General features: G+C 32.9%; 66 protein-coding genes and 1 other RNA gene. 54 read left to right on the forward strand and 13 right to left on the reverse strand.

Features of this window, described 5'->3' with window-relative positions:
- Window positions 1-229: 229 nt before the first annotated feature.
- On the reverse strand, window positions 230-2,371 hold the full coding sequence (locus J6Y29_00445) for a hypothetical protein (protein ID MBP5426361.1): 2,142 nt from the start codon (window positions 2,369-2,371) through the stop codon (window positions 230-232).
- A 422-nt stretch (window positions 2,372-2,793) separates the two neighbouring features.
- Between J6Y29_00445 and J6Y29_00450 the strand changes: the two genes are divergently transcribed.
- The 17 genes from J6Y29_00450 (at window position 2,794) to J6Y29_00530 (ending at window position 20,190) form a co-directional block, all read left to right on the forward strand.
- Window positions 2,794-3,480 (forward strand): Bax inhibitor-1/YccA family protein, encoded by a 687-nt coding sequence (locus J6Y29_00450; GenBank protein MBP5426362.1) that lies wholly within the window; start codon window positions 2,794-2,796, stop codon window positions 3,478-3,480.
- A gap of 20 nt (window positions 3,481-3,500) precedes the next feature.
- A complete protein-coding gene (locus J6Y29_00455) occupies window positions 3,501-4,706 on the forward strand; it encodes a beta-hexosaminidase (protein MBP5426363.1) in 1,206 nt (401 codons plus the stop codon).
- Window positions 4,707-4,734: 28 nt separating this feature from the next.
- A complete protein-coding gene (gene prfA, locus J6Y29_00460; protein ID MBP5426364.1) occupies window positions 4,735-5,811 on the forward strand; it encodes a peptide chain release factor 1 in 1,077 nt (358 codons plus the stop codon).
- Between the two features lie 19 nt (window positions 5,812-5,830).
- Entirely contained in the window at window positions 5,831-6,892 is a 1,062-nt protein-coding gene (locus J6Y29_00465; GenBank protein MBP5426365.1) for a threonylcarbamoyl-AMP synthase, read from the forward strand.
- 51 nt (window positions 6,893-6,943) lie between these two features.
- The gene (locus J6Y29_00470; protein ID MBP5426366.1) at window positions 6,944-7,351 is read left to right on the forward strand and encodes a low molecular weight protein arginine phosphatase; all 408 of its coding nucleotides are present in this window, start codon (window positions 6,944-6,946) and stop codon (window positions 7,349-7,351) included.
- Between the two features lie 4 nt (window positions 7,352-7,355).
- On the forward strand, window positions 7,356-7,802 hold the full coding sequence (gene rpiB, locus J6Y29_00475) for a ribose 5-phosphate isomerase B (GenBank protein ID MBP5426367.1): 447 nt from the start codon (window positions 7,356-7,358) through the stop codon (window positions 7,800-7,802).
- 13 nt (window positions 7,803-7,815) lie between these two features.
- Window positions 7,816-8,445, forward strand: a complete 630-nt coding sequence (gene upp, locus J6Y29_00480; protein ID MBP5426368.1) for a uracil phosphoribosyltransferase — start codon at window positions 7,816-7,818, stop codon at window positions 8,443-8,445.
- A gap of 20 nt (window positions 8,446-8,465) precedes the next feature.
- Window positions 8,466-8,906: a cytidine/deoxycytidylate deaminase family protein gene (locus J6Y29_00485; protein MBP5426369.1), complete on the forward strand. Its 441-nt coding sequence runs from the start codon at window positions 8,466-8,468 to the stop codon at window positions 8,904-8,906.
- Between the two features lie 14 nt (window positions 8,907-8,920).
- Entirely contained in the window at window positions 8,921-10,000 is a 1,080-nt protein-coding gene (locus J6Y29_00490) for an undecaprenyl/decaprenyl-phosphate alpha-N-acetylglucosaminyl 1-phosphate transferase (GenBank protein MBP5426370.1), read from the forward strand.
- A 77-nt stretch (window positions 10,001-10,077) separates the two neighbouring features.
- Window positions 10,078-11,226, forward strand: a complete 1,149-nt coding sequence (gene wecB / locus J6Y29_00495) for a UDP-N-acetylglucosamine 2-epimerase (non-hydrolyzing) (GenBank protein ID MBP5426371.1) — start codon at window positions 10,078-10,080, stop codon at window positions 11,224-11,226.
- Window positions 11,227-11,240: 14 nt separating this feature from the next.
- On the forward strand, window positions 11,241-12,083 hold the full coding sequence (locus J6Y29_00500) for a transketolase (GenBank protein MBP5426372.1): 843 nt from the start codon (window positions 11,241-11,243) through the stop codon (window positions 12,081-12,083).
- Between the two features lie 2 nt (window positions 12,084-12,085).
- A complete protein-coding gene (locus tag J6Y29_00505) occupies window positions 12,086-13,027 on the forward strand; it encodes a transketolase family protein (protein ID MBP5426373.1) in 942 nt (313 codons plus the stop codon).
- A 5-nt stretch (window positions 13,028-13,032) separates the two neighbouring features.
- Window positions 13,033-13,590: a GTP cyclohydrolase I FolE gene (folE, locus tag J6Y29_00510; GenBank protein ID MBP5426374.1), complete on the forward strand. Its 558-nt coding sequence runs from the start codon at window positions 13,033-13,035 to the stop codon at window positions 13,588-13,590.
- Window positions 13,591-13,674: 84 nt separating this feature from the next.
- The gene (locus J6Y29_00515) at window positions 13,675-15,258 is read left to right on the forward strand and encodes a DEAD/DEAH box helicase (GenBank protein MBP5426375.1); all 1,584 of its coding nucleotides are present in this window, start codon (window positions 13,675-13,677) and stop codon (window positions 15,256-15,258) included.
- 36 nt (window positions 15,259-15,294) lie between these two features.
- Window positions 15,295-16,677 carry a pyruvate kinase gene (gene pyk, locus J6Y29_00520; protein MBP5426376.1) on the forward strand — a complete coding sequence of 461 codons (1,383 nt, stop codon included), beginning with the start codon at window positions 15,295-15,297 and terminating at the stop codon, window positions 16,675-16,677.
- Window positions 16,678-16,742: 65 nt separating this feature from the next.
- Complete coding sequence (locus J6Y29_00525; protein MBP5426377.1) at window positions 16,743-17,072, forward strand: ankyrin repeat domain-containing protein; 330 nt, start codon at window positions 16,743-16,745, stop codon at window positions 17,070-17,072.
- Between the two features lie 277 nt (window positions 17,073-17,349).
- On the forward strand, window positions 17,350-20,190 hold the full coding sequence (locus J6Y29_00530; GenBank protein ID MBP5426378.1) for an ankyrin repeat domain-containing protein: 2,841 nt from the start codon (window positions 17,350-17,352) through the stop codon (window positions 20,188-20,190).
- Window positions 20,191-20,270: 80 nt separating this feature from the next.
- Here the strand turns inward: J6Y29_00530 and J6Y29_00535 are convergent, their stop codons facing one another.
- On the reverse strand, window positions 20,271-21,068 hold the full coding sequence (locus J6Y29_00535) for a hypothetical protein (protein ID MBP5426379.1): 798 nt from the start codon (window positions 21,066-21,068) through the stop codon (window positions 20,271-20,273).
- A 167-nt stretch (window positions 21,069-21,235) separates the two neighbouring features.
- Between J6Y29_00535 and J6Y29_00540 the strand changes: the two genes are divergently transcribed.
- On the forward strand, window positions 21,236-22,411 hold the full coding sequence (locus J6Y29_00540) for a hypothetical protein (protein ID MBP5426380.1): 1,176 nt from the start codon (window positions 21,236-21,238) through the stop codon (window positions 22,409-22,411).
- Window positions 22,412-22,425: 14 nt separating this feature from the next.
- Entirely contained in the window at window positions 22,426-23,088 is a 663-nt protein-coding gene (locus tag J6Y29_00545) for a CvpA family protein (protein ID MBP5426381.1), read from the forward strand.
- A 70-nt stretch (window positions 23,089-23,158) separates the two neighbouring features.
- Here the strand turns inward: J6Y29_00545 and J6Y29_00550 are convergent, their stop codons facing one another.
- From J6Y29_00550 to J6Y29_00560, 3 genes are all read right to left on the reverse strand, one after another.
- A complete protein-coding gene (locus tag J6Y29_00550) occupies window positions 23,159-23,359 on the reverse strand; it encodes a hypothetical protein (GenBank protein MBP5426382.1) in 201 nt (66 codons plus the stop codon).
- A 330-nt stretch (window positions 23,360-23,689) separates the two neighbouring features.
- Complete coding sequence (locus tag J6Y29_00555) at window positions 23,690-24,397, reverse strand: N-acetylmuramoyl-L-alanine amidase (protein ID MBP5426383.1); 708 nt, start codon at window positions 24,395-24,397, stop codon at window positions 23,690-23,692.
- A 319-nt stretch (window positions 24,398-24,716) separates the two neighbouring features.
- Window positions 24,717-26,861, reverse strand: coding sequence for an ankyrin repeat domain-containing protein (locus J6Y29_00560; GenBank protein ID MBP5426384.1), 2,145 nt, complete (start codon window positions 26,859-26,861; stop codon window positions 24,717-24,719).
- A gap of 619 nt (window positions 26,862-27,480) precedes the next feature.
- Here J6Y29_00560 and J6Y29_00565 point away from each other — a divergent pair.
- Window positions 27,481-30,969, forward strand: a complete 3,489-nt coding sequence (locus tag J6Y29_00565; protein MBP5426385.1) for a DNA polymerase III subunit alpha — start codon at window positions 27,481-27,483, stop codon at window positions 30,967-30,969.
- Window positions 30,970-30,993: 24 nt separating this feature from the next.
- Here the strand turns inward: J6Y29_00565 and J6Y29_00570 are convergent, their stop codons facing one another.
- A complete protein-coding gene (locus J6Y29_00570; GenBank protein MBP5426386.1) occupies window positions 30,994-32,079 on the reverse strand; it encodes a LysM peptidoglycan-binding domain-containing protein in 1,086 nt (361 codons plus the stop codon).
- A 159-nt stretch (window positions 32,080-32,238) separates the two neighbouring features.
- Between J6Y29_00570 and J6Y29_00575 the strand changes: the two genes are divergently transcribed.
- The 6 genes from J6Y29_00575 (at window position 32,239) to lon (ending at window position 39,170) form a co-directional block, all read left to right on the forward strand.
- The gene (locus tag J6Y29_00575) at window positions 32,239-33,939 is read left to right on the forward strand and encodes an ankyrin repeat domain-containing protein (protein MBP5426387.1); all 1,701 of its coding nucleotides are present in this window, start codon (window positions 32,239-32,241) and stop codon (window positions 33,937-33,939) included.
- 5 nt (window positions 33,940-33,944) lie between these two features.
- Window positions 33,945-35,279, forward strand: a complete 1,335-nt coding sequence (mtaB, locus tag J6Y29_00580) for a tRNA (N(6)-L-threonylcarbamoyladenosine(37)-C(2))-methylthiotransferase MtaB (GenBank protein MBP5426388.1) — start codon at window positions 33,945-33,947, stop codon at window positions 35,277-35,279.
- Window positions 35,269-35,526 (forward strand): IreB family regulatory phosphoprotein, encoded by a 258-nt coding sequence (locus J6Y29_00585; GenBank protein MBP5426389.1) that lies wholly within the window; start codon window positions 35,269-35,271, stop codon window positions 35,524-35,526. Before mtaB ends, J6Y29_00585 begins: the two co-directional genes overlap by 11 nt.
- A 12-nt stretch (window positions 35,527-35,538) precedes the next feature.
- Window positions 35,539-35,970 (forward strand): Holliday junction resolvase RuvX, encoded by a 432-nt coding sequence (gene ruvX, locus J6Y29_00590; protein MBP5426390.1) that lies wholly within the window; start codon window positions 35,539-35,541, stop codon window positions 35,968-35,970.
- Window positions 35,971-36,144: 174 nt separating this feature from the next.
- Complete coding sequence (locus tag J6Y29_00595) at window positions 36,145-36,438, forward strand: DUF1292 domain-containing protein (protein ID MBP5426391.1); 294 nt, start codon at window positions 36,145-36,147, stop codon at window positions 36,436-36,438.
- Between the two features lie 317 nt (window positions 36,439-36,755).
- Window positions 36,756-39,170 carry an endopeptidase La gene (gene lon, locus J6Y29_00600; GenBank protein ID MBP5426392.1) on the forward strand — a complete coding sequence of 805 codons (2,415 nt, stop codon included), beginning with the start codon at window positions 36,756-36,758 and terminating at the stop codon, window positions 39,168-39,170.
- Window positions 39,171-39,212: 42 nt separating this feature from the next.
- On the opposite strand, the gene J6Y29_00605 is transcribed toward lon, so the two are convergent.
- The 3 genes from J6Y29_00605 to J6Y29_00615 all read right to left on the reverse strand — a co-directional run bounded on the left by J6Y29_00605 (window position 39,213) and on the right by J6Y29_00615 (window position 41,793).
- On the reverse strand, window positions 39,213-39,842 hold the full coding sequence (locus J6Y29_00605) for a single-stranded DNA-binding protein (protein MBP5426393.1): 630 nt from the start codon (window positions 39,840-39,842) through the stop codon (window positions 39,213-39,215).
- A 108-nt stretch (window positions 39,843-39,950) separates the two neighbouring features.
- Window positions 39,951-40,565: a hypothetical protein gene (locus J6Y29_00610; GenBank protein ID MBP5426394.1), complete on the reverse strand. Its 615-nt coding sequence runs from the start codon at window positions 40,563-40,565 to the stop codon at window positions 39,951-39,953.
- 106 nt (window positions 40,566-40,671) lie between these two features.
- On the reverse strand, window positions 40,672-41,793 hold the full coding sequence (locus J6Y29_00615) for an ankyrin repeat domain-containing protein (GenBank protein MBP5426395.1): 1,122 nt from the start codon (window positions 41,791-41,793) through the stop codon (window positions 40,672-40,674).
- 366 nt (window positions 41,794-42,159) lie between these two features.
- Here J6Y29_00615 and rny point away from each other — a divergent pair, with 366 nt between their 5' ends.
- The 4 genes from rny to thiI all read left to right on the forward strand — a co-directional run bounded on the left by rny (window position 42,160) and on the right by thiI (window position 47,009).
- Complete coding sequence (rny, locus tag J6Y29_00620) at window positions 42,160-43,728, forward strand: ribonuclease Y (protein MBP5426396.1); 1,569 nt, start codon at window positions 42,160-42,162, stop codon at window positions 43,726-43,728.
- Window positions 43,729-43,818: 90 nt separating this feature from the next.
- On the forward strand, window positions 43,819-44,613 hold the full coding sequence (locus J6Y29_00625; GenBank protein ID MBP5426397.1) for a TIGR00282 family metallophosphoesterase: 795 nt from the start codon (window positions 43,819-43,821) through the stop codon (window positions 44,611-44,613).
- Window positions 44,614-44,676: 63 nt separating this feature from the next.
- Window positions 44,677-45,837: a cysteine desulfurase gene (locus tag J6Y29_00630; protein MBP5426398.1), complete on the forward strand. Its 1,161-nt coding sequence runs from the start codon at window positions 44,677-44,679 to the stop codon at window positions 45,835-45,837.
- A complete protein-coding gene (thiI, locus tag J6Y29_00635; GenBank protein ID MBP5426399.1) occupies window positions 45,834-47,009 on the forward strand; it encodes a tRNA 4-thiouridine(8) synthase ThiI in 1,176 nt (391 codons plus the stop codon). The genes J6Y29_00630 and thiI overlap by 4 nt, the downstream gene beginning before the upstream one ends.
- Window positions 47,010-47,140: 131 nt before the next feature.
- Here thiI and sigK read toward each other — a convergent pair whose 3' ends face one another.
- The gene (sigK, locus tag J6Y29_00640) at window positions 47,141-47,842 is read right to left on the reverse strand and encodes an RNA polymerase sporulation sigma factor SigK (GenBank protein ID MBP5426400.1); all 702 of its coding nucleotides are present in this window, start codon (window positions 47,840-47,842) and stop codon (window positions 47,141-47,143) included.
- A 185-nt stretch (window positions 47,843-48,027) separates the two neighbouring features.
- Between sigK and J6Y29_00645 the strand changes: the two genes are divergently transcribed.
- The 20 genes from J6Y29_00645 to J6Y29_00740 all read left to right on the forward strand — a co-directional run bounded on the left by J6Y29_00645 (window position 48,028) and on the right by J6Y29_00740 (window position 82,365).
- On the forward strand, window positions 48,028-50,022 hold the full coding sequence (locus tag J6Y29_00645; protein ID MBP5426401.1) for a peptidoglycan glycosyltransferase: 1,995 nt from the start codon (window positions 48,028-48,030) through the stop codon (window positions 50,020-50,022).
- Between the two features lie 19 nt (window positions 50,023-50,041).
- Window positions 50,042-51,493: a UDP-N-acetylmuramoyl-L-alanyl-D-glutamate--2,6-diaminopimelate ligase gene (locus J6Y29_00650; GenBank protein ID MBP5426402.1), complete on the forward strand. Its 1,452-nt coding sequence runs from the start codon at window positions 50,042-50,044 to the stop codon at window positions 51,491-51,493.
- A gap of 11 nt (window positions 51,494-51,504) precedes the next feature.
- On the forward strand, window positions 51,505-52,881 hold the full coding sequence (locus J6Y29_00655; GenBank protein ID MBP5426403.1) for a UDP-N-acetylmuramoyl-tripeptide--D-alanyl-D-alanine ligase: 1,377 nt from the start codon (window positions 51,505-51,507) through the stop codon (window positions 52,879-52,881).
- 26 nt (window positions 52,882-52,907) lie between these two features.
- Complete coding sequence (locus J6Y29_00660) at window positions 52,908-53,846, forward strand: phospho-N-acetylmuramoyl-pentapeptide-transferase (protein MBP5426404.1); 939 nt, start codon at window positions 52,908-52,910, stop codon at window positions 53,844-53,846.
- A gap of 16 nt (window positions 53,847-53,862) precedes the next feature.
- Entirely contained in the window at window positions 53,863-54,969 is a 1,107-nt protein-coding gene (gene ftsW, locus J6Y29_00665; protein MBP5426405.1) for a putative lipid II flippase FtsW, read from the forward strand.
- A 16-nt stretch (window positions 54,970-54,985) separates the two neighbouring features.
- Window positions 54,986-56,047: an undecaprenyldiphospho-muramoylpentapeptide beta-N-acetylglucosaminyltransferase gene (murG, locus tag J6Y29_00670; GenBank protein MBP5426406.1), complete on the forward strand. Its 1,062-nt coding sequence runs from the start codon at window positions 54,986-54,988 to the stop codon at window positions 56,045-56,047.
- An 875-nt stretch (window positions 56,048-56,922) separates the two neighbouring features.
- Complete coding sequence (locus J6Y29_00675; GenBank protein ID MBP5426407.1) at window positions 56,923-59,118, forward strand: ankyrin repeat domain-containing protein; 2,196 nt, start codon at window positions 56,923-56,925, stop codon at window positions 59,116-59,118.
- A gap of 138 nt (window positions 59,119-59,256) precedes the next feature.
- Window positions 59,257-61,065: an ankyrin repeat domain-containing protein gene (locus J6Y29_00680; GenBank protein ID MBP5426408.1), complete on the forward strand. Its 1,809-nt coding sequence runs from the start codon at window positions 59,257-59,259 to the stop codon at window positions 61,063-61,065.
- A 130-nt stretch (window positions 61,066-61,195) separates the two neighbouring features.
- Entirely contained in the window at window positions 61,196-62,704 is a 1,509-nt protein-coding gene (locus J6Y29_00685; protein ID MBP5426409.1) for a hypothetical protein, read from the forward strand.
- Between the two features lie 83 nt (window positions 62,705-62,787).
- Window positions 62,788-63,474 (forward strand): hypothetical protein, encoded by a 687-nt coding sequence (locus J6Y29_00690; protein ID MBP5426410.1) that lies wholly within the window; start codon window positions 62,788-62,790, stop codon window positions 63,472-63,474.
- Between the two features lie 20 nt (window positions 63,475-63,494).
- Window positions 63,495-64,007 carry a hypothetical protein gene (locus J6Y29_00695; GenBank protein ID MBP5426411.1) on the forward strand — a complete coding sequence of 171 codons (513 nt, stop codon included), beginning with the start codon at window positions 63,495-63,497 and terminating at the stop codon, window positions 64,005-64,007.
- Window position 64,008: 1 nt separating this feature from the next.
- Window positions 64,009-64,947, forward strand: a complete 939-nt coding sequence (locus J6Y29_00700; protein MBP5426412.1) for a hypothetical protein — start codon at window positions 64,009-64,011, stop codon at window positions 64,945-64,947.
- Window positions 64,948-65,049: 102 nt separating this feature from the next.
- Window positions 65,050-66,321, forward strand: a complete 1,272-nt coding sequence (locus J6Y29_00705) for a hypothetical protein (protein MBP5426413.1) — start codon at window positions 65,050-65,052, stop codon at window positions 66,319-66,321.
- A gap of 74 nt (window positions 66,322-66,395) precedes the next feature.
- Window positions 66,396-67,616: a hypothetical protein gene (locus J6Y29_00710; GenBank protein MBP5426414.1), complete on the forward strand. Its 1,221-nt coding sequence runs from the start codon at window positions 66,396-66,398 to the stop codon at window positions 67,614-67,616.
- A 193-nt stretch (window positions 67,617-67,809) separates the two neighbouring features.
- Window positions 67,810-75,270, forward strand: coding sequence for a hypothetical protein (locus J6Y29_00715; GenBank protein ID MBP5426415.1), 7,461 nt, complete (start codon window positions 67,810-67,812; stop codon window positions 75,268-75,270).
- 32 nt (window positions 75,271-75,302) lie between these two features.
- Entirely contained in the window at window positions 75,303-77,843 is a 2,541-nt protein-coding gene (locus J6Y29_00720; GenBank protein MBP5426416.1) for a hypothetical protein, read from the forward strand.
- Between the two features lie 85 nt (window positions 77,844-77,928).
- Complete coding sequence (locus J6Y29_00725; GenBank protein ID MBP5426417.1) at window positions 77,929-78,237, forward strand: hypothetical protein; 309 nt, start codon at window positions 77,929-77,931, stop codon at window positions 78,235-78,237.
- Between the two features lie 13 nt (window positions 78,238-78,250).
- A complete protein-coding gene (locus J6Y29_00730; GenBank protein MBP5426418.1) occupies window positions 78,251-78,970 on the forward strand; it encodes a hypothetical protein in 720 nt (239 codons plus the stop codon).
- The gene (locus J6Y29_00735) at window positions 78,967-81,108 is read left to right on the forward strand and encodes a hypothetical protein (protein MBP5426419.1); all 2,142 of its coding nucleotides are present in this window, start codon (window positions 78,967-78,969) and stop codon (window positions 81,106-81,108) included. The genes J6Y29_00730 and J6Y29_00735 overlap by 4 nt, the downstream gene beginning before the upstream one ends.
- Window positions 81,109-81,342: 234 nt before the next feature.
- Window positions 81,343-82,365, forward strand: a complete 1,023-nt coding sequence (locus J6Y29_00740) for an ankyrin repeat domain-containing protein (GenBank protein ID MBP5426420.1) — start codon at window positions 81,343-81,345, stop codon at window positions 82,363-82,365.
- Between the two features lie 27 nt (window positions 82,366-82,392).
- Here the strand turns inward: J6Y29_00740 and J6Y29_00745 are convergent, their stop codons facing one another.
- A complete protein-coding gene (locus J6Y29_00745; GenBank protein ID MBP5426421.1) occupies window positions 82,393-85,254 on the reverse strand; it encodes an ankyrin repeat domain-containing protein in 2,862 nt (953 codons plus the stop codon).
- Window positions 85,255-85,503: 249 nt separating this feature from the next.
- On the opposite strand from J6Y29_00745, the gene J6Y29_00750 reads away from it, so the two are divergent.
- Window positions 85,504-87,921 (forward strand): ankyrin repeat domain-containing protein, encoded by a 2,418-nt coding sequence (locus J6Y29_00750; GenBank protein MBP5426422.1) that lies wholly within the window; start codon window positions 85,504-85,506, stop codon window positions 87,919-87,921.
- Window positions 87,922-87,954: 33 nt separating this feature from the next.
- Here the strand turns inward: J6Y29_00750 and J6Y29_00755 are convergent, their stop codons facing one another.
- Both J6Y29_00755 and J6Y29_00760 read right to left on the reverse strand, forming a co-directional pair.
- A complete protein-coding gene (locus J6Y29_00755; GenBank protein ID MBP5426423.1) occupies window positions 87,955-88,443 on the reverse strand; it encodes a hypothetical protein in 489 nt (162 codons plus the stop codon).
- Between the two features lie 14 nt (window positions 88,444-88,457).
- Entirely contained in the window at window positions 88,458-90,194 is a 1,737-nt protein-coding gene (locus J6Y29_00760; protein ID MBP5426424.1) for a DUF5050 domain-containing protein, read from the reverse strand.
- 196 nt (window positions 90,195-90,390) lie between these two features.
- Between J6Y29_00760 and J6Y29_00765 the strand changes: the two genes are divergently transcribed.
- The 3 genes from J6Y29_00765 (at window position 90,391) to J6Y29_00775 (ending at window position 97,349) form a co-directional block, all read left to right on the forward strand.
- Entirely contained in the window at window positions 90,391-95,034 is a 4,644-nt protein-coding gene (locus J6Y29_00765) for a diguanylate cyclase (protein MBP5426425.1), read from the forward strand.
- Between the two features lie 122 nt (window positions 95,035-95,156).
- An RNA gene (rnpB, locus tag J6Y29_00770) (RNase P RNA component class A) lies at window positions 95,157-95,504 on the forward strand.
- A gap of 147 nt (window positions 95,505-95,651) precedes the next feature.
- Window positions 95,652-97,349, forward strand: coding sequence for a 5'-nucleotidase C-terminal domain-containing protein (locus J6Y29_00775; protein ID MBP5426426.1), 1,698 nt, complete (start codon window positions 95,652-95,654; stop codon window positions 97,347-97,349).
- Window positions 97,350-97,482: the final 133 nt, after the last annotated feature.

Consider the following 97,482-nt stretch of genomic DNA (forward strand, 5'->3'; position numbering starts at 1 on the left):
AACATAAATTATGCCATATTTTTTCAATTTTCAACATAAATTCACTAAAAACAACATCGTAAGGAAAATAGCATCCCTCACAGTAATAGTTATATCATTGTTCAATGCTATGTGTCAAGTAAGATAAATATTAGCAATATTTTGATATTTCTTTTAGTTATTTTAGTATAAAAAATAGCTCATGATAAGCTTAAAACCTCACCACGAGCTATTATAATTATATTATGTACTAGGTATTACTATAGTCACAATAAGTACGCGAGCCATCGCCACTAGTTATCTTCCATATGCCAGATTCAGTATCGTTTGCGGTTATATTATATATGCCATTTCCTTTATACGTTATATTAAGTACGATAGGTGGTCTACTATCAAGTGTCATATCGTTGATAGTTTTTGTGGTTAGGTTTCCCAAAGCATCATATACATTTATTGATGTTTGGGGTTGATTGGTTAATATGTTTGTGGTTATGTTGGATCCAGACAATAATTTTGTATCTCCAGATGATGTAACAACTTGGCCCAAATTTATATCATCAATTTCAGTAAATTTAAATGTTGTGTTAGCGCTATTTCTATAAATATTATTTACTGCAGGTACAGTTGTATCGGAGATTGAAATTATTAATGGAACATAATTAGCGTAGTTAGTTCTGTACGTACCTCTTTCTATTTCGTTATATACAATAAGTGTGTAGAGACCATCTGGTAATTCATCAGGTATTTTCATTGTAACACTACCATTTCCACCAGAGTCATTTTGTATAAGTCTTGCGTAATATAGAGGCTTTGCCTCACATATACTTGATTCATTAAGTGAAGTATTATTTTTTATGATGGCAGATATATATCCTGCTTGGCCGTTATCTACACTGGTTTTAGCTTTGGCATTTTTGTATGATATTGTTAGATTCCGGTTACCACTTGACTCTATATGACGAGTGTTTTTATCTTCAATATCAAATGTCATAGTATCATCAACTATAGTAAGTTTTGCACCTTTGGCATGATCCGCAAGCCCACTAATTGATACCACTGCATTAGATCCATCATGTGATGAAATTGTTATCCCACTATCAGTTGTAGAATACTGAAATTTTGTTCGAACAAGGTAAGCCGGATTTGTATTACTCAATGAAGTACCAGGCATTGGAGTAAATGTAGCAATAGGACTATTCGTTGAAGGACTTATTCCAGTAGAACTTGCATCTGATACCATTAAAATGGAGGATAACGGTACATTCAAAGCACACCTCACGCAAGAAAAATTAACGTTGCTATCATTGTCAGTGCAAAGTCCTCTTTGATTTATAAAACCCATACTAGAGGTTATATAAGAAAATGCAGATCTAAGCCACCAACGGTTATTATCTTGTCTGGTTTCACAAAATTTCCTGCAAATTCTGTTTGTATCTCTTCTTGTTCGATAACCGCAATCCCAAGTATCATAATAGTCATATATGTTACTAAAACCATAATTAGTATCCAAGGATTCTTTCACTGATAATAAAAATATTTTTTCCCTATTTAAACTACATCCACAATAAATATATGCTAAATTAGAACTAGGATTCTTAACTATATTTGTACTGGTATCTCCTGCAACTCTAAAATTATTATTATCCAAATCTATATAACCTAATGGTCTATCGGCGTCATTTGGGCCATATGCTGCAGGCTTTGCGATAGCACATATATTATTATTATTGTAGGGATAGGAATTAATACTCCAATTGTCTCTTTCGTTATTAATAGTCCAAAGTATAACATTTTGTTCTGCTATACCAAAACACTCATCATAAAAACTTGTGCCACTATTTCCACAAGGATCTATTGCAGTACCATTTATAACATTATTTGTTAATGGTAGGGTACATGATGATCCCTGTAAAAATTTTCTTAATGAACTGTCTGTTGATATGGCATTACCATTTTCATCAAATCTTGTCCATCGTTGACCACCTGGATTGGTTGTATTCAAAAAATATCTCATATCCCATGATATATCCTGAGGTAATCCATATTCCATCAACATAAATAATGCTTTTGTTTTATTTATGTCATTTGCGGTAGTATTTAATACACGCCAATATATTGGTACATTTTGAACGATTGTATTATTTGAAGCTTTATATGGATTAACTACAGAGATGTGATCAGTACTAGAATTATTTCCGTCACAAGTATTATTAACGGCCCGTCCTGTTGGATTATTAGGTATATATCCAAAATATACTCTATTATATATTGATGCATCTGTGCTTGTATCATCACCGTTAGATCTATACTCAGGATTTGCTATTGTACATATCCCCAATGTTCCTTCGGTATATGGTGAAGTTGCGTGTACTTTGCACCTAAAAAAGGGCATAAAAAAAGAGCCAAGCAATAGTATCATTAGTAGAGTTAGGGTCTTATTGTTGCCCTTTAGGCATCGGCATGCCCCCCCCCATGACGCTGCTTTGTTGCGACAAAATTATATTTCATCATGTAAACATCTCTCCTTTCATTTATTGTAAAAGTTACATCGGATGCAATATTTTTTTGCCTTAGTATGGGATATGGTACAAAAAAGAGTATTATAGAGGAGCACATCCTAATTAAAGGAGATATAGTGTGAATTAATCTTAATGGTTTGACAAACCAGATAATAGTTGCTATAATACGGATAAGGAAATTTGGTAAGAGAAGTGTGTATGCTTTGAGGTTTTAGGTTTGCAATACAGATTATTAGCCTAGAAAGCAGAGACAGGGGGAAATTGTTGTAATAATAGTTGTAGAGGAGGTATGGTTATGTTCTATGAAGAAAGAGAGTGCGAAGTAGTTGAAACAGAAGGATTTGGGAAGTTTTTAGTTAGAGTATTTGCTTGGATGTTTTTGGGTGTGTTTATGAGTGCTTCTGCAGCATTTATAGTAACCAATCTATTACCAATAAGAGCAGTGGTAGGTGTGGTTATTGGCAGTGTTGTTGTACAAATTATAGTAGCAATAGTTATTGCGGTAGTAAAGCTCAATAAGATAAGTTATGGTAAATTACTTGGCTTGTTTAGCATATACTCTATTTCAACGGGTGCTGCGTTGACTCTTATACAGTATAAGTATAGTCTAGCGAATATAGCAATATCATTTTTGGCGGCAGCGGTGTTTTTTGGGGTTATGGCGTTTTATGGGGCAACAACTAAAAAAGACTTAACTAGCGTAGGAGCTGTAAGTGTAGTTACTTTAATAGCTATTATTGCAGTGACCGTTATAAATATCTTTTTGAAATTTGGTTGGTTAAACTTGGTATTATCTTATATTAGTGTTGCTGTATTTTTAGCGTTGACAGCATATGATGTAAAGCGGTTAAAGGACATATATATAGATAATAATGGTGTCGTGAGTGATAAAATAGTTTTATGGGGAGCCTTAGATTTATATTTGGAGTTTGTAAATTTGTTTATTAGAATACTGGAAATTTTAGGAAAAAGTGAAAAATAGAATTTATGAGGTGAATAGCGTTGAATAAAGAGGCGAAGAAGACTTTTGGTATAAGTATTATTTTAAGTTTGTTGGTGTTTAGTGTGTATTATTCATCGGGTTATTTTGGTGAGAATACACCTAAAGATAAGGGTAAGTTAGTGAAAATAGAAGAAGTTAAAGACCTAGAAGAAGTGTTTGTGCAAGAGGTGCAGGATAGAGGTGGGATTTTTGCTAAATTTACAGCAAGAGCTAAGGAAATCGTGTCCAAGATGACTCTTAATGATAAGGTGGGTCAGATGTTTTTGGTTAGGTGTCCGGAGGAAAATCAGTTGTCCCTTATAAAAGATTGTCTGCCAGGTGGATTTCTTTTGTCTGAAAAGGATTTCGAAGGTAAGTCTTGGCAAAGAGTTGTGGGGGATGTGAAAAGCTATCAGTACACAACAAAGGTGCCAATGTTTATTGCCGTGGATGAAGAAGGTGGGGATGTAGTAAGAGTAAGTGCATTCAAAGAGTTTAGAGGATTTCCATTTTTATCTCCACAAGAAATATTCTTAAGTGATGGTTTTAAAGGAATAGAATTAGATACAGCAGAGAAAAGCCAGCTACTAAAAAGGCTGGGGATAAATTTAAATTTTGCGCCTGTGTGTGATGTAACGACAGATGAGTATGCGTATATGTATGATAGAAGTTTTGGGATGGATGCAGCAAGTACAGCAACTTATGTTAAGACAGTTGTAAGTTCCATGACAAACAACGGAATGGGGAGTGTATTAAAGTATTTCCCAGGCTATGGGAATAATAGAGAATTAGATACACTAGTGTTTAGAGACAAGAGAGATCTTGCAACAATTGATAAAAATGATTTGGTACCATTTAGAGCTGGTATTAGTGAAGGAGCGGCAGGTATTTTAGTATCGAATTTAATAGTTGAAGGAATAGATAAAGAAAATCCTGCATCTTTATCGGTGGATGTACATAAGTTATTGAGAAATAATTTGGAATATCAAGGTGTGATAATTGCTGATGCAATGGATGCGTCAGATATTGCAATGTTTAGGAATAAGAAAGATTTTGCAGTTAGAGCAGTTAAAGCGGGAAATGATATGATAATAGTTTCAAACGCAAAAGATCAAATACGATCTGTGATTGATGCTGTAAAGGATGGTGAAATTCCAGTATCGGCAATAGATGCAGCAGCGACAAGGATTTTATCTTGGAAGATTATGCAGGGGATGGTTAATTAGAAAAAATAAGTAAGAGGTGTATTTTGTAATGTTTGATAAACTTAAAAATGCAGAGGCTAGGTATGAAGAAATAAGCCTTATGTTGGGGCAGCCTGATGTTATAAACGATCAAGAAAAGTATAAAAAGCTTATGAAGGAATACTCACATATGGAAGATTTAATTCTAGCGTATAGGGAGTATAAAGGGGTTGCAAATAACATAAAGGAAGCAAAGCTTTTATTACAAGATAAATTAGAAAACGATTTTAAAGAGTTAGTTGAAGAAGAGTTAAAAGAGTCGCAAAAGAAATTTGAAGAGTTAGAGAACAAATTACGTGTTTTATTGTTGCCAAAGGATATCAATGATGATAAAAATGTAATTATTGAGATAAGAGCAGGTGCAGGAGGAGAAGAGGCAGCATTATTTGTGGCAGTATTATTTAGAATGTATAGTAAGTATGCAGAGAAGAACGGATGGAAGACAGAAATAATGGATAGTAATGAAACCGAGATAGGTGGTTTTAAAGAGATAGTTTTTTTAATTGAAGGAGAAGGTGCGTATAGTAAGTTAAAATTTGAGAGTGGAGTGCACCGAGTTCAAAGAATACCGACTACTGAAGCAAATGGAAGGATACATACATCTACAGTAACAGTCGCAGTGTTGCCAGAGGTAGAAGACGTAGATGTAACTATCAATCCGAATGATTTAAGGATCGATACATATAGAGCATCGGGAGCTGGTGGTCAGCATATAAACAAGACTGATTCAGCAATACGAATAACACACTTGCCTACAGGTATAGTGGTGTCGTGTCAGGATGAGAGATCGCAGTACAAGAATAAGGATAAGGCAATGAAGGTGTTACGTTCTAAATTGTATGAGATTGCACAGGAAGAGCAAGATTCCATGGTGGCAAAAGAGAGAAAGAATCAGGTAGGTACAGGGGACAGAAGTGAGAGGATAAGGACTTACAATTATCCACAAGGTAGAGTCACAGATCATAGGATTGGTTTGACGCTGTACAAGTTAGATGAGTTTTTCGATGGAGATATTGAAGAAATAGTAAATGCTTTAATAACAACTAGCCAGGCTAAGAAGTTGGAAAACGGAGAAGGAGAATTTTAAGTGGGAAGTGTAATTTGCGGTGGAAACTAAAATATTAAATATAGGTGGAAAAATAATTAACAAGGAATTGATAAAAGAGGCAAGTAACGAGATAATAAAAGGTGGAGTGGTTGCATTTCCTACTGAGACAGTATATGGCTTGGGAGCAGATGCAACCAATGAGGATGCAATAAGAAAAATATTTGAAGCAAAGGGTAGACCATCGGATAATCCGTTGATTGTTCATATAGCAGATAGAAGTGTGATTCACGATATTGTAGAAGAACTGCCAGAAGTAGCAACAAAGCTAATGGATCGTTTTTGGCCAGGTCCATTAACCATAATAATGAAGAAAAAAGAAAGTATACCGTATATAGTAACAGCGGGGCTTGATACTGTAGGGGTTAGATTTCCAAGAAATAGGGTTGCGATAGAGTTTATAAAGGCATGTGGTGTTCCAATAGCAGCACCTAGTGCAAATATTTCTGGCAAGCCCAGTCCTACTGCTGGTAAGCATGTTGTAGATGATTTAAATGGAAAAGTTGATTGTATAATAGTATCAGATGATGCAGATGTGGGTGTAGAGTCAACGATAATAGATGTTACGGTTGTGCCCCCAATTATATTAAGGCCTGGAGGAATAACTAAAGAAGATATAGAGAGTTTGATAGGGAAGGTTTTGCTAGACAAGGCAGTGATAAGTAAATTAGATAAAGATGAGAGACCAAAAGCACCAGGGATGAAGTACAGACATTATGCACCTAGTGGACAAGTTATAATAATAAAGGGAGATCTTTTAGATATAGTCAATGAAATAAACAAAAAGAAAAATTTCTACATTAATAGTGGGAAAAAGGTTGGAATACTTGCTACTTATCAAACAAAAAAGTATTATAATAATGATGATTGTACCAAGGTGATAGTTTTAGGGGATAGAGATAATCCAGAGACAATAGCAGCGCAATTGTTTAATGCACTAAGAGAGTTTGATAAGTGTGGTATAGATATAATATTAGCAGAGGCAATTAAGATTTGTGGTATTGGTATGGCAATAATGAATCGGATGCTTAAAGCGTCAGGATTTACTATAATTGAGGTGTGAGACGTGAAAAATATATTGTTTGTATGTACAGGGAATACGTGTAGAAGTTGCATGGCAGAGGGTATATTAAGATACGTTTTGAGCAAAAACGGTAGATTGAATGAGTTTAGTGTATCGTCTGCTGGAGTGTTTGCTGATGGTATAAGTAAGGCAAGTATTAATGCAGTTTCAGTATTAAAAGATGAGTGGGGGATAGATATAGGTGATCATGTGTCTCGTCAACTTCAAGAGGAAGATTTACGTGTGGCGGATGTGGTTTTAGTTATGACAAAGTTACACAAGAAAATTATTTTGTCATTATATAAAGAATATGAAAATAAGGTATTTACATTAAGTGAAGATAATGATATAGTAGATCCGTATGGTGGTACATATGATGTTTATAAAATATGTGCTAAAAAGATAAAAGACAGTATAGATATTTTTCTAGAGAGACATTATAAGCAAGGAGGGGATTAATAGAATGATAGCTATAGGGTCGGATCATGCAGGTTTGCCATTAAAGGATGAGATTATAAAGCACTTTGAACAGAAAGGTATAGCGTATATAGATTATGGAACAAACAGTAGCGAGTCGGTTGATTACAGTGATTATGGTAAAAAAGTAGCTAAAGCAGTTGCTTCAAAAGAATGTGATAGAGGGATAGTTATTTGTGGGACAGGTATAGGTATATCCATAGCGGCGAATAAAGTGAATGGGATAAGAGCATCTTTGTGTACTAATTCGTACATGGCTAAGATGACAAGAATGCATAATGATTCTAATGTGTTAGCGTTAGGTCAAAGAGTTACGGGGGTAGGTGTGGCACTAGATATAGTGGAAACGTGGCTTAGTACGGAATTTGAAGGTGGTAGGCACAAAAGAAGAATAGACAAAATAAGAGACATAGAGAATGAACAATTGAGGTAAGGAGGAAGATAAAATGGAGAAGGCTTTTATATTTGATCATCCATTGATTCAGCATAAGGTATCTATGCTAAGAGATAAGAACACAGATACAAAAGAGTTTAGAGAGTTGGTATCTGAGATAGCAATGCTTATGGGTTATGAGGTTACAAGAGATATGCCTCTTGAGGAAGTAGAGGTAACTACGCCAATAGGTGTTGCAAGGACAAAAGTTTTGGCAGGAAGAAATGTGGGTATTGTACCTATACTAAGAGCGGGGCTAGGCATGATGGAAGGGATACTTAGAATAATGCCAATGGCTAAGGTGGGCCATATAGGATTATACAGGGATCCAGAAACGTTAAAGCCGGTGGAATATTATTGTAAGTTACCGGTATATGCAGATGAAAGGGATATTATAGTGTTAGATCCAATGCTTGCAACAGGAGGATCTGCATCAGCAGCTATTTCAGTTATAAAAAAGAATGGCGTAAAAAATATAAAGTTGATGTGTATACTAGCGTCAGATCAAGGTATAGATGCAGTAAATAAGGAACATCCAGATGTTGAGATATATTGTGCTGCAGTTGATCATAGTTTAAATGAACATGGCTACATAGTGCCAGGATTGGGAGATGCTGGAGATAGACTGTTTGGGACAAAATAAAATAGAAAAGGATGTAAATTATGAGACCAGGCTGGAATGAATATTTTATGGATATAGTAGAATTAGTAAAAACAAGATCTACATGCCTTAGAAGACAGGTAGGGGCTGTTATAGTAAAGGAAAAACGAATACTTGCAACAGGGTATAATGGAGCTCCTGTTGGTATAGGACATTGTGCAGAAGTAGGATGTCTAAGAGAAGAGTACGGCGTACCGTCGGGAGAGAGGCATGAATTATGTAGAGCGATACACGCAGAACAAAATGCTATAGTACAAGCGGCAATGTCGGGGACAAGCATATGGGGTTCGACAATGTATATAAGTCACCAGCCATGTTCATTGTGTGCCAAGATGATAATCAACTCAGGCATAAAGAAGATTGTCTTTAAGGGAGAGTATCCTGATGAATTAGCAATGCAGATGTTGAAAGAATCAGGTGTTAGGGTAGTAAAATATGAGTAAAGAGGACGATCATTATGAGTAGAGAAAGTTGTATATCATGTGTATTGGCGTTTTTGGTGTCTTTTTTTGTGACACCGTGGGTGAGAAAGATTGCGTTTAGTATAGGTGCGGTAGATATACCAAAGGACGAGAGACGGGTGCATAAAAAGCCTATGGCGAGAATAGGTGGGCTTGCAATAATAATAAGTATAGTAATTACTTTATTAATAAATATAGGATTTGATAAAAGTAGTATATTATGGAGTTTTGATATAGGAAATAAAGCATGGGGCATAGTGTTAGGATGTAGTATTGTAGTTATTATGGGTATACTTGATGACATCAAGCCTAAAGGTGCAAAATTAAAGTTATTTTTTCAAGTGATTGCGGCATTAATGGTTGTGCTTTTGTCAGATGTTAGAGTACGGGCCATATCGAATCCATTTTCAGAAAGTGGAGTTTTAATTTTAAACTATTATGTATCTTGTTTGGTTACAACAGTTTGGATAGTGGGAATTACTAATGCAATAAACTTGATAGATGGCTTAGATGGACTAGCTGCTGGAGTATCTACAATATCATATATATCTATATTTTTTGTGTCTATGATATTGAGGGATGCCAGAACTAGTATGATGGCAATAGTTATGGCAGGAGCTGTTTTAGGATTTTTACCGTATAATTTTAATCCTGCAAAGATATTTATGGGGGACACAGGATCAACGTTTTTAGGATTTACTCTTGCAATTATATCAGTAAGTGGTAGGTTGAAAGCGTATACAGCAATATCAATAGTTATACCCGTATTAATTTTGGGGGTGCCGTTGTTTGATACAACGTTTGCTATATTAAGAAGGCTTTTTAGTGGAAGGCCAATTATGGAAGCAGATAGAGGGCACATCCATCATAAACTTATGGATAGGGGGTTGTCACAAAGGCAGGTAGTATTGTTAATGTATCTAATGAGTGCAGTGCTGGGTGTAAGCGCGATTTGGATAACAGAAATAAGACATATAAGTATATTAATTGCAGTCGTAATTTTTTTAGTGATATTATTGGCAGTGTCAAAGCTAGTAGCGGATGTTTTGAAAATAAGGCATAACGACAAGAAATGACAAAATTAATATGATAAAGGAGGACAGCACGGTTCTTACTAAATAATGGTAGGGACCATTTAGTGCGAATTAATATTATGAAAAAGATAAAAATAATGACTGTTTTTGGAACTAGGCCAGAGGCTATAAAAATGGTACCACTGGTAAAAGAACTTAAAAAGAATAAAAATATAGAGACAGTTACTTGCGTTACAGCCCAGCATAGAGAAATGTTAGATCAGGTATTAGATATATTTGCAATTAAACCGGAATATGATCTTAATATAATGAAAAAGGAACAAACACTAGTAGACATAGTTGTAGGATCACTAAAAGGATTATCTACTGTATATAGAGATGCTAATCCAGATATGGTATTGGTGCATGGAGACACATCCACAACATTTGTTGGTGCACTGGCAGCATTTTATCAGAAGATAAAAGTTGGACACGTTGAAGCGGGACTTAGAACTTTTGATAAATATTTTCCATATCCAGAGGAGATGAATAGAAAATTAACTGGATCGTTGGCTGACTTGCATTTTTGCCCAACACAATATAATGTAAATAATTTACTTGCGGAGGGAATAAATAGAAAAGATATATTTGTGACAGGGAATACAGTTATAGATGCATTAAAAACTACGGTATCTAAGGATTATAAATTTAAGAATAAAAAGCTTTGCGAAGTAGATTTTACAAAAAGAGTGTTATGTGTTACAGCGCATAGAAGAGAGAATTTAGGGAAGCCCCTAAGAGATATATGTGAAGGATTAAAGAATATAGCAAATAATTATAAAAATATAGAAATAGTATATCCCGTGCATTTAAATCCACTAGTGCAAAAGACGTCGAGAGAAGTTTTAGGAGGATGTAGTAATGTGCATTTAGTAGATCCATTAGATGTATGTGATATGCATAATTTAATGAGTAGGTCGTATTTGGTTTTGACGGATTCAGGAGGATTACAAGAAGAGGCACCATCGCTTGGAAAACCTGTGTTAGTCCTACGTAATGAGACAGAAAGGCCAGAGGCAATTACCGCTGGAACAGTAAAACTTGCAGGTAATTCTAAAGAGAATGTTTATAACATGACGAAAGAATTACTAGATGATGATAAAAAGTATCAGGATATGGCCAAGTCAGTTAATCCGTACGGAGATGGTTTTGCATCTTCGAGGATAATAGAGGCTATAGAGTACTACTTTGACAATAGTTCTAAGCGACCAACTGAATTCAATGTTTAAGGAGGACTTTTGAAATGGATAAGAATGAATTAAAAAGGTTAAAGACCATAGCAGCCAATATCAGGAAAAACATAGTTGACACTGTATATTACGCGAATTCTGGTCATCCGGGAGGATCGTTGTCTTGCACAGACATATTGACAGTTTTGTATTTTAAACACATGAGGATAAAAGAGAAAGAGCCTAAATGGGTTGATAGGGATAGATTTGTGCTGTCAAAAGGGCACTGTTCTCCTGGCCTGTATTCAACATTAGCCCAAAGAGGTTTTTTTGATATAGATGATCTAAAGACTTTTAGAAAGACACAAAGTAATTTAGAAGGTCATCCTAATATGAATTATGTTCCAGGAGTGGATATGTCTACAGGATCATTAGGTCAGGGGATATCCGTAGCATGTGGTATGGCTTTAGCAGGGAAAATAGATAAAAAAGATTATAGGGTGTTTGCAATTTTAGGAGATGGAGAAATTGAAGAAGGACAAGTGTGGGAAGCATTAATGTCAGCAGCACATTATAAGTTAGATAATTTAACGATTTTTTTAGATAATAATGGATTGCAAATAGATGGTAGGATAGATGAGGTTATGTCTCCATATCCTATAGTAGATAAACTTAAAGCGTTTGGACAAAATGTGATAGAGATAGATGGTAATGATATAGAAGAGATAGATGATGCAATAAATCAAGCTAAAAAGGTTAAGGGATGTCCTACAGTTATAGTTGCAAAAACTATAAAAGGTAAAGGAGTATCATTTATGGAGGACCAAGTAGGTTGGCATGGTAAAGCACCAAGTTTGGAACAAAGGGACATTGCGATTAAGGAATTAGATAAAATTTTATCTTCATTGGAGGAATAGTTATGGGAAAAGATATAGCAACAAGGGAAGCATACGGTAAGGCATTACTTGAGTTTGGTAAAGATGAAAGAATAGTAGTTTTAGATGCGGACTTATCAAAATCGACTAAGACGGATTTATTCAAAAATGAATATCCAGATAGATTTTTTAATATGGGTATAGCGGAAGCGAATATGATGTCATATGCAGCAGGATTGTCTACGTGTGGTAAAATAGTTTTTGTGAGTACATTTGCGATATTTGCAGCGGGTAGAGCATATGAGCAAATAAGAAATTCCATAGCGTATCCAAATCTTAATGTAAAAATAGGAGCAAGTCATGCAGGAATTTCAGTTGGGGAAGATGGAGCAAGCCATCAGGCAATAGAGGATATAGCATTAATGACAGTGATTCCCAATATGACAGTGATATCGCCATGTGATGAAATTGAAACAAGGTATGCGGTTAAAGCTGCAATAGAGCACAATGGTCCAGTGTATTTGAGATTGGGTAGACTAGGTGTACCTAAAGTAGTGGATGAGAATAAGTATAAGTTTGAGTTAGGAAAGGGAGTTACACTAATAGATGGGGATATGGTAACTATCATAAGTACAGGGCTTATGACAAGTCAAGCGATACTTGCGGCAAGGGAGCTTAAAGAACAAAATATATCAGCTAGAGTGATTAACATACATACTTTAAAACCAATAGATGAAGACATAATAATAAAAGCTGCTCGAGAGACAGGTGCTATAGTTACAGCGGAGGAACATAATGTGTTAGGAGGACTTGGTAGCCTTGTAGCAAAAGTTACATCTAATAATTGCCCAGTACCAATAAAAATGGTTGGAGTAGAAGATAAGTTTGGAAAATCAGGTAAACCACAAGAGCTTCTAGAAAAATACGGGTTAACCAAAGAAAATATTATAGAAAAGGTTAAGCAAATTTTGAAAATGAAAAGGTGATTTAAATGATAGATAAAGATAGAGTTAAAAAAGCAGTTAGAGAAATTTTAATAGCTATAGGAGAAGATCCTGACAGGGAAGGCATTAGAGAGACTCCTGATAGAGTTGCCAGAATGTATGAAGAAATTTTTTCTGGAATAGATAAGAATGCTAAAACTTTGGCAAAAATATTTTATGAAGAGGGGGCAGATGAGCCTGTTGTTGTGAAGGATATACCAATACATTCCATGTGCGAACACCATATATTGCCCTTTGTTGGGCACGCCCATGTAGCATACATACCAAGAGATGGTAAAATTTTAGGGCTTAGTAAGATTGCGCGAATGGTTGAGTGTATATCAAATAAATTACAACTACAAGAAAGATTAACAAAAGAGGTGTTAGATGTAATACAAGATACAATAAATCCGCTTGGGGTATTGGTTTTAATAGAGGCAGAACATATGTGCATGACTATGAGAGGAATAAAAAAAGTTGGATCTAAAACCGTAACGATAAAGACGACAGGGATTTTAAAGGAGGATTTAGCGTTAAGACAGGAGATATTAAAATTAGTTAAATAAACAATGTTGCAATTATTTTAGAATGTGGTATAATTCTTAGGTGATGTTGTTAATATATAAAAATAATTGAAGAGGAAGTATTAAATGGAAGGTTTGGAATTTGAAAATTTTGAGATATCAGAAGAGTTAAAAAAAGCAATAAAGGATATGGGTTTTAAAAAGGCGTCTTTTATACAACAAGAGACAATTCCTTTGATATTGCAAGGGAAAGATGTTATAGGACAGTCGCAGACAGGGACAGGAAAAACAGCAGCTTTTGGTATACCTATTGTAGAAATGATAAAAGAAACTGACAAAGAAGTTCAGTCTATAGTTTTAAGCCCAACTAGGGAGTTGGCTATTCAGATAGCAGAAGAGTTGAGAAAGTTATCTAAGTATAAAAAGGGTGTAAATATATTGGCTGTGTATGGAGGTCAACCAATAGAAAAACAATTGCGAGAGTTAAAAAATGATCCTCAGATTGTAATTGGAACACCAGGTAGACTTAAAGATCATGTAATTCGTGGGACTATAAGTTTAGACAGTATAAAAACTGTGGTGTTGGATGAAGCTGATGAAATGTTAGATATGGGTTTTAGAGATGAGATAGAATTTATACTAAGACGTATACCCAAAATTAGGCAGACAATATTGTTCTCGGCAACTATGCCAAGGTCAATGTTTAATATAACAAAGAGGTATCAGAAGGATCCAGTATATGTTAAGGCAGTAAAAAAGGAGCTTACAGTAAAGAAAATAGACCAATATTATGTAGAGACTAGAGAGGAGCAAAAATGTGAAGTTTTAGCTAGGTTATTAGACATGTACAATCCGCGATTATCGCTTGTGTTTGTGAATACAAAAAGAAAAGTTGAAGAGGTGGTGTTAAGTTTAAGGTTAAGAGGTTATTTGGTTGATGGATTACAAGGAGATATGAGTCAGGTGCAAAGAGATGTGGTTATGCAAAGATTTAGAGATAGTAAAATGGATGTGTTGGTGGCCACAGATGTTGCAGCAAGAGGAATTGATGTAAGTAATGTAGATGTGGTATTTAACTATGACATACCACAAGACTTGGAGTATTATGTGCATAGAATAGGAAGGACAGGTAGAGCTGGTAGAGCTGGTAGATCGTTTACTTTTGCTACATACAAAGATTCACGTAAGATAAAAGAAATAGAATCTTATTCAAATGCGAAAATAATTCAACATAAGATTCCGGCTATGTTTGATATAGAAGATATGAAGTCCAATAAGCTTTTAAATAATATAAAAGAAGTTATAAAGGATGGTAATGATAACAAGTATGAGAGTGTGGTAGATCAGTTAATACAACAAGACTATAAAGCTATTGATATAGCAAAAGCTTTGATTAATATGTATGGAGGTGGGACTAACACGAGCAATTTATTCGATGATTTAGATCTGAGTAATACTGGAGCAAGGGATGGTATGGTTAGGCTTTTCATCAACATAGGAAAAGAAAAAGGTATAGGCCCCAAGGATATTATATCTACGGCTAGCAGGGAAGTTGGTATAGACAATAAAGCTATAGGAAGCATAAGGGTATACGATAATTTTAGTTTTGTAGAGGTTCCTGAAGAATATGCACAAGAGTTTGTGTTTATAATGAGGAATAGAGAGATAAGAGGCAATAAAATAAATGTAGAGCCTGCGAAGAGAAAATAAAAATAAGTATAGACAAAAAACTAGGAGTGAGACAAGATGAGAAAAACAAAAATTATTTGTACATTAGGACCAGCGGTTGAAGGAGAAGGAGTGCTAGAAAAATTAATAGAAAATGGATTAAACGTAGCTAGATTCAATTTTTCACACGGAAGTCATGAAGAACATAAGGGTAGAGTAGATTTAGTAAGAAGGGCAAGTAAGAATGTTGGTAAGGCTGTGGCATTACTTCTTGATACCAAGGGACCAGAGATAAGAACAGGAAAATTTGGACCAAAAGAAGTTACTTTAGTTGAAGGAAGAAAGTTTATGTTAGTCAATGAAGACATTGAGGGAGACGAAACTAAGGTATCAGTAAGCTATAAAAATTTATATAAAGATGTAAAACCTGGGTGTAGTATATTAGTAAATGATGGACTTGTAGAACTTAAAGTATTGAATATAACAGGTAAAGATATAGAATGTGAGGTATTAAACGGGGGAGTATTAAGTAACAATAAAGGTATAAATGTACCTAATGTAGAAATAAATTTACCTGCGTTGACAGATAAAGATAAAGATGATATACTGTTTGCAATAAAGAACGATTTTGATTTTATAGCTGCATCGTTTGTAAGAAAAGCTGATGATGTGAAGACAATAAAGGATATATTAAAGGAGCACAATTCTCCAATAAAGATAATAGCAAAGATAGAAAATAGACAGGGTTTGGATAATGTAGATAAAATATTAGAAGTTGCAGATGGTATAATGGTAGCAAGAGGAGACTTGGGAGTAGAAGTCCCAGTATATGAAGTACCTATTGCACAGAAGATGATTATTAAGAAGTGTAGAGAAGCACAAAAAATAGCTGTTGTTGCAACACAGATGTTGGATTCGATGATAAGAAATCCAAGGCCAACAAGAGCAGAGGTTAGTGATGTAGCTAATGCTGTGTACGACAGTGCAACCGCTATAATGTTATCAGGGGAGTCAGCAGCAGGGAAATATCCAGCACAGACTGTAGCTGTTATGAGTAGTATAGCAGAAAATGTAGAGATGGATATTAATTATTGGAAGAGATTTGATAATATAAAGAAAAATTGTGATGAAGTTATATTAGGTACTAGTGCAATAGCACATGCAGCATGTACTCTTGCAAAGGATGTGGACGCGAAAGTTATTGTGCTTGTTGAAACTAAGTTAGACATGACAGAGGCAGTGAATAGTTTTAGGCCAGGTTGTGATATTGTAGTTACAACGAAAGATGAAAGAGTGTATAGAAAGTTGATATTGATGTGGGGGGTAATTCCTGTATTTGTGGATAGCCATGAAGATGAATATAGTAAAGCAATGGCGGTTGTACGTAATATGGGACCTATTGATAAAGCTCTAGTAACTATAGAAAAAGATGTGATAAAGTTAAAAGTGAAGGTAGATTGATATTGCAATAATATAATAAAGTAATGACAATGTAGTATACTTTGTTTTCTTAGGAGGTATAAAAAATGAGATTGCGTTCTAAGGGTAAATTTAAGAAAGTAAGTATGGATGTCAGGAACTTGTTGATATTATCGTGTAGCAATGGCAATAAGAGGCTACTAGGTTTATTTATGACGTTAGGTGTTGATATGAAAGTTAAAGATGATGAAGGTAGATCTTTGTTCCAGATAGCGTGTTCGAATGGTAGATCTGATATGGTGGAGTTTATGGTAATGCATAATGCTGATGTTAGGGTAAACCTAAATAAGTTTATTGATAAGTGGAATAAGAAGAAGGAACAATCGTTACCGGATTATGCTGATGGTAATGTACATGTGTTGTACGATAGTGTATAGGTCAACTGTATAAGCAGTTGACCTGTTTTGTAGAGTTTGAACTTTAAGTAAACAAATAAATGCTTTTTGCCGATACCAATAGATGACATTGGGATTGGTATTTTTTTCACGAATTTTAGTAGATATAAGTTCTTAACAGTAGTTATTTTAAGTGTTATAGACTTTGTATATTAACACATATAAATCTTACAATTTAGTCTAAGCTGTTTCCCAATCCTAAACTTAAATAAGTTTTGCTATCCCAACAAGATAATATAATAGATTGGAGTGATGTAGTATGAGTAATTTAGAAAAAGAGAGGGCATTATTGGCAGCTACTAAGAGTGGGAATGGGGCTGTGGTTAGAGATTTAATAGCGAGAGGAACAAATGTTAATGTAAAAGACGAATATGGGAATACTCCCTTGATTTATGCTTGTAAGAACGGAATGAAAGAATCTGCAGAATTGTTTATAATAAAAGGAGCGTACATCAACTTAAAAAATAATATGGGAGAAACAGCATTGTTGTGTGCATGCGAGAAAAAAATGAATGAATTGGCCCAAAAATTGATAGATAAAGGAGCATTGGTTAATGCAAAAGACGATTTTGGTAATACGCCATTATTGCGCGCATGCGAGAAAAAAATGAGTGAATTGGCCCAAAAATTAATAGATAAAGGAGCAGAAGTTGGGGCAAAAGACAATTACGATAATACGCCATTGTTATATGCATGTAAAGGAGGAATGAACGAAGTAGCAAAAAAGATAATAGATAAAGGAGTAGCTATTAATACGAAAGATCAACTTGGTAATACGCCGTTGTTATATGCGTGTAAAAATAAAATGAGTTTAGTAGCTAAAGCACTGGTAGAGAAGGGTGGAAACGTAGATATAAAAAATAATAACGGAGAGACACCGCTTATTTACATAAACCGAAATAAAATGAATGAAGTAATAGATATAGTATTATTAGCAGCGATAAAAGAAGGAAATATAGATAAGGTGAATATGTTATTAGAAAAGGGAGCAAGTTTAAATGTAAGAAATAAAGATGGACAGACAGCATTAATGATAGTGTCAGAGACAGGGCATACGGGCATAATGAAGGTATTATTGGGAAAATATAAAAATCTTAATAATATTATTAATGAAAAAGATAGAATTAGTGGACGCACTGCATTAACAATGGCAGCTGGGAATGGGTATAAGAATATAGTAAAGATGTTATTAGAAAAAGGAGCAAAATTAAATGAAAAAGATATAAATGGGGATACTGCGTTGATAGCGGCAGCATCCAAAGGATATATAGAGGTAGTAAATATGTTATTAGAAAAAGATAAAAGTAATATCAATATGCCAGATAAAGATGGATGGACAGCGTTAATGATGGCAGCTGGAAATGGGCATAAAGATGTAGTGGTGAAGTTATTAGAAAAAGGAGCCAATATTAATTTAATAGATAAAGATTATTGTACAGCACTAATGATGGCAGCGAAAAATAATCATGCAGAGGTAAGTGATATATTAATAAAAAAAGGAGCAAAATTGAATGAAAAAGATATAAATGGGAAGACAGCACTAATGATGGCAGTGGATAAAAAATGTACAAATGTAGTGAAGACATTATTAGAAAGTAAAGGTATTAATATAAATATGTCAAATGAAGATGGATGGACAGCATTAACAATGGCAGCAGAACATGGATTTACAGAGATAGCTAAAATGTTAATGGAAAAAGGAGCAAACATTAATGCCAGAGATAATTATGGCTTGACAGCGCTAATGATGGCATCAGGAAGTGGGAATATAGATATAGTTAAAGAACTTATAAAAAGAGGAGTAGATGTTAACGAAAAAGAAGATGAAGGTTCTACGGCATTAATGATGGCAGCAAATTATGGGCGAGCACGTATAGTTGAAGTGTTAGCAGAAAATGGAGCTAGACTTGAAGAAGTAGATGGTTTAGGAGAAACAGCATTAATGATAGCAGCTAGAAATGGGCATACACATGTAGTGAATGACTTAATAAAAAAAGGAGCAAAACTTGAAAAATATGACAGATCGGGAGAAACAGCATTAATGAAAGCGGCCGAAAGGGGTCATATAGAGATAGTAAAGACGTTGATAAAAGAAGGTGTAGGCTTAAATGCAGTAGATACAAAGGGACGGACAGCATTAATTAAGGCTTTAAAGAATAAACAAGATAGTATAGCTGAGCATATAATATTAAGTGGAGCAAAGCTTAACATTAAAGATGGTGATGGCAAAACAACTTTAAGATATATACTAGATAGGAATAACGTTTTATTATTAAAAGCAGTTTTTATGGCTAATGCTATTTCTGAAGGAAAGAACTTAGGTCAAGATAGAGATATATTAGATTTAAGGAAAGATGAGAATATAAAGGAAATAAATGATTTTATAAAAAATACTCCTGAAGTAAAAGAACAAGTAGTTAAGTTCTTAGTAGAAAAGGGTTTAGATATAGATATGATAGAAAAAGATTTTAAAATTGGTTTTATGAAAGGACAAGACGAGAAAAAAGTTTTAGATGCTATAGAGGAAGTATTAAAAATTAATGATGTGAAAATAAAAGTAGCTTCTAGAAAAATTAAAAAGATAGATGTATTTCCAAAAGGGTCTAAATTAAGAGTAATATTGAGAGGAGAAGATGGTAAAGCATATTTAAGATATGATTGTAAAAAGGAACAAAATGGATATCAATTAAAAGAGGTGGAAAAGAAAGATAGGACATGGTTGATGAGAATACTAATGAAAATAAAAAAGATAGTTAAACAGGTATATAGATCTCTTAAGACAGAAAATACAACATACAAAGATTTAAGTGATCAATATGGGGAAGAACATGATCATAGTAAATATGTGAGTATGCATTATAAACAAGATTATTATAAGCTACCTACATATGAAGAAGTATTGCGTGAGGATATGGCAGGGTATGGTTTTACTCCAAGTGCACCAAGCGAGGATATGGTAGGGTATGGTTTTACTCCAAGTGCACCAAGTGAGGATATGGCAGGGCCTAATTTCACTCCAAGTGCACCAAGTGAAATAGAACGTATAAAAAATATAAATAAAAATAAAGGGAAAGATGATAAATCAGGATTTACAAAATAAGTATTCATTTTAAAAATAAAAAAGTTGTGACTTTTTAGGTCACAACTTTTTCTATGGGTTAAAGACTTATAAAAAAATACTTACATACTTGGTGCTAAAGAATTAGAAGAGGAGGCATAATCACCGCTTCTATCAGTTACTTTAGCAATAAGATAGTTGTATTGTCTTATGTCTTTTTTCATTGCTTTATGCTTTTCCTTAATATTTGCTAACTCTGCATCAATTTCTGGATCACAACATCCTTTTGAAAGACATAACAATCTAACAGATGTATTCTCTTTCAATGACTCAAAATTAATTAGTACATGTTCTGTTGTTTCAGTTAAACTACGAACTGTATTGAGATGTTTTTTCAAAGTCTTCAAATCCAAATTATTAGTAAGATTAGATGAACTAAAACCAATTTGGCCTAAGACGAAGTTTTTCTCAGCAAGAGATCTTTCTGATTTTATATCATTATACCAAACATCAATAAAATTAGAAATAGTTTGAGTAGATACTAACTTTGATTTTTCAATAAAACCTACTAATGAGTTCCATTTTCTAGTATCATTATCAAATTGTCTAAAGCTGTCACCAACTCTACCAACAAAATTTTCTACACGAGAAAATAAATTATCATTACGAGGCTCTGGGACTTTTATTTCAAACACTGGACCGAATCCGAAAATATTTGAAATAGTGTTGCAAGAAGTTTTAAAAAATTCAACACAAGTTTTAGTAAATTTACTATTAATGAGATTCTTTACCCAGGACCAATCAGATGGATGTAATTTCTCAAAGAAATTAGATTTACAAACAAACTCATTTATGCAAAAAATAGTATTGTTTACGAAAATCAATAAAGCAAGCAAAATTTTTCTAAAAAAATCTTTCATAAAAAATACCTCCCTTCTATAACTAATAAAAATATAATAAAGCATACATGTATAAAAGTCAACAATTTGTAGTATATTTTTTTTTTAAGACAATATGGATATATTTGACGAAGTATATATATACGTGGTAAAATTCAATTATACTACTAAAAGGTTGGGAGATAAACATGGGTGAAAATATAGATATAAGGGAGCTAAGAAAGAGAAAAAGAAAAGAGAAAAGGAATAAAATAATAAATGCAATGATTTTTACTATATTACTAGTTAGTATAGTTGGCTTATCTGTATTATCTTACATACGAACACGAGATATAGATGTTTTAGAAAAGTGCAAGTTTTTAGAAAAATATGTGATGCATATTTTTGAAAAAGAAGAAAAAATTTATTTTGAGATGGAATTTGATTTACCCAATAAACCCAAGGTGCGTGTATATAATAAAAATATAGCTAATTGCACAAGGAAATCGATAGATATATATGATAGAAACGGTAAGCTTCAAAGTAGTACTAATGTGGATTATGAGATGTTGCGAGTTAGTAGCAATGGTAATTATTTTGTTGTTGCAGAGGCAGGAGGTAATAAAGTTATTTTATTTGAGGGGAGTAAAAAGAAGAGGGAGATTGATGTAGGTGGAAGTATTATAAATATTGACGTAAATAAAAATGGATATGTTACAGTGGTTAGAAAAGGTGAAAATGTATTATCAGAAGTTAGTGTATATAATCCCGAAGGAAAAGAATGTTTTGTAAAAGGTAAAGCCAAAAACTATGTTGTTTTTGCTAAGCTTGCCAAAAACGACAGGGACCTTATAATAAATTGTTTAGATACAACAGGAACAAAGTTAAATTCAGTATTTGAGTTCACAGATATAATGGGTAAGAATGTGGGAACTATGGTGTCACATGAGGATATGATTTTTGCTGATGCCAAGTTTGTAAAAGATGAGAATGTAGTTGCGTTGACAAATGAGGAGATTGTGTATTATAATGCGAGTCATAGTGAGGAATGGAGAAAGAAGTTTGATACAAAGATATATGGTGTGGATATTTGCAATGGCAAGTACATAGTGGTAGGTATTGCAGATGATACCAAAACTAAGGTGAGTGTTTTTAACACAAAGGGCAAGGTAAAAAGTACAATTAATGTCGATGGAGTAGTAAAAAACATATCTTCGTTTGATAATGCCATAGCAATAAATTTGGGAAGAGAGGTTTTGTTGTACAATGCAAAGGGTAAATATCAGCGAAAGATTTCCTCAAAAATTGAGGTTGATAAAATAGATTTTATTGATAAGGACACATTGGTGTTGGTTACGAGGAATGGATTAGTTGTTAAGAATTGATGGAGGGGTTTTGTATGATAAGTGATGTTTTAGTTGTAGGTATTGTTTTAATTTCAATTGTGTCAGGATACAGAAAAGGATTTATTAAAGCTGTTTTTAGAATTTTTTCCAAGATTGCATCTTTAGTATTGGCGATAAAGTTTTACAAGCCACTTGCACATATAATAGCAAACAGAGCGTTTTTTAGTGAATTTACAGCTAGGATAAGTAGTAAGATAACAAGAATGTTAAGTGGAGCGAGTATCGCATCAGATGATGATTTAGCAGGAGAAATTTTAGACAGTATGCATATTCCTAATACAATAAAAGAATCGGTGATAACTGATTTGCCTTATGACGTTAATTCAATGGATAAATCCCAAATAATTGAAGTAATAGCATCTAAATTAGGTACGGCGATGTTATATATATTTTGCGTAGTTGCAATATTTTTGGTGACAAGGTTAGTGTTTTTAATAATGAGAAATATTTTAGATAAAATATTTTATTTACCTTTGTTAAAACAGTTGAACAAAGTTGCAGGGCTACTGTTTGGTTCGGTAGAAGGATTTTTGGCAGCGTATATAGTGATGAGTATAGCTGCACTAATAAATAGTGAGGTAATATTGTCAAATATAGAATGTTCGCTTATAGCAAAACATCTTTATTATAACAATTTATTATTATTGTTTATGTAAAATTTATACCCTTATTCCTACAGATGATAGGATAGGTTGCCGTATTTTACTTTGACTTTTTTATTTGTGTTTAGCACGTTGATTCTATTAAATGATAAGCATTTACTGGGTCTGTGTCTCTTTTGTTTAGGACATATCCTCTGATATATTCTTCGAAAGCTCTTGTTTCTCTTTCTTCTTTTTTTGCACATGCTCTTTCTACATCCTCTTTTACTGTCACCTCTGTTTCCTTCTTTGGCTCTGGGTCTGGTTTCTTTTCTGCGCCCAACATGTCTCTAAAATCATCATCTAATTTTAATGTCCTCCTTTGTTTATATTTATTTATTAATTTTGTTTACTGTAAGTTCCTATTTTTCGACTAATATTAGTTTAGTATATTATCCCTAAATTGTTAATACTATATTTTTTAGTAATTGACTACTTATTTATAGAAGTGAGAGGATCAGTTGAATTTTAGATAAAATAATCTTAAGTGGGAGTTAAGGCTCCGACTTAAGATTATTAATAAATCTGCACAAGATGTGAGAGTGTATTTTGAGGTATTTGCATGAACTTAGTATTTGAGATTGATCTTAAAAATCTTGATTGGCATAAGGGGGAATTATTTTGATAAGTAGGATTTTATGCCCTCACTTATGGCTAAGGCTAGTTTGTCTTGATATTCAGGGGAGGCTAATTTTTTTTCTTCATCTTCATTGGATAAGAAACCACATTCTACTATAACAGTAGGATTTTTAACATTTTTTAATATGATAATAGGTTCCTTTTTTAAAAGTGCTTCACGTGTGTTGTTTTTGTCTACAATTTCGCGAAGTTTATTTTGAATTGACATAGCCAAGTTTTTACTTTCATCAGAGTTTGAGGCAAAGAATGTCTGCGCGCCAAAATATTGAGGTTTTGTAAATTTGTTAAGATGTATGCTAACATTTATACCGTTGTTTTCATCCATCATTTTTTTTCTACGAATTAGGTCTTGGCGTCTTTTGGATACAATATTTGTTGTGTCAGGTGTATAAACTAGTTTGTCTTCCGAGCGAGTTAGCACAACAGATATATCATCTTTTACTAATAGATCTTTTATTTTGTTTACAATGGATAAATTAATATCTTTTTCTCTGATTCCACTGTATTCACTGACAGCGCCAGGGTCTTCACCTCCATGGCCAGCATCTAGTATTACAGTTGTGCGCTTAGGGACAGTAGCTGTCTCGTAAGTTGTATCAAGTAGATTAATCCCGCAAGTTATAAGTGCCACAAGAAAAATCAATGACACCAAGGCAAATTTTTTTCTATTTATTAATATAACCATAAAAAATCCTTATTTATGAAAAATGTCTATCTATAATATATTCACAATCAAGATTAAGTAGAACTTTTTTAATCGGTTAGAAGTTAGAGGGGGTTTCATATCATCAAGAAGATACTATTGTTTGAGTTCATAAATTTAAAAAAGTCACCGTGATTTCTATAGTCACAGTGACTTTTTTGTTCAACTAGAGTTTTTTAAAAGCCCTTATATAAAGTTAAAGGTAATTAAGTATCGTAAATTACATGTAAAATCTTTTATAAATAGTATTTAAAGTCTTAAGATACCCATTGATGTTGTCTTAAAAATTCTGATTGATATTTTAAGTTTTAGAAAGTGCCAGACATTTTTTGTGAGAAAGATTTTTTAATTCAATGTTATCCTTGGTGTTAATGTTGTATTTTCTTTTTGAACGTCGTAAATTTTTTTTCTTTATTCTGAAAAATTTATTTTTAAAATTAATTTTTATCATAACTATTGCACTAATTAATCTTTCCCAAAAGAAGCATTTAGCTCCCTTTGATATTAAATAATGTTTGATGTCAGATTGCTTGTATTTCTTTGCAGCACCGAGTGGAGATTTTTTATCTTTAGTTAAAAAGTTAACTTTTGCACCCTTGTTAATGAGTTCTTCCACAAGATTAAAATTTCCTATTTTTACAGCTTCTATCAAAGGAGTAGTTCGTTCGTTGTCAATAATGTATTCTTTGTTTAGGAATGCATCATTGTCAATTAGACAACGTATAATATCTATATTTTTAGTTTTGAATGCACACATCAAAGGTGATTTTGACTTTGAGTTTTCAGGGTTAACTATTGCACCAGCGCTAATAAGTTCAACTACAAGATCGAAATCCTCAGATTCTATTGCAGCAGTTAGAGGTGATTCGCCAGTAGAGGTTTCTATATTGATTTTAGCTTTGTTATTTATTAAAGTCTTTATAATGTCTGTATTTTTAGTTTTGAATGCACATATTAAAGGTAATTTTAATTTTGGTTTATTAGGATTAATTATTGCACCAGCACGAATAAGCTTAACTACAAGATCCAAGTCCTTGGATTCTATAGCAGTTGTTAGAGGTGTTTCGCCAAAAGAGTTTTCTATATTAACTTTAGCATTATTGCCAATCAAAGTATCTATAATTTTTTTCATGATAGCAGAGTCTTCTTTAGAAGCAGAATCCTTTAATTTGCACGCAAGAAGTAAAGGCGTATTTCCATTTTTGTCTACTTTGTTTATACTAAGTTCTTCTTTTATAAAATACTTTACAAAACAGTTTGTAAGAGCTAAATTTTTCTTTTTTATTGCTATATGTAATAGTGTAGAATTATGATAGATATCAGTATTTATATTACAAGATAATAAATAATTTATGATAGGCATGTCTTGTTGCTCGATAGCTATGGATAATGCACACGTACCGGTATCATTTTTTGCATTGATATTTGAACCCATTTTTATAAAATATTTTACAAGAGCTAAGTCTTTTTTTGTAGTGGCTAACATCAATGGCGTAGTTCCGTTATTGTACGATGTATTAACGTCAGCGCCCATATCAATTAATTCTTTTATAAAGCTAAGATTTTGGCTTTCTATAGCAAATATTAAAGGAGATTTGCTATAATTGTTTTGGCTATTTATGTTTGCTCCAGATGAAACTAGATATTTTACAAGTTCAATATTCCCGGTTTTTATAGCTAAGATAACGGGAGTGTCTCCCATTTTATATGAAGTGTTGACATTAGCACCATTAGAAACGAAATATTTTACTAGCCACAAATCATTTTTTATAATAGCTTCTTCAAGAAGGGAGTACCAATAATCAAGTAGAAAAGATTGATTATTGTCAGATTCAGCAATACATTTTATAAATTTTAAATCTTTATTTTTTATTACGAAGTTTAACAGATCACTGCAATTGTTCGTAATTTTTGCCCCCCTAGATAACAAAGTCTTGCACAAAGAATAGTTGTTGTTTATTAATGCAAATTCCAATGCAGTATATCCAGATATAGTTTCTTTATTTAGATCCAGTGTGTTTCTTTTTAATAGCTGGTGTATAATTTTATTCTTATTATTAATAATTGCTGTTATTAAAGGTGGATGACCTAAGTCATTTAGCTTATTTATGTCTATATGCAATTCATCAATCAGAAAATCAAGTAATAGTACATCTTCATTTTCTATTACTTTCCTACAAAAGGTAGGAGTAAGTACATCATCTGTATTTGCACCAGATTTTATCAAAAATTTAGCTAAATTGAACTTGTGATTTTTTATACAAGCTGTAAGTAGCGGCATATTATGATAAGTGATATCAATAGGTGCATTATAATTTTTGACAAGATATATGGCTTCATCAACGTAATTTTCTTCTATTGCCTTGATGAATAAATTTTCCACATCTTTTGCACTAAAATTAGAATTTTTGTTATTATTTCTCTTAAAAAAATTTAATATACTCATATTACACAAAACCCCTTACATACATAAAAATTGTAGATATAAGATACAATGAATATTCATTCATATAACAAAATATCTTATAAAAAAACCAAATATTACATTCAAAATATATATTAGCATATTTTCCAAATAAAGTCAACATAAATTACCAATAAATAACAATATGTCTGGGAATATTGCCAATAAAGAACAATAAATGTGATAATATTATAAAATATTAAGAGTTATTATGTCGAAATTAAGTGCGACCAATTAAACTTTTTATAAGGTTTTTACTTTATCCACTATATCAATAAAATCAGAATAATTAGCAAATGTAATCTTTGACAATTCTTGTATGCCTTATTAGATTATGTAAACCAACTGAGTATGTTGGCAACAGACGTACTGCATATGGGGAGTATATGTTCTGGCCTATTATGGGTGATGGCATCCCTATACCAAAACTACCAGAAATGGATTGTTCAGTCATCAAGTGATAAGCGAGTGTGAATTTTTTGGTTAGCATGAGGAGAAGTCAACAAAATCATTTAAACCTAGGAAAAAAATATTGTAATAGTTGTCATAATGGGAAAAAAAGTATATACTAGTTGTGAGAAAACAAACGAGGAGATTTTTTATGAATAATAACGATTTTGTGCATTTGCATGTGCATACAGAATATAGTTTATTGGATGGGGCAAATAGGATAAGTGATCTTATAGCCAGAGTAAAAGAGCTTGGGATGGAAAGTGTTGCTATAACAGATCATGGCGTTATGTACGGTGTTATTGATTTTTATAAGCAGGCCATAAAAAATAACATAAAACCCATAATTGGTTGTGAGGCGTATATGGCGCCACAGAGCAGATTTGACAAGCAAAATGGTAAGATGGATAAGAGTATGCATATTGTGCTTTTGGCGAAGAATAATGCGGGTTACAAGAATTTAATGAAGTTAGTATCAATAGGTTTTATGGAGGGTTTTTATTATAAACCCCGTATAGATATGGAGGTTTTAGAAGAGTATAGTGAAGGATTAATTGTTTTAAGTGGATGTCTTGCGGGAGTTATATCTAGGTGCATATTAAACAATAATTTTAAGGAAGCTAGGGAGCGTGCGATAAAGTTAAAGAAAATATTTGGTGAAGATTTCTATTTAGAATTGCAGATGAATAAAATTCCAGATCAGATGCTTGTTAATCAGAAGCTAATTGAATTATCAAATGAGTTAGATATTCCAATTGTTGCAACAAACGACGCCCATTACTTAAAGAGAGAAGATGCAAGGGTACAAGAAATATTAATGTGTATACAAACTGGAAAGACAATGAATGACGAAACGCATATGAAGTTTTCATCAGATGATTTTTATGTTAAGTCTACACAAGAGATGTCAGAGTTATTTGAAAATTTTCCTCAGGCTATTGCTAATACAAAAAAGATTGCGGATAAATGCCATATAGAGATAGAATTTGGCAAGCTACATTTGCCTAAATTTGAGGTGCCAGATGAATATACACCTTTTTCTTATTTAGAGTATTTGTGCAATGAAGGGCTTAGAAAAAAATATCCACAAAATGAAATTCCGGTGGTTCAGCAAAGATTAGACCATGAGCTTAGTATAATATCGCAAATGGGCTATGTAGATTATTTTTTGATAGTATGGGATTTTATAAAATACGCTAAGGACAATGGTATAATGGTTGGACCCGGTCGAGGATCTGCGGCAGGTAGTATAGTGTCATATACTCTAGGCATAACTAATATAGATCCAGTAAAGTATGATTTGCTGTTTGAGAGATTTTTGAATCCAGAGCGTGTATCAATGCCAGATATAGATATTGATTTTTGTTATGAGAGACGTCAAGAGGTTATAAATTATGTTGTGAAAAAGTATGGAAAAGATAAGGTCGCGCAAATAATAACTTTCGGAACAATGGCAGCACGATTGGCTATAAAAGATGTAGGACGTGTGCTAGATGTTCCATATAATGCAGTTGATGAATTATCCAAGATGATACCTAATAGAATTGGTATAAGTATACAAGAAGCATTAAGTATAAGCCCTGATTTTAAACGTAAGTATGATACGGATCCGGCTTCAAGAGAGATAATAGATGTCGCTATGAAGTTAGAGGGAATGCCAAGGCATTCATCTACGCATGCAGCGGGGGTTGTTATATCAAAAGAACCTATAACCAATTACGTTCCGCTACAAAAAAACGATGATAGTGTGACGACACAGTTTGTTGGAGGGTTGCTTGAGGAACAAGGCCTACTAAAGATGGACTTTTTAGGGCTTAGGACGTTAACTGTAATTCGGGATGCAATAGATTTGATATATAAAAATACAGGAGAAAAAATAGATATAGAAAAAATTCCTTTAGATGATGAAAAAGTATATCAGCTAATAAGTGAGGGAAATACTGTGGGGATATTCCAACTAGAGAGCCAAGGTATGACAGCTTTCATGAAGGAACTAAAGCCTACATCATTTGAGGATATTATCGCTGGAATATCTTTATATAGACCAGGACCTATGGATCAGATACCGCGATATATAAGCAATAAGAATAATATGGATGATATACAATATGAGCATCCACTGTTAAAAGATATACTAAACGTCACATATGGTTGCATGATATATCAAGAGCAGGTAATGAAGGTGGTTAGGGAACTTGCTGGTTACTCTATGGGACGAGCTGACTTAGTAAGAAGAGCGATGGCCAAGAAAAAAGTTGATGTTATGCAGCAAGAGAGAAAGAACTTTGTGTATGGGATTTTGGATGAGAACGGGAATAGAGTGGTTAATGGCTGTGTGGCAAATGGGGTGCCAGAGGAAGTAGCAAATAAAATATTTGATGAGATGATGGATTTTGCAAGTTATGCGTTTAATAAATCACATGCAGCTGCGTATGCAGTTATTGCGTATCAGACGGCATATATTAAGAGTTACTATCCATTAGAATTTATGGCAGCGCTATTAAATAGCGTTGTGGGGAATCCAGATAAACTTTCTTTTTATATGGGTAAATGTAGAGAGAGTGGCATAGAGATAGTGCCACCAGATGTAAATCAAAGTGATCATAAGTTTTCAACTAAAGATGGTAAGATTTTATTTGGGTTTATGGCAATAAAAAATTTTGGAGAAGGTCCGTCGAAATTACTTGTTAAAGAGAGGAATGAGAACGGAAAATACAAGGATTTTAACGATTTCGTAGAAAGGATTATAAAAAGAGATGTAAAGAAAAAGTGTGTGGAGTGTTTAATAAAGTGTGGGGCATTCAAGTCGATGGGAGTGCGAATTTCTCAATTGCTTAGTGTATACGAGAAGGTGTATGATTCAGTAGTTAACACCAATAAGTCCACTTTCAAAGGACAAATATCTTTGTTTGATATGTCTGGTGATACAAAGCCTAAAGAAAATACTTTTTCCAATATATTGCCGGATATAGACGAATTATCTGAAAGAGAATTATCGTTAATGGAAAAAGAAATACTTGGGATATATCTAACAAACAACCCTATTCGTGAGTATCAAGATTTATTATCTAAGAGAGTAACGGCGTATACAAAAGATATAAGAGATGCATATGATGAGGGGAAACTCAAAAATGGACAAAAGGTTATTATAGGCGGCATAATAGATAAGAAGCAGGATATATTGACAAAGAAAAAAAATCTTATGGCTCGTATCAGGTTAGAAGATATGTACGGCAGTGTGAATATTCTTGTAATGTCTAAAGTTATAGAAAAGTATAGGGATCTATTGGTAGAAGGTAATGTTGTTTTAATGCGAGGGATAGTCAAAATATCAGATGAGGAAGAAGGAACACTTTTTTGCGAAGAAGTGTACGACATAAACGATACATCATTGATGAAAAAAATGCAGATATTGTATTTAAGAGTAGCAAAAGATGAAGAAGATACGCAAAGGGAAAGTCTTATAGCATTACTTAAATATTTTAGTGGTAATGTACCTGTATATATGTGCAGAGAAGGGGAAGAAAAGGCAATATTGTTGCCAAAAGAAAATTGGATTATACCAAATGATACATTGATTAGTGAGTTAAATGAAAGATTGGGAGAGGAGAATGTAAAACTTGTAACAAAATTAGTGTAGTTTCTCCTCTCTAAAGAGGGTGTACTAATTAATTCCAGCGGCTATGTAGATGCATTTTTGGTGGTTTGCGTCTATTTTCCCGTCGGAGTGTCGAGTGCTGTTTAAAAAATGTATATCCATTACGCCATCGATTGAATTGTCTTTTACCCAATCGAAGTTATAGCCTGTACCATAGTTGCCGCTTCTAGTATCTATTATTATGCCACCAGGGTAGTTATCGTTTCCAGCATGAGAAAAACTTGACATGCTTGCAGCTAAAGTACGATCTTGGTAATTTATCAATATTGGTCTTGTATCCCACGAAAAAGTGCCTCCCCATATATTTTTTATAATATTTGCATCATCAGAAGTTAGTGGTTCACAATCTGCATGAGAGCTACCTGTAGTTCTTTTCATGTAGAATGATCTGCCGCTAAAAAAGTCAGTTACTTTGAATACAGCGTTTACGGGTAAAACATAGTTTGCTTCGGTTTCCCAATCAAGAAGTTCGCCAAATGAATCACCTAAAGTTTTTTTGATGCCTATGTTATGTACGGGGATTTTTAGAGAATCACCAATTTTAAGTGCTGAATTTTGAGTTAAATTATTTGTATCTAATAACTCTTGTAAAGGGATGCCATATTGGATAGCTATGTTCCAAAGTGTGTCGCCTGATATAACAGTGTGATATGTATAGCTAATTGAGTTTGATGGAAGTAATATAATCTTTTCACTGGGTGGAATAGTGCTATCTTTAGGTAGTATGACAATATCTCCAACATCTAATAGTGTTGATTGATTTGCGTTGTTTAGTTCTAAAATATCAAAAAAATTTAAATTGTAGAGTTTGCTGATTTTGAAAAAACTGTCCCCGGAAAGAACAAAGTGCACATTAAATTTTTCAATGTCACATGTGGGTAACAATACAACATCATCAATATCTAGTAGACTGTTTTGTGTAGCATTGTTTAGTGCTAATAAATCAAAAAAATTTATTCCAAAGCTTTTGGCAATGGACCAAAAGGATTCACCAGACACAACTGTGTGTGTGATGAGATTGTCGCTAAATGCAAATGCACTACTATTGCATAAAGCAATTAGCAAAACTGAAAGCCAGAAAAGTTTCTTCATAAAAATACCTCCTAAGCATAGTAGCAATTAGATTACAACAATGATATCGAAACATTAACACACAAATATTTGTATCAATTTTTGCCAACATAGATGAAATTTTTTAAAAAATATGATAATATGATAAGGAAGACATAAAAGGGACATGGGGGATTGTATATGGGCAAGAGAGGAGCTTTTATAAAAGCAAGTAAGACGGGGGATAAAGAAAAGGTTTCTAAATTAATAAATACAAGGATTAGCGTTAACACATGTGATCTTATGGGCACAACGGTACTTATGCATGCGTGTAACAATAATAATATTGAAGTAGTTAAAATTTTACTTGAACAAGGTGCAAATGTAAATATGCAAAACATGAGAGGAATAACGGCGTTGCATATTGCATGTGACAAAGAAAATATAGAAATAGTAAAGGTCTTGTTGTCATACGGAGCAAGTGTTTGTTTGGCAGATGATATTGCGGGGAATACTGCATTACATTGGGCTGTAGCAAGAAACAATATAGCTATAGCAGAAGTATTATTGGGAACAGGTGTTAACATAGATATACCATCTAAAATTGGGGCTACAAGTTTACATCTTGCATGTCTTACTGGAAATAAAAAGATAGTACAATTTTTGATTGATAAGGGTGCTAATGTGGATGCTGTTTGTGGGAAAAAAGGATTAGGGTTAACTCCGTTACATGTGGCATGTACGTATACTGATGCATTCAAAAAAGATAAAGAATCAATAAAAGTTAAAGTAAATGATTTAGACTCAACAGTTTTGTTCCATCCAGTATTTTCTGATGAAGATGATGAGAGAAGGGAAATAGTTGAGATTTTGATAAAGAATGGCGCAAGTATTGGTATTAGAAATATCAACAATAGTAAAGCAATTGATCTTACACATGATGAAGGTATAATAAAGTTAATAAAAGATAAAGAAGAATTTATTAATGAACATTTTATGGGATATTTTATGTACGCATGTAAAGATGGAGATATAAAGGCAGTAGAAGAATGCATAAAAAAGGGAATAGATGTGAATTTGAAAAATAGATTTGGGTGTACAGCGCTAATGTATGCTAGTGGAAAAGGAGAATTGTCTATAGTAAAAATGCTACTTAAAGAAGGAGCTTATATAAATGAGAGGAATAAGTATGGGGAAACAGCTTTGTTTAACGCAAGTATAAAATGCCATAGGGATGTAGCAGAAATACTTTTGGAATGTGGAGCAGAGGTGGATTTAAGAGAAGTCGGAAAGTATTCTGTTTTGACTTATTTGTGTTTTCTAGACTATAAAGATATGGTGGAATTATTTTTGGAGAATGGTGCAGATATAAATTCTACATCGCATAGCATAACAGACTTGATAAGTGCATGTGCACAAAATGACAAAGATGTAGTAAAGGCATTGTTAAAATATGGAGCAGATCCTAATGTGGTAGATGATTGCGGGCAAACGGCATTGCATGTGGCTAGTGCAAAGGGATATAGAAATATTGTAACACAATTGCTTATAGGTGGAGCAGAAGTTAACAAAAAAGATATATTTGATAGAGCTCCAATTGATATTGCGCAAAAAAAAGGAATGTATAATATAGCTAAAGATCTAATTGACAATGGATGTGAGGTTACCATACAGATCGTAAACTGGGTATTGAAAAGTAAGAATTCGGATCTAATAAAAGCACTAGCAAAAAGAAAAGATATGTATAGATATGTTGTAAGAAGATTAATTGCTGATAATAATATAGAATTATTACATGAAGTTAAGCAAGAACGAAGAAAAAATGATAATTTCAAAGTGTGTGAACAAGAAGTTGTAAAAGTTTCAGATATTAATAAATTAGGAATGGGAAGGGTTTTGTGAGGTAAATGAAAAAAAGTGTAGCAACATATACTCTAGGATGTAGAGTTAATCAATATGAAACAGATGCAATTTTGGATTTATTTAAGGAAGGAGGATATATAATAAAAAATTTTGATGAGTATGCAGATGTATATGTGATAAATACGTGTACAGTTACAAGCCTAAGTGATAGGAAATCACGTCAAATTATAAGACGTGCGAAAAAAAATAATAAAAATTCAGTAGTTGTTGCTGTTGGCTGTTATGCACAAGCAAAGCCTGATGAAGTGTCCAAAATTGATGGTGTGGATATAGTGGTTGGCAATAACGAGAAGAGTAGAATTGTGGAGCATGTTGAAAATTATATGAAAGACAAAGAAAAGAAGAGTTTTGTTTGTGATATAATGAGGGTAAAAGAGTATGATAATTTAAAATTAAGTAGCACAGGAGATAGAACAAGAGCATTTGTTAAAATACAAGATGGATGTAATAATTTTTGTAGCTATTGTATTATACCATACGTTAGAGGGCCAGTAAGAAGTAAAGATCCTAAGCTTCTTATAAAGGAGATAGAGGATTTAGCAATGGCGGGGTACAAAGAAGTAGTGCTAACAGGTATCCATGCAGCGTCATATGGAAAAGATTTAGGTAATATAGATTTGGTGGATTTAGTTTATGAGGTATACAAAATAGAAGGGATAGAAAGAATAAGATTTGGATCGCTTGAACCCAAGATAATAGATGAAAGATTTATAAAAATGTTTCATGATTTATCTTCTAAGGTGTGTAATCATTTGCATATTTCTTTACAGAGTGGATGTGATGAAACACTAAAGAGGATGAATAGAAAGTATAAAGCATTGGAGTACAAAACATCAGTAGAATTATTAAGAGATAACGTGCCGGGTATATTAATATCGACTGATGTGATTGTAGGTTTTCCACAAGAGACAGATGAGGAGTTTAGAGAAACTTATGAGTTTTTGAAAGAGATTAATTTTTATAAGATACATGTATTTAAGTACTCTAAAAGAGATGGAACTAGCGCTTCTAAAATGTCAGGTCAGGTATTGGATAGTGTCAAAGAAAAAAGAAGTGAAGACTTGATAAGATTGTCTAATAGTGGTACAATAAAATATAATAGGGAGTGTGTTGGAACAAGAGTAGATGTTTTAGTGGAAAAGATGCGAGCTGATGGGTATTATGAAGGTTTGACAAGTAACTATATACGTATATTAATTGAAAGTGATGTTAAGTTGCTAAGAGGTGAGATATACAATGTTCATTTGAAAAAGTTAGATAATGATGGTATAATTGGCTGTATAACAAAATCGGGGGAGGAAGTTCTGTATGGAAAATAACAATACAATGATGTTTAGTGTTGATAATGAGAAAGAACAGAAGGTGGAGAGTGTTCTCTTGCCGGTGTACAGTGCACTAAAGGAGAAGGGATACAATCCCATAAACCAGATAGTTGGTTACCTAATATCAGGGGATCCAGCTTATGTCACTAATTATAAAAATGCTAGAAATTTGATAAGTAAATTGGAAAGGGAAGAGATATTAGAGGATGTGCTAGGGTTTTACATAAAGAATAATTCTCTTTAGTTAGAAACGAATATGAGGATATTGGGAATAGATTTTGGAGAAGCAAGAATTGGAGTGGCTGTTAGTGATCCGTTTGGATGGACAGCGCAGGGGATAAAGACAATACATTGGAAGAATGACATAAATTGTCCGATAGAAGAGATAATAGAAATAATAAATGAATATAGTATAGAGAAAGTAGTTGTAGGTATGCCTAAAAATTTTAATAATACATTGGGAGAGAGAGCACGTCGTACCTATGAGTTTATTTCTGTTTTAAAGGATAGTATAAATCCTGATATTGATGTAGAAGAGTGGGATGAAAGATGTTCTACGATATGCGCCATGAATACACTAAATGATATGTGTGTGCCAGGGCGAAAGAAGCGAGGGCTAATAGATAAGGTGGCAGCAGTGCATATTTTGCAAAATTATTTAGACTATATTTCGAATAATAAGGTATAATTTTTATTTAATAGTAGACGATTATAGTTAAGCAAGAGTTATTAGTGTGGTGTAAAAAATTCTGTAAAACTGGCCGCGAACTTATGGCTTGTGGGATATTTAGCTATGAATTAGTTAGTGGTTTCAATAGTCAGAATAAAAATAAAAAAACATATATATTAGGAGGTATAGAATATGAGTGAAGAGAGAGATGATATTCTCGTATTGATTGATGAAAAAGGAGAAGAAGTAGAATTTGAGTATCTAGACACAATTGAAATGGACAATAATGAATATGCAGTTTTATTGCCAGTTGATGATGAAGATGAAGACGAAGAAGCAGAGACAGAAGAAGTTGTTATTTTAAAGCTAGATAAAGATGATAACGGGGAAGATTCTTTTGTCAGTGTTGATGATGAGGCTGAACTTCAAAAAGTGTTTGCTGTATTCAAAAAGAAAGTTCAAGAGCAGTACAATTTTGAGGATTAATTTAAGTCTTAAAAATTTTTTCTAAAGATTAAAAGTATCTAAAAATTTAGTTTAAAAGATTTATAATTGCATGGTCCCCCGGTTGGTGTGAAAGCTTATTTGAGACATCGGGGGATATAGTGCACGAGTCTCTTAATATATGTGAAAATATTATTTGGCAACAAAAACCAGTGATATTAGTATCATACAATCAAAAACAATTCCGAAACATTCTAAACAAGGGCATAAATGATTAACATCAGAATAAGGATTTTTAACTGTCAGGTGGCGTTTATATATATTGACTTAATACAACAGTGATTAAGGAGATGATAGATATGTCGGAGATGAAAAAATGTTTTAAGAAACATTTACTACCATTGCTCCCCTTAAGAGGGCTAACAGTTTTTCCTAATATGATTTTACACTTCGATGTTGGCAGAAAAAAATCTGTACAGGCATTAGAAGAGGCAGTTATAAATGATCAATTAATTTTCCTTGTAACACAAAAAGATGCAAAGAATGAAGATCCTGGACCTGAGGATATATATAAAATAGGAACCATATCAAAAGTAAAACAATTATTGAAATTGCCCGGAGATACAATAAGAGTATTAGTTGAAGGAGTGTGTCGTGCACATATATCGAAGATCAAACAATATGAACCGTTTTTTATGGCAGAGTTAGTGGAGAGAAAAGTATATGATGAGATGTCATTTGAAACTGAAGCTTTAAGACGCAAATTAATTAGTGTATTTGAGGAATACGCAAAATTTAACAGTAAAATATCGCAAGATGTTTTGTTGTCAATATTGTTAATAGAAGATAATAGCGAGCTAACAGATGTTATATCAGCGAATTTATTACTTAATATAGATGAAAAACAAAAGATATTAGAGGAATTTGTTATAAAAGATAGAATGGAGCTTTTAATAGAAATTATACTAAAAGAGATTGAAATAATGGATATAGAAAAAGATATATCTATAAAAGTAAAAAAACAGATGGAAAAAACACAGAAAGAATATTATTTGCGCGAGCAGATGAAGGCGATTCAAAAGGAATTAGGAGATAAAGATGGAATTTTAGGAGAAGTGGCAGAGTACCAAGAAAAAATGAAAGAAAGAAATCTTCCTGAAGAGGTTACAAAGAAAGTCAACAAGGAGTTAGATAGATTGACTAAGATGTTACCTGGTTCAGCTGAAGGAACTGTGATAAGAAGTTATCTAGATTGGGTGTTAGATGTTCCGTGGGATGTTGAAACAAAGGAGATTGTTGATATAAAAAGAGCAGAGAATATATTAAATGAAGATCATTATGGATTGGAAAAAGTAAAGGAGAGAGTGCTTGAGTATTTAGCTGTTAGAGAGTTAAAAAAAGATTTAAAAGGTCCTATATTGTGTTTAGTTGGACCACCTGGAGTAGGTAAAACATCAATAGCCAAATCAATAGCTAAGGCACTTAATAAAAAATATGTTCGGATAGCATTAGGCGGGGTTAAGGATGAGGCAGAGATACGAGGACACAGACGTACTTACGTTGGTGCTATGCCAGGAAGAATTGTAACAGCAATAAAACAGGCCGGATCGATGAATCCTCTTGTGTTGTTAGATGAGATAGATAAAATGAGTAGTGATTATAGAGGATCACCTTCTTGGGCAATGCTTGAAGTGCTGGATGGAGAACAAAATAACACATTCAGAGATCACTTTATGGAACTAGACATAGATTTATCTAAAGTTATGTTTGTTACAACAGCTAATTCATTAGAGACAGTGGACAAGCCGTTATTAGATAGAATGGAAGTTGTTGAATTGTCTAGCTATGTTGAGGAAGAGAAAATAGAAATTGCACAAAGATATTTGTTCCCAAAGCAAATATTGGCAAATGGTTTGGAAAAGTATACAATAAAGTATGATAAGGATGTTATAAGAGATATAATAACTTATTATACAAAAGAAGCTGGAGTTAGAAACCTAGAGAGAAGTATTGCAAGAATATGCAGAAAGATTGCTAAAAAGATAATAGAGACAAATCAGAAAACAATAACAATATCAACAACTAATTTGGAAAAATTCTTAGGAAAGAAAATTTATAGAAGCGATAAAATAGATTTGAAAAATCGAGTTGGAGTGGTTAGAGGATTAGCGTGGACACCAGTTGGTGGTGATACATTAGAAGTAGAAGTAAACATAATGCCTGGAAAAGGTAATGTTGAATTAACAGGGAAATTAGGGGATGTGATGAAGGAGTCAGCAAAGGCGGCGATTAGTTGCATAAGATCACGAATAGATGAATTTGATATAGATAAGGATTTCTACAGTAAATATGACATACACATACATGTGCCAGAGGGAGCTATACCAAAAGATGGGCCATCAGCAGGAGTTACAATAGCAACATCAGTTTTGTCGGCTCTTATGAATGTTCCAGTAAAAAGAACAGTTGCAATGACAGGAGAAATAACACTAAGAGGAAGAGTATTGCCGATAGGTGGATTGAAGGAAAAGGTTATAGCAGCGTATAAAGCAGGTATAACAGAAGTTATAATTCCTTTAGATAATAAAAAAGATATAGATGATATACCGGAGAATATAAGGAAAAAGATACGATTTATTATGGCAGATAATATAGATACAGTATTTAAACATGCATTAGTTAGAATAAATTATAGAAATAGTTTAGATATAAAAAATAGTATAATGGGATCAGAAACTATTACAATTAAGCCAGAGGAGACAGTATTAGTTTAGGATTTTAGTCAAAGACTCTTCAAAAAGAGCCTTTGACTAAAATTATTTTTCAACTACTTCCATCTTAGATATAGATACTTCATAAGCAGTTTTAGAGAGAACGTTTCCGTCGGAGTTCTTTTTTTGATAATTTCTAGATTGGATTCGTCCCCATAATTTTATTCGATTTCCAACTTGTAGTTTTTCGCAGTATCTGGCATTCCTACCCCATGCTATGCATGGTATGTAGTCAGATCTGTTGTATTGTCTATTTACTGCAAGTATTAAATCACTAATTTCTCTACCAAAAGGTGTAACCCTATATATTGGAGGTTTGCATAAAAAACCATCTAAAAATATTTGATTTGGATTATAATGTTTTGTCCCTTCATCCAAGATTTCAACTTCTCTTGCGAAAACAGTAAGAATAAGTCTGTTATTCTCGCCATCTTGATTATTATAAGATCTAAATTGACCGATTATTTTTAAATTTGTACCAACTTCCAGGTTATTTATTGGAATTAGTCTTTCAGATATTGTAACAGGGATAGTATCAGAACTATCGCTCAACCGGTTTATGTTTAGCATAAATTTATAAAATTTTTCTCCATAGAATTCATGATTAGGTTCTAGAGGTGAGGCAATTTTTCCTAAAACAGTTACAGTGTTATTAGCGACTGTACTTTCGTTCATATTTAGTTTCTCCTTTCATGAGATATAATGTTATCTATTTTTTTAGTTTTCCTATTTGAATGTTTATTCATGCATTATAGAAAATAGAAGTATAATTTGGCAATAGATCTAGAGTATTGAGTTTAGATCTATGCCACTTACCATTGCAAGCATAGCAACAGCTAACATGTTGTAAGGATTGATAGAATGGTAAGGTAATTTAAAAACATATTCTTGTGGTTCAAATGTGATGCCATTGTAAGAGTGAATGGTTTTGGTTAGCGAGCACATAAAACTTGAATCATATAAAAAATCACCAATACTAGAGGTTGAAAGATTGGCGAGATTATTGAAACCATAAGTGATTATGTGACAATGTTTTAAAGAAAAATAATTGAATACATCGAAGTTATCGGAGTTTATTATAAGGTATGCATTTGGTTTTAAGAGAGATAATATGCTTTTTAATACAGAAAATGAATTTTGTATAAAGCTTTCTGTAGATCCATCTAATATTAAAATATCAAATTTTATGTTTTCAAACATCAAAGCATGTATGTCAGACAACGATGTTTTTATGATGAATATTGTATAAGCGTCGTTGCTTACAGATAGGCTTTGTATCCAATTTTTACACCGTGTATCAATAACGTGTATATTCCATTGTGTAGAATTGAATATAGATTTTATAAAATCGATAGTTGTTATTGAATCTTCTGGTTCAATCATGCAAGCTAAAAGCATTGTGACAACCTCTCTTTAATTTTTATTTACTTTTATGTTGTGTAATTTAAAACTAAAATATACAAAGATCACTATAGACTAATTAATATTAGCCTATAGTAAGTTTTCACGTAGATAAAGATGGATTATTTTGATTTTTTTGCATAGATCGAGCAGGTAAAACAAATGAATCTATAATGGTTGTGTTTGATAGAGCATCGACGTCAAGTTTAAAATTTTTAATGGCTAGTAATATTGTATCAATAGCATCTTTTTCTTTTACAGAAAGATTGTTGTCTGGATCTAAGTACATTTTTTTCATCGTGTTATAAGCATAATTAGTTGATAATTTATGTATAAATGTTTTAGCTTCGTTTATTTTATCCAAAGAAAGATTAAGACTATTTAAACCTTTGTTAACTTCAGTATTGCCAAGGTGGAATGGAACTCTTTGAATAGAAAATCTACTAATGTCATGATAGTATTTCTTAAGACAAGACACAAGTAAAGGTGCATCTTTTAGTTGTAAAGATATTTTTATTATGATTTTTAAATTTTCTGGATTTTTGCTTTTAGATAATACTTTTAAATATTTGCGGGATGCACCAAATATGTCTTTATCATAGATTAAAGCTCCTTTTTTTATAAGATAGTGGGTAAGTTTTAGATTTTTTTCACGTATAGACATATTAAGAGGAGTGAATCCCTTTTTGCTTAGTACATTTATATTAGCACCAAGCCTTGCCAAACAACGAAGCATGTTGCAATTTTTCATATTTAAAGCAAGAATCATAGGACATACACCTCTATCATCCATAATATTTACATCGGCGCCAAGACGGGCTAAAAGCCTAACACCAGATATGTTGTTAAGGTAGGTGGCAAGGTATAACGGGGTTTCACCAAATCTATTTCGTATATCAATTTTTGCACCATGATCAATCAAAAATCTACAAAGATTGGTATCATTATAATACAAAGAATAAAACAAAGGAGTATACCCATGAATATTTACAGCGTTTACATTGGCTCCATTTTCAACTAGACATTTGACTAGTTCAAAGCTTCCGAATGTAGCCATATGAAGTGGTGTTAAGCCGTAGTCATCTTTGACATTAAGATCTTCACCAAGTTCAATTGATTTATGTAATAAATCTAGGTTGTTACTTAGAGCAGCATAAAAAGCTAAATTTAAATTTGGATCATTTACAGATAGTTGATTGTTAAACCCTCTTCTTGTACTATACATAAAAATGACCTCCTAAATTTTGTTTGTGAAGTACTATAATACAATTATATTGTATTTTTTGACATTATGGTATAGATTTTTTTTATCTAAAATTTAGTGATTCATCTCTTACTTCTATAAGTAATGGATAAATCGCTAGAAAAATATAGTGATAAATTCTAAAGACGGGAAGAGTTTTATGGCAAAAATTTGTGATATAGGTAGGGTGGAGAATGCAGCAGAAAAACGATTATAGGGGACTTAAATTTTGGAATCTTTTAGTTTTGCCCCTTGACACATACAAAAAAAAAGATTAGAATTAGTGTTGTGAGACTTGTAAATTGAATAGCTGATACAAAGGAGGTGGGTACTATAAATACCGGGGTTATGATAGTGTTATTTATAGGGTTAATTATTTTAATTACAATATTGAAATATATTTGGAATTTTAGATTTAGTAAAGGTTTTAAAGAGGGAATAGAAGAGAGAAAAAAAAGAGAAGCAGAGGATTTAGCCAATGCTGAGAGTGGGGCAGCAAAGATTATTAGTGAAGCTGAAAGAATGGCAGAGAATAAAAAAAGAGAGCTCCTTATAGAGGCAAAGGAAGAAATTCAAAAGTGCAGAGTAGAAATTGAAAAAGAAGTAAAAGAACGTCGTGGAGAGTTACAGCAGCAGGAGAAGAGACTAATCCAGAAAGAAGAAATGTTAGATAAAAAGATGGAGGCAGTCGAACAAAAGGAAGCAATTGCAGATCAAAAAGCTTTAGAAATTGAGGAAAAACAGATTGAAATATTAAAAATTGAAGAACAAAGAGTGCGTGAGCTTGAACGTATTTCAAAGCTTTCTGTTGATGATGCGCGTGCATATCTTTTAAATAAGGTAGAAAATGAGATGAAATACGAAACAGCCATGCTTATAAAAGATATAGAGACAAAAGCTAAGTTGGAGGCAGATAGAAGAGCTAAAACAATTGTGGCTAATGCGATACAAAAGTGTGCTGTTGATCATGCGTCTCAGGTTACTGTTTCTACAGTTACGTTACCAAATGATGAAATGAAGGGAAGGATAATTGGTAGGGAAGGTAGAAATATAAGAGCGTTAGAGACATTAACAGGGGTAGATATTATAATAGATGATACGCCAGAGGCTGTTGTATTATCGGGGTTTGATCCTGTTAGAAGAGAAGTAGCAAGAATTGCTCTAGAAAAGCTTATACTTGACGGAAGGATTCATCCGGCCAGAATAGAAGAAATGGTGATTAAAGCCAAGGAAGAAGTAGATGAGTTTATTAGACAGGAAGGGGATAGGGCTACATTTGAGACCGGTGTTAACTCTATACATCCTGAGATAGTAAAGTTACTTGGAAGACTTAGGTTTAGAGCAAGTTATGGTCAGAATGTGTTGAATCATTCAATAGAGGTTGCGCATTTGTCCGGTCTTATGGCAGAGGAATTAGGTTTGGATGTTTCGTTAGCGAAGAGAGCTGGTTTGTTGCATGATATAGGTAAGGCAGTTGATCATGAAATAGAGGGATCTCATGTTACAATTGGTGGAGATATTGCTAAGAAATATGGTGAGAACGATCTTATTGTGAATGCTATATTGTCGCACCATGGAGATATTGAGCCAACATCTGTAATTGGAGTAATTGTACAGGCTGCAGATTCAATTTCGGCAGGAAGACCTGGTGCTAGAAAAGAAACATTGGAGACTTACGTTAAGAGGTTAGAAAAGTTAGAAGAGATAGTAACATCATTTGAAGGTGTAGAGAAATGTTATGCGGTACAAGCAGGAAGAGAAATAAGAATAATGGTTAAACCAGATGAAGTGTCAGATATAGAGATGGTTATAATAGCTCGAAATATTGTAAAGAGAATAGAGGATGAGTTAGATTACCCAGGACAAATAAAAGTGAATGTTATAAGAGAAATGCGTGCAATTGAATATGCAAATTAATAATAACATACAATAGATAGCGTGTATGTATACAGAATATATCACGCTTTTGTTGTATTTATAAGAAATGGAAGTAGGAGATAAAGGGTTATGGTAAGGGTACTATTTATAGGAGATATTTATGGGAATTTAGGTAGAAAGACGCTAAAAAAATACATAGCGGATATAAAAAGAGAAAAAAATGCGGATTTTTGTATTGTAAATGGAGAAAATTCGGCAAGTGGAAGAGGGATAACTTACGCTATTGCATCTGAGTTTTATAAGTTGGGTGTTGACTGTATAACTCTAGGAAATCACACGTGGGGAAAAAATGATATATTAAATTTCATAGATGACGATGCAAAGATGGTTCGTCCTGCAAATTATCCAATAGGGTCACCTGGCCAAGGAAGTAGGGTTATAGAAAATGATAAAGGTTTAAAAATAGGGGTTGTTAATGTATTAGGTAGAGTATATATGGATGGAGTCGATTGCCCATTTAAGGCGATAGAAAGAGAAGTGTCTTATCTAAAAAAGTTTGTCAAGGTAGTTATTGTTGATGTACATGCGGAAGCCACCTCGGAAAAGTGTGCGATAGCATGGGATTTCGACGGTAAAGTTAGTGCGATATTGGGTACGCATACGCATGTGCAGACATCAGACGAAAGAATACTTCCTTTTGGTACAGCATTTTTAACAGATGTAGGTATGACAGGTCCGTATGATGGGGTAATAGGTGTTGATAGGAACATAATAATAAAAAGGCTTAAGACAGCAATGCCGCAAAAATTTGAATCAGCGACAGGGTTATCTCAGCTAAACGGAGTGTGTTTAGATATAGATGAAAATACAGGTAAAGCTATGGCTATAGAAAGGATTAGTTATAAGGCTTTAGATGTGAAATAGGTATTTTATATAGCGTGGTTATGGTAAGGTTAAGTAATAGGTTAGAGGGTGAGATTTATTTTTATGCAAGAAATATATTTTGATAATGGAGCTACTACAAAGCCTTGTAGTGAGGTAGTTGATGTTATGGTAGATAAATTTAATAATACATATGGTAATTCATCTGCATTGCACAAAAAAGGTATGGAGGCTGAGTATGTATTAAAGGATGCAAGATCGGCGATTGCTGAAACCTTGCGTGCTAGTGCTAAAGAGATAATATTTACATCTGGTGGAACTGAGTCAAATAATTTTGCAATAAAGGGATTTCTTAAAAGAAATAGAGGAAGGCATATAATAACTACAAAGATAGAACATCCATCTGTGTTGGAAGTGTTTAGGTATATGGAAACTTTGGGTTATAGAGTAGATTATCTGGATGTTTTAAGTAATGGCACAGTGGATTTAAATAAATTTAGAGGTAGCATATGTGAAGATACAAGCCTAATAAGTGTGATGTATGTCAATAATGAAACAGGTGCTATACAACCCATACAAGAGATAATTGATATAAAAAATGAGATTAAGCCCGATATAAAAGTACATGTTGATGCGGTGCAGGCTTATGGTAAACTAGATATCAATTTAAACAAACTAAGAGTTGACATGATGTCGATTAGTTCGCATAAGATACATGGCCCAAAGGGAGTAGGTTGCCTTTTTGTAAGGGAAGGGGTAAAGATTAGTCCATGTATGCTAGGCGGAGGGCAGGAAAATGGCCTACGTTCAGGAACAGAGAATGTTCCATCCATTGCAGGATTTGCAAAAGCCTGTGAAATAATGTATGCTAATATAAATCTTAATTATGAGAAACTTAAGGGACTAAAAGAGACCTTTTTGCATGAGTTATCAAAAACGGATGTTGAGTGTGAGATTATATCGCCAGAAGATGGATTACCATATATATTAAATGTTGCATTTTTGAATACAAAATCAGAGGTAATGTTACATCATTTAGAAGACAGAGGAATTTATGTGTCAACAGGGAGTGCGTGTTCTGAAAAAAGAAAGAAATATAGTCATGTATTGATGGCTATGGGAAAGAGACAGCAGGTAATAGATGGAGCTATAAGATTTAGCTTTTCACACTTTAACACGGAAGAAGAAGTGAAAAAAACAGTGGCTATAATAAGAGAGATTATACCGTATATTTATATAAAACGTGGGGGAAAGAATAGAAGATGAAAAAGATTATATTAGTAAGATGCGGAGAAATTTTGTTAAAAGGTTTAAATAGGTCAGTGTTTGAGGACAAACTTATTAAGAATATAAAGAGATCCTTGTACGGGCTTGGTGTTATAAAGGTAAGAAAATCTCAATCTAGAATATATGTAGAACCAGAGTCAGATGAGTATGATTTTGATTTGGCAGTAGATAGACTAAAAAGAGTATTTGGTATAGTATCGCTTAGCATAGTATTTAAAGTAGATACAAATTTTGATGTTATAAAAGATAGAGTTTTAGATATAGTAAACATAATATTAAAAGAGAACAACTATAAAACATTTAAAGTTGAGACAAAGAGGGGAGATAAGAGCTTTCCTATGACGTCACAAGAGATAAGTTGTGAAATAGGGGGAGTTATACTAGATCATCATAATGATTTGGTTGTTGATGTTAGTGATCCAGATTTTGTAGTGTATCTAGAGGTAAGAGAGGATACATATATATATAGTGAAAAAATAGATGCAAGTGGAGGGATGCCAACTGGGACAAGCGGAAAAGCTATGCTATTGCTGTCAGGTGGAATTGATAGTCCTGTTGCAGGATATAGTATTGCAAAAAGAGGAGTTGAGATAGAGGCTGTTCATTTTTATAGTTATCCCTACACAAGTCAAAGAGCAAAGGACAAGGTAATAGAGCTTGCTAAAATAGTTGCAAAGTACTGTCATGGCATAAAATTACACATAGTCCCATTTACAGATATACAATTGGAGATAAATGATAAGTGTCCACAACAAGAGATGACAATAATAATGCGTCGTATGATGATGCGTATTGCAGAAAAAATTGCAGTTAAGGATGAGGCAACTGCATTAATTACAGGGGAGAGTATAGGGCAGGTTGCAAGTCAAACAATGAGTGGGTTATATGTAACTGATAGAGTAGTACAAATGCCAGTATTTAGGCCGTTAATAGGTATGGATAAAAATGAAGTGATAGATATAGCTAGAAAAATAGGTACATTTGATACATCGATATTGCCGTATGAGGATTGTTGTACGGTTTTTGTCGCGAAGCATCCTAATACTAAACCTAAGCTTAATAAAATAGAAAAATTTGAAGAGGTACTAGATATAGGAAATCTCGTATCAAAGGCAGTAGATGCTATAGAGGTAATAGAGGTAAAAGGGTAAATTTTAAAAAATATTATTAAAGAAGGCTTAAATTGTATGTTTTGTCGCCAAGTATCCATTGGTGGATGCAAGGCGATGTTTTTAGTTTTATAAAAGCATATATATGTATTATAGTGGAAATGGGGAGGAAGTCATTCTTTTTCTAGTTCGCGCAATAATTTATTAAGGGCTTTTTTTTCGATACGAGATACGTACGAGCGAGATATTCCAAGCAGGTTTGCAATTTCAATTTGAGTTTTACTATTGCCATTGTATAACCCATAGCGTAGTTCTATTATGATACGTTCTCTATGTTTTAGTATTTGTCTCATTTTTGAGTAAAGATTTTTTATTTTAAGTTTTAATTCTACTTTAGAGAAAATATCTGGTTCATCGCAGCGAACGATCTCCATAAAGTCTATTATGTTACCGTCTTTGTCAGTGCCAATGGGGTCTTCTAAGTAGACATCGTTACCAAACTTTTTTGAGGCACGTATGTGCATTAGAATTTCATTTTCTATGCATCGGGCAGCGTACGTCGCAAGTTTTGTTCCTTTGTCTATTTCAAATGAAGTTATAGCCTTTATTAGACCTATTGTCCCTATTGATATGTAATCGTCGATTTCGTTCGGATTTGAGCAATATTTTTTTACTATATGTGCTACTAGTCTTAAGTTGTGTTCTATCAAGATATTTTTTGAAGTAATGTCACCATCTTTAAACAGTAGCAAATATTTTTTTTCTTCATCGCTGTTAAGAGGTGCAGGAAAAGAATTGCTAGTTTTAACATATCCTAAAAGTAATACGCCACTGTGTAGTATCCAATTGATGTACGAAACTAGAAAGCCAAACAAAAGAGATCACCTCGCAGTGGGAAAATAATATTAGGTAGTGATATTCTATGAATATAATAAATGTTTAGTGCAAGTCTTATGATGAGGTTTGAAAAAATATTTTAGTTCACGGGTTTAGCTTTTTTGAATATTGTGATATAATGATTGCTGGATTAATAGAATAATTTTAGAATAGAGATGAGAGGATGATAAAGTTGACTAAACCTAATAAGTTAGTAAAAAAAAGAATTGTTATTTTAATGATGGTATTTACTATTGCAATAGTAGGTTTAGTGATAAGAGTCGGTTTTATACAGATAGTTCATGGTGCGTGGTATAGGCAAAAGGCTTATGAACAACATAATAAAGACAGAGAGATAGCACCTAAAAGAGGGGCTATATATGACAGAAATGGTAACGAATTGGCTGTTAGTGCTACGGTAGAAAAGCTGATCATAAGTCCTAAAGATATAAAAAAATCCGGCAAGTCTATTAATGAGATTATAAAAAAGATTGCAACTACATTAGATTTAGACCAGGAGTACGTTGCAAAAAAAGTTCAACGTAACAGCAGGTATGAGATAATTAAAAAACGTATACCAAAGGAAGTTGCAGATGATATACGAAAGTGGAAGAATGACAATAATATAACGGGTGTTTATTTAGATGAAGACGTAAAAAGATATTATCCTAATGGATCACTTGCTGCACATATATTGGGGTTTGTTGGTGATGATAATCAAGGGCTAAACGGGATAGAATTTATTGCGGAAAAATATTTAAAGGGTAGTCCAGGTAAGATATTAAGTGAAGTTGATGCTAGTGGCAGAGCAGTTCCATTCAATGAAGAAAAAAGAATAGAGGCTACTAATGGTCTAAATGTTGTTTTGACTATTGATGAAACAATACAATATTTTGTACAAAGAGCATTAGAACAGGCGATAGAGGAAAATGACGTTTTAGATGGGGCAGGGGCTATAGTGATGGACCCCAATGACGGTGAAATATTAGCAATGGTGTCTAAGCCAGATTTTGATCCAAATGATCCAAGGAAAGCGCCAAAGGGATATGATACAAGCAGATGGAAGGGAAATACTAATGAAGATATAAAAATATTGTCTGAGACTGTGTGGAGAAATAAGACAGTAACTGATACATATGAACCGGGTTCTACATTTAAGGCAATAACATCGGTAGCTGGGTTGGAAGAGGGAGTAGTAACACCAGAAACTTCAGTTAATGATGTTCCTATAAATGTGCAAGGTAGAAGGATAAAATGCTGGAGAGCAAGCCCACATGGCCAGGAGACATTTCGACAAGGTGTGTATAACTCATGTAATCCTGTTTTCGTAAAGGTAGCACAGGAATTGGGTATGGAGAGGTTTTATCAATATGTACGTGCATTCGGATTTATGGATACAACGGGAATAGCGCTTCCAGGAGAGGCGAGGAGTATTTTTCATAAAAAGCCTATAGAGATAGATATGGCAGTTGCGTCGTTTGGCCAGAGGTTCCAGATAACACCGATACAGTTGATAACAGCATATTCGGCAATTGCTAATGGAGGTAATTTGGTAAAGCCTAAGATTATAAAGGAACTAACTAATCAGGATGGACATATTGTAAAGACATTTGAAACTGAAGTAGTTAGGAATGTTATATCGAAGAAGACTGCTGACACGATGAGAGAAATATTAGAGGGTGTTGTTACATACGGAGGAGGAAATAGAGCATACGTTAAGGGATATAGAGTTGGAGGGAAAACTGGTACATCCGAGACGACAACTAAGGATAGATACATAGCTTCTTTTATGGCGATAGCTCCGGCAGATGAGCCTAGAATATGTGTATTGGTTTTGTTGGATCATCCAACAGGAGAAAGTTATTATGGTGGAAGAATTGCTGCGCCGGTTGCTGGTCGAATAGTTGAAGATGTTTTAACATATCTTGATGTTGAGAGGAAATATACTAAAAAAGATATGGAGATGATGGAACAGGAAGTTGAGGTGCCAGATATTTGTGGAAGACTTGCCACAGAGGCTACTGACATATTAACACAGCACGGTTTACTTGCACGAGTTGAAGGAGAGGTAGAAGATTGTATAGTGGAAAAACAATTGCCAAGCGGAGGAGACAAGGTTTCTAAAGGGGCGAATGTTGTTATATATACTAAGAAAAATGAAGGCGAAGTATTAGAATAAGAGTATGGAGGAATAAGAGATGTTGTTAGTAAAGTTGATAGAAGGACTACAGATACAAGAATTCAAGGGAAGTGTTGACATAGATGTAGAGGGTATTGCATGTGATTCAAGAAAGGCTAGGAATAATGGTATATTTGTTTGTATAGATGGATACAAAGTTGATGGACACAATTTTATAGATAATGCTATACAAAATGGGGCAAAAGTTATATTTGTGCAAAAGGATGTAAAAAATTATGACAATGTGACAATAATTAAAGTTACTGATACGAGATATGCATTAGCGTACATATCCAATATATTCTATGGTATGCCGTCAAAAGATCTAAATATGATAGGAATAACGGGTACAAAAGGGAAAACTACAACGACATATATGATAAAATCTATCTTAGAGAAGAACAAAAGAAAAGTTGGGTTGATTGGAACAATAATGAATAAGATAGGGGATTGTGAATTACCAGCAAGTAGAACTACGCCAGAAAGTTTAGATTTACAAGCGTTACTTTGCGATATGAAGGACCAAAGTGTAAGTGATGTAGTAATGGAAGTGTCATCGCATGCATTGGAGTTATCAAGAGTGGAGAAGGTTGCTTTTAATATAGGTGCATTCACGAACTTATCCCAGGATCACTTGGATTTTCATGAGACATTTGATAATTACTTAAACGCAAAGATAAAGTTGTTTAGTTTGTGTGATATGGGAGTTGTAAATATTGATAGTGAATATGGCCCAAAGGTTGTACAAAAATCTAAATGCAAAGTATATACTTATGGTATAAGAAATAATGCAGATTTTGTAGCGTGTAACATAAAAACATATTCAGATAAAGTTGTTTTTGATGTAAAATCTGATATAATAAATGAGAGTATAGAGGTGAATGTACCAGGTATTTTTTCTGTTTACAATGCTCTTTGTGCTATAAGTATTACGGCACTTATGGGAATAGAGCCAAGTGCAATAAAGGCTGGGTTAAGTGATGTTGTTGTTCCTGGGAGAGCAGAGATTGTTGAGGCGAATGATGAATATACAGTAATGATTGATTATGCGCATTCACCAGATAGTCTTAAAAATATACTAGAAACTGTTAAAGGGTATAAGAAAGGACGTTTGGTCAGTGTGTTTGGATGTGGTGGCGATAGAGATAAAGCAAAGAGACCTATGATGGGTGAGATTTCAGGAAGATTAGCTGATTTTACAATAATTACATCAGATAATCCTAGAACAGAAGATCCGGATGTAATAGTAAAAGAGATAGAGGCAGGAATAAAAAATATTACAAAAGAGTATATAACAATAACAGATAGAAAAGATGCGATAAAATATGCAATAGAGAATCATAAGAAAAATGATATTATTGTATTAGCGGGCAAAGGACACGAGACATATCAGATATTTAAAGACAAAACAATTCACTTTGATGAGAGGGAAGTAGTAAGGGATATAATTAAAGGAGAGGGGGCACATTAATTTTGGAATGCATGACAATAGGTGAGATCCTTAGTGCAACTGGTGGACAGCTTCTGCAGGGGTATGAAGAGAGCATAGTGACAAACATATGTACAGATTCAAGAATTGTAAATATGGGTGACTTGTTTATACCTATAGTAGGAGAAAAATTTGATGGGCATCAGTACATAGAAGACAGTATAAGAGCAGGTGCAGCTTCTGTTATAGTAAGCAATAAGCAAAAAATAAAAGACAAGTATGTAAATATTATAGAGGTAGAGAACAGCAAACGTGCGTACCTAGATATTGCAAGTTGGTACAGGAAGAAATTTGTTATACCATTTGTAGGGGTGGTAGGAAGTGTAGGAAAAACGTCGACAAAGGATATGATAGCCTGTGCTTTGGGAAATGTAGAAAGAGTACTAAAGACTAGTGGAAATTTTAATAATGATATAGGGGTTCCAAAGACTATTCTTAGTATAGACAAAAGCCATGATGTGGCTATAATTGAGATGGGAATGAATCATAAAGGTGAGATATCTAGGCTTACCAATGTTGTTAGACCCAATTATGTGGTTATAAGTAATATTGGAGTGTCGCATATAGAAAACTTAGGTTCAAAGGTTAATATTCTAAGGGCAAAATTAGAAGTGCTAGAGGGAATGCAGCCAAATGGAGTAGTATTTATAAATAATGATGATGATATGTTAAATGGTGTGATAGATAAAATAGATTTTGAAGTAGTGACGTATGGCATAAAAAGAGATGCTAAGTATAGGGCAGAAAATATATCTGATAAGGGAGAAGACGGAGTAGAGTTTGACGTAAAAGTAGATGGAGTAACTTATAGAGTATGTGTCGATGCGGTAGGTATGCATAATGTATATAATGCACTTGCGGCGATTGCGGTTAGTAAAAAGATGGGGCTTGACATGAGTGATATAATTAGTGGTATAAAAAATTTTAAGCCAAGTAAGATGCGCCTTAAAGTAGAGGACCGTGGGGGGATAAAGATAATAAACGATTCATATAATGCAAGCCCAGATTCTATGAGAGCTGCAATAGATGTATTGGATAACTTATCAAATAATAGGCGTGGTATAGCTGTGCTTGGTGATATGCTGGAACTGGGCGACTATGCGATTAGTGAGCATGCTAATATTGGTAAATACATAAATGATACAAATGTTAGTTGTGTTGTCGCTGTAGGTGAAAAAAGCAGGTATATAGCAAGTGAGCTAGATGATAGCAAATGTGTGTACTCTTTTGATGATAAAGACAAGGTGATAGACTTTTTAGATAACTATCTGAAACAGGGTGATGTAGTTCTGTTTAAGGGTTCGCGTGGTATGCATTTAGAAGAGATAATAGATGGGATAGATTGTTTTGGATTGGAGGAGTCAAATTGATAGATAGTGGTGTACATTGCTTAATTATGATAATTTTGTCAGCGGTAGTAGTGCTGGCTATTACACCAGTGATGATACCGATATTACATAAATTTAAGTTTGGGCAAACAGTGAGAGATGATGGACCAAAAGAACATCTAAAAAAGATGGGAACTCCTACTATGGGAGGCATAGTATTTATAGTATCTATGGTTATTTTGTCGTGTATTGAGGCGAGATTAGATGCAAGAATTCTTGTATTAGTATTTGTGACATTGGGATTTGGTGCTGTAGGTTTTGTAGATGATTTTATAAAAATAAAAGAAAAAAGAAAAGATGGATTATATCCAAGACAAAAGATGTTTGGGTTGATATTTGTTGCTACAGTATTTGCGGTATGTATAAGAAAAATTGGGATTGACACAGGGGTAGTAGTACCTTTTTTAAAGGGAGTAGTGATAGACTTAAAATATTTATATGTACCATTTGTAGTACTTGTATTAATTTCTACAACAAATGCAGTTAATCTAACAGACGGGTTAGATGGGTTGGCAACTGGAGTAAGCACAATTGTGATGTTATTTTTTATGATAGTTGCAACAAGGGTTTCGGATTACACATACATAAAAATTTTTTGTGCAATAATGTCAGGAGGACTTATGGGATTTTTGGTGTTTAATAAAAATCCAGCAAAAGTGTTTATGGGTGACACTGGGTCATTGGCATTAGGTGGTGCAATAGCGGGAGTTGCTCTTTTGATGAAAAATCCCTTATTATTGATTATAGTATGTGGTGTATGTGTTATTGAGACACTGTCGGTTATTATACAAGTTACTTCGTTTAAACTAAGGGGTAAGAGAGTTTTTAAAATGGCGCCGCTACATCATCATTTTGAATTGAGTGGAATGCGTGAAACAACAGTTGTGAAAATGTTTTGGCTTTTAAGTGTGTTGTTGTGTGTAGTAGGGTATTTTTCCATAACATAAGACTGGGGGAGAAATTGTGAAGAAGAGGCCATTTGATTTTTTGATTTTTTTGACGGTGTTGACTTTATTAGGGTTAGGAACGATAATGGTTTTTAGCGCAGGTTCGCCGCATGCGTATACGTATTTAAATGGTGATACGTATTATTTTTTAAAGAAACAATTGTTATACGCAGCAATCGGACTTGTAGGAATGTTTTTCACAATGAACATAGATTATAGGAAGTTAGGTAAAATATCGCCTATATTGTTTATTGCAAGTGTAGCATTGCTTGCGCTGGTGTGTGTGCCTGGGATAGGTAAGAGCTTAAATGGAGCAAGAAGATGGATTGGTATAGGTGGCTTTACGGTTCAGCCATCCGAGTTTGCTAAGGTAGCAGTTATTCTGTTCTTTTCATACAGTATCTCAAAGAGACAAAATAAGATGACGAGTTTTAAAGAGGGATTGTTACCATATCTTTTATTGGTGGGGGTTATAGCAGGACTTTTATTGGCAGAACCTCACTTAAGTGGTACTATAATAATAGGTGCAGTTGCGTTTATAATACTTTTTGCGGCAGGGGCAAGGATAAAGCATTTTTTGATGCTTGGTGTGCCAGTGTTTGCGGCATTAATAATGTTGATACTAACGTCCGAATATCGGTTAAAAAGATTGATATCTTTCTTAGACCCGTGGAGTGATATACAAGGTGCTGGATGGCAGATAGTGCAGTCTTTGTATGCTATTGGATCAGGAGGAGTGTTTGGTAGAGGACTAGGCAAGAGCTTGCAGAAATTTTTGTATATACCTGAGCCATATAATGATTTTATATTTGCGGTATATGCAGAGGAATTAGGGTTTGTTGGAGTTTTGGCGGTACTTTTGTTGTTTACTATATTTTTATGGAGGGGTATAAAGGTTGCTACGCATGCGAGAGATTTGTTTGGTAGTTTAGTCGCGATAGGGATAACATGTTGGGTAATGGTGCAAATGGTGATAAATATACTTGTTGTGACGTCATCTATGCCAGTAACGGGAATGCCATTGCCGTTTTTCAGCTATGGAGGAACGTCTTTGATATTTTTACTAAGTGGTATAGGAATATTGCTGAATATATCAAGATATACTGATTATGAAAGGATTTGAGGTGAGTTTAAGTCAAGTGAAGATACTAATTGCAGGAGGAGGAACAGCTGGTCATATTAATCCAGGTATTGCTATTGCAAAATCATTGGAGAAGAATATGGATAATCCCGAAATAATTTTTGTAGGGACAAAACAAGGGCTTGAGACAAGATTGGTTCCAATGGAAGGATTTGGATTAGAACTTATAAAAGTGCGAGGATTTAAGAGAAAGATTTCGTTGGATACACTTAAGTCAGTGAAAGATACTTTTTTAGGGATATGTGATGCTGTAAAACTTATAAAAAAAATAAAACCAGATGTGGTAATTGGAACAGGTGGTTATGTGTGTGGGCCTGTACTTATGGTAGCAAAGATTTTTGGAATACCAACACTTATACATGAATCCAACGCAATACCAGGTGTTACAAATAAAATATTGGGCAGATTTGTAGATTGTGTGTGTATTAGTTTTGATGAAGCAAAGAAATATTTTACTAAATCAAAAAAAGTAGTGATTACAGGGAATCCATTGCGCCAAGGAATAGAAAGTAACACAGAGGTAGATGATGGTGGAGTTGTAATATTTGCTGGGAGCAGAGGAAGCCAGACTATAAATACAATAGTGACTAAAATGATTAATAAGTATGGCGAGGATATAGATTTTGATTTGACATTTGCAACGGGGGAAGCACGATATGATGAGGTTGTAGCGAAGATGGGATTAAAGAAAGTTAATATAAATATTGTGCCATATATATTTGATATGCCAAAAGTTATGGGTAGAGCAAAACTTATGGTAACAAGATCAGGGGCTATAACATTAGCGGAGATAACGGCAATGGGGAAGCCATCTTTGTTAATTCCATCGCCTTATGTTACAGCGAATCATCAGGAATATAATGCGCGTGCGTTGGAAAAGAAGGGTGCTAGTTTGGTGCTTTTGGAAAAGGATTTAAATGAAGATGTGTTGTACGAAAATATTGTACGGATTATAAGAGACAATGATAAGCGTGAAAAAATGGCTGCTGCAGCTAAAAGTATGGGTGTAATAGATGCAAATGATAAGATATTTAATGAGGTAAAAATGCTTATAAAATAGGATAGAGATAATAATAAAAAGACGCTTTCGATTGGTATGATCGGAAGTGATTTTTAATGTACCAATGATTTTTGAAAATGTCCTAAAATTTTATCAACATAAGCCCTAAATTTAAGGACATGTTTTTGTATTTATACTAATGTTTTTTAAGCAGCTTTTCTGACATTGTAATTATAATATTTCAACCTTTTATTTCATTTGAAAGAGCATGCATGTGGCTCGCTCTTTATTTCCTCCTTTGTTTTAAAGGATATTTTTAGTATCATCTGGAAGGATAATTTATTTTAGGACATTATCACATTTCAATCAGATACTTTTAAATTTTAAGAGTCTAATTGTTAACATAATAATAATCATAACATATAATTAAAAATAACAATACAGGGATAAAGTTCTTGAAACAGAGTGGAATAAGATGAATAGAAAGAAGTATTTTTTTAATGCAAAATGGTAAAAAAAATGACACATAATAAAAACAATGTTACAATGTTAATGTAAACAAAACATAGAAGGGATGTATTGAAATAGTATAGATGATAGCACAAAAATAAGGTAAATGTTTCACAAATGGAGGAGTGATGGGATAGAAACAAAGAGATGGAGATAGAAATCAATAAGTTTTAAAGAAAGATTTAGCAAAAAACATTGTAAGTGATTTAATGAAAGTATTTAATAAAGTAAAATAGGATGTCGTAAAAGTAAAGATTTAATTGAGCTTGAAAAATTATATATTAATTCATATTGGTAATGGAAGAGAGATAGTAAAGTTGTATAAATAATTATTCTAGAGCTATTTTAAATTATAAAAGTACTAACCAAGCATAGGAAGAATTATGTTTATAAATTTTTTCAAATATGGGAAGGATTTGATTAACATGAAAGAAGAAAAAAAATCAAAACTATTTAAAAATAGAGATATTGAAGAAATAATGAGGTTAGTTGAGGAAAGAAAGATAGATTTAAATGAGAAAGATTTAGATGGGACAACCCTACTTATGCTAGCATGTGAGTATGGGGATGAGAAAATAGTAAAGTTTTTAGTGGAGCATGGATCAGATGTTAATGCAAAAAAAAATGGAGAAAAAACGCCACTTATGTATGCATGTAATAGCGGGAATGAGGAAATAGTAAAATATTTAATTATGAATGGAGCAGATGTTAAAGTAAAAGATGGGTATGGCAAAATTTTAATTATACATGCATGCGAGGGCGGGAATAAAGAAATAGTAAAGTACCTAGTAGAAAACCATGGAGAAGATGTTAATGCAAAGGACGATTATGGTGAGAATTTATTAATGTACTCATGTGAGAGGGGTCACGAAGAAGTAGTTAAATATCTAATAGAAAAAGGAGCGGATGTTAACGTAAAGGATGATTCTGGCATGACTGCGCTTATGTATGCCTGCTTGAAGGGGAGAAATGAAATAGTAAGGTTCCTAGTAGAAGAGCGTGGGGCGGATGTCAATGCGGGTAGTATACGTAATGAGACTCCACTTATGTATGCTTGTTGGAGCGGAAGTGAGGAATTAGTGAGGTATCTAGTAGAAAAAGGAGCGAACGTTAATGTAGAGGATTGGTATGGCAAAATTCTAATTATGCATGCATGCGAGGGCGGAAATGAGGATATAGTAAGGTATTTAGTAGAGGATCATGGAGCAGATGTAAATGCAAGGGATAATTGCGAAAGGACTCTGATTATGCATGCTTGTTGGAGCGGGAACGAGAGAATAGTGAAATATTTAGTAGAGAATCATGGAGCAGATGTTAACGCAATTGATAATTGTGGTGAGACTCCATTGATGAATGCATGTGAGAGAGGTAAAAAAGAAGTAGTGAAGTATTTGCTAGAGCATGGAGCAGAAGTTGATGCAAAGAGTAATTACGACACTACTGCACTAATGTATGCCTGTTGGAGCAAAGATGGGGGAATAGTAAAGTTTCTAGTAGAGAATTATGGAGCGGATATTAATGCAAGTGATAATTGTGGAGAGACTCCATTAATAAATGCATGTAAGGGTGGGAATAGGGAATTAGTAAAATATTTAGTAGAGAATGGAGCAGACGTTACTGCAGAGGGTTATGAAGATAAAACGCCACTAATGTATGCGTGTGGAGGAGGAAAGAGGGAAGTAGTCAAATACTTAGTGGAAGAAAATAAAGTTAATCTTAACGCGAAAAATAAAAGTGGAGAAACCCCACTTATGTATGCATGCTTTCTTGGGAATAGAGAATTAGTAAAGTATTTAGTAGAGTATGGAGCAGATGTTAATGCGAAGGATAATAAAGATAGAACCCTTATTATGTATGCATGTAAAGGAGGGAAAAAGGAGGTAGTTAGGTATCTAGTGGAAGAGCATAGGGTGGATGTTAATGCGAATGATAAAAATGGAGGGACTCCATTAATGTATGCTTGTTGGAGCAGGGACGAGAAAATAGTAAAGTATCTAGTGGGGCATGGAGCGAATGTACATGTAAAAGATAATAGAAAAAGAGACCTTATTATGTATGCATGTGAGAGCAAAAGTGAGGGAATAGTTAGGTATTTATTAGATTGTGGAGTTGATATAAACACAAAGGATAGTGAAGGGAAAACGCCACTTGTATATGCGTATAAGGGTGGTAGTGATGAGATAATGATATATTTAATTGATAGGGGAGCAAATATGGAGGATATAATAGAGGAAGATATAAATGCAGCAATAAAGGTAGCAGGGAAATATCCACCCATGAAATGTGCGCTAGCTATCAAGGATAAAAATGTGAATGGGTTACTGGCTTTAAATGAGTTTTTTGAGAGTTATTGGAGAAATTATAACCAAGTAAATGCGAAGGGGAAGGCGGGTAGGATACTAGAAAGGACAATAAAAGCAGATTGGGCTAATAATTTTGCGAATTCATTAAAAAGATTAATTCCTAAGTTAGATGAGATGAAAAAGGACAATAGGACAAAAGAGGAAGTTGAGAAAATCGACAATGTAAGAAAACAGATTTTTGGATTTGTGAAGGCAGAAAGGGGAGAGTTTGAAAAAGGTATAATCCAAAACATTGGTGAGATTAGGAATAAAAAGTGAAGGGGTAGATATTTTTTAGCAAAAAGACTCCTAATGTTGACAACATAACAATCTTAGTGTACAATTTCAAATAACAATATTGGGATAATTTTCTTGCAATAAAGTGTTTAAAAAGTAGTAGAAAGGATTGTATCAAATATGAAAAAAGAAAAATTGTCACAACTATTTAAAAATGAAAATATAGATGAAGTAGTGCGGTTAGTTGAGGAATGGAAAATAGATTTAAATGAGAAATATTTAAATGGAGAGACTTCACTTATGTTAGCTTGTGAGCTGGGTAAAAAGGAAGTAGTAAAGTTTCTAGTAGAGAATAAAGGAATGGATGTTAATACAAGGGATTATGAAGATAAAACTCCACTTATTTACGCATGTGAAAGTGGAAGTAAGGAAATAGTAAAGTTTCTAGTAGATAAAGGAGCGAATGTAAAAATAAAGGATAAAAGAGAAAGAACTCTTATTGTATGTGCATGTGAGAGCGGGAGCGAGGAATTAGTAAAGTATTTAGTAGAGAATCATGGAGCTAATGTTAATGCAAAAGATTGGTATGACACAACTTCGCTAATGTATGCGTGTAAGAAGGGTAATAAAGAAATGGTAAAGTATTTAATAGAGCAAGGAGCTAGTATCAATGAACGGCGAAATTATTATGGTGCCAACCTATTCATGTATGCATGTAAGAGTGGGAGCGAGGAATTAGTGAAATATCTAGTAGAAGAGCAAGGGGTGGATGTCAGTGAAAAAAATTATGGAAACAAAACTTCATTAATGTATGCATGCGAGAGCGGGAATAAAGAAATAGTAAAGTACTTAGTAGAAGAATATAAGGCGGATGTCAATGCAAAGAGTACGAACCAAAGTACTGCACTTATGTATGCTTGTTGGAGTAAAAATGAGGAATTAGTAAAATATCTAGTGGAGCACGGGGCAGACATTAATGTAGAGGACGGATATGGCAAAACTCTAATTATGCATGCATGTGAGGGAGGAAGTAAAGAAATAGTAAAGTATTTAATAGAGGAACAAGGTGCTAATGTTAATACAAAAGATTGGTATGACACAACGTCTTGGATGTGTGCATGTAAGAGTGGGAATAAAGAATTAGTGGAGTATTTATTAGAACATGGAGTAGATGTTGATGCACGAGATTATGCTGGAGCGAATTTATTTATGCATGCCTGTTGGAGCGGGAGTGAGGAATTAGTGAAGTATTTGTTAAAAAACGGAGAGGATATTAATACAAGAGCTAATAATGGCAAAACTCCATTGATGTATGCGTGTGAAAGTGGAAATAAAGGATTAGTGAAGTATTTAGTAGAAGTGCAAGGAGCGGATATTAATGCAAGGTATAATTGGGGTGGTACTTTGTTGATGCAAGTGTGTTTGAATGGTAAAAAAGAAGTGGTGCAATATTTAGTAGAAGAGCAAAGAGTGGATGTTAATGCGAGGGATAATTATGGTGAAACTCCATTAGTATACGCATATAAGGGTGGCAATATTGGAATAATGATATATTTAATTAGTAAAGGAGCAAATCTAGAAGATATGTTAAAGAGGGAGATATACATAGATTTACCCGAAAGGGTAGCAGGGAAGTATCCACCGTTAGAATGTGCTTTGGCTATCAAGGATAAAAATATAAATGGATTGGTGTCTTTAAATAAATTTTTTGAGAGTTATTGGAGAAATTATAATAAAGTAAAAGCGAGAGGGAAGTCAGGTAGGATGATAGAACGTACAATGAAGGCAGATTGGACTAATAATTTTGCGAATTCATTAAAAACATTAGTTCCAAGGTTAGATGAGATGAAAAAGGACAATAGGACAAAAAAGGAAGTTGAGAAAATCGACATTGTAAGAAAAGAGATTTTTGGATTTACAAAGGTAGTAAAAGAAGAATTTGAAAAATCTATAATTCAGAATATTGGCGAGATTAGAAGTAGTACATAAAGTATGTAAGTTTTAGGAATACATTATTTGTATCAAAAAAATCCTTCAAATCAAGAAGGATTTTTTTTTGCTGCCGTCGTATAAGAAAGCGAGGAGTGTGTAGAAATATGTAAAAAAGGAGCGATGCTATATGGGCGCTAAGAGTAATGACAATCTCAAAGGCTGGGAATGGCAAATGCAAGTGATAAAAGGAATTAAGGATGAATTAAAGCCTTGGGAGGTAGAAGCTTTTAATATGAAAGAAGCAGATAGATTGATAGAGAGTGCAAAAATGTGGGAAGAAGAATTAAACGATATAAATAAACGTGCAAGTAAGATTGCAGTAGCATCCGATAAAGAGCTTTTTTTAGAAGAAAATAAAGAGAGAATAAATACACTAAAAGAAAATATAGATAAGATATATCGTTTGGGAAGATCTTTTGTGGAAGATCAACAATATTATGCTATGAATAAGGATGAATTAAATAAAAAGACACCAGAACAATTTATTAAACAGATGAACATAGATTTTAAACTTGTAAAATTTGTAAATAAGCTTTCTGGTATATTTAGTGAATTAGACAATTTACCTAATGTGGAAGATGGTTATAAAAAATATTCAGAGCTTGAAAATAAGCTAGAACAATGTAGAGATGAAATTACTGATATTGCAGAAAATATAGCGATTGAAGATGATGATACATGGGAAAAAACATCTAGGTATATGAGTTTAAGATTAGAAAAACTTACTATATCAGAGAAAGATAAAAAGAATGTAGAGGTTTTATTAGAGCGTTTAACAACACCAGATTATGAAATGCCAAAAGATTACGAGATTCCTGTTACTATATCAGAAAAAAATATGCAAGAAATATTAGATAATGCTGAAAAGTTGAAGGATGATATATTAGGCCTAGAAAGTTTACGGGCATGGGAGATGCTGGGAGGAGAAAATAAAGATGTTGATTATGATAGAAAGATATTTGAGAAGAAACAAGATATACAGGAATTAAGTCGTTGGGAAGATAAAACAACAAGAAGAGCTAAATATGAAAAAGAATGGTCTGGTGTATTGCAGGATATGGAAAAGAAGTTGATAAAAAGAGATGGATCAATAAAGTCAATTGGGTCGGAGAGTACTATTGCAGTAGATGAATTAAGCCAGAGCAGTTGGTCGTTATCTAGCTCTAAGACACTTAGTTCTAATGATGAATTATCTGTGGATAATGAAGAAGAGATTTATTTTGATGCATTAGATGGAGAGGAAGAAGAAGTATTTTTTGATGCGTTGGATGGAAGTGAGAATGAAAACATAAAGAAGGCTGAAAATTCAAAAGAGGAAAAGACAGAAGATACTAAGACTTTAGCTAATGAGACAGAGAATAAGAAATTAAATAGAATGAAAGAAATATTGAAAAATATTTTGACGGAGGTAACAAATTTGTCAAAGGGGTTTCAAGGGGTGTGGAAGCAAAAAAAGAAAATTTTATATTTGGATAAAAATAAAATAAAAAAAGATTTGTTAAGGTCGAAAGAGTTAATAAATAATATCCAAAAAAGTAAAAAAGACATATTAGATAAGATGAAAATTTGGGAAAATAAAAATGTAAAAAAGGATAAAGCCATAGAACAAGATAAGTCAAAGGAGATTGTGAGGTAAAGAGAATAAAGGATTTTTGAGGGTGTATGTTGTATATTCAATAAAGGAAGGTATGGGGAAAAATAGAAAAGGAGTGGTGAGGTATGAGTTTAAATTTGGATGATTTAAAGGCCAATATAGAAAGAGGAAGAGAAAAAGGGAATAATGGAGAGGTGCTTTTTGATATAAAAATGTATGCAAAAGATGAAAGTAAGTTAGATATTTTGAATAAGTTAGATAATATTTTTAAGACTCAATTGGTGCAAAAAGATTTAGTTTTAACTAGAGTACCAGTTCAAATAGGAAAAGTAACAGTAGTAGAGAAAGAAAATTTATATTTTGTAAAATTAAGAATTAAAGATAGCGATGAAACTACAAATATAAGCAAGAAATATTTTTGTATTGATAAAAACGGGAGAAATGAGGAAATATCAAGAGAACAATATAATAAAATAATGAAGAATAGGTTTAAAAAAACTGAAATAAAGGATATAGGTTATTCTATCGGGGATAGAGAGTTATATGAAGATATTCATGCAGATATGACACATGCAAAAGAAAATCTTGCAAAGAAACTAGAAAATCGTAAAACTTATTTAAGTAAGATATTTGCAAAGTTTAGGGAAATTATTGATAAGTTAGAAGTAAAGAAGTTAACAAATAAAGTGTATCAGTTTGTAAAGAGTTTTCAAAAAGAGTTTACGTATAAGGAATTTACTAAAAAAATAGAGCCCTTAAAAGATTGGCATATGAATAAAGACAAAAAAAAGGGGAAGGGGATTTCACTATAAAAACTAGGAGGTTGATATCTATGGCTGATATAAATAATGAAAAAAACATGTTGATGAATAGGGTTAAAAATTTGCAAGACAACATGAAGCCAGATGAATATAGAGCATGGGGGCTAACATTGGATGAGTTAAAGCAAGATATAATGATGGCAAAGGACCAAAAGGATATAAAAAAACTAGCCAAAAGAATGGAAACGTATGAGGAAGTTTTTGGAGAAGAAAAAGCTATTGATATAGATGATTTGATGTCTATGGGGCAAGAACTTAGTAGAACAAATTCTATGAGTTCGGTCTTGTCTAATGAATCAGACAAAACGTTAGTAAACGAAGAAAATAAAGGGCAAAAGAAAAACTCTTTAAAGAAGATGTTAAGTGGAATTAAGAGGAGCATGGAAAAGACAAAAAGTATAACAAAATTAAACAAAGAGTCAATTAATGTTAAAGAGAGTAAGTTAATGGAAGTAGATAAATTCAAACTTTTTGGGAAAAAGGATAGCAAAAAGGTAGACAAGTCAGGAGAAAGGGTGATGTAGGGTGGACAAGACGAAAAAAGGTATGCCAATATCAAATATTCCAGTCCATATTGAAGTAGAAGTGACTGCAGAGCGTGGTAAGAATCAACGTGTTATGAATTTAGTAAATAAATTACTAAAAGAAAAAGTCTTGCCTGAAAACCAGAATACTCACTCAATTGAATCTATGGATAAATTTTTTTTAAAGAATGTACCAGGGATTCCTAATTTTTTGCGGATTAGAGCGGTGCACGATAAAAGAAAAAATAGATGCTTGATAGAATTGAAAAATAACAATCCCATTAAAGGAAAAGGCGAATCGGAAGATATGTATTATTCTGTAGCTAGTAATAGAATAGTGGCATTGGATGAGGACGAATATAATAGAAAAGTTGAGAAAATTAATAAATTTAACATAAAAAAACACAGTTTAGAAGAAATATCATTACATAAAATTAACTATAGTATAGGAATGAAAAAGAAAACCGGATTAAAAGAAACGCCTACTGAAAAAAGAAATCCCAAAAAAATAAAAGAATGGATTAGAGAAATCGGTAAAAAAGGAATGATTTTAAGTAAGAAGTTGGTAGACTTTTTGAAAAAGTATATTAATAAATTACGTGTAAAAATTATGCCTAATAAGGTATACAAAGTTGAAAAGCTTCCTAATATATTATCAAAAGAAACAGAGGATCTGGTAGTAAAGCAAGAAAAGAGTACAGTAAAAATTAAAGACAAACTGCAAAAGGATATAATTGGACTTAAGTTATCAAAAGAAGAAGAGGCACTTATGTTAAAACGGGGAAATAGTGCAGTAAAAACGAGAAGCCAATTACAGAAGGATTTAATTGGACTTAAATTATCCAAAGAAGAAAAAGCATTAATGTTAAAGCAAGGTAACGATGTGATAGAAAAAAGACGGAGTATTAGAAGAAAAGGTGGAAGAGAAAAGGTTATGTAGTATAAAGAAGTTTTTCAAATTAATAATATAGTCCGCAAAGTTCAATAATTTTAAAAAAATTATCTTGAAGATATAAATGAAAATACGGAGAGGAGTGGGATTATGGCAGATATAAAGAAACCTGCAAAAAATATAATTGAGAAAATTGAGGAAAGTCTAGAAAAATTAAAAAAAGAGGGCGCAAAAGAGGTAGATATACAAGAGGTTAGTAAATATTTGGAAGAAGCAATAAAGAATAAGAAGAGTTATGATACTGTAGTAAAAAATATAAATAAGCTTAAAAAGATGGTTTCAAAGGATGCTTCTGATAAATTAGTTGATAGAGCAAATGCGTTAGTGGAAGTTTTGAATGACCTAGAGTTAAAAACGTCAATAATTATGAAGCCAGAGCGTGTTAATACAGCAGAATTTGAAAAACTTAGTATAGATGAGGAATTTGATGCAAGAGAGCCAAAGGATTTTGTTAATCAGATGGAAAATCAAGTAAAGTTAGTTGAACTTAATGAAAAAATAAGAAATGGAGTAGGTTCAAAGGAAGATAAAGTGGAGATGACTAGAATAGCGGGAGAGTTATTTGGTGAAGATGTTTTCCCAGCGCCAGGGAAGGTATTAAAAAATGTAGCACCATTAATTAATAATGCTACATTAAAAACAATGCTAGAGGATATGATAGCGCATCCAGAGGAAGCATTGCAAAATCCAGATGAGTTGGCTAAAAAGGCTTCTGAGTTGAAAGTAGATTCTAAGGAGTTGACTAAAAGATTAAATGAGTTAAAACAAAAACAAGAGCTAGTGCAAGAAAAGGCAGAGAAGTTATTATCTGGTGGAATATCAAAAGTTTCGAAAGAGGATATGTATTCTATGTTGCAACGTGCACAGAGTACATATAATAGTATGGCAAAAGATGAAGAGGTATATAAACAATATTCTAGAGCCACACAAGACCCAGTTATACTTAGTGAATTAAAGAGTGCATATGAAAAAAAATATAATCAAAAGAAACGTGATTTACAAGACTTAAGTCATTGGAATAAAGATACACGTGTGGATAAAGCTAAAGCTATTGAAGCACAAGCACTAAAATTTTCAAATGAAAGAAAAGAGTTAAAGGATCAGCAATTTATAAAAAAACTTGATGCAAGAGCTCAAAAAAAGAAAAAAGGATTCTTCAAATTGTTTAGTCGTAAAAATGCAAACAAAAATCTAGAAACCTCAGAAAAAGTAATAAATAAAAACAGAAAATCTGTGGATTCAATAGATTCGGATATTACTCTTGTAGTAGATAAACATAAAGGGAAAAGCTTATCTAGAGAAAGTTCAAGGACACTAGGATCTAGAGAAAGTTTAAACAAAGATGAGGGAAGAGATATTTAATTTTAGTGAAGATATAGATAAAAAAGATTGACTTATGTTAAGAAGTAGGATTTGTAAAGAAGGAGGGAAAAACAATGAGTAAGTTAACAGATGCAATCAATGATAGAAATGTAGAGCTGGTAAGAGAATTGATAGATGGAGGGGCTAGCCCGATGGAGTTTACAGAAGAGCTTGCTTTAGATTTAAATGGGACAAGCATAATGGTTACACATTTGGATAAAGTTGTAGCTATGGCACTTAGCCCAGGACCTGGGAACAGAGAGGCTAAAGAGATTTTTGATGTAATGATGGAAAAAGGAGAAATATATCCAGATTGGTTGAATAATTCGCTCTATAAAACATGTTGTGAATTTATGCAAAGACCAAAACTTGACAAAACACCTGGTTTTGAAGAAGCGTTACCTAGAGAAGATATAGGTAATATGCTAAGAAGTTTTTTTAGACATGGAGCAAAACTAGATACAAATGTTTTTAAAAAAGTATTTGAAAAGGATAATTTATTTTTAAAAGAGAAACGCGAATTGGCGATTATTATATCTGAAGAGGCTGTAGTAGAAGATGAGGAAGTATTAAAAAAAGTATTAAATATAGCAAATAACATAGAGATGCCGGAAAGAGAAAATATTATCGATATTGGAAGTTCGGCTAGCATATCTGATGCAGAGTTCTTTGATGCAGTAGAGGAAGAAAAGAAAGAAGAAGAGTTCTTCGATGCAGTAGAGGAAAAAAAGAAAGAAGAAGAGTTCTTCGATGCAGTAGAGGAAGAAAAGAAAGAAGAAGAGTTCTTTGATGCAGTAGAGGAAGAAAAGAAAGAAGAAGAGTTCTTCGATGCAGTAGAGGAAGAAAAGAAAGAAGAAGAATTCTTTGATGCGCTAGAGGAAGAAAAGAAAGAAGAAGAGTTCTTCGATGCAGTAGAGGAAGAAAGAGAAGAAGAATTTTTTGATGCAAGGGATAGAGAAGAAAAAAAGAAATTATCTGTAATAGCTTTGATGGGTAAGTTTTTTGCCAATGTAGTTAAAAGTATTTTTCAAGGTTTGAAAAATATAGCACATAAATTAGGTAGCATTTGGAAGAAAAACGAGGAAGAGGGACCAGAAAGAAGAGAAGAATCTTTAGGTCAAGAAGATTTATCAACAAGAGATGTAAGAGAAAGAGAAAGTATACAAGAGGATGAGATGGATATTTCTATAGACAAAGAGCAAAGAGGGGTAGCAGAAGTAGAGCCTCCAAGAATAGACATAAAAGCAGATAGGACAACAAAAAGAGGTGGATCAGGAAGAGATATGGGAGAATAAAAAATTTCTAATAAAAAAATAATAAAAAAGCTTTGGTAAAATAGTAGATTTTACTAAAGCTTTTTTTGAAATTGACGATAGTACAGAATATGCGAATGGACTATACTAATCACATCTATTACATTAATATAAGACAATCATAAGAGATTAATATATAGAGATAGGAGTACCAAGGAAGGGGGGGGCCTACAAAATGGCTGGTGTCATTGGTGCAAGGATATCCAAGAAAGCCAGGTTAGTATTTTTAGGAATGTTATTTGTAGCCATAGGTATAATTGTGACCCTGAGAGTTTTGGCAACATCCAGTATAAATATAATATATAGCTACAAAAATATAGATGAAAACTATATCGTGTGTCAGGTTGAGGATACGGAATATGGCATACTTAAGGTTACCAATATGGATCAGGACAAAGAACTTAATATAGATTTAAATATAGATTCTCAGACACAAGGTCAAATGACGCCCCTTACAATACGGTATCAGTTAACGAACGGAGAAACTGCATTTAAGGTATGGAACACACATGAGAAGTATAAGGTAGTGCGAATGAGTGATATAAGCCTTGATGTGTCAAATGCGACCATTAACAATAATGGAAGTATTATGTCGTTAGCTATGAATAATGAGGACGGTATAATAAATACAATTGAATACACCGATGGTACTCTTATAAAGGCCTACCAAGACACAAGTGAGATATTTGAGTCAATAAAATTAACTAAAACTGGCTCTACTAGCGTAAAAGTAACTACAAGTAATAGCAAAAATGATATTATTATAGAGTTAGAGAAGGACACAACACCTCCTCAACAGGTATATGTTTACAAAAATAACAGAGGAGAAGTTGCAGTAACAGTGCAATCATTAAGCGGAATATGGGATATAACAGATAAAAGTGGTAATTCTTTATGTAAACCAACTAAGTTTGAAAGATACGGTACATATATTGTCCAATCATTACAAAGTAGTTTCCTTGTAAAAAATGGAGTTGGTGTTACAACTGAGATTATGGTTCCAACAAGTACAGTAAGTAGTAATACAATGAATCTTGATATATCATATGAACCAGATGAAATTGTAGTTAGTGCTACAGATGATTTAGTTGGGTTATGGAAAATAGTTGATATAACAACAGAAGAGCTTTTGTATAAGTATGAGAGTGAGCCGTTGACGTGCGATTTTGCAGTAAAGCGCGAGCTTGGGGTAACAGGAGTTCGTGTATATAATATGGCAGGTAATTATAAAGATTTTATATTTGATAAAGAGCCGCCAGAGATTTTATGGGCGTATAGGAATAGAAGACAGAATACTATAGTTGCGTGCATACAAGATAACGATAGTGGACTTAAGTGTGTCAAAGACATATCTGGTAATGAAAAATTTGCATTTGACAATAAAGAGAATACAGCAACATTTGAGTATTATATAGAGGACCAAGTGGACAAGTTAAAAATTTTTGATTATGAAGACAACGAGGTTGTACTAAATTTCAATAGTATAAAGTTTGATGTGGAAAATGCATACAAGAATATTAATGGAGATAAGATATCTATTGTCGCAGGAATTGATGATACTGATAATCAATTAACTAAGCTTACATACATGGATGATACAGTAATAGATACAATAAATGATGTAAATTTAGATAAGGCATATGAACTTGTTCATGATGGAACAGTTAAGGTAAAACTGTATGATGCCAAGGGTGATCATATAGTTATTGTGTTGGATTATGAGGAAGAAGATGTGCCTAAAATAAATAAAATTATTATGAGTGATGTTAATCAAAATATTTTGATTAAAGCGGAAGATGATGAGAGTGGTATACATAAAGTGACATACTTGGACAATACATTAATAGCTAAGTTTGATAAATATACAAAGATGATTGATGAAGTGTACAAAGTACGAGAGAACACAGATAGTATATTGATTTGGGATAGAGTAGGAAATGTAGTGCAAGCCAATGTTGGGGAAAATATAGATGAAGATGGTCCTGAATTGGTTGATCGAATAGCCTTTAGTGGGGATGGTGACAGTTATACAGTAACATTGCGTGATGTGGGTTCAGGACTTAGTAGCATAAAGAAAACTGAAGAAGATATACTAATTTATGACTTCAAAAACGATGGTTATCCAGAGGTAGGTACTTATAAAGGCAAACTATCAACTGATGGTGAGGAGATAAAAATATATGATAGATTGGGCAATGTAACATATGCGAAGGTGGATGCAAGAGGACCACGTGTATTATCGTGCAAACCACTTGGAGATAATCCAGAAGATTGGGTTATTGTATTAATTGATAAGGATTCAGGTCTTAGCAAAATAACATATGAAAATGGAGACTTATTATGTGAGTTGCCTAATAGTACGACTGAGGAGAGAGTGGAATTTAGTATTGTAAAAGGAACAAGATATATTTTGATACATGACCAAGATGGCAATTTTTCAAGAATAGATCTAGACCAAAGTGAGCCAGAGGTATTGGATATATCTCCTGCAATTGATGTGTCAGATCAGGAAAGAGAGTTTGAAATTTTCTCTTATGCACCAAAGTATAATACAAATAGATGGAGAGTAAGAGCAAAAGATACAGGACTTGGACTAAAAAGTATTAGAATAGCACCAGATGGTGAAGATATAGCATTCTTTAAAGGAGATACAAGAGGTAAAGAAACAATAGATGTGGTGCTACCAAATACGGTTACACAAATTTACATAGTAGACCAGGGAGGAACAGTTAGTCCTCCATGTAAATTGGATAGGACAGAAGGAATTGAGATAGTAGTTGACGCAAAGATTGGAAAGAGTGTCAGCGAAGGTTTTGTTGTAGTAGATGATGGAGTCGATGATAACAATATAATAGATGTAAAATTATATAATAATAATGGAGAAGATATCTACATAAATAAGGACATACATACAGGAGCAATAGGAGGTAAAGAGGGTATATATATAGCAGGAAGGACTACAGCAAGATTAATTATAGGGAATGAAGATGTTTATATATATGGAGGATATACTGGTAGTGGAAGTAGGACAACAGATGCAAGCTATATACATTATCCAGGAATACGTGTAGCAAAGGATGCAAAGTTAATAATAGAAAAACTAGATGAAGAGAGTACAGGAACACTATATGTATATGGTAATGACTATACAACATATGGCAATGGAGATGGTAGTGCGGCAGCAATAGGAGGATGTGGAGTTGTAGAGGCAGGTCAAAACAAGAGAGCATGTGGTGAGGATTCAGGTCAAATAGAGATTATAAGTGGTAAGGTTGTTGCAACAGCGGGACATAACAATGAAGGATATGGTACAGGAGCAGCAATAGGAGGTGGAGGAGCTTGTGCATGGAATGGCACTGCAGTTGCAGGATCTGGTAGCAAAAACAACATAATTATACATGAAGGGGCGACAGTTGTAACTAACACATATGGATCAAAGGGTGTTGGTGCAAAAATTGGAGATGGAGGTAAGTATGATAAGGACAATCGACGTGGTGGATCAGGTGGATATTCTGTTGTATCTAATAGAGAGATACCTTGGGTATCGGTAACACATACACCAGAAGAATTATCAACAGAAGTAAAAATTATAGTAAGGGCAAGGACAAATTCAGGACTTAAAAAGATTTCGTTAGATGGAGAAGAAAGATTTTTCGAGTACTACCCAACAAGTGAGATGGTAGCCGAGTTTATTGTAAGAGAAAATAGGGACTATAATATAGTAGTAACAGATAGAGATGGATTATTTAATCAAGTAACACATAGAATAGATAATATTATTAATATAGTAGATGAGCCAGAGATTGAGAATGCCCCAATAATTAGGGTGTCAAAATCGCAAGATGATGGAATAAAAATAAATCGTGATTGTACAATAATTTTTGAAAATGATGAGGATATCATAATAAATAAAGGATACAAAACAAATAAAATAGGTATGGCGGGTATATCAATAAAAGAAGGTGTAGAGGTTCGATTGGTACAAGAAGGTAGAGGTAATGTAGCAATATATGGAGGATTTAGAGGAGATATTAGTTATCCTGGTATCATGGTGCCAGAGAGGGCAAAACTTGAGATTCAAAGTGTGAGTGATGCTAAGCTTTATGTATTTGGATATGGAAGAAATGTTGTGGAGGATAATGTAATTGTAGGAGGAAGTGCAGCAGGTATCGGTGGATATGGATGTGCCACAGTAAGTGATGATGCAAAAGCACAAGATTGTGGTAGCGTTAAGATAGTGTCGGGTAATGTACTTGCGTATGGAGGAATAATTGAAGTTGCTAATGGAACTGCATGTGGTACAGGTGCTGGTATTGGAGGTGGTGGAGCTTATTCTGTAATGGGTATGGCTACAGCTGGAAAGGTAAAAGGAAACATATGTGATTGTGCAGGAAATTTAGTTGCGGTAGGAGGAGAATGTAAGAGAGCACAAGGTGCTGGCATTGGATCTGGAGGTGCTGCAACAGTAGAAGGAGTTAACATAAAAGGACAAGAAGTAGTAGTAGAAAGAAATTACATAGAGATAGATAAAGATACTGAGATCATTCAATCATCGTGTAATGGATATAGAATTACTAGAGACTGCAAGCTTACATTTAAAAATAGTAGTGATATAATTATAGGGTCAACAAAGAATGGATGTGCAGGTATAAGTGTTGCTAAGGGAGTAGAGGCAACTATATCAATTGAAGGTAGAGGTGGCATATCGGTTTACGGTGGATTTAGCGGGACTAAAACAAAAGATTATGGGTATTATGTAACGTATCCAGGTATAGAGGTGCCAAAAGGTGCAAATCTAACAATAAATAATGATTCATCACAGCCACTAACAGTATATGGTGGAGGAGTAGATGAAATACCAGTTAGTGCAGCAGCAATAGGAACAAGAGGAATTTACACAACTGGAGATTGGGCAAAAGGACACGATGTGGGTTACATAACAATAAACAATGGTACATTAAATGTTGTGCCAAAGCATGTTGTAGCATTTGGCAAAAAGGGTGCAGTTGGTGCAGGAATAGGTAGTGGAGGTATATTTGCGCCAAAAGAAGATGCAACGGTTACATCGGGATGCTTAAGTAAAGATAATTTGAATATAGCAGATGTGGCGACAGTGATTGTTAAAACAAAAGGCACAGTGAAAATAGGAACAGGTGACATATTAAAAGGATCTAAGAGGATCGAAGGTCAAGAGAGTATGTATAGGACAATAGATACAATACCACCAGAGACAACCATATCAAGAGTTGATGATGGAGGATATGGGTACGCTAAAATGAAGATTGCTGCAAAAGATATGGGATCAGGATTAAGTAGAGTTGTATTAGAAGATGGTACAATATATCGGTTTGAAAAATTTGGACAGAATGTGGGATCGGTTTGTTTTGCATGGTCTAAGAATGGGGTTTTAAATGCGAGAGTGTATGATGTTGCAGGTAATTATAATGATATAGCATATTTAATGGATGGAGTGAAAGAATCACTGGATGCAATTGATATAATGTGTGATAATAGTGTACTTAAGAATATTAATGAAGGAGAATATATAAATGTATTGTTTAGAAAGCAACCATATGTAGTTAATATGTATGTTAAAATAAATAATCAGCCAGAGAGACTTGTTAACAGAGGTAGTGACGAGTTTAATTACAAGCTACAAATACTAGACAATTGTACAGTGTCAGCAAGGATTGAAAAGGTAGATACAAAGGAGACTATATGGGAAGAAATTAAAGATGTATCGAATTTAGTTCGTGTAACAACCAATGCTGTTTTAGATAAGACATCTAATAGCGTTAAGGCAGAAGGATATTTAAGAGAGCTATATAGAGAGAACTATGTAAAGAAAAATATAAAGAGAATAGGATTTAAATATAGTATAGTTGAAGGTAATGGCAAAGTATATGATACAAGTAGTAGTACATTAGATGAAATAATAAGAGATGAAGTGTCAATGAAGTATAGATTGGTGTTAAACAAATTAAAACCATCGACTACATATAAAGTGCAAGCATATATATTGAATAATAATGATGAAATGATAATGGGAGAAGAGAGATATTTTGTAACTCGTGCAGAGGGAAGAGGATTAACGTCTAGATATTATGAAGTGGGGAATAATATTCCTAAACTTATAAAGCAAGCAAATGGAGTATCACCAACTACAGGAATTACTACATTATCGCCAATAAGAAATAAGTATGGAGATGTGGTAATCGGTAGAGTGGATAAGAGCAAAATGGAGTGGATAGGAGAGATTGTGCCAACTAATAGCAGATCAATTTGGCTAAAGGTAGAGAGTAATAAAGACTTAACTATGAAGATTGGATCAGAAGAATTAAAATTTGTAAAAGGTGAAAGTTTTGCAAATACAAAGAACATATACCTACAAGGAGAAAAATATCCATTTAAGATGTGGCTTTGTGATGATACAGTAGGAGAGATAGACATAAAGGTATATTGGTTGGAGGATGGAGAGTATCAATTAATAGAGAAGAGCCAGTTCTATCCAAAAGAATACGTGAAGATAGAATCTGTGTTAGTTGATAATCAAGATAAAATAACTTATGAGATAGATACAGTAACAGGAAAACCTATAAATAAGAAAGTGTTACAAAGGGGCATTGTTGTAAGAAAGTTAGATATATCGAACAATGTAGCAATATTAGCTGATGGTGGAGTTATATCGCTTGCTGCACAAGCAGATATAGAAGGTAATATTATCCTCAAACAAGAAGGCACAATTTTGCCGATAATGGATAATGTACAGCTAATAAATTATGAGAATGGAGATGTATTATTGTGTGATGGAAGTAAGATGAAGCTTTATCGTGATGTAGACGTAATAGGATGTTTACATGTGCCAAATCGTAATAAGAGTTATGATTTATGTAAATATATACATAGGATTATAGGCAATACAGTTGTATTGTCAGATGAAACAAAATTAACATTAGATAAGGAAGTACATTTAATCGATGGTAACTATATATTAAGTTTATACAGGAATAAATATGATACAAAAGAATATCAGGAACTTATGAATAGTTATGCAACAACAAATAGACTAGTGCATGAAATGATTACTAAAGATAACACAAAACTGAGCGTAGGAGAAACAAGATTATTTGAGGTATTGCCGGTTAAGATATTGTTAAGTTTTGAAGAGGATGACGTGTTTACAATGAAAGATCCAGTGCTAGAGATAGATGGTAAATTGACAAAGGATGAGGGCGGAAAAGTAAAAGATACATTATGTTTAGATCTGCCAACTAACATTAGGGATGGATATGGCAATTGGTATTATATGAATAGTGTGCAAGGCGATTATAGTAAAAAGAGTGAAGAGAGCAATGATATTACTATAGATAAAATGAAGAATGGAAATATTAAAGTAACATTAGATGGCTATAGCAAACGATTCAGTAAGTTTAGTGACAGTAAAGACAAAAATGTCATGTTAAATTTATTGTTAAGTGTTTCGACGTCAGATAATGTTACAAAAGAAGAAGCTATTGAAAGAGTGAAGAATATGACAGTGTACACAAAAGTCAAGGTAAAAGAGATTACAATAGGAAATAAACAAACAAAACTTGATGTACAGGATGCAGTACTCCCAATCAAGATAAAGAAATAATGAATCCTTAAGTGAAGTAGGAGGGGTAGTATATGAAAAAAAAGTTGGCTATTACAGTGGCAGCATTGGTATGTACAATGGGTGTAGTTTTTGGGATAGCGTTGCCACGATATAAAAATTATATTAAGACTAATATGCAAAAAGTAGTTAATAACGATAGAGATGGGCGTGGTATATTGAAAATGAGTGCAGGTGAAAACACAAAAGGTGCAAAATATAGTGCACTTGGAAGTTCTGTAAATAGCAACGGAGTAACAATAGAGGTAAAGGAGGGGAAGGGCGAGAGCTATTTAACAAATAAGTCAGTGCTTGTTGATATATTTTACATAAACAGTGCAACCAAAAATTTGACAATAGATGGTCAATCTGTAGAATTAGCATCAAAATCAGGGGAGGAATTTAACTGTGTTGTAGAAGTAAAGGACAATGTGAATATTAAGGCAGGATCAGCTGAATATAAAATAGATAATATAGTAAAGGTAACTACAGGCAAGAGACCTACAGGAGATCAGAGTAATAGTAAAGATAATCGAGGTTACGTTACAAACAAGACTTATTATAGTGCAATGCTAGGAGGAATTATAACCAATAGCAGCAAGGTAGGATTTACAAGAGATAATGTAGAAGAAATTGGTGTTAGGTACTGGTTACCTGATAATCCTACAGAGATTTATACTGTGAAAAACAAGATAGATGTTAGAGATAACGACAATTTTAAAATTACAGAAAATTCAGAAGGAACACTTAGGTATGATATATTAGCAAGATCGCTAAAAGAAAATGAAACATACTATATGCAAGCGTATATGATGAATAAGAAAAAAGAGATATTGTTAGGAGATGTAAAAGAATTTGCTACTAGAGGTCAAGGTATAGGATTGTATGGACTATATTATCAAGGTAGTGATATACCTAAAACGATAAAACAAGAGACTGTAGATACAATGAGATTTCAAGGTTTAAATCATCAAAAAGTAAGATGGATAGGAGAGATAGTGCCCGTTAATAATGGTGTTATGAATTTTAGGGTAACAAGTTCTAGTGCAAATGGAAAGATTATAATATCAAATGAAGATACAGATATATATAAAGAGTATTCAGGTAGTGATTCTACAGTGGATGAAATATCATTTGGAACAGGGACTACTAGCAATTTAAAGACTAATAATATATATGAGGCTGGTAAGAAATATAAGATTATAATAGAAGCGTACAATTTAGGCAACGGAGAATTTAAGATAGAGTGGATGGAAGATGGACAATATCAAGAGTTGCCAAAGACACAACTATATCCAAAAGAATATGCTAAAATATCATCAGCAGTAATAAATTCAGTTGGTACAGATGGACAAAGTATTGGCGATAATGGAAAATTAATTAACAAGAAAGTTATCACTAATGGTCAAAATATGAGAGAATGTAAAATAATTTATAGTAACGATGTTGCAAATGAGGTAAAAATAGATAATAAAAATTACACAATAATACATGAAGATAATGATGCTCACAGAGTGGGAGCTAGGTTATCAAATGGGAATTATTGTACTATAGAGGGATGGATTATATATAACACAAACGATGTAGTAGAGCCAATAATAGAGAATGTAGATAACATAAATTATTCTTCAAATAAAGTTACATTAAGAAACGGTAGTGTATGGGATTTGTATAGTACAAAAGGAGTAGATATAGTTGGTAGAGTGGTGGTAAGGAAAGAGGGAAGTAAAGAAATATATAAAGTTTATGATTTAGGAAGATATATAGAAAATTCATCTAAATTAAGTGATGGCAAATCTTATCAAGAAGATGGGGATGTAGTATATAGAACTGATGAAGAGGATGAAACAAGGGTGGTTAACTTAAATAATGGCTTAGGCGAGAGTGAAACGTATCAAAGGGTGCTTAATCAATATAGTACAATGGAACATTTTGTAGAGGATTCAAAGCCAGTGGGGGATAAGTGGAATTTAGGGATAGGAGAGGGAAGAGTATTTTCTCTAGTACCCATTAGGATGCTACTAAGTTTTGATAGTGATACACATATTACAATGAAAGATCCTGTAATAAAAATATCTAAGAATTTGTATAGAATAAAAAATGGGGCTACAGCAAAGGAAGAAGAGGATGTGTTGGATTTAGATTCACTTGATGGTAAATTTGAGCTAGATTTTCCAACAGATGTAGAAAAAACTGTACAAAAACAAAAGTATGCTAATTGGAGATATATGGATTTAAATGGTGGAGAGTCAAGAACAAAGAATGATGTAAAATTAGAAGATGATGGTAGATATATAAAAGCTACATTGGTAGGGTTTAGTACTAATAAAGAAAATCAGGACGATGGAGGAAAAACTAATGTTATGTTAAACTTCATCGTTAGATTAAACACAAAAGAGAGCGAGACAAGTGAGGAAGCATTTGAAGGATTATATTTGATTAATGATTCCTATAAAACTTTTACAGAAGTCCAATTAGTGAATGTGGGAGTAGGAGCCGATAAAGATATAGCTACAGTTAAGGCTATTAGATTACCTGTAGAAATAAAAGTAAAACCACAAGTTACATTTGAGTAATAGAATAAATATTCCGATAGATATACGGGGATGAATAAATGTGTTATAATAAAATATGTTAGAACAAGAGAGGGGGATTGACGAAATGGCTACTAATACAGAGTATGAAGAGACTTATATAATACCTCATAATTACACGGATAATGGTAAGATATTAGGTATGATAGAGAAAGAATCCTTAGTGACTGCGGCAGTTTGGTGCGTGCCTACAACATATATGGTGTTTAAATTTTTGCCATTATCGCTTGATTATAAGATATATGTATTTATGTGTGTTGTTGTGCCGCCTACTATAGTTGCACTGGTGGGTATAGGTTCAGAGACGTTAGTAGACATGCTTAAATTTGTTTTTAGATTTCTTAGAAGATCTAAGGTTTACACATACGAAAAGTAAAGGAGGTAACTAGATGGGCATGTTAGATTTTTTACCTTTTGGGAAGAAAAAGGTATCAGAAGAAGAAGTTATGAAAGCAACGGTGCAAAATTGGCAGCCTGTAAAAGATATAAAAGAGGGAATAGTAATATTAAAGAATGGTGGATATGTAAAGATTGTTGAAGTGATTCCTATAAACTTCAAACTTAAGTCTGCAGCGGATAAAAGATTTTTGATATTAAATTACAGAGCTTTTCTTAAAGGATGTAGATTTCCAATGCAGATGTCGGTGCAATGTAGAAAGGCAGATATAGATCCACATTTAAATAGAATAAAAGCGCTGTACAAGATGGAGAAAAATGAGGATGTAAAGGATTTGACTAAGGGATATATGAAATTGGTTAAGTCATTAAATTATGGAACAAAAACTGCAATATCAAGAAGATTCTTTTTGATATTCCCTTATGTAACGCCTCCAGGAAAGAAAGATGAACCATTCCAAGAAGTAGTAAAGCAATTAAAAGATAAGGAAAGTAAGATAAAGGGATTCTTAGAACAGTGCGGTAATGAGATTGTGGAGGTTACAGACGAAAATGAATTTGTTGCAAATATATTGTATACCTACTTAAATAAGAAGACATCGGAACTACAGAAATTTTCAGGCAAACTGCTTAGCTTGAAAGGCTTGTTTGTAAGTTCTGACCTAGATGCAGTTGGAGAAGATACCGAAGACGAAGGGAGTGACGAAGAATGAGCCAGGAGCAAGAATTGGACATAACTCAAAATGAAAATGTTACAGCGGAAGAAAAAACAGCGGTTGTTAATGAAGAAAAACCAAAAGTGTCTAAAAAAGAAAAGCCTGATCAAGAGCATTTAGTGAACAAAAAAGAGAAAGAAGAAGGGAATGAGCAATTAAGGAAAGGCACAGTGTCATTGGTTGATCTAATAAGCCCATCGTCAATAGATACAAGAAATTGGCAGTATATCGAAGTAGATGGAACATATATATCGACAGTGCTAATTACAGGATATCCATATGAGAGAGTAGCTGGCTGGTTGGGCGACATAATAAGTTTTGATGAAGGAATAGAGCTTAACATGTATTATGAGCCATTGGATAAAGCAAAATTGGTAAAGGAATTAACGTATACAATAGGTGTTACCAGTGTTAATAGAAGAAATGTCGGGGAGAACCAAAGTGACGTTGATGTAATAGATGCAGCTATTGGTCATGCGAGGTATATGAGAGCACAGATGCAGTTAGAGAGCGAAGATCCTTACTATTTATATATTTTAATTTCTGTTTATGGAAATACAAAAGAGCAATTAGAGGAAAGATTAACAGCTATAGAAGCTAAGCTTGGTGCGATGGATATAATGTCTAGAAGGGCAGACTTTAGACATGAAGATGGATTTATTGCTTGTTTACCATTGCATCAAATAACACAAGATTTAAAGAAATCTACAGCAAGAAACGCACTAACATCAGGACTTGCGAGTACTTATCCATTTGTTAGTTCGGAGTTTTGTGATAATGACGGAATATTCTTTGGATTAAACGAGCACAATAGATCACTGGTTATAGTGGATATATTTAATACAAAACTTTATAAAAATGCAAATATGTGTATTTTGGGAACATCTGGAGCCGGAAAAACATTTTTGATTCAGCTACTTGCAATGAGAAATAGAATTCAAGGTGTGTCTATAATGATAATAGCGCCATTAAAAGGCCATGAGTTTAAGAGATCATGTATTGCAATAGGTGGACAGTTTTTAAGAATTGCACCGGGATCAGATGATTGTATTAATATAATGGAGATAAGAAATTCGACATTGGATGAGGATTTAGAGGAAGAAAGAGACGGAAGCAAAAAAGAGATGAGTTTGGTATTAGCAAAAATTCAAAAGCTTCATGTATTCTTTTCATTAGTATTTGAGGATATGACAGTTGAGGAAAAACAATTCTTGGATGATAAATTAGTTGAATGTTATGCTAATGCTGGTATGACATTTGATAATAATAGTCTGTATGAGGATGATCCAACAGGACTTTTGGCTCCAGAGGAGAGAAAGTTTAAGAAAATGCCGGTGTTGGGTGACTTGTATCAGTTGTTAGATGATGATCCAGATACAGAGAGATTGGCTCTTATTTTAAAGAGATTGGTAAGTGGATCACTAAAGTCATTTAACCAACAAACAAATGTCGATTTGTCTAACAAATATACAGTAGCTGACGTAAGTGAATTAAAAGAAGATTTGTTACCAATAGGAATGTATATAGTAACAGACTTTTTCTGGGATAAGATAAAAGAAGATAGAACACAGAAAAAGATCGTTGTTGTAGATGAGGCTTGGAACTTGATAGGAAGTACAGGTAATAGACAAACAGCAGGATTTATACTAGAGATATTTAAGATAATAAGAGGATATGGTGGATCAGCTATTGCTGCAACACAGGACGTAAACGACTTCTTAGCACTAGAGGGAGGTAAGTACGGAAAAGGTATCATAAACAATGCTAAGTTAAAGATATTGTTGCAGATAGAGGAAGAAGATGCTGAAAGTTTGCGTCGTATACTTAAGTTATCACAAGAAGAAATGGCAAAGGTAACAAGCTTTAAGAGAGGGCATGCTTTGTTTTATGCAGGAGCAAACCACTTGGCTATAGAGTTTGTTGCTTCACAAGAAGAAAAAGATATGATTACTACAGATAGGTCTGAGTTGGCAGAACTTAAGAGACGTAAAGAAGAAGCTAAAAATAGTATGAGTAATAAGGAAGAAGATATAGATTTAGGATTAGATGAAGAAGAGGAAGATAATTTCAATTTTGAGGACTTTAATTTTGAAGATTTAAATATAGATTTAGGACTAGATGAAGAGGAGAAATAGAGTATAAGTTTGTTGGAAATATATATGGATTTTTAAGAAAAATTTGATTAATAATTTCCATAAAAAAGATTGATGCGTACCGTATACAAAGGTAACACATCAATCTTTTTTTCTATAATAATACATAATATTACAAAAATTGAAAAAATAATTGACAATCAAATGAAAAACTGGTAATATATGACTAGATAATATTTCAAAAATCAACAAAAAAAGATAAAGAAGGGATAATATATGAAAAATTATTTTAAAGCATTAAGAGATTGGATTGTTGAGGGAGGTGCTATGAATTTTTGCAAGAAAGGAAGAGCGAAGTTAATGACGATACTTGTCTTAATTTGTGATGTGAATTTTAATGTGTATGACAAAAATGGAGATACTATGCTAACGAATGCAGTAAAGAATGGACATGCTGATATAGTCGATATACTAATAGACAATGAAGTTGATATGAATTACAAAAATGCTTGGGGTGACACAGCACTTATAACGGCAGTAGAAAGAGAAAACGAGAAAATAACCAGTTTAATTTTAAGTAGGCACACAGGAGTAGATGTAAATCTAAGAAATAGTAAGAAAGAAACAGCATTGTTAGTTGCAGTAGGAAAAGAAAATGAAGAGATAACTGATATGATTTTAAAACAAAGAGAAGTAGATATTAATTGTATGGATTTGTGGGGCAATAGTGCATTAAAAATAGCAATGAGTATGGGCAATAGCAATATAGTTGAAAAGCTTGTGCAAAGTGGAGCTAATACTGAAATGATAGATACAAAAATGAATACGGCTTTGTTATTTACGGTAAAACAGTGTGATTGTAGTATATTGGATTTATTAATACAAAATGGAATAGATATAAACCAAGCAGACAAAAGAGGAAATACAGCTCTAATGTGTGCGATAATTAGAGGTAATAAAAAAATGGTAAAATTACTTTTGGATAACAAGGCTAATGTAAATATGGTAAATAGTAGAGGTACTACGGCAGTTATGATGTCTATAAGCAAGGGATATAAAACTATAACGCAAGAACTAATCGATAAGAATGCTGACATAAATAGAGCTAATATAAAAGGTAATACACCACTTATGTTAGCGGCAAATCAGAAAGATGTAACGACAGTAAAAAGACTACTTAGGAATAAAGCGAATGTATTCAAGATAAATGACAAGGGGAATACTGCACTTGGTATAGCTAAGAAGAGAGGTATAGGGGATAAATTTAGCAAGAGTATGATGGATAGTATGAGTATCTAATGGAATATAGCCAGGGCAAAAAGATCTTTAAGAAAGATCTTTTTGCTTTGAACAAGGAATAGATACATTAGGGATATTTTCAATACGTTTAACCAAAGAAGAGTCTAAGTGAGTACTTCTATGTGAACCTTTTTTTAGGTGTCTATTATGCAACATGCGAATAATTCTTATAATATGTATTGATTGTGATTCCCAAAGATTTTGATAGTTTAATAGGGACGAGGAAAGATTGGGAGATAAGATCTTTCTAGTGGTAGCTGTAAAAGTTATAGCCTCTATGTCCTGATTGAACTTGGAGAAAGCATAAGCGGTATTAAAGAAATTAATAGGTTGTGCATATGACTTATTGGCGTAGAGCAATAATTTTTTAAAAGCAATTGACAAATATTTATTGATGACTTTGCTAAAATCATCTGTATCAGATAATAAATTTTTTTCATTTAAAAGAGGCGATATATTTGCACCATGTTCAATTAAATCAAGTGCAAGATCAATGTGTTTTAGTTTAAACGCTATAGTAAGTGGAGTCTCTTTTTTAGAATTAACGACGTTTATTCTGGCATTGTTTTTAATTAATTCAAAAGCTACATTGTCGAGTTTATTGGAACATGCTAAGGTAAGAGGAGTATCTTTTGAGGAATTGCACATATTAACGTTTACACCTTTTTGTATTAGCAAAATAGCGACCTCAGGTAATCTGTAAAGACAAGCAAGATGAAGAAAGGTGTTTTTGTTAGGAAGAAGAGTTCCCACATTTGCATTGCGTTTGATCAAAAGCGTAGCAACATTAGATAATCTTTGTATGCATGCAAAGGCAAGAGAAGTAACGCCATGGTAATCTCGTGCATTAATATCCGCCCCCTTGTAGATCAATTGTATAGCTATTTTATCTAGGCCACGGTCACAAGCCAGCATAAGAGGAGTAATTTTGTTCATGTTATGCACATGTATATTTGCATTATTTTGGAGAAGAAGTAAAATGGTACTTTCCATACTATATTCGCAAGCAAGAAGAAGAGGAGTTGAGCCGTCTATACTTTGTATATTGACATTAGCACCTTTTTGTATTAGTGTATTAGCAACCAATTCCATATTGTTTTCACAAGCGAGAAGAAGGGGAGTTGAGCCGTAAATATCCATTGTATTAACATTCGCGCCTTTTTCTATTAATGTAAGTGCTACTTTGCTCATGGAATACTTGCAAGAAAGCATAAGAGGAGTGAGCCCACCTATGCCATGTGCATGTATGTCAGCATTTGATGCTATTAGCTCTAGTGCAGTAGATTCCATAGAATTTTCGCAAGCAAAAAGAAGAGGTTGGTAGTACTTATTTGGGGAAATTGTCTTTGCATTTTTGTGAATTAAAGCCAAAGCTATATCTTCCATATTGTTTTTGCAAGCCCAAAGAAGTGGAGTAAATCTCGACGAATCCACAGTATTAATATCTGCACCATTATCTATCAAATAAATAGCAATATGATAGAGCTTATTTGCGCATGCTAATGTAAGGGGTGTATCGTTAAGTTTGTTTTTAACATTGATATTGGCACCAGATGCGAGCAATCGTTCTGCAACATTTACTAATTTGTTTTTGCAAGCCCAAAGAAGTGGAGTATAGCCGTCAGGGTCTACTACATTTATATTAGTACAAGAGTACATTAAATTAAGTGCGCTGTCACTTAGCTTGTATTTGCAAGCCCAAAGAAGAGTGAGATCCAAATTGTTTTTCCTAAGAAGAACGCGCATAGCTTCGGGAGGTAGTTTTACCATAGTAGAGAACAGTGAAGGAGTAGTTCCGTTAATGTCGATGACATTTATATTAGCACCTTTATTAATCAGTACAATATAGACATCAGAGAGATTCCTTTGACAAGAAAGAAGTAGAGGAGTTTCTCCGTATATACTAGTAGCGTCTATATTTGCGCCATGTCTAATTAATGATAAACAAAGGTCAGTGTGTCCATGTATGCATGCCAAGTGAAGAGGAGTGTATCCTTTTGCATTAGTTGCATTTATGTTAGCACGTTTTAGGAGCAATTTGTTTACTACGTTACTTAGATTATGAACACAAGCATAATGAAGGGGAGTTTCTTTAGATGGTACTAAAATATTAACATTAGCGCCATTATCAATCAGTAAGCACGCAATAGATGAATATTTATTAATACATGCTGTGTGTAAAGGAGCATATCCATACACATTAGCTGTATCTAGATTAACGGAGCAAGAAATTAATTTTTTAACAACATTTTCGAGACCTAAAGAGCAAGCTAGGTTAAGAGGGGTTTCGTGAGTTAAACTTTCAGCATCTGGGTTTGCACCATTTTCTATTAGTTTTATTGCTACATCAGAATGTTTATTCATGCAGGCGAAATGTAGGGACGTATAGTTGTGATGACCAGATAAAGTGTTAATATTTGCGCCATGTTCAATAAGTAGAGATACAATTTTTAAGTGGCCATTTATGCAAGCTGAAATAAGAGCTTCATCTAATGCATGGTGAGAAAGAAACGTATCAATATTTTTTGAAAGAAGTGCAATTACGATATTAAGATAACCATGTTTACAACTAAGTCTAAGTGGTGATTCATGAAGTATGTTTTTGGCGGACATATCTGCACCCATGTTAATTAACCTTATAGCTACAGATTCAAGTCCATTTGAACAAGCTATAGTAAGAGGAGTGTTTTTGTCTTTGCCAATACAGTTTATGTTAGCACCATTGTCTAATAATAGCATAGCAATATCAGAGTGCTTATACTTGCAGGCGATCATTAAAGGACTATATCCACATAAATTTGTTGAATTGATATTAAAGTTACTTTGTATAAGTTCTTTTACAATATCTAAATGACCTAATTTGCATACGTTAAATAAAATATTTTGCATAAAAAATAATCTCCTTTGCTAAAAAAGATCTAACGAAAGCATACTAGCATATATTTTTACATAAGTCAACGAAAAAAGACATGAGAGTAATATCCTCTTATACTTATACCTCAAATTTTTTTATAAAATTCTCGGTTCATACTAAACAAAAAAACGATCACAATGGCTACAAATAATTTGTTGACAAACACGAGTATAAGTATTAGACTATGGAAGTAAATTTTAACGTTGTGAAAGGGGTATATCCAGATGAAGATTGACATATTTGAGATGTCAAGGCATACAAAAAAATTAATATATGCATTGGGTAAGGACGAGATAAGTAAAGTAATTGATATTCAAAAAGAGAATATGGGTTTAACTAAGCTACATATAGCATGTCTTTTGAGAGATTTTAATTGGGCTACAAATATAATTAAGGTATATGGAGCAAAAACATTGGAGGAGAAAGATAATTATGGTAATACGCCTTTGCATATAGCCTGCTTATACAAAAGTTTTAATCTTATTAATTTTATGCTAAAAGAGGGAGGATTAGCGATTTTAAATGTTAAAAATAAAGATAGAAATACTCCTGTAGATATGTTGGACAAAAGGGATTTTGGTAGACTAACGGACTGTTTACTATCTTGTATAGAAATTTGTGATGATGTTAAAAAAGGTGAGTATTTGTTATATTGGGCGTTTAAGTTTGATCAAAGAGAAATATTTCTGGAGCTTTTAGATAAAGGATATAAGACAGCCAAATTAAATCAGATATATATGTTTAGGAAGGCTTGTCAGAATAGTGATATAGAAGTTATAAATAAGTTGAAAAAAAGCGGGGTAAGAGTGAATATGAGAGATTTGAGTGAAAACCCTGTAATTTATTTAAGATATAAGGATAAAGAAGTAGAAGCTGTGCCTTGTGATCCACAAAGTACAAACAATAAACAGCTAGGGGGAAATATTTGTAAAGACAGTTACATTATAAAAGAAGTTTCGGTGGATGATTTGAGTGATAAATATAAAGCTAATGATTTGAGCAATATTGGGAATGATAAAGAAGCATATGCAAATGGGAACAATGCACTACATATAGCTATATATAACAAAAATATTTATTTTGCAACAGAACTATTAAAAAGTGAAGAGGATATTGATGCAAAGAACAAGTTTGGACATACACCACTTTTCATTGCTGTTATGAAAAATGAATTAAATTTTGCAAAAACGCTTATAGATATGGGAGCAGATCTAGATGTAGCAGATGAATATGGAAGAAATATAGTACATATGGCTTGTGAGAATGGAGAATTTGAATTTGTAAATTGGATAATAGAAAAAAAAGCAAATATTTTTTCAAAAATTGCCAAAGAGAATGCGGGTTATTTTGATAGAAGGGAAACAGCGTTACATTTCGCGTGCAGAGGAGGCAATCTTGATTTAGTCAAGCTATTAGTGGAGAAATACAAATTTGATGTTAATGCTAAGTCTTCTAGTGGATATATGCCTATTGCATATGCTAAAGATGAAGGTATAATAAGGTATTTAGTTGGCCGAGGTGCACGCATAGATGCTTATAGTATACATGGGGATACACCTTTACACACAGCTTATAAAAATAAAAATTTTGAGTTAATAGATTTCTTATTGAATAATAAAGCAGATATAAATTGGCCAGGAGGAGAGGAATTTAAAACTGTATTGGAACAGGCTTGTATTAATAATGATATTTTTGCAGTTAGGAAGTTTTTAGAAAGAGGAGCTTTAGCTAATGTGACCTACAAAAGAAGAAACGTTATATATCCACTACATATTGCAGTGTTAAATAAAAGAAAAGATATAGCGGCTTTATTGATAAAACATGGAGCTAATATAGATGCTGTATATAGAAAAGTTACTGCATTGGCGTTGGCGTGCGAAGAGAATGATATTGATATGGTAAAACTTTTAGTAGAAAATGGGGCAAGGGTTAGTGCTATACGAGATCAAAAATCATCAACCATATCTCCACTGCTTAGTGCGTACGTAAGTCGTAGTAAAGAGATAGCGGTTTTGTTGATAAATAATGGAGCGAGTATTGCACAAGGAGAGTTAGAGGAGATATCAAAGGATTTTCTAAAATCTTTATTGCGTAAGGTAGAGCCTAGTGGGGGGATGGGTATTGCATATTATTTGGATGGAGCAAATGGAGTATATAATTATTTAGTAAGATATTTTAATTATCAATCTTTAAAGATGGAATTAACAAGGTATATTAGACAACATGATCGAACAATAGAGCTAAAAACACCTGATCATTTACAGAAGATAGTTCAACAAATAAAACGTGTGGAGAATGATTTAAATAAAGTTAAGGAAAGCACAGAGTACATAAAATTAACTTTGAAAATAAGGAGTTTAAGAGAGAGTTTTTGCTTTTTTGATAAACAGATGGAGAGGTTATTGATATATAAAAGATCTACTCCTCAAAAAAGAAAAGAATTGGCCAATAATATGGAATTAATAAAATATGAGCACAATAAGTTAGTGAGGGCAATAAAACTAATTGATATATATTTAAAGGATATTACTGTTTGTTTGAACTTATATGACAACGTATATAATAATAAAAAAATAAGCAGAAAAAGAGAGAGAGTTGAGAGTGTAGAGATGACATTGCAAAATAAGGGAATAGATAAATGATATTAAGGAAGATACAATAGGGTATCTTCCTTATCAACTAGTCTTATTAGCTAAATGGTGTTTAAACCATTCTTCTGAGTAGGGAACGAATTTAAATTTTTGAAAATAATATTTTTCTTTAAAGAAGGCTACGATATATGGGTTTTCATACGTTTTTTCTAAGGAATCCAAATATTCTTTTAATTTTTCAGGTAGTGAAGGGTTATCAAATTGCATCTCAAAAATCTTATCTGAAAATTCATTCCATACTTCCACAAAAAATTTGCGAAGTTCAATATTGCTGGTTAGATCCTCTGATATAAAGTTTACAAGTTTATATAAATCCATATCAAATTTTTTAGTCCCAGATGTATATACTTCTTGAACGTTTTTAAGATCTAAAACTTCTTCCCCAGTTTCCGAATTCCTATTAAATACATATATATCAATAGTATGATTGTTTATTTTGGCTCTATAGAATGTTTTTACACAAAGATCATTCATTATAAAATATGTTTTTTCTGAAATTAATTCTTCTGGCATAAAATTCATCTCCTTTAATCAAGAAATAAATATTTGTCATACAATATTGGTGAAATTTTGGTTTTGTTGTTACCATCTATAGTGATCATATATAAACAACCGTTATCACTGAAGTTTTCGTAATAGATCCAATCATTTAAAATATTTATTCTTTTAGTATAATCATTGTTTAGCTTTTGTAAATTAAGTCCATTTATATTTATTTTATATAAATTATTATAATCTTTAACGTTAGAAAAATATATATAATCTTTATATATGTTAAGAAAATTTGCTTCCACATTGCAAATTACACATTTCTCACCTCCATTTAGTTCCATACGATAAATTTTATTACATTCTAGATTACTATAAAAAATTTGATTTTTATATATGTTAACAAATAAAGATGACGTAGAATTAAGTCGTATCTTGTTTTTGGTAGCTATATCAAATTTATATATATAATTATTATCGGATTCATTGACGTAATAAAGAGTGTCTTTGTACATGGAAATATATTTGCAACTATCTTTATTTATACACATATTATCTAACCCATTAGGCTTTATCCTAAACAATTTACCATCATAAGAGGTGTAGTATAACCAATCCTTATAAAAAAGAAACCAAGTTGTTTCTTTATCCAACACAATTTTTTTAGAAGAGCCGTTAACATTAGTTTCATATATTTTGTCGTTATCGCTTCTGTTTATAAAATAAATTAAATCCTTATAATATATTAGATTATCTGCGTGATCATCAAATAATTTTTTATAAATATTTTCTTTTTTATTGATTTTATAAATCTTTTGCCCATCACTTAAGTTGATTAAATAATTAGTATCATTCACAAGAATAACTAAATTACCGTTAATGTTATTGCCTGAAGCTGTAACATTAGCAGAATTTTGTGAAGATATGAGAAAAAAATCAGGTTCATTAAAAGTTGCTAATAAATCAAGAAAATCATTTTTCATATCTTTAGCAGATTGATATCTTTTACTCACATTAAATGAAATAGCTTTTAAAATTATTTTAGCTAATTGTCCCTCACATTGGGCAGGGTTTGGAACTTCTTCACTAGATAATCTTTTAAATAATGCAAGTTTAGAATCGTCATTAATATTTTTAGCAAATGGGAACATATTATTATTTAAAAGCTTATATAAAACAATTCCAAGTGAATATAGATCGGAACAGTTACTAAATTTTCCCGAATTAAAAATTTCAGGTGGTTGATAAAAATAATTTGATAAATTTTCTGTTTTTACTAAAAGATTATCTCTATCTACAGATAAATCAAAATTTCCCAAGCAAAAATGCTTATTTGCATTAAAAAAGATTGAATCAGGGTTTATATTTTTATGAATTATATTTTGCTCATGACATTTTTCGAGAGCGGTTAATATATCAATAGCAAGCATAATTACGTCTTTTTTTGTGATATTATTATTTTCAAGGAATTTTGGTAGAGTATAGGAATAGTCCATACGAATTAGTATGTCATACCCCATATTATCATATCTTTTTATAATAGAGTGATCTTTATATTGCAATATATTTTGATCAAGCGAAGACAGAGTATCTAGTTCGCTATTAATATTATCCAAATTACTTGGGGCAACAGATATAATTTTCAAAATAGATTCATATTTTTTATCTAAATTATTTTTAGATATTTTGTATACTGAACCTAATCGATCCTGACCTAATTTTTCTTCTAGTTGCCAATCGCCAAAAAAAGGTTCGTATAGCTTCAAGTAGTTCATTGTTTTCACTCCTCTATAACAGAATAAAACAACTAAATATATTACTTATAATGTTGCTTTAGAACCCAATTTAGGATATCGACAAAATAAAGTTTATTTTTACAGGATAATGTATACATTAAAGTATAGTGATTTTATTATCGAATATATATTAGTAGGCTAATCCTAAAAGATAATGGGAAGGAAGGTAAAGTGTATGGGAATCCTTATAAAAAATAGGTACAAATTGATAAATACATTATCAGAAGGTTTAGTTAGTACTGTTTGGCTTGCTTCAGATAAGCAGATTATAAGGAAGAAAGAAACAGAAGTTATAGTAAAAACTATTAAAAAGAGTGACATAACAGGAGACATAGATAGTATAATTTATTTTAAAAATATAGTAAACACATTATCTCAAAAGGATTTAAGGGTTGCTCCAAGGATTATAGACAAAGGAGAAATAGGGGACAAAATATTTATTGTAATGGAGAAGATTAGCGGAACACCGTTGAATGAATATTTGACGGAGGCTATGTCTATTAATGAAAAAGTGGATTTATTTATTAACATAGCAAAGGCGCTAAATAAATTACATGACTTAGGTGTGGTACACAATAATATAAAGCCTAGCAACATACTAATAAAATCTGGTGCTAATGAGAATACGGATGTTAGTATGATAGGAATAGATTTGTCGTTTTTGTTAAAAGATGAAGTGATGGATAAGCTTTTAGAGCAAAATATAAATTATATATCACCTGAACAAATTGGGTTAATACAAAAAGATATAGACAAGAAAAGTGATATGTATTTGATGGGTATAGTATTTTATGAAATGTTAACCAATCATTTGCCAATAGTAGGAGACGATATAAATGAATTGTTATATAATCAGATATCACGAAGACCAGATAGTCCGTCAAAATATAATAATAAGATTGATGAGACATTGGAACAAATTATATTTAAATTACTAGAAAAAGATCCTCAAAGTCGTTATGGATCTACTCAAGGGTTACTACATGATTTAGGGAAATACAAAAAAGGTAATAGAAACTTTAAGCTTGGCTTATTTGACGAGAATATAAACATAAAATATAACGTCAATATGGTTGGAAGAGAAAAGGAGTTATCTTATATAGAAACTATATTTTCTAATTTAGAAAAATCGGAAGGGAAATTTGTAATAATAGAGGGTAATCAGGGAATAGGAAAGAGAAGATTATTAGATGAGTTTAAGAATTCGATTCATGGGAGAAGAGCGTTAGTAGTGGATAGTAAAGACACTCTTGTAGAAAAAAATGGTAAGTATTCGTTAATAAGAAATATTATATTTTTGATTGTAAAAGAAATAAAAACATATTCTAATGATGATCAAAACCAAATGGTTAATAAATTACGAAAAGAATTAGGTGAGTGGGGAGCATTATTAATTAATATAAGCCCTGAGCTAGAAGAAATTTTGTACAAATATTCGACAGTTACAAATTTAACAGGTGGAGAAAGGGTGCGAAAGGAATATCAGGCTTTAGATATATTTTTTAAGAGCATGGATATATTTGATAAAGCATTGATAATACTAGTTAATAAGATTGACGTAATAGACAAAGAGAGTTTGGAATATTTAAAACATTTTGCAGGAGAAATATCAAAACATAAAATTATGATATTAGCAACATGTAAAAATAACATAAAAGACCTAAATAATGTAGAAGTAATAAAGTTAAAACTTTTGGACTATAGCAATGTAAATGAGATGGTAAGCGAATTATTAAATTATGATAGCGATAAAACAGAAAAAATAACAGACATTGTATATAGAAAAAGTAGCGGTAATCCGCGATATACACTGCAAGTGTTAAAGCAATTAGTTAGCCAAAATATTGTGAACAAAAAAGATGGAGAATGGGTATACAATGAAAATAAGGTAAAAGAGACAGATATAGCAGATAGTTTTTTGGATGTTCAAATAAAAGAGATATTGGATATGTCGGATGATGAATTATATGTACTAACTGTTCTGGCCTGTATAGGCAAAGAAGTAGAGGTTGATGTATTAGAAGGCGTACTAGGTAGATCAAAAGAACAAACGTCTTTGATTCTTGATAGGTTTTGTGAATCGAAACTTATAGAATTTAATGATTTTAAATATAGTTTTTTGAGTGAAAAGATACGCGAGAACTTAATAGCAAGAGTTAAAAAAGATAATGAAAAATTACTACATAATAGAATAGCCAATAGTTTAGAAAAAAAATATGCTGACAATAAAGAGTATATATTAAATATATATGAGCATTTTAAAAAGGCTGACAATAAAGAAAAAATGGAGGAATACGCAAAAAAGGTAAAGGAACTTAACATATATAACCTAGATAGTAAACTTGCGTTAGAGTGTTTTGATGATATACTAAAAATTAAAAATGATCCAGAGTACAAAAAAATGGTTGCTAAAATACATTACATGTTAGGGGAATTGGATATAGCGGCACTTTTGTTCAAGGAGCTATACAATGTGTCTGAAACAGAAAAAGACAAAATAGGATTGATAGTTAATCTTATAAATATTTACAATAAAAAGCAAGAGTATACCAAGAGCGAGAATTATATCGAAATAGCACTAAATATTTTAAATATAAAAATTCCTAAAAACAGATTTATCATGTGGCTAGATTATATAAATGATTCAACAATGATTAAAGGAAGAGAAAAAGATAAGGAGAATATTGAAAACAAGATAGAACTTTATATAGCATTAGCTAGTTACTATAAAGGAAAAGACGATTTAAAAAGTAAGTATTTTGCGAAAAAACAATACAATCTAATGAAATGTTTGCAAGGTAATAAAAATATAGAGATAGAAGCGATAAATGCATTTCACGAATATTGTAGGAATAGTAGCACGAGACTTTTAGATATAACTATAAATGAGAGAGACGAATTAAAACATAGATATCAGATTGCATATACATATAAATTGTATGGGGAATATTATGAAAAAAGGGGACAGTATAAAGAGGCTATCGATAAATATGTAAAGAGTGCCAATTTGTATAAATCTATCAATAATGATTTTTGTTATTATAAAATACAAAGCAAGATATTTGATAATGATTATAATTTGAGTTTGTATAGAGACGCCATGGAAATAAATAAAGATTATAGTGAATTTGTTTCTAATAAATATGAACAATACAATATAAAAGCATACAGTAATTTCTTAAAAATATATATTGCTTATAATGATACTAAAAATATAGATGAATATAAGAGGAAAATACAAGATTTTTTAAGAGATAATGATAATATTGATACTCCACTATACATATATGCACTAAAGGTATTAGGTATGATGGAATTGGAGAATGGCACAATAGTTGAGGCAATAGAGCGGTTTAAAAACATAATACTTTTGAAAAATACTGATGCAAGTGTTTATTTATATTTAGTTGAAGCATACATAGAACAATTATTATCTAATGACAAATTTGTTTTGCTAGAGAAAAATGTTATTATAAGTGATATAAATAGACTGTTAAAAAGAGCCAGAAAATTGTGTAGTAGAGTTGAAAAGGGTAGGTACTATTATCAAAAGGCGAGATTTTATAGTTTTTTAGAAAAAAATACACGAGCAAATGAATATTATAATGCAAGTATAAGAGTGCTATATAAGTTTAATGATCAATATATGTTGGCCAGAGTATATACAGACTATGCAAAGTTTTTGAATGATAATGGAGATAAAGAAAGGTGCACTGAGAATTTAGAAAAAGCGTATATAATATTTTCTAAAATAGGAGCTCAAAAATACATTGACAAAATAAGAAAGCATTTTAATCTAATAATTAATGAGCAAGAGAAGATATCTATGGCAAAGAAGGTGAAATATGCAGCGCAGTTAGAGATTGTGCTAAAATTGAATCAGCACATAAGTTCAATGCTTAATATAAATGATTTATTGGACAAGGTGTTAAAAATAGCGATTGAGTATACTGGAGCGACAGGAGGTTGTATATTTACAATAGATAGAGGAACAAGATATTTGAAAAAAAGGTTGAGTTATTTTATATCAAATGAAGTATATTCAAAAGAAGTACTAAAGTTGGTACAAGACAAAAAGAAGTCATTGCTAATTGCGAATGCATCTTGCGATGAAAGGTTTTTAAGTGATAGAGATGTTTTGATAAATGATATTAAATCAGTAATAGCAGTACCAATAAAATATGGAGACGATATAAAGGGAATTTGCTATTTAAGCAATAATTTAGCGGAAGGCGTGTTTGATGAAAGAGATTTGGAAATTTTAGAATTATTAATGAGCCAGGCTGCCATATCTCTAGAGAACGCAGAACTGTACGAAATGGCAATTACAGATGGATTAACAGGTCTAATAACGCATAAACATTTTAAATATATAGCTACTCAAGAGTTAGAAAAAAGCATAAGGCACAAGAGAGATTTATCAATAGCAATGTTAGATATAGATCACTTTAAAAAATTTAATGATACTTACGGACATCAAGCAGGAGATTATGTTTTGGCTGAAGTAGCGAGAATGACTAAAGAATTATTTAGATTAAGTGATAGCGTAGCACGGTACGGGGGAGAGGAATTTGTTATACTTATGCCGGACACAGATGAAGAAGGAGGTTTTATTGCTTGCGAGCGTTTAAGGAAAAAGATTGAGGAGAAAGTATTTTTGTTTGGGGAAGATTCTTTTAGTGTTACAGTGAGTATGGGGATTGCAGAACTTAAAAGTCCTGAACAAACAGTAGAAGAAATAATAAAAGCATCGGATTTGGCATTATATAAATCAAAAGAAACTGGAAGAAATAAGGTTACAAAAGCAGAGCTTAGTTAACAATTTGTTTAGCAAAATACTAATTTAGGGAGAATATACAATATATTTTAAAAATAAAGGCAAAAATAATGCAATTTTAGTATTGACTTACTAAAGAAAGAGTATTATACTCTTTGAAGGAGTGAGTAAACGAGATGAACGCGGGCACAAAACCGAAAGGTTGTGCGTGAGGAAAGTCCGGGCTCCATAGGGTAAGGGTGCCGGGTAACTCCCGGTGAAGGTAACTTTAAGGAAAGTGCAACAGAAATATACCGCATAAGAGATTATGTAAGGGTGGAATGGCGAGGTAAGAGCTCACCAGCAGTAGGGTAATCTACTGGCTATGTAAACCCCATCCGGAGCAACACCGTGGAGAAACGTAATAAAGCGACCCGCTTAGTTTCGAGGAGGTGGCTTGAGCTGTGCAGAGATGCACGGCCTAGATAGATGTTCATCAAGAACAGAACCCGGCTTAAAAGTTTACTCATTTTTCCATGAAAAAAATACGGTTAAGAAACCGAAAAGTGAAGTAATAATGTTGTGGGTTTGTTGATCTTAGAGAATTGGAGGAGAGATTTTAGTGAGTACAGATGTTTTATCAACGCAAAGGCCTGTTTCATTATTGAGGAGGGGTACTGATGTATAAGAAAATATCTAAGCTTAAAGTATTTTTTTTGATGTCCACGGTTATATTGTCGTTATTATCTTGTGGATCGTATGCAGCGAAGGAGAAAGAAATAGTTATTTTACACACAAATGATGTACATTCTAGAGCAAAGGATAATGGCTTAGAGATAGGGTATGCTAGATTTAGTACATATATAAAGAGTGTAAGGAACGAATTGAAGGTAGATCCTATAGTACTGGACGCGGGGGACGCTTTTCATGGAAAAATAATATCGTACAGCAGTGAAGGCGAGAGTATAGTTAATGTAATGAACAGAGTGGGCTATACAGCGATGTGTCCAGGGAATCATGATTTTAATTATGGATCCAAGAGGTTAGTAGAGTTATCGCAGTTAGCAAAGTTTAACGTGCTGTCTGCGAACGTGGTAGATCTAGAAAAGAAACATGTTTTTACACCGTACATAATAATAGAGAGAGAGGGTGTAAAGATAGGGATATTTGGTTTATGCACACCCGAGACTGCAACAAAGACAAATCCTAAGAATGTCCGAGATGTAGAATTTCAAGAATGCATAGAAGTATCAAAGCGAGTGGTGAACGAATTAAAGAGCAAGAAAGTAGATGCTATAATTTGTTTGGGTCACATAGGATTAGATACCTCCAGCGTTATAACAAGTGATGTTATATGTTCGAGTGTAGACGGCATAGATTTGTTTGTAGATGGACACAGTCACACAAAATTAGAAAATGGGCTTAGAGTTAATAACACATACATAGTATCCACAGGTCAATATTTGAATAACATAGGACAAGTTAAGATGAGGTTTGGAAAAGGTAATAAGTTAGTAAATATAGAATGCGAGTTAATATCGAAGGAAGAAGTTTCTAAATTAGAAGAAGATCCGGAAATAGTAGATTTTATAAATGAGATTGAAAGAGAGCAATCTCATGAGTTGGGAGAGATTATAGCCCACACAGATATAAAATTAGATGGAGAGAGAAAGAGAGTAAGAACTAGTAGTACCAATATGAGTAAGATGTTGTCACAGGCGATATATGAGTTTACAAATGCGGATGTTGCCATATTAAATGGTGGAACGATAAGATCTAGCATAGATATAGGGGATATTACACGGATGGATATAATAAGTGTGTTGCCGTTTGATAATACATTGGTTACGAAAAAGATGACAGGTAGTCAGTTAAAGAAGGTATTAGAAGAGGGAGTAGGATATTATCCAGTGGAAAATGGAGGATTTCCTGATATAGCTGGTATGACATATAAATTCGATCCTAATAGACCTAAAGGAAGTCGAGTTATAAGCATAAAGAAAGATGGCGAAGACATAAAGATGAACAAGGAGTATATAGTTGCGTTGTCTGACTATTTGGACGAAGGTGGAGATAATTATCCATTTGCAGATATTCCGTTTATTGATGAGCATAAGCCTGTAAATGAAATATTTACAGAATATTTAAGAAATAATCCGGTTATTGGAGAGTCAAATGACATTATGGTAAATACGAAGATAATATTTACACCAGTAGATATGCTAATATGGTATAGAGTCTCGGAAGGAGAGGGTTTGGAGAGTATTGCTAAAAAGTATGGTGTAGATGTGTATGATATTGCTAAAATGAATGATTTGGATTTAAGAAATCCAAAGATTTGGAAAGGTCAGATTTTGTTTATACAAAAGGCTTCATAAAATAACTTTTATCTTTAACAAGGCGGAAACCCACTGCCCTTGGGCGGTGGGAGGAGCCTCGCAGATTAATAACAATTAGCCTTGTGTTTCAATATACTTTTGTATAATCGCAGATGATACCTCTCCAATACTA

It is taken from the genome of Clostridiales bacterium, from assembly GCA_017961515.1.
In the GTDB taxonomy this organism is placed as follows: Bacteria; Bacillota; Clostridia; order Acetivibrionales; family RGIG10202; genus RGIG10202.

Bases quoted from the DNA above. Each gene is read 5' to 3' on its own strand.
- J6Y29_00445 (MBP5426361.1), bottom strand. From the start codon at position 2,371: ATGCCCTTTTTTAGGTGCAAAGTACACGCAACTTCACCATATACCGAA.
- J6Y29_00450 (MBP5426362.1), top strand. From the start codon at position 2,794: ATGTTCTATGAAGAAAGAGAGTGCGAAGTAGTTGAAACAGAAGGATTT.
- prfA (MBP5426364.1), top strand. From the start codon at position 4,735: ATGTTTGATAAACTTAAAAATGCAGAGGCTAGGTATGAAGAAATAAGC.
- J6Y29_00470 (MBP5426366.1), top strand. From the start codon at position 6,944: ATGGCAGAGGGTATATTAAGATACGTTTTGAGCAAAAACGGTAGATTG.
- rpiB (MBP5426367.1), top strand. From the start codon at position 7,356: ATGATAGCTATAGGGTCGGATCATGCAGGTTTGCCATTAAAGGATGAG.
- upp (MBP5426368.1), top strand. From the start codon at position 7,816: ATGGAGAAGGCTTTTATATTTGATCATCCATTGATTCAGCATAAGGTA.
- J6Y29_00485 (MBP5426369.1), top strand. From the start codon at position 8,466: ATGAGACCAGGCTGGAATGAATATTTTATGGATATAGTAGAATTAGTA.
- J6Y29_00490 (MBP5426370.1), top strand. From the start codon at position 8,921: ATGAGTAGAGAAAGTTGTATATCATGTGTATTGGCGTTTTTGGTGTCT.
- wecB (MBP5426371.1), top strand. From the start codon at position 10,078: ATGAAAAAGATAAAAATAATGACTGTTTTTGGAACTAGGCCAGAGGCT.
- J6Y29_00500 (MBP5426372.1), top strand. From the start codon at position 11,241: ATGGATAAGAATGAATTAAAAAGGTTAAAGACCATAGCAGCCAATATC.
- J6Y29_00505 (MBP5426373.1), top strand. From the start codon at position 12,086: ATGGGAAAAGATATAGCAACAAGGGAAGCATACGGTAAGGCATTACTT.
- folE (MBP5426374.1), top strand. From the start codon at position 13,033: ATGATAGATAAAGATAGAGTTAAAAAAGCAGTTAGAGAAATTTTAATA.
- J6Y29_00515 (MBP5426375.1), top strand. From the start codon at position 13,675: ATGGAAGGTTTGGAATTTGAAAATTTTGAGATATCAGAAGAGTTAAAA.
- pyk (MBP5426376.1), top strand. From the start codon at position 15,295: ATGAGAAAAACAAAAATTATTTGTACATTAGGACCAGCGGTTGAAGGA.
- J6Y29_00525 (MBP5426377.1), top strand. From the start codon at position 16,743: ATGAGATTGCGTTCTAAGGGTAAATTTAAGAAAGTAAGTATGGATGTC.
- J6Y29_00530 (MBP5426378.1), top strand. From the start codon at position 17,350: ATGAGTAATTTAGAAAAAGAGAGGGCATTATTGGCAGCTACTAAGAGT.
- J6Y29_00535 (MBP5426379.1), bottom strand. From the start codon at position 21,068: ATGAAAGATTTTTTTAGAAAAATTTTGCTTGCTTTATTGATTTTCGTA.
- J6Y29_00540 (MBP5426380.1), top strand. From the start codon at position 21,236: ATGGGTGAAAATATAGATATAAGGGAGCTAAGAAAGAGAAAAAGAAAA.
- J6Y29_00545 (MBP5426381.1), top strand. From the start codon at position 22,426: ATGATAAGTGATGTTTTAGTTGTAGGTATTGTTTTAATTTCAATTGTG.
- J6Y29_00550 (MBP5426382.1), bottom strand. From the start codon at position 23,359: ATGTTGGGCGCAGAAAAGAAACCAGACCCAGAGCCAAAGAAGGAAACA.
- J6Y29_00555 (MBP5426383.1), bottom strand. From the start codon at position 24,397: ATGGTTATATTAATAAATAGAAAAAAATTTGCCTTGGTGTCATTGATT.
- J6Y29_00560 (MBP5426384.1), bottom strand. From the start codon at position 26,861: ATGAGTATATTAAATTTTTTTAAGAGAAATAATAACAAAAATTCTAAT.
- J6Y29_00565 (MBP5426385.1), top strand. From the start codon at position 27,481: ATGAATAATAACGATTTTGTGCATTTGCATGTGCATACAGAATATAGT.
- J6Y29_00570 (MBP5426386.1), bottom strand. From the start codon at position 32,079: ATGAAGAAACTTTTCTGGCTTTCAGTTTTGCTAATTGCTTTATGCAAT.
- J6Y29_00575 (MBP5426387.1), top strand. From the start codon at position 32,239: ATGGGCAAGAGAGGAGCTTTTATAAAAGCAAGTAAGACGGGGGATAAA.
- mtaB (MBP5426388.1), top strand. From the start codon at position 33,945: ATGAAAAAAAGTGTAGCAACATATACTCTAGGATGTAGAGTTAATCAA.
- J6Y29_00585 (MBP5426389.1), top strand. From the start codon at position 35,269: ATGGAAAATAACAATACAATGATGTTTAGTGTTGATAATGAGAAAGAA.
- ruvX (MBP5426390.1), top strand. From the start codon at position 35,539: ATGAGGATATTGGGAATAGATTTTGGAGAAGCAAGAATTGGAGTGGCT.
- J6Y29_00595 (MBP5426391.1), top strand. From the start codon at position 36,145: ATGAGTGAAGAGAGAGATGATATTCTCGTATTGATTGATGAAAAAGGA.
- lon (MBP5426392.1), top strand. From the start codon at position 36,756: ATGTCGGAGATGAAAAAATGTTTTAAGAAACATTTACTACCATTGCTC.
- J6Y29_00605 (MBP5426393.1), bottom strand. From the start codon at position 39,842: ATGAACGAAAGTACAGTCGCTAATAACACTGTAACTGTTTTAGGAAAA.
- J6Y29_00610 (MBP5426394.1), bottom strand. From the start codon at position 40,565: ATGCTTTTAGCTTGCATGATTGAACCAGAAGATTCAATAACAACTATC.
- J6Y29_00615 (MBP5426395.1), bottom strand. From the start codon at position 41,793: ATGTATAGTACAAGAAGAGGGTTTAACAATCAACTATCTGTAAATGAT.
- rny (MBP5426396.1), top strand. From the start codon at position 42,160: ATGATAGTGTTATTTATAGGGTTAATTATTTTAATTACAATATTGAAA.
- J6Y29_00625 (MBP5426397.1), top strand. From the start codon at position 43,819: ATGGTAAGGGTACTATTTATAGGAGATATTTATGGGAATTTAGGTAGA.
- J6Y29_00630 (MBP5426398.1), top strand. From the start codon at position 44,677: ATGCAAGAAATATATTTTGATAATGGAGCTACTACAAAGCCTTGTAGT.
- thiI (MBP5426399.1), top strand. From the start codon at position 45,834: ATGAAAAAGATTATATTAGTAAGATGCGGAGAAATTTTGTTAAAAGGT.
- J6Y29_00645 (MBP5426401.1), top strand. From the start codon at position 48,028: ATGATAAAGTTGACTAAACCTAATAAGTTAGTAAAAAAAAGAATTGTT.
- J6Y29_00650 (MBP5426402.1), top strand. From the start codon at position 50,042: ATGTTGTTAGTAAAGTTGATAGAAGGACTACAGATACAAGAATTCAAG.
- J6Y29_00655 (MBP5426403.1), top strand. From the start codon at position 51,505: ATGACAATAGGTGAGATCCTTAGTGCAACTGGTGGACAGCTTCTGCAG.
- J6Y29_00660 (MBP5426404.1), top strand. From the start codon at position 52,908: ATGATAATTTTGTCAGCGGTAGTAGTGCTGGCTATTACACCAGTGATG.
- J6Y29_00675 (MBP5426407.1), top strand. From the start codon at position 56,923: ATGAAAGAAGAAAAAAAATCAAAACTATTTAAAAATAGAGATATTGAA.
- J6Y29_00680 (MBP5426408.1), top strand. From the start codon at position 59,257: ATGAAAAAAGAAAAATTGTCACAACTATTTAAAAATGAAAATATAGAT.
- J6Y29_00685 (MBP5426409.1), top strand. From the start codon at position 61,196: ATGGGCGCTAAGAGTAATGACAATCTCAAAGGCTGGGAATGGCAAATG.
- J6Y29_00690 (MBP5426410.1), top strand. From the start codon at position 62,788: ATGAGTTTAAATTTGGATGATTTAAAGGCCAATATAGAAAGAGGAAGA.
- J6Y29_00695 (MBP5426411.1), top strand. From the start codon at position 63,495: ATGGCTGATATAAATAATGAAAAAAACATGTTGATGAATAGGGTTAAA.
- J6Y29_00705 (MBP5426413.1), top strand. From the start codon at position 65,050: ATGGCAGATATAAAGAAACCTGCAAAAAATATAATTGAGAAAATTGAG.
- J6Y29_00710 (MBP5426414.1), top strand. From the start codon at position 66,396: ATGAGTAAGTTAACAGATGCAATCAATGATAGAAATGTAGAGCTGGTA.
- J6Y29_00715 (MBP5426415.1), top strand. From the start codon at position 67,810: ATGGCTGGTGTCATTGGTGCAAGGATATCCAAGAAAGCCAGGTTAGTA.
- J6Y29_00720 (MBP5426416.1), top strand. From the start codon at position 75,303: ATGAAAAAAAAGTTGGCTATTACAGTGGCAGCATTGGTATGTACAATG.
- J6Y29_00725 (MBP5426417.1), top strand. From the start codon at position 77,929: ATGGCTACTAATACAGAGTATGAAGAGACTTATATAATACCTCATAAT.
- J6Y29_00730 (MBP5426418.1), top strand. From the start codon at position 78,251: ATGGGCATGTTAGATTTTTTACCTTTTGGGAAGAAAAAGGTATCAGAA.
- J6Y29_00735 (MBP5426419.1), top strand. From the start codon at position 78,967: ATGAGCCAGGAGCAAGAATTGGACATAACTCAAAATGAAAATGTTACA.
- J6Y29_00740 (MBP5426420.1), top strand. From the start codon at position 81,343: ATGAAAAATTATTTTAAAGCATTAAGAGATTGGATTGTTGAGGGAGGT.
- J6Y29_00745 (MBP5426421.1), bottom strand. From the start codon at position 85,254: ATGCAAAATATTTTATTTAACGTATGCAAATTAGGTCATTTAGATATT.
- J6Y29_00750 (MBP5426422.1), top strand. From the start codon at position 85,504: ATGAAGATTGACATATTTGAGATGTCAAGGCATACAAAAAAATTAATA.
- J6Y29_00755 (MBP5426423.1), bottom strand. From the start codon at position 88,443: ATGCCAGAAGAATTAATTTCAGAAAAAACATATTTTATAATGAATGAT.
- J6Y29_00760 (MBP5426424.1), bottom strand. From the start codon at position 90,194: ATGAACTACTTGAAGCTATACGAACCTTTTTTTGGCGATTGGCAACTA.
- J6Y29_00765 (MBP5426425.1), top strand. From the start codon at position 90,391: ATGGGAATCCTTATAAAAAATAGGTACAAATTGATAAATACATTATCA.
- J6Y29_00775 (MBP5426426.1), top strand. From the start codon at position 95,652: ATGTATAAGAAAATATCTAAGCTTAAAGTATTTTTTTTGATGTCCACG.